Raw genomic sequence first — 110,940 nt, 5'->3', positions numbered from 1 at the left:
TCCCAGATTTATCTGGGGCTTCTGCCTGTTCTGCAGTCGCGTCAGCCATGGCGTCCTCATTTATCCGTTCTGCAATCGTCATAACCCGGCAGGGACTAACCGATTGTTAAGGGCAATCGTCCAAACAAGGGATGCGTCGGGCAGAATGTCGGCGAGTCGGAGGTGAGCGTGCAGCAGATCGGAACTGTCTGGGCAAGTTTGGACAGGCGTAAACAAATCATCGTCGCCGGTGCGGTCGTACTGGTATTCCTCGGGGTTCTGACGATGTCGCGACTGGTGACAGCGCCCTCAATGACCTTGCTCTATGCCGGGCTGGAAAGCGGTGCGGCGGGGGATATCGTCCGCTCGCTGGACCAGCGTGGGGTCCCGTACGAGGTTCGGGGCGGCTCGATATATGTGCCCGGTTCGCAGCGGGATGAGCTGCGTCTGACACTGGCCAGCGAGGGCCTGCCCGCCAATGGAAATCAAGGCTATGAACTGCTTGATTCACTCAGCGGGTTTGGCACCACGTCACAGATGTTCGACGCTGCCTATTGGCGTGCGAAAGAGGGTGAACTGGCCCGTACAATAGTCGGCAGCCCACATGTCAGTCAGGCGCGGGTGCATATCGCCAATGGCTCGAACAATCCATTTCAGCGTAGCGTTGCGCCGACGGCCTCTGTTTATCTGGTGCCGTCCGGGGCTCAGATCACGGCCGATCAGGCCAAGGCGATCCGTTTTCTTGTCGCCTCGGCAGTCAGCGGTATGGCGCCCGAGAATGTCACGGTGGTCGATTCAAACGGATCGGTGATCGGGGGGCAGGAAACTGCCGTTGCCGCTGATACCGCTGATGACAAGGCACGCCAGTTGCGCGAGCGGGTGATGCGGCTTGTCGAGGCGCGCGTTGGCACGGGTAATGCTGTGGTTGAGGTCAGCGTTGATACGGTGACCAAAACAGAATCCATTCGTGAACGCCGTTTTGACCCCAATGGCCGCGTCGCGATCAGCACCGATATCGAGGAGCGTTCGGACAGCGCTCGCAACCAGTCCGCTGATGTCACCGTGGCTTCGAACTTGCCAGATGGTGATGGCGCTGGCGGGGACGAATCGAATTCCAACGCGACCCAGACGAGGGAGCGGGTGAATTATGAGGTCTCGGAAACCGAGTTGGAGGTTCACAATGCCCCCGGTGCGATCAAACGGCTGACGGTGGCGGTTCTGGTCAATGGAACGCGATCTGTGGATGCTGCTGGAGCAGAAACTTTTGAACCGATGCCTGAGGCCGAGATGGATGCGCTGAAAGAGTTGGTGGCGTCAGCCGTGGGTTTTGATGCGGAACGCGGGGATGTCATTACCTTGAAATCCCTGAACCTTCCGGTAGTTGAGCCACAAGGTACGCTTGCTTCAACGTCGATCTGGCAAAAAGTGCACTTCGATGCGATGTCGCTGATCCAGATGGTGGTTCTGGCACTTGTCTCGCTGGTGCTTGGGTTATTCGTGATCCGCCCGATCCTGACCAATCCCGTGACGGCCCCTGCATTGCTGCCCGCTGGTGCACAATCTGAAGCCGAAGCTGTTCTGACCGGCGAAATTGCAACCGACGAGAGCGGTCAATTCACCCCCTTTCCAGAGCAAGCGCCTGCTGGGGGCGTTCCGGCGTTGGCTGTGCAGCAGGGCGCTGATCCGGTGGATCGTCTGCGGGCGATGATTGGCGACAAGCAGGAAGAGACTGTCGAAATCTTGCGCAGTTGGCTTGAAGAAGGTGAGGAGCGTGTCTGATGTCGATTGCTCATCTTCTTCAGGATTTCACGTTGCAGGCCGAGGGCGGCAAGCTTCAGCTACTGGATGAGGAGACCTTGGAGGAACACCGGCTGGCTGCTTTCGAACAGGGCTATAGCGCCGGATGGGAAGACGCGGTTCAGGCGCAAGAGCAAAGCCGGGGTCAGATTTCGACTATTCTGGACAGATCTTTGGAGGATATGTCCTTTACATATCACGAAGCGACCAGCCGCATGACCCTGTCGCTGGAGGCGATGTTCCAAAGCCTGGTGAATGTCGTCCTGCCCGAAATGCTGGACCGAGGCTTTGCCACCCGGCTGGTCGAACAACTTATCGATATGGCACGTGAGCAGATCGGCCAGCCCATGCAGATATATGTTCCTAAAGGATGTGCGGCTGACGTCGATGCGCTGCTGCCCCCAGACCTATCGCTGCCTACCCGCGTGATTGAAGACCTATCGCTTGAGCCAGGGCAAGCGCGGTTGCAGGTCGGTACATCCCAGCGCGAGGTGGATTGCAGTGGTCTGCTCGCCTCGGTCGCAGAGGCATTTGACGCGTATGTATTCGAGGCAAAAGAGGCAATGAACAATGAGTGATCCCCAGACCCCAAAACCCGAAAAAGCCAATCCGTTTGAAGCAGTTCCGATTGAGGTGACGGTCTCGGTTGGGCGCGCGCGTCCACTCATCCGTGATTTGCTGAACATGGGCGAAAACGCCGTTCTGACGCTGGACAAGCGGATCGAAGACCCAGTGGACCTGTATGTCGGGGATCAACTGGTCGCCCGTGGCCAGCTGGAAGAAGTCGAGGGCGATCCAGCTGGGCAGCTTGCTGTGCGCCTGACCGAGATCGCGGATTTGCAAAACGGAATCGGTTGATGCGGCGTCTGCTCTGGCTTGTGGCCGTACTGGCAACGCTGTTCCCTTCGCTCGCCGCGGCGCAGGAGCTGTCGCTGTCACTGGGCGAGGGCGGCTCGATCTCGGCACGGACAATTCAGCTGATTCTATTGATCACCATCCTAAGCCTTGCGCCGGGACTGGCGATCATGGTCACTTGTTTCCCGTTTCTGATCACCGTGCTGGCCATTCTGCGGCAGGGCATCGGCTTGCAACAATCGCCGCCCAACATGCTGATCGTCAGCCTCGCGATGTTCCTGACCTATTTCATCATGGAACCGGTGTTTACCGAGGCATGGACCACCGGTATCCGACCGATGATCGACGAAACCGTGGGGGTCGAACTGGCGCTGCAGATCGCCATTCAACCCTTCCGTTCGTTCATGGCCGCAAGGCTGGACCCCAACACGTTTCACGCCATGGCAGCATTGCGCCCCGGCGGAGACGCAATTGCGTTAGCGCCCGATGCTCCACTGTCGATCCTGATGCCGTCCTTCATGCTGTCCGAGATTGCACGGGCTTTTCAGATCGGATTCCTGATCTTCCTGCCATTTCTGATCATTGATCTGGTGGTGGCCGCGGTACTGATGTCGATGGGGATGATGATGGTGCCGCCTGCGACTGTATCGCTTCCGTTCAAGCTGGCCTTCTTTGTCATAGCCGATGGATGGTCGCTTATCGCCGGGGCGCTGGTGCGCAGTTACATGACCTGAACTATCATTGCCGGGTGATTTGCAGCCGTGCCCGCAAGCCTTGATCTCCGGCTTCGAAACTCAGCGCGCCGCCATGTTGCTCTGCAACGGTTGCGGCGATGGTCAGACCCAGACCGAACCCATCGGACGATCCGATATTGGAACCCCGCCGGAATGGTGCCATCAGGGCCTCTATGTCTGAGACGGAAAGGTCAGCACCCTTGTCTTCAACTGTAATAGTGGCCGTGCGGGCATCGGTTTCCAGTTGAACCTCGGCGTGGCGACCATATTTCAACGCGTTGTCGATCAGGTTGGTCAGCGCACGTCTCAGAGAAATCGGCCGCCCCATTACCAACATGCGCCGCGTTTCCGGCAATGATCCATGCCCGCGACGGGACATGAAGACCGAAGGCGCTCCTTCGACAGCGACCGGATCGATTTTCCTTAGCGTTACTGGCAGGTCCATGTCCTGGTAATCGGCGACCAAGGACTCGACCAAGGCGGTCAACGAAATCTGTTGCGGCTCCTCAACGCTGAGCTCTGACCTGGTATAGGTCAGAACACTTTCGATCATGCCGGTCATCTGGTCTACGTCGGCCTCAAGCTTTTCGCGTAGCTCGTCATCGGCGATCAGCGCGGCTCGTAAACGAACACGCGTCGCTGGGGTTCCGAGGTCGTGGCTGACGCCGGACAATACCGTTGCGCGCTTTTCCAGCTGCATCCTTTCATCATCCAAATGCGCGTTCACAGCCGAAACAATCTCGCGCAATTCCGCCGGACCATCGGCGTCATAACTGTTCGGCCCGCCCCGGCGCTTGCGGTCACGCAGCGCGGTTGCAAAGCGGGTGAAGCTGTCCGAAACATTGCCAACCGAGGTCAGTATGACCGCCAGCGCCACAATCGCGGCCAGAATGGCAGGCAGGCGCAGATCGGCAGGGGCAGCTTTGCAGCCCCAGACATCGGTGCCGTCCACCTTCTTCCACTCACTGCGCCCGAACTGTGCGATCAGGATCGGTTCGCTGCAATAGGTGGCCAGTAGACGGGTCAGATTGCCCAGTTTCTCAGGCCCAATCTGGTCGAGGCGCGACATGATATCCGAAACCGGATAGACCAGCCGGTCGGACATCACCGCCAGCGTCAGTTCGCGCCCGGCAAGCGGGGCGGCGTTGTCGGTCAGAATCGAAAGGTTGGTGACAAAGCTACGATCCGACAGGCCCGGTAATTGCTCGAATTTTCCGGCATCTGCCAGTTTCGCCGCCTCTGGTGGCAAGGGGGTGATGGTGATCCCCGGCGGAGGTATCTGGCCCACGCGCAACTCTTCGTAAACAGCAAACCCGGCGACATAGGCTCTGGTTAGAAACTGGTCCCATGCACGGGCTGAGGCGAACCAAAGACCGGCGGACAGCAGGCCCGAGGCAAAGGCCGCTCCGGTCCAGATCCAGCCCAGGCTGCGCAGGCGCGGGGCACGCGCTGTCATGCGTCCTCTTCCATCGATACTTCGGCAGCAAAGACATAGCCGACCCCGCGTTCGGTGCGCAGCATCTGCGGGTCTTTCGGGTTGGCCTCGATCTTGGATCGCAACCGTCCGACCAGCATGTCGATGGCGCGGCCCTGCGCCTCGGGCTTGTCAGCACTGCCGGTGACATCCAACGCGGCGGCGATCTCATCCCGGGTCAGGGGGATATGCGGATTGGCCAGCAAAACCTTGAGCAGCGCCGTTTCCCGTTGCGACAGTGAGACCAGATAGCCCTCGGGCGAATGCACTTCATCGCGTTTGCCGTCATAGCTCCAGCCGTTGAACTGGAAACTCTTGGTTCGGCGGCGATAGGCCAGCGAAGGCGTGCGTCGGGCGCGCTGCATCACCGCGCGAACCCGGGCCAGCAGAAGCTGTGGATTGAAAGGCTTGGCGATATAGTCATCGGCCCCGACCTCATACCCTGCCATGCGCTGATGATCGGCAGACAGGGCCGAGACCAGGATGATTGGCACATCCTGTTCTGCGCGCAGCCGGGCGCAGATTTCGACCCCGTTTTCGTCCCCCAGCATCACGTCCAGCAGGATCAGGTCGATCCGGCCAGAGGTCAGATGCGACCGGATTTCATTTTCCGAACTGGCGGGCAGGGCAATGAACCCGTTCTTATGCAGGAATTGGGTCATCATCGACCGCATCTCGGGGTCGTCATCCACCACCAAAAGTCGCGGAATGCTCACGCAGCTTGTCCTCCCAGTTTCTGCTCCTCCGTCATCATCCATTGTAACGAACGGAAACAGATTCAATGTCAAAGTAACACGCTGTAACAAAAGCGGTGAAAAATTGGGCGAGTGCAGGGTTTTGGCGCGGATTCTGCGTTGCCAGACAGTTTTCTGACCTCACTATGGCGGGCATTGCTGCATTAGCAGTCACTATGTTCTCTAGGGAGGAGACACGACATGAAGCGTTTTGCATTTGCCACCGTTTCGACACTGGCCGTTGTGGCAGGATCGTCGGCTGTGGCCGAACCTCAGGCTGAGGTTCTGCATTGGTGGACCTCGGGCGGTGAAGCCAAATCGGTGGCCGTTCTGCAGGAAGAGTTCGCCTCAAATGGCGGTACATGGACGGATATGCCAGTCGCTGGTGGCGGTGGTGACGCCGCGATGACCGCGCTGCGCGCCCGGGTTTTAGCAGGCAACGCGCCGACCGCCGTTCAGCTGAAAGGCCCCGCCATTCAGGAATGGTACGAAGAGGGCGTTCTGGCCGATATCTCATCTGTGGCCGAGGCCGAAGGTTGGGCGGATGTGCTGCCTGCATCCATTGCAGGCCACATGATGTGCGAAGGCGCATGGTGCGCTGCGCCCGTGAACGTGCACCGTGTTGACTGGATCTGGGCCAATGCCGATATCCTGGCCGCCAACGGCATCGAGATGCCGACCACATGGGACGAGTTCAACGCCGCCGCCGTCAAGCTTATGGATGCCGGTGTGATCCCGCTGGCCCATGGTGGGCAGTCCTGGCAGGACGCTACCGTGTTTGAAGCAGTTCTGTTGGGTATTGGCGGACCTGAGTTCTACCAAAAGGCACTGGTTGATCTGGACCCCGAGGCGCTGACCTCAGACACGATGGTTCAGGTCTTTGATCAGATGCGGACCATGCGTGGATATGTGGACGAGAACTTCTCGGGCCGTGACTGGAACCTTGCCACGGCCATGGTGATGAATGGCGAAGCGGCGTTCCAGATCATGGGCGACTGGGCCAAGGGTGAGTTTCTGGCGGCGGGCAAGACCCCCGGCGAGGACTTCCTGTGCGCCTCGACCCCCGGCGACGGATACCTCTACAACGTCGACAGCTTTGCCATGTTCGATGTCGACGGTGACGACAAGAAAGCCGGTCAGGACCTGCTGGCCAAGCTGATCGTCGCACCGAACTTCCAGAAAGTGTTCAACCTGAACAAAGGCTCGATCCCCGCGCGCACCGACGTGGCGCTGGATGATTTCGACATCTGCGCCAACCTGTCGGCCGAAGACATGGGTTCGACCTCGGCTGCGGGCTCGCTGCTGCCGTCCTATGCCCACGGTATGGCGCTGCGCGGGTCGCAGTCCGGTGCGATTACGGACGTTGTGACCGCGCATTTCAACTCGGATATGTCCTCGGCTGACGCGGTTCAGCAACTGGCGGACGCAGTGGCAAACAGCTACTGATCCAACACGCTCTGCCCCCTATAGTGAGGGGCAGAGCATCTTTCCCCGGAGGAAAAAATGTCCGAATGGCTGGAAAACCACCTGCCCAAGGTGGTGCTGGCACCGTCGTTCATCGCCGTATTGATCTTTGTCTACGGATTTATCGGATGGACCGCATGGGTGTCGCTGACCCGATCGAAATTGTTGCCGAAATACGAGATCAAGGGCTTCATCCAATATGAACGCCTGTTTGATTCCCCTCGCTGGGATACGGCAATCAACAACCTGTATATTTTTGGCGCGCTGTTCATCGTGATCGCGATGGTGCTGGGCCTGTTGTTGGCGATCCTGCTGGATCAGAAAATCCGCGTCGAAGGGGCGATCCGCACGATCTACCTGTACCCGATGGCGCTGTCGATGATCGTGACTGGTACCGCTTGGAAATGGATCCTGAACCCGGGTCTGGGCATCGAATCCATGGTGCAGGGCTGGGGCTTTCCGAACTTTGAATTCGACTGGCTGGTGAACCCCGATTACGCCATTTACACCATCGTGATGGCCGCGATCTGGCAAAGCTCGGGCTTCGTTATGGCGCTGTTCCTCGCGGGCTTGCGCTCGGTGGACGGTGAAATCATCAAGGCCGCGCAGGTCGATGGTATTCCGACGTGGCGTATCTACACGGCGATCATCATCCCTTCGATGGCCCCGATCTTCCTGTCTGCTTTCATCGTGCTGGCCCACCTCGCGATCAAGAGCTTTGACCTTGTCATCGCCCTGACGGGTGGCGGTCCGGGCTACGCGACTGATTTGCCGGCCACGTATATGTACGCCATGGCATTTTCGCGCGGCGATATCGGTCAGGCGGCCTCGTCCGCGATGATCATGATGCTGGTCGTCTTTGCCATCGTGGTTCCCTATCTTTACTCAGAGCTGAGGGCGAAAAATGACTGATCTGTCGATGCCCCAAACCCAAACCCGCACCCAAAGCGCCACTGGCAAGATTGCCTTGCGCTGGTTGCTGTATGTCCTGCTGGGCCTGTTCGCGCTGTATTACCTGATGCCGCTCTTCGTGATGTTGACTACATCGTTGAAAAGCCTTGAGGAAATCCGCACAGGCAGCCTGATTTCCCTGCCGCGAGAGGTCAGTTTCGAGGCCTGGAAAACCGCTTGGTCCGGTGCCTGTACCGGGATCCAGTGTGAAGGCCTGAGGCCCTACTTCTGGAACTCGGTCCTGATCGCGGTGCCTGCGGTCGCCCTTTCAACCTTGCTGGGCGCGCTGAATGGCTATGTCGTGGCGCAGTGGCGGTTCAAAGGGGCGAACATCATCTTCTCGCTGATGCTGTTCGGCTGCTTCATCCCGTTTCAGGTGGTTCTGCTTCCGATGGCGCGTCTGCTGGGCATGATGGGGATCGCCGGGACCATTCCGGGGCTGATCTTTGTCCACGTGATCTACGGGTTGGGCTTCACCACGCTGTTTTTCCGCAACTACTATGTCACCATTCCGGCCGAGCTGACCAAGGCCGCCCGGGTTGATGGCGCGGGCTTCCTGCGGATCTTCTGGTCGATCTTCCTGCCGCTGTCGCTGCCCATCATTGTGGTGACCGTGATCTGGCAATTCACGCAGATCTGGAACGACTTCCTGTTCGGCGTGTCGTTCAGCCAGGCTGGCACGCAGCCCGTGACCGTGGCGCTCAACAACATCGTAAACTCCACCACCGGCGTCAAAGAATACAACGTCGACATGGCCGCCGCGATCATCGCGGGCCTGCCGACGCTGCTCGTCTATGTCGTCGCCGGTAAGTATTTCATCCGCGGCCTGACCGCTGGCTCAGTGAAGGGATAAGACCCATGGCTCCCATCCTTGATATCAACAATCTGTACAAGAATTACGGTGCGACCGAGGTTCTGAAAGAAATCAATATCTCGATCGAACCGGGCGATTTCCTGGTGCTGGTCGGCCCTTCGGGCTGCGGCAAGTCCACCCTGCTGAACTGTATCGCGGGGCTGGAGGAAATCACCGGCGGCACGCTGTCTATCGGGGGCAAGGACATGACCCATGTCAGCCCCAAGGATCGTGACATCGCAATGGTGTTCCAGTCCTACGCCCTGTATCCGACCATGACCGTGGCCAAGAACATCACCTTTGGCATGAAGGTGCGCGGGGTCGATCAGGCCACACAGGACGCCAAGCTGAAAGAGGTCGCCCAACTGCTGCAGATCGAGCCGCTGTTGAACCGCCGCCCAAGTCAATTGTCGGGCGGTCAGCGTCAGCGGGTGGCGATGGGCCGGGCGCTGGTGCGCGATCCCAAGCTGTTCCTGTTTGACGAGCCACTGTCCAACCTCGACGCCAAGCTGCGGGTCGAGATGCGGACTGAAATCAAGAAACTGCACCAGACTTTGGACGCGTCCATCGTCTATGTGACCCATGACCAGATCGAAGCGATGACTTTGGCCACCAAGATCGTCGTTCTGAAAGGAGGTATCGTTCAGCAGATCGGTAGCCCGGCCGAGATTTACAACAATCCGGCCAACCTTTTTGTGGCCGATTTCATGGGCTCACCCGCGATGAACCTGATCCCCGCGCAGGCGACCAAGAACGGATCCGGCACAGAAATCGCCATCGCGCGCGAAACCGGTGAGACTCTGGTGCTGAAAGATGCCCGCGATCTGTCGCTTCCCAAGGATGTCATCCTTGGCTTGCGCCCCGAAGATATCGCCGAGGCTGGCTTCCGTGCCGGTGATGGCGTGCAAGAGGCTGAGTGCCTGGTTGATATGGTCGAGCCTGCCGGGGCCGACACCTATGTGGTTTCGGAATTGGGCGGCAAACAGGTCACCGCACGGTTGCACGCTGAAACAACTGCGCAGGCGGGCAAGATGCTGAACCTGGCCTTTGACATGAGCAAAGTGTCCTATTTCGCCAAGGAAACCGGTGAGCGGTTAAACTGAACGAAAAAGCGCCGCGCGAAGCCCGTCGCGCGGCGCTTTTTCAACCAATGCATCAGGTCAGTTAACCTGTTTTCAGCTCATATCCTTAATCAGACGGTTCAGGTCACCCCCACGGGCATCCAGCATGGCACCGATCTCGGTCCGTTCTGTCAGCAGCATGTTCACCCCTTCAATAAACATGTTGAAGAACTTGTCGCGGCCCGATTTGTCTGACACCAGAAATGTTACTTCAAATGGGGACGATCCCTGCAGCTTGACCGAAGTGCGCACTTCGTAACCGGCTTTGATTTTGCGGGCATTGCGCACGGTGACCTGACCACCGATGAATTCACGGAAGCGGCGACCGTATTTGTTGGAAATATAGCCCTGAAACGCCCTGGTGAATTGCTTGATCTGCGAGGGGCTGGCCGAGCGACCATCGGCCCCCAGCACATAGCGCGCCATGATCGGCACATCGGCGTACTGCACAAAGATCTTTTCGAAATCGCGGATCATGGCTTTTTCGGATTTACCCGAAGCGATCACGCGGTTGATGTCATCGACAACACTGACGACCAGAGCCTTGGCGCTGGCTTCAGTCTGGGCGAAGGCGGGCAGGGCGGTCAGTGCCAAACCAGCCAGGCCGGTGGCGATAAAATCACGTCGTTTTAAATGATTATTCGGCATAGGGGTCCTCGTAGGGGTCTATGTAGGGGTCCCTGACTGGGTCGGTCCCGGTTTCTGCATAAGGGTCGTCATACAGGCCCAGATAGGCGTCCTCATCATCGCGTGCCAGTTCAAAGCGACGATTCTGGATGTAAATTGTTTGTGCCTGCGCGTAACTGTCGGCGCTTTCATACAGGATCGAATCGACCGTGTCCGAGAACCGACCCCGGTCGCCCATGCGCCGCACCACCTCGGCATAAACACCGATATTGTCGATCGGGCGGGTAGGGCTGAAATTGATCGGGTTCGAGAACAAATTGACGACAACGCCGATCGCATCACGCTGGGTGGAAGGGCCATAAAACGGCAATTCGACATAGGCGCCTTCGCCAACGCCCCAAACGTGCAGGGTTTCGCCGAAATCGGTGTCCACGGGCGGCAGGTTCAGTTCGGCGGCCGGGTCAGACAGACCAAAACCACCCACCGTGGTGTTAACCACAAAGCGCAGCAACGCATTGCCGGATTGTTTGACATTGCCCTGCAACAGGTAGTCCAGCGCTTGTCCGGGCATCGTCAGGTTTTCGGCGAAATGGTTAAAGCTGGTCACTACGGGATCGGGAACGATTTTCACGTAGCCTTTCGAAGCCGGGCGGAACAGGAACCTGTCGACGCCCAGATTGAACTTGTGAATACCCCTATTGGTATTTTCGTAAGGATCGAACACTTCGTTGGGCGGAGTGCCTTCTGGCGGACGCGTGGCGCAGGCGCCAAGGGCTGCCAGCAACGGCAGAATGATCAGGTATTTCAGACGGGGTCTGCTCAACACGGTCTTTGCCACTCCAAACCGTTCGAACGTTGTTTGTCCGAACATTTAATCAATACTGCCTGTGGCCACTTGGCATGGCCCAATCCGATGTCCATAGCCGTTTCACGCTCAATATGAAACAGCTAGCGTTTAACCTGCATTTCGGTTGTAGGTAAAGTCGCACCGGTTCAACTCTTTGGAATAAGAAAAGTTACGCCCACCTTTCAGGCGCGTCCATCCCTGTTTTCGTACTTTTCGAACTGACGCTTCCCGGTTAGCTTCGCCCCGACTCAAAGATTGGGAGGAAACTTCATGAGCATTGCAGCGAAACTGGAAAGCCTGGGCGTCAGCCTATCGGACGCGCCGGCACCGGCGGCAAATTACGTGCCCTTCGTGCGGGTTGGCAACATCGTCTATGTCTCTGGTCAGATTTCCAAAGCAGATGGCCTGATCACAGGCAAGTTGGGTGACGACATGGAGGTTGAGGCTGGCGCCGAAGCAGCCAAGGTCTGTGCTATTAACCTGTTGGCTCAGGTAAAGGCAGCCTGCGGCGGGGACATTGACAAGCTGGTGCGGGTGATCAAGCTGACCGGCTTTGTGAACTCGACCGCTGATTTCACGGACCAGCCAAAGGTGATCAACGGCGCGTCTGATTTCCTGGTCGAGGCATTGGGCGATGCGGGTCGACATTCCCGGTCTGCCGTCAGCGCCGCGTCGCTGCCGCTGGGTGTGGCCGTCGAAATCGAAGGTATTTTCGAGGTCCAATGACACCGACCCTGTCGACCGCGTTCCTGCAGACCCCGATCGCGCATCGGGCGCTTCACGACAAGACCGACAACCGCCCGGAAAACAGCCGGGCGGCCATTGCCGCCGCCATCGAGGCCGGGTATGGAATCGAGATCGACCTGCAGCTGACCTCGGACAACCGGGCGATGGTGTTTCATGACTATGACATGGCCCGCTTGACCGGGCAGTCAGGCCCGATTCAGCAGATCTCGGCCGCGCAGGCACAGGCGACGCAGTTGCTTCATGCTGATGAAGGTATTCCAGCGCTGGACGAAGTGCTCGAAATGGTGGCTGGCAAAGTGCCTCTGTTGATCGAGTTCAAGGATCAGGATGGCGCGATGGGTCCTGATGTAGGACTGCTGGAGGCAGATGCCGTGCGCGCATTGCAGGGATATGACGGACCGGTGGCGCTGATGTCATTCAACCCCAACAGCGTGGCTGAGCTGGCACGGTTGGCGCCCCATCTGCCGCGTGGTTTGGTGACGTGTTCGTACCAGCCCGAGATAGAATTGTTACCGCAGGCTGTCTGCGACCACCTGCGTGACATCCCGGATTTTGACTGTGTCGGCGCCAGTTTCATCAGCCATGAGGTTGCGGACCTGAACCGTCCCCGCGTGGCCGAGCTGAAGGCGCGCGGCGTACCGATCTTGTGCTGGACCGTGCGGTCGCCGGAACAGGAGGCCGAGGCCCGCGCTGTTGCCGATAATGTGACCTTCGAAGGGTATTTGGCCCCGCACCCGGGTTGAACCCTTCCCCCACCGTCACAGATAAAGATCAGACGCGGAGGGTACATGGATCAGGCGCAAATCGAAGTACAGGTTCTGGGATCACTCTCGCAGATATCTGCCGAGGATTGGGACGCCTGCGCCTGCCCCGAAACATCCGACGGGGGGCGTCCGCTTGATCCATTTACCACCCATCGGTTTCTGTTGGCGCTGGAAAACAGTGGCTCGGTCGGGCCGGGAACCGGCTGGCAACCGCAATACCTGACCAATTATCTGGATGGGATGCTGATCGCGGCGGCGCCGATGTATGCCAAGTCGCACAGCCAGGGAGAATACATCTTCGACCATAACTGGGCGCACGCTTATGAGAACGCAGGCGGGCGCTACTATCCCAAACTGCAGATCGCGGTGCCCTTCACCCCTGCCACCGGGCGGCGCTTTCTGGTGCGGCCGGGATACGAGGCGCTGGGCATGTCGGCACTGGTACAGGGGGCTGTGCAGCTGGCGGCGGACAACCGGGTGTCATCGCTGCACGCCACCTTCTGCACCGAGGATGAGGCGCTGGCAGGAGAACAGATGGGCTTGATGGTGCGTCAGTCGCAGCAGTTTCACTGGCTGAATGACGAATATGCCGATTTTGAAGGGTTTCTGGCGGCGCTGTCCTCGCGCAAGCGAAAGAATATCCGCAAGGAACGCGCGCAGGCCGTTGGTTTTGGCGGCGAAATCCGCACTTTGACCGGTGATGATCTGCGCCCTGAGCATTGGGATGCGTTCTGGCGGTTCTATCAGGATACCGGCGCGCGCAAATGGGGTTCGCCTTATCTGACGCGACAATTCTTTGATATCGCACAGGAAACCATGGCCGATGACATGGCGTTGGTACTGGCCGAGCGTAACGGCTATCCAATCGCGGGTGCGCTGAATTTCATTGGGCGTGAAACGCTTTTCGGCCGGTATTGGGGGTGCGTTGAACACCATGCCTGCCTGCATTTTGAACTGTGCTATTATAGGGCGATCGACTTTGCCATTGCTCAAGGTCTGGAGCGGGTTGAAGCTGGCGCGCAAGGGGAACACAAACTGGCACGCGGATATCTTCCAACACGCACGCATAGTTTGCATTGGGTTGCTGATCCGGGCTTTGCCGATGCGATCAAGAAATATCTGGACGCCGAGGCCAACGCAGTGGGACAAGAGATTGAGATTCTGACGGAATACGGCCCGTTCAGGAAATCGAACCCGGAGGAACAGCAATGACCGAACTATTGTCGCCCGAGACTCGCGGACCGCTTTTGGACCCGCTGTTCAACAACGGCTGGACCATGGTCGAAGGCCGGGATGCGATTACCAAGACCTTCATCTTCGAGGATTTCGTCCACGCATTCGGCTGGATGACCCAAGTGGCGATCTTTGCCGAGAAATGGAACCACCACCCTGAATGGACCAACGTCTATCGCACGGTCGAGGTGACGCTGGCCACTCATGATGTTGGCGGCATTTCGGCGTTGGACGCCAAGTTGGCGCGCAAGATGGATAGCCTCTGCTAGCGGTTGCCCGAGCCGACGCCACCCGCAAGCGACGCAGCGATTCCCATCTGCTCGAATTCAGCAGCGGTTACACTGCCGCTGCTGACGTCGATATTGCGTGGAATGCGGGTTGTCCGGTTGCCGACCTGACGGACACTGCGTGCGGCCGGGTTAATATCGAGGCAGCGATTGTTGTAACAGGTTAGGCCGGATGTGCTGATCTGAATACGCGGCTGTCCATCCGGCCCTGTCACCATCGGCGCCTGCGGCGCGTCGCAGGCCGCAAGCAGTGCAAGTGTTCCCAAGCCAATCCATTTATTCACGGTACGCCCCAGTTCTTAATCTAGCTGACCATTGCCATCCTGATCCGCTGAATTGAAATCGTCGTTCATTTGCGCGTCGTATTCCGCCCTTGAAATAAAGTCATCATTGTTGCGGTCAACATTCTGGAATTGCTTTATGTCCAGAAACGGCTTGGCTTCGTCCAATCCCAGCGTACCGTTCTTGTCCTCATCCATTTCCTGAAAGGCGTAGTCGGAAAAGGCATTGAATTCATCGCGGGACAGGAACCCGTCATTGTTCGTGTCGATGGCGTTCAGCTCGTTTTCATGCAGTTCGGCTGTGGTTTCTGCCGAGGCCGCACCGGTCAGAACTACGGTTGAGACGATCAAAATTCCACGTGTCATCTGGACTCTCCTCAGCATGCGTATCTGTTGCCTTGAACAGCGCCGGTTGCCGCACCTGCGCCTGTCAGGATCGCTTTGCCGGACCCGCCGCCGAACTGGTTACCGATGGCGCCGCCGATCAGCGCACCGCCAAGAGTGCCGCTGAGGCAGGCAATCTCGTGCTGGCGCGCTGCTTGTTGCTGTGGTGTGGGGGCTGGACCGCAAGCAGCCAGTGCCCCCGCGGTTCCAAGCAGTAGAGTGAAAATTTTTAGTTTCATCAATGAACTCCCTGATCTTATGCCTCAACTATTGGCTGATCAGGGCGTTGCATCAAGTTAATTAGTACGCATGGGTAGGAGGTGCCCCGGCGCCACGCGCAATATCAGATCGCGGCCAGCAAGCCCTTGCCCTTCGAAATTTCACACGAACCGGGGTTTTCTTCCAGATTGAGCGTAGTCACCGTTCCGTCCTCAACCAGCATCGCATAACGCTTTGATCGCCCATACAGCCCAACGGGCGGGGCGTCGAAATCCATGCCAATGGCCTTGGTGAATTCGGAAGCGGCATCAGACATCATCGACAGGCCTGCTTTCGTCGCACCTGTAGCTTCTCCCCAAGCGTTCATTACAAACGGGTCATTTACAGAGACGCAAATGATCTCATCCACGCCCTTGGCGTCGAACTGGGGCTTAGATTGGATGAAACTTGGAACATGCGTGTTAGTACACGTGCCGGTAAACGCGCCAGGCACCGCAAAGATCACTACTTTGCGCCCTTTGGTCTTGTCTGAAATCCGCACCTCTTCAGGGCCTTCTGCGCCCATCTGAAACAATGTTGCATCGGGCAGTGCGTCACCTGTTGAAATCATTTTTAAGCTCCTGTCGTTTGGATTTGCAGAGTCAGTCCAAGCCGCAATATAGGTGGTCGTGTGGATCAGACCACGGTAATTCGACAGGGCGGGAGGAACATGGGCCATATTGTCGTGATTGGTGCAGGTCAGGCGGGGTCTTCGCTTGTGGCCAGACTGCGTAAAGACGGCTTTAAAGGGGATATCACCCTGATTGGGGCTGAGCCGCATCTACCCTATCAGCGCCCGCCGCTGTCCAAAGCCTATCTGCTGGGTGAGATGGAGCTGGAACGTCTGTTCCTGCGGCCCGAGAGCTTTTATGTCGAAAACAATATCGCCCTGCGTCTGGGTCAGCGCGTCACCGCGATTGATCCTCAGGCAAAGACTGTGACCGTCGGCGATGAAGTCATCGCGTATGACGAACTGGCGCTGACCACCGGGTCAGACCCGCGTTATCTGCCTGCCGCGATTGGTGGCGATCTGGAAGGCGTGCACGTGGTGCGCGATCTGGCCCATATCGACGAGATGGAACCCCGCTTGACAGACGGTGCGCTCGCGCTGATCGTGGGCGGCGGCTATATCGGGCTTGAGGCAGCGGCGGTTTGTGCCAAGCGCGGCGTCAAGGTGACCTTGGTCGAAATGGCCGACCGTATCCTGCAACGTGTCGCCGCGCCCGAGACCAGTGATTTCTTCCGTACGCTGCATACGAACCACGGGGCCGATATACGCGAAGGCGTCGGTCTGGATCATCTGGTGGGTGAAAAAGGCAAGGTGGTTGGCGCTGTCCTGAGCGACGGCACAGAGCTGGATGTTGATTTTGTCGTGGTTGGCGTCGGTATCGTTCCGTCGACACAACTGGCTGAAATGGCCGGGTTAGAGTTGGAGAACGGCATCAAGACCGATGCCCATGGCCGCACGTCCGATCCATCGATCTGGGCAGCGGGCGATTGCGCGTCTTTCCCATACAAGGGCAACCGAATCCGATTGGAAAGCGTCCCGAATGCGATTGATCAGGCCGAGGTTGTGGCCCAGAACATGCTGGGTGCAGCCAAGGATTATGTGGCGACGCCGTGGTTCTGGTCGGATCAGTATGATGTGAAGCTGCAAATCGCAGGGTTGAACACCGGTTATGATCGCGTTGTGACCCGGCAGGGTGAAGGCCAGACCGTATCCTTCTGGTACTACAAGGACGATCAGTTGATCGCCGTCGACGCGATGAATGATCCGCGCGCTTACATGGTGGGCAAACGTTTGATCGATGCGGGTAAAACTGCTGATCCAGCAGTGGTTTCCAATCCTGACGCGGATCTGAAGCCGCTCCTCAAAGCGTGAGGATCATCGCCGGAGAGTTCCGGGGGCGAGCCTTGGCCTCGGTCGGCAAAGGGGATGCGGGCGCGCATCTGCGCCCCACCACCGACCGCGTGCGCGAAAGCTTGTTCAATGTGTTGAGCCATCAGATCGACTTTGACGGGCTGCGCGTGCTGGACCTGTTTGCGGGCACCGGTGCGCTGGGGCTTGAGGCGCTGTCACGCGGCGCCGCACACACGACCTTTGTCGATGACGGGAGGGTGGCGCAGGGCCTGATCCGCAAAAATATCGACCTGACCCGCAGCGCTGACCGTACCGACCTGATCCGCCGCGATGCTACGCGATTGGGTGACAATCCGGGCGCGGCTTATGACCTGATCTTTCTGGATCCGCCTTATGGCAAGGCGCTGGGTCAAAAAGCCATTGCGGCCCTGTCCGGCGGCTGGGTGGCCGATGATGCCTTAGTCGTCTGGGAAGAAAACGCACCGATGCCCGCGCCCGAAGGGTATGTGATGCAGGACAGTCGGAAATATGGTGACACGCATATCTCGTTGATATGGCGAAATGTTTCAGTCTGAATCCCTGCTGGCAAGGTTACGCTGACGCCCGGTTTGCATCTGCGTGTGCGGTTGGCTAGGCGCTGGCAATAAAAACGAGGGCAGACATGCACGATCTGGTCATTTTCGATTGCGACGGGGTCCTGGTGGACAGCGAGCCTCTGTCCAACCAGGTGCTGGTCGACAACCTTGGGCGTTATGGGCTGAAACTGACGCTGGAAGACAGCGTGGGATTCTTCCTTGGCGGCACGATGGCCGGGGTGAGGGACAAGGCACGCGATCTGGGGGCGGATTTGCCGGAAAACTGGATAGATGAGGTTTATGCCGAAACTTATGACCGTCTTCGACAGGGTGTGGATCTAATGCCGGGTGTTTCCGAATTGCTGACCACGCTGGACGCCAAGGGGATCCCCTTTTGCGTCGCCTCAAACGGCAGCCCGGACAAGATGAAGATCACATTAGGCCAGAACGGGGTCTGGGAACGTTTCAGCCAGGTCGTATTTTCAGCTCATGTTCTAGGCACCGCGAAACCCGATCCAACCCTTTTTCTGACCGCGGCCGAGCGGTTCGGTGCATTGGCTCCGGTTGTGATCGAGGACAGCACCAGCGGCGTGACCGCTGCGATGCGTGCGGGGATGCGCTGTTTGGCCTTTGTGCCCAATGGAGGAGGCGAAGACCTTGCCGAATTGGGGGCCGAACTCTTTACTAACATGGCTCAGGTGCCCGAGCTTTTGGGTATTTGATCAGGGCGTGTTAGTATCCGGGGCATGGATCAAGCTGTTAGGTTGCCTTTCTGGACATCTTCACGGGATAGCGACGCCGCCACCGAGCCGGGGCGCAAGCCACTGCGCGCGCCGGTGTTTATCCATGACGCGGTTACGCCGTGGAGGCAGGAAACCCTACTGTTGAAGCTGATGCGCGATCAGGCTGTCGATCAGGACGAGTAGGTCGGATGAAACTTGCCACCCGGCGAGAGCGTGAAGATATCGACCCCATCTGCTGTTACACCGACCGAATGTTCAAACTGCGCTGACAGCGATTTGTCGCGGGTCACAGCGGTCCAGTCATCTGCCAATGTCTTGGTCTCGGGGCGGCCCAAGTTCACCATGGGCTCGATGGTGAAGAACATGCCCTCTTCCAGCACGGCGCCGGTTCCGGGGCGGCCGTAGTGCAGAACATTCGGCGGGGCGTGGAACACACGACCAAGGCCGTGGCCGCAGAAATCACGGACGACGCTCATCCGATGTGCTTCGACATAGGTCTGAATCGCGTGGCCGATATCGCCAAAGGTGTTGCCAGGTTTGACCATCTCGATGCCTTTGAACAGGGCGTCATGGGTCACTTGGATCAAGCGCTCGGCCTTGCGGGGCAGCTTACCGGCTACATACATACGCGACGTGTCGCCGAACCAGCCGTCAATGATGACCGTGACATCGATATTCAGGATATCACCATCTTTTAGCCGTTTGTCGCCGGGAATGCCGTGGCAGACCACGTGATTGACGCTGATGCAACTGGCGTGCTGATAGCCCTTATAACCAATGGTCGCCGAGGTCGCACCCGCGTCCTCGACCATCTGGGTAATCAGCCCGTCAATCACGCCCGTGGTCTGGCCGGGAAAGACGTGCTCGGCAATGTCATCCAGAATCCGCGCCGCCAAGGCCCCAGCCGCGTGCATGCCGGCAAAGTCACCCTGTTCGTAAATGCGGATGCCATCCTTGGTCAGACGGCCACGATGTTCTTTCATCGGTGCGAGGCTCCAAAAGTTTCGCGCAGCACTTCTTTTACGCTGCTTGTGCAGAAAGTACCAGAGGGTGCGCGCTTGTACTGTCAGGCGAGCGTCTGATCATATGTAGACCCTCAGTTAAATTTCAACTAGCACATGACGAGCCTGCGCGGGCGCGTGAAACAGGGAAGGGCATGCAAATGCAAAGAAAAGCTGACCAGTTGAGGGCAGAGATCGCAAGTATCAGCGAGCTTCTCAAGGCAGGTCGGCTGGATCGCGCCTTAAAACGTGCCACCAAGGCAGCCAAAAAATGGCCCAAGGCTGCGGCTTTACCCCGGCTTGCGGCTTTGTGTGCGGTGCAGCAGCAAAACTTCAAACAGGCCCAGATTCATTTTGAACGGGCTTGGCAGCTGGACCCGGGCAATGCCGAGCTGATCCAGAATTACGCGCTGAGTCTCGTACAGGGTGGCGACCCTGCAGCCGCATTGAAGTTCCTCGATAAAATCAACGCTCGTGGTCCTCTTAACCCGGCGCAGAAGTTCATCCGGGCCCTAGCCTTGCTGCAAGAGCAGGAGCCAGAGCAGGCGCTTGCCATCGTTGATCAGGTTTTGAAACTTGAACCCGCCAATCTGAATGCGCAGATTCTGAAAGCCGACTGTCTAAACGAGATGCATCAGTGGGACAGCGCCGTCGATGTTCTAAAGGCTACGGTCAGAAAGAACCCGAGGTTCCTTCCCGGCCTGCTTCATCTGGCCAGAGCACAAATTGGTCTGGGTCAACTGGGTGACGTTCTGAAAAACGTACGTGCAGCTTTGGCGATTGCGCCGGGTCATCCCGAAGCGCTAGAGATTATAACCGGTCTACCCAACCTGACCTTCGAGGATATCGCGGTACTCAAACCTCAGGTGTCCGGGTCACTTGAGCGTGGCACTGCAAATCCTCAGGATGCTGTGAAACTTCAGTATGCGGCGGCAAACCTTGCGCGCCGGGACAAAAATACACCGTTGGAAATGCAACATCTGGCCGAGGCCCATAAGCTACAGCGCGCCGGGTTTGAAGATTGGGAGGCGCAAAGCGAACAGGACTGCGCCAAGCGGCTGGCTGCTCCGCTGCCCGTAGCTGAGTCCGTTCTGCCAGACAGAGCCCGACCGATTTTCGTGGTCGGTCTGCCCCGTTCCGGTACTACGCTGGTTGAGCGTATTCTGGCCCGACATTCCCGTGTTCAGGGGTTGGGTGAGCTTGCAACCGTGCACCAATGGGCCAGAAAGGCCGAGGCACAATCGCCCGATTGGCGCGCGGACCACAAATTGGCGGACTTCTATCTGAAAAAACTGCCAACTGTGCCCGAGGATGCCGTGGCCTTTGTCGACAAGGCTCCGGGCAACTACGCTTTTCTGGGGGATATCGCGCAGGCCTTTCCCAACGCGGTGATCCTGAACGTTCTGCGTGACCCGCGCGATGTCGCTCTGTCCATGTGGCGTGCGAATTTCGGTGCTGGGGGGTTGTATTACACACATGACCTGAAATGGATGGCTGCCGAGGCCAACCGCTATCAGCGATACATGCGGCATTGGCACGCGGTCCTGCCGGGTCGGGTACATGACATTCACTATGAAACACTGGTCAGCAACCTGCAGGACATTGTGCAGGATATTGCGGGGATTTGCGATTTGCCGTTCGAAGACGCCATGCTGTCGCCTGACAAATCCGCGAATGCGATTCGAACGGCCAGTAATCTGCAGGCCCGCAAACCGGTTAACACGGCTTCGGTCGGAGGCTGGCAGGCAGCGGCGGATCAGCTGAAGCCATTTGTTCAAAGCCTCGATGCTGATTTGTGGCCGGACCTTCGGGATTAAGTTCAGAGCCCCTGCCCGGACTCGCTAAAAAGCGGTATTTCAGGTAGATTTCCTCTTATTTGCAAAGGGCAAATTTGGAGGGGGCAATGTCCAGTAATTCTGCAAGTTTTGTTGGTGATATTCCAAGCCACTACGATCAAGGTCTGGGGCCAAATATTTTTACAGATTACGCTGAGAAGTTGGCTGACTTGTGCAGCAGCATCCCGAGTGAGCGTGTTTTGGAGCTTGCGGCCGGTACAGGAATCGTCAGTCGGAGATTGCGAGATCGGTTGCACCCAGATTCAGCTTTGGTGGTTACAGACCTGAATGCCCCCATGCTTGAAATTGCAAAGGGCAAGTTTTCCGAGGATGAAAACGTGGAGTTTTCAACTGCGGACGCTATGGAACTGCCGTTTGAGGATGACTCGTTTGATTTAATGGTCTGTCAGTTCGGAGTGATGTTCTTTCCGGACAAAACCGAATCCTACCGGGAAGCAGCCCGTGTTTTGAAGCCCGGTGGGCGTTATGTGTTTAATGTCTGGAGTCCGATGACCGAGAACCCGTTTTCTGAAACGGCACATAGGACGGTGGCCCAATTCTTTCCGGATGATCCGCCGGGGTTTTACAAGGTCCCGTTTCACTATGGTGACCCAGAGGTCGTTCGTGCTGATCTTGTGGCTGCCGGATGGAAGGATATCAGGCACGAAACCATCAAGTTGACGAAGCCGATCGTCAACGTCGAGAAGTTCGCGACTGCGTTGGTCTATGGAAACCCACTGATTGATGAAATCAAGGAGCGCGGCGATGTGAATCCGGATGCTGTCGTCGCCGAAATCCTGTCGGCTCTTCAAAAGCGTTTTGAAATCAGCGACTACAAAATGCCTTTGTCCGCAACCGTGTTCGACTGTCGATTATGAGGATGGCTGTCACTTCCATGGCCTGTCTTTAGTCTGTGAAACGCGTTGTTTGAACCCAAACGCCCTCGGGCGAAATCCGCGTCCCATAGATTAACCGCTCCACCCCTTGTGTCTGCGCCGCTTGGAACGCTGCGGCGTAAGCTGGGTCAATATCGGCAGCCAGCGTAAACTGGTCGCAATCGGTGCGCTGCACCAGATACAGCATGATCGCCCGGTGGCCCTGCGCCGCCATCGCCGCCAGTTCGCCCAGATGTTTGGTACCACGCGCGGTGACGCTGTCGGGGAACTCGGCCAGACCCTGCTGGCGTGAGAGGGTGACACTTTTGACCTCGACATAGGCATCCGGCAAATCGGGTTGGGTCAGTAGAAAGTCAATGCGGCTGTTTTCGCCGTATTTTACCTCGGGGCGGATGGTTTCATAGGCCGCCAGTTCCGGAATTTCCCCGGCCTCCAGCGCTGCGCGCAGGGCCTTGTTCGGGACCGAGGTATCGACCCCGGTAAATTGCCCATTCTCGTGGTCAACCAGCCGCCAGCCGTATTTCAGCTTTTTCTTCGGATCGTCATTGGGCTCCAGCCAGATCCTCTCACCTGGTTCGGCCAATCCCATCATCGAGCCCGGATTGGCGCAATGCGCTGTCACCTCGCGCCCGTCCTCAAGCGTGCAATCGGCCAGAAAGCGTTTGTAGCGGCGGATCAGACGGGCGGGGACAAGGGGGGTTTCAAATCGCATGTCTCAGGGCCTATACCTGCCTTAAGGGTCGATCAAGAGGGGGCGTGCGCCATGGCCAATCCAACCGCTGCAATGCTTGTGATCGGGGATGAGATCCTCTCGGGCCGGACCCGCGATACGAATATGCATTTTCTGGCCGGTGAGTTGACCAAACACGGCATCGACCTGAAAGAGGTTCGGATTGTCAGCGATGATGCACCCGCGATCGAGGCCGCGGTCAAGGCTTTGTCGGACACCTATGACAACGTCTTCACAAGCGGTGGGATCGGACCGACCCATGACGACATCACCGCCGATTGCATCGCACGCGCCTTCACTACCCCCATCGACGTGCGCGAGGATGCGCGTGCCTTGTTGCAGGCTCGCTATGACAAGTCGGGGCAAGAGCTGAACGAGGCTCGCCTGCGTATGGCCCGCATCCCGGACGGTGCGACGCTGATCGATAATCCGGTTTCCACCGCGCCGGGCTTCACTATTCAAAACGTGCATGTGATGGCCGGGGTGCCCTCGGTCTTTCAGGCCATGGTGGCCAGTGTACTGCCCGGCTTGACCGGTGGCAGCCCGTTGCTGTCGCAGACATTGCGGGTTGATCGGGGCGAGGGTGATATCGCCGGCCCCCTGTCAGCGCTGGCCAAGGATTTTTCGGACTTGTCCATCGGCAGCTACCCGTTTCAGGTCAACGGTGCTTTTGGGTCGAATGTAGTGATCCGCGGAACTGATGGCGCCCGTATCGACGCCGCCGTCACCCGATTGGCAAAAGAGCTGGGTCTGTGAACATCAGCTGGCCGGAAATCGTGGACGGCACCTGGCCTGCCGCAGGGTACGATCGGCTGGGGCCGTTTCAGTTGCGGAAGGGGCGGGGCGGTGGCTCGCGGGTGTCCGCTGCCAGCGCGCTGGGTGCGGTGACAGACGAGGATATCGATGCCGCCGAGGCCGAGATGCTGGCCATGGGGCAAAAGCGTATCTTCTGCCTGCGTCCGGGGGACGAGGTGCTTGATGAGCAACTGGCCGCGCGAGGCTATGAGGTTCTGGACCCGGTCAACATCTATGCCTGCCCGGTCGATCACCTGACGGATTTGCCGATCCCGCGAGTCACCGTATTCACAACGTGGGAGCCGTTGGCCATCATGCGTGAGATTTGGGCCCGGGGCGGCGTCGGGCCTGAGAGGGTCGCGGTGATGCAGCGCGCCAAAGGCCCGAAAATTGGTTTGCTTCTGCGCGGAAATGATCAGCCCGCTGGCGCCGGTTTTGTCTCGATACAGGACAGGGTGGCTATGGTCCACGCACTTGAAATTTTGCCCGACCACCGCCGTCAGGGGATGGGAAACTGGGCTATGCGCGCCGCCGCGTTCTGGGCGCGGGAAAACGGTGCAGGAACGCTTAGCGTGATCTGTACCAAGGCAAATGAGGGGGCCAACGGGCTTTATCGCACCCTTGGGATGGAGATTGTCGGCGAATACCACTACCGTCAGCTTGTCTAAGGAGAGAACCTGACGTGACCGACCAAAATCAGCCCACTGCGCTGGACCTGCCGATGGTGGACCCCCTGCCGCCAGAGACGCAGAAATACTTTGATATTTGTGTGGAAAAACTGGGCTTTGTGCCGAATGTATTGCGCGCCTATGCCTTTGATATCAATAAGCTGAACGCGTTCACGGCGATGTATAACGACCTGATGCTGGGCGACAGCGGACTGAGCAAATTGGAGCGTGAGATGATCGCGGTGGTCGTGTCGGCGATCAACAAATGCTTCTATTGCCTCGTGGCCCATGGTGCGGCGGTGCGGCAATTGTCAGGCGATCCACAATTGGGCGAAATGCTGGTAATGAACTACCGCGTTGCCCCCTTGGACGCGCGCCAGCGGGCGATGCTGGACTTTGCCGCCAAGATGACCACTGCCAGTACCGAGATCGAGGAACCTGATCGTCAACGCTTGCGTGATGCGGGGTTCACCGACCGGGATATATGGGACATCGCCAACGTCACCGGATTTTTCAACATGTCGAACCGGGTGGCGAGCGCCACGGCGATGGCCCCGAACGACGAGTACCACGCGCAGGCCCGATGATCCGATTTGCTTCACTGATCCTTTTATTTCTGGCCGGGCCTATTGCCGCGCAAGAGATGACTATGCCGACCGGATCGCGCCAGATCAGCGACCGGACCAGCCCGCTGGACAGCTACGATCTGCCCATCGGTCCTTTTGCCAACGACACTCTGCCGGTGCGCCAAACTGAAGGGCGGGTGGAACGGATTACCTGGCGTGTGCAATCAGGCTCAAGCACTACTTTGCAATTGCTGGCACCGCTGCGCGACCAGATCATCGCACAGGGCTATGACGTGCTGTTTGAATGTGAGGCCGACGCCTGTGGTGGATTTGATTTCCGTTTCGCGACCGAGGTGGTTCCGACCCCTGACATGTATGTGGCGATTCAGGATTATCGATTTCTGTCTGCTGCGCGCGGAGATGATGTGCTGAGCCTACTGATCAGTCGCAATCCGCCCAGCGGATATATTCAGATGATCCGTGTTACACCGGTTGGCTCAGAAGACCCGCCGCCGCTGGTAGTTGAAGAAGTGGTTAGCACTCCGGTGGATCTTCTGGCTGCGCTGGATCAAAATGGCCACGTCATTCTGGATGATCTGCATTTTCGAACCGGCGAGATTACTCTGGGGGAGGGTCCTTTCACCTCATTGGCACAGATTGCGAGCTATCTGGCCGACAATCCGGATACACGATTGGCGCTTGTGGGGCATACGGACGACACCGGCGCGCTGGACGCCAATATATCGGTCAGCACAGGCCGGGCACAGGCCGTTCGCGCCCGCATGATTGAAGCGCATGGTGTTGCCGCCGACCGGCTGGAGGCGCGAGGCATCGGGTATCTTGCACCGTTGACATCGAATGAAACGCCGAAAGGTCGCGAGTTGAACCGCCGGGTCGAGGCGGTTTTGCTGGTCAACTGATCCGGGTGACTTGGGTCAGGTAGGCCTCCAGAATCAAAAAAGGTTCAATCGGTCGACTGGATAATGTTCCCAAGCGTTGATTGTCGGGGCGAGCACAGGCCAATGCTTAGGGGCGTAGCGCCGCAATAGCGCCGATTTCACGCTGCGTTGCGGGAATATGCGTTCAACACGTTTTCCGTGATGTATTAGGTTCTTACGAGCCCGACCAGTCCATCAGGCCCTTGTCCGCGAAGGCTTCTACCAGAAAGTCAATGAAAGCGCGCACCTTCGGCTGCGTGAAGCGGCCGGGCGGGTAAACCGCATAGACACCTTGTACCTCGTCTGGCAGCGATGGCATTGCATCCAGCACCGCGCCGGATTTTAACGCGTCGGCGTACAGGTAGCTGGGCAAATAGGCGATACCCAACCCCGAGATGGCCGCATTCAACAGAGATTGCCCGTCATTAACGCTTAGCCATCCGGCAGTGCGAACCTGGCGTTTTTCACCTGAAGGCGCGGTCAGCCGCCAGACGTTGCCGGAAGACTGGCTGGAGTAATGCAGCAGCTTGTGTTCGTTCAGATCGTCGATCTTTTGCGGGCGACCGAATTTCTCGACATAGCTGGGTGCGGCGACCATACGTTTCACGGTTTCGGTCAGCTTGCGTGCGCGCAGCGTGCTGTCTTCCAGTTCGCCGATGCGCACGGCCACGTCGAACCCTTCCGAAATCAGTTCCACATAGCGATTGTTCAGCACCATATTTACGGTGATATCCGGGTAAGCGGCCAGGAATTCCGACAATACCGGCGACAAATGGTTCACGCCGAAATCTGTCGCTACGCTGATGCGCAGCAGACCGGATGGGGCTGATTGCATCGAGGTCACCAGCGCATCCGCCTCGCCTGCGTCATTCAGAACGCGGCGGGCGCGATCATAGTAGGCCAGCCCGATTTCTGTTGGTGAAACACGTCGGGTCGTGCGGTTCAGCAGCCGTGCACCTAGTCGCGCCTCAAGGCTCGATACGTGCTTAGATACGGCCGATTTGGAGATGCCCATCTTTTTCGCCGCATCGGTGAAGCCACCTTGGTCCACCACATTGGCAAAGGCCTCCATTTCGGTCAGTCTGTCCATTCTCGTTCCCCAGGTCCTTTATTCATTGTCTCACTATTGGGGTCAATCTGGGCGGAAACTGGGCGGACATGGGATAATATCGGGGATTTTATTCGGATCGTTTGCGCTTGGGAAACGCGGAAACAGTGGTTTCCAACGGTGCCACAACCCAAAAGAGAAAGGGATTTATAGGCCTTGGCGCTGATATGCTATGATGAGAATGGCAAATTTGTGACCACGGAGGAGATCATGAAAGCCTTTTTCGCTATTGCAGCATTTTTCATATCGGCCACCCTTGCGCTGGCAGGAGGAGAGACGCCTTCCAACCCCGAAGCCAAAGTCTATTTTGTGAATCTGTCCGACGGTGACACAGTTCAGTCGCCCGTTACCGTGGTCTTTGGATTGAGCGGTATGGGCGTGGCACCTGCCGGGACCGAGAAAGAAAACACAGGTCACCATCATCTGCTGATCGACCGTCCGCCATTGGGTGAAGGTGAAGACGGGGCAGATGAATTGGCCTATGGGCTGCCGTCAGATGACAACCATGTTCATTTCGGTGGTGGCCAGACGGAAGTGACGCTGGACCTTGCCCCCGGAGAACATACCCTGCAGCTGGTGCTTGGTGATGCAGGTCACGTGCCGCATGCCACGCCGATTGTGTCCGAGGTGATTACGATTACGGTGGAGTAGGTCCTGACAGACGGCGGTGCGATCCCTAAAACACGGCTCTTGCCGCCAGTATCCACAGTGGCAGGGTCACAGCGCTTAGAAGTGTTGATTGAGCTATCAGCGTGGCCACCAGTTTTCTATCAGCGCCGAAGCCAGACGCCAGAACATGTGCAGCGGACGCGGTAGGCAGTGCTGCAAAAAGGATCAATACAGGGGCCAGCCCGTTCGCCCCATCGGCAAGAAGGCAGACAAGAAATGTAGCGCCCGGCACCAGAACCAGCTGTGTCAGGCAAACATATCCGCTGAACCGATCCATCTTTGCCAGAGCGGTCCAGTTCATTGTTGCGCCGATTGAAATCAGCGCAATCGGAATTGCCGCCGCAGCGACCATTTCAAGTGGGGCCAGAATGGGCGCAGGAATAGAGATGCCGGAAAGGCCGACCGCCACGCCTAGGACGCTTGCCAGCAAAAAGGGGTTCAGCGCTACTTTGGACAAGGTTTGCAAAACGCTCAGGCTGCCTCCTTTTGACAGCACCAAAACCGCAAGCATGTTGGCAACAGGCACCGCCATCCCGATGGCTACAGCCATCTGACCGATTGTGCCCGGCCCCAGGGTTTGTGATGCCACCAGTGCGATTGCCGAGTTAAAGCGCCACACCGTTTGCCAGCCGCCCGCAAAATCCAGAAACCGGTCCGGGCCGATTGGTCGGGCTGCCCAGCCTAAAAGCATCGCAAAAATCAGAATGGTCCAAACAGCTGGGCCAATCTGCAGCACATCCGCCACAGCGATGGGCCGTTTACAGGCCGCGACAAACAGCAATGCGGGAAACAGAATTTCAAAGTTCAGCTTGTCGAGGCCCTGCCATGCATTCTCAGACAAGCGCGCCCGGATCACCCCGCCGAGCGCGACCATCAGGAAACTCGGGGCAAGCCCGGATAATATGGTGGCAAAGACCATGGCAAGCCGCCCCTACATTCGGCATTGCCACTCTAGTCGGTCAATCGTCGTTTACTAGGTGATTGCCGACATATCTGCGTCGAAATTGACCGTACTTACAATCCAGCCGCCAGTCGCGTTCCCTGATTGATCGCCCGTTTGGCGTCCAACTCGGCAGCCACATCCGCGCCGCCGATGACATGCGGGGTGATCCCGCGTTCGATCAGCGCGTCCGCAAGGCTGCGCTCGGACACCTGTCCAGAGCACAGAACAATCGTATCCGCCGCGATCACGGTGGGATCTGCACGTTCTTCGCCAAAGCTGACATGCAGGCCGTTCTCGTCGATTTGTTCGTAATTCACGCCGCCCACGAAGTTCACGTCTTTCATCTTCAGTGTCGTGCGGTGAATCCAGCCAGTGGTCTTGCCCAGCCCCTTGCCATGCGCCTGTTTCTTGCGCTGCAGTAAAGTGACCTGACGCTTGGGGGCCTCGGGTTGTGGGCCTTCGGGGGCCAAACCCGCGCGGTGCTCCTCGGGGTCGGTGACGCCCCATTCCTTCATCCATGCGGGCAGGTCTGTGGTGGGGCTGTGGCCTTCTTCGACGAGATATTCGGATACGTCGAAACCAATGCCGCCAGCGCCGATCACGGCGACGGATTTGCCGACTTCGGCCTTCTTCCGCAATACGTCGATATAGCTGAGGACGTTTTCACGTTCCTGCCCCGGTATCTGCGGATCGCGTGGGGTAACACCTGTGGCGATGACAACCTCGTCAAAGCCCCTCAGGTCATCGGCGCTGACCTCGCGGTTCAGCTCTACCTTCACGCCTAGATCAGCCATCATAGTGCGATACCAATCGACCAGCCCCCAAAACTCTTCTTTGCCCGGCACCTGCTTGGCCATGTTTAACTGTCCGCCGATCTCAGCCGCGCGGTCAAACAGAGTCACGTCATGGCCGCGCTGGGCGGCGGTCATCGCAGTGGACAGACCAGCCGGGCCAGCACCGACAATGGCAACCGTTTTCCGTGTCTCGGCCTGTTCGATCACCAGTTCGGTTTCATGACAGGCACGCGGGTTCACAAGGCACGACGTTAGCTTGCCGCTGAAGGTGTGATCCAGACAGGCCTGATTGCACGCGATGCAGGGCGCAATCTTGGCTGCCTCACCCGACATCGCCTTGTTGACGAAATCGGCATCCGCCAGCATCGGTCTCGCCAGAGAAACCATGTCGGCGCAGCCCGTCGATAGAACCTCTTCGGCTACTTCGGGCGTGTTGATCCGGTTCGACGTGATCACCGGGATCGATACCTTTCCCATCAGCTTTTTTGTCACCCAGGCAAAGGCCGCACGCGGTACACTGGTGGCGATGGTCGGAATGCGAGCCTCGTGCCAGCCAATTCCTGTATTTATGATCGTTGCTCCGGCCTGCTCGATCCGCTGCGCTAATTCTACAACCTCATCATGGGTCGAGCCATTGGGCACCAGATCAATCATCGACAGGCGATAGATGATAATAAAGTCTGTGCCTACTGCCTCGCGCGTGCGTCGGACGACTTCGAGCGGTAGGCGCATCCGATTCTCATAGGAACCGCCCCAGCGGTCGGTGCGCTTGTTGGTATGGGTCACCAGGAATTGGTTCAGGAAGTATCCTTCCGAGCCCATGATTTCGACCCCGTCATAGCCTGTCTTTTGAGCCAAGACGGCGGCATTGACGAAATCGCGGATCTGTTTCTCGATCCCATCCTCGTCCAACTCATGCGGCGGGAAGGGTGATATCGGGGATTTCACCGGGCTGGGGGCCACGCATTTCGGACCATAAGCATAGCGTCCCGCATGCAAGATCTGCATCGCGATCTTGCCACCGGCCTGATGTACTCGGTCGGTCACTATTGAATGGTTTTCCACGTCTTTGTCGGTGGTCATCATAGACGCGCCGGGCAACACCGAGCCTTCCAGGTTTGGCCCGATCCCCCCAGTCACCATCAAAGCTACGCCACCCCGTGCGCGATCGGCATAGAATTCGGCCACCCGGTTCCAGTCACCGGTCTCTTCCAAACCGGTATGCATCGAGCCCATCAGCACGCGGTTCTTTAACGTGGTAAAGCCCAGGTCCAGCGGGGCCAGCATATGTGGGTACGCAGTCATGGCGAACTCTCTCTCCCGATATTTGCCGGTTAGATTGACCTTCGCGTCAACTTTGTCACGCGAAACCTAACGTCACCCCCTTTGCGGGCGCTGCCGTGCTTGTTACAGACAGTTCGTAGCAGAATTATGAGGCCGCGCATGACCCCGGAAGAAATCGCCAAGCTGCCCTATCGCCCTTGCGTCGGGCTGATGCTGATGAATGCCAAGGGCAAGATATTCGTCGGCCAGCGCAATGATCGCCACAAGGACGCCTGGCAGATGCCTCAGGGCGGTGTGGACAAAGGCGAAGACCCGCGCGATGCCGCCCTACGCGAATTGTGGGAAGAAACCGGCGTGACGTCTGATCTGGTCGAAATCGTGGCCGAGACCGACGGCTGGCTGCCCTACGACTTGCCCCATGACATTGTGCCCAAGATCTGGAAGGGCCGTTTCCGAGGTCAGGAGCAGAAATGGTTTTTGTTGCGGTTCACTGGCGGAGACGATCAGATCAACATCGCCACAGATCACCCGGAATTCACCCATTGGAAATGGCAAGACCCCGACAAGCTGATCCAAGAGATCGTACCGTTCAAGCGTGAGGTGTACGAGAAGGTGGTGGACGCTTTTGCTGACTTTCTTGGTCTTTCTTCGGACTAGAGTTCCTCAAGGTATTCAGAGGCCGGCCAGCATTTCCGGTCAGTTTGCCATTGATCCCCTGCAGGGTCACGCCGGGGCCCGCAAATTTATTGGTGCGTGGCGCGTCATCCCGACCTCGCCATCCCACAATTTGCCGTGAAGGGGCGTGGCCGGGGATGCCCCTCGCCTTTAACTTGAGGCGTATGAAAGATACCGCTTCAAGCCTGTGCAGCATCGTCCCCGCCGGGCGCAAATTTCTTGGCACCGACCGTCGCGCGCCTTTGCGCGGGGGTTTGCAAGGTTGCGGTGAATATGGTGCGGGTCAGACGGCGGGGCGCTTCTATCCTATCGCCTGCGTCGCGCTTGAGGTCACCCAGCGCTGCAATCTGGATTGCACGCTGTGTTATCTCTCGGACCGGGCCGAAATGACCTATGATCCGCCGCTTTCGGTTCTATACGCGCGGCTTGCCACGATCCGCAGCCACTATGGCACCGGGGTTTCGGTACAGTTGACCGGGGGTGATCCGACCCTGCGCAAGGTAGAAGATATTGAGGCGCTTTGTCGTGAAATTCGCCGCTTGGGGATGCGGTCTTGTCTGATGACAAACGGTATTCGCGCCAGCCGGGCATTTCTGACGCGGCTTGCGGCGGCCGGGCTGGATGATGTGGCCTTCCACGTAGACATGACGCAGGAGCGCAAAGGCTTCGGCAACGAGGCCGAGCTGAACACGGTGCGGCGCGCCTATATCCGCCGGGCACGCGGGCTGGGGCTGCGCATCCTGTTCAACACCACCGTGTTCGGCGGCAATTTCGACGAGCTTTCTGCGCTGGCACGGTTTTTGCGGGATTGTCCAGAGGTCGCATTTGTCTCGTTCCAGATGCAGGCCGATACCGGGCGTGGGGTCCTGCGTGAACGGCCCGACGCGATCACACAGGACAGCGTGGCGCGCGCAATTGAGGCGGGTTATGGCACCCCGTTACATTTTGGCGCTGCGGCCGTTGGGCATTCCAAATGCAACCGATATGCCAGTGTGCTCACGGCCGGCGGGCGGGCGGTCTCTCTTCTGTCGAACCGGCGGCTGGTGTATCAGGTGATTGCCGCGCTTGAGGCCGTGGACGACCAGAAAGACGCGCATATCCGTATCCGCGCCAAAGTACGTCGCGTGATCCTGCGTTATCCGCTGCTGGCTTTGCGGGTGCTGGGTCATTTGGCGCTGAGCGTGGCGCGGCTGGGGTCAGGGTTGCTGCGTGGTCCGATGCGGCGTCAGGCGGTGTTCATCCATAACTTTATGGCGGCGGATGCGTTGGAGGAAGATCGCTGCGCATCTTGCGTGTTCATGGTGGCTACGGCGAATGGTCCCTTGTCCATGTGCGCACACAATGCACAACGCGATCTGCATCTTGCGACGCCTGACCGAATTGAAGGCCCCTCTGGGCCAAGTTGGTGGAACGCGGCTGCTCCACGTCTGTCCGCCACGCCAGACTTACCGGATTTAAATGATCCAGCAATGGCCCCGTTGAAGCACCTCAAAGGAAAGATGCGGGCCCTTCGCCGGGCCCGGAAGGACGCATCATGAAAAAGCTGTTGATCCTGTTGCTGCCTTTGCTTGCGGCTTGTGCCAGTGTCGAACGCCTTGCGCTGCCTGCACCCGAGGCTTTGCCACAGAAATCACTGACCAGTTTTGCCCCACCGCCTGGGCAGCAGGTCGATCACCGGGATTGGACGGATTTTCTGTCTCGCTACGTTGCACTGGACGCAGAAGGCGTGAACCGGGTGGCCTATGGAAGGGTGACAATACCTGACCGAGATCGGCTGGATAGGTACCTTATCGAACTGCAGGCCGTCGATCCGGCAGACCTGACACGCGATCAGCAATTGGCCTTTTGGATCAACCTCTATAACGCGGCGACGGTGGATGTCGTGCTGGAGGATTACCCGGTCGCCTCGATCCGCGATATAAAGGACGGGCCGTTTTCGATTGGTCCCTGGAGCCGGCCTTTGGTGCAGGTGGCGGGCGAGGATTTGAGCCTGAACGATATCGAACATCGCATTATCCGACCCACATTCGATGAGCCGCGCATTCATTATGCCCTGAACTGCGCCGCTGTAGGTTGCCCGAACCTGATGGATCGCGCCTGGCGGGCCGAAACGCTAGAGCGTGACTTTGCCGCCGCCGAACGCGCCTATGTCAACGATCCGCGCGGGGTGCGGTTTGACGCGCGCGGCGGGTTAATCCTGTCCAAGATCTACATCTGGTTCCGTGAGGATTTCGGGCCGGACGAGCAGGCTGTTCTGGCTTATATCGGCACAGTGGCCGAACCCGAATTGCGTGCGCGGATACAGGAGGCTCAGCGCGTCAGAGCCTACCAATACGACTGGGCCTTGAACGATACTGCCGCAGAGTTCTGAAGACAGAACCTACAGCAAACCTTCAGCGCGCAACAGTTCCTGCATATTGGCCTCGGGGCGTGGGCCGATATGGCTGATCACTTCCCGGGCGCAGACATTGCCGATTTTGGCGCAGGTCTCGTAATCACGACCCGTGGCCATCCCGTACAGGAACCCGGCTGCGAACTGGTCGCCAGCGCCGGTTGCGTCCACGGGCACCACTTTTTCAACCGGCACGTCGATGCGCTGACAGTCATGCAGAACGGTCACCCCGTCGCCCGAACGAGTGCAGACGACCAGAGGGCAAATCCCGGCAGTTTTCGCCAGTGCTTCTTCCAGATCGTCGGTTTCGAACAGTGATTTGATCTCGGCCTCGTTTCCGATAACGAAATCCAGCTCGTTTTCGATCAGCAGCAGGAAATCGACCCGGTGACGTTCGACACAGAACGGGTCGGAAATGGCGATCCCGGCCTTGCCTCCGCCTTTGTGACAGTTACGCGCGGCCTCAAGGAACGCGGCCTTGCCTTTTTCCTTGTCGAACAGATAGCCCTCAAGGAACATGAGCTGACAGTTGCCCGCCACGTCTGAGGAGACATCCGCAGACGAAAGTTCGGAAGAAATGCCCAGATAAGTATTCATCGAACGCTCGCCGTCGGGCGAAACGAAGATCATAGAGCGCGAGGTTGGCAGCTCGCCCCCCGGTACCGGCGGGTTGACGAAATCGACGCCGTCCTCGTTCATCGCATCCGCATAGAAGCGACCCAAGGCGTCGTCATGCACCCGTCCGATAAATGCCGAATCCAGCCCCAGCGCGCCCGCGCCCGCGATCGTGTTGGCGACCGAACCGCCGGGTGTCTGCACCCGCCCTTCCATTGCCGCATAAAGGACCTCGCCCCGGTCCCGCTCGATCAGCTGCATGATGCCTTTTTCGATGCCCATCAGTTCCAGGAAACTGTCATCGGCTTGGGAAATCACGTCCACAACGGCATTTCCGATGCCGACAAGCTGGTAGGTTTTCATAGGTTCTTGTCCTCAAATTCGCAGAGATCACGGATGATACAGGTGCCGCACATGGGTTTGCGTGCCTTACAGTGATAGCGGCCATGCAAAATCAGCCAGTGATGCGCATGCAGCTGGAAATCCGCGGGTATATTGTCCTCGATGGCGCGCTCTACCGCATCCACGTCCTTACCCGGGCAGATGCCGCTGCGGTTTCCAACGCGAAAGATATGGGTGTCCACCGCCTGCGCCGGTTGTCGCCACCACATGTTCAAAACCACATTGGCGGTTTTGCGCCCCACGCCCGGCAGCGATTGTAGAGCGGCACGGGAATTCGGGACCTCGCCACCGTAGTCGTCAACCAGAATGCGGCTCATCTTGATGACGTTCTTGGCCTTCTGTCGGAACAGGCCGATGGTCTTGATATGTTCGATCAGACCTTCTTCGCCAAGGTCCAGCATCTTTTGTGGCGTGTCAGCGATCTTGAACAGCTCTCGCGTGGCCTTGTTGACGCCTGCATCGGTCGCCTGCGCCGACAGCGCGACAGCCACGACCAGAGTATAGACGTTCACATGCTCCAGCTCGCCCTTGGGTTCCGGGTCGGCGTCCTGAAAACGCGTAAAGATCTCGCGGATCGTATGATAATCGAGTTGCTTTGCCATCCGCGCCTTAATGCCGTGTGCAGGCCAGCGGGTAAAGGGCGTCAGGGCCGCATGGTGACAAAGAAATGCGCTTCCTGCGGCACGATAAACACGCCGTTTTGCGCGTAAGGGGCTAGGCGGGTGGAAATGTCGTCCAAAACGAGGTCGATCACGGCCTCGCCTTTTTCGCGCATGTCCTGTTCGACCGGCAAGGCAAGGACCTGCGCTCTCAGATCCTCGAACCGACGTTGCAGAATGATCCCGTCGTGTAGGGCAATCGAATATCCCGCTTGTCGCAGCAGGTTGGTGATGACGTCCCCGTCGCGGAACGAAAACGGCGCACGAGCTTTTTGTGCTGCGTCATCGCCGACATGAATTGCCAATGCCTCGGCCAATGCGTTGTTAAAGGGCGAGATGGCGCGCCAGCAGGTCAGACACAATCGCCCACCCGGTTTCAGCACGCGGTAAATCTCGGCCAATGCTGCCGGTTTGTCGGGAAAGAACTGCAATCCCTGCTGAATACAGGCCAGATCAAAGCTGTGTGCATCCAATGGCAATGCCGTGACATCGGATGCCACCCAGTCCACCCTGTGATTTGTCTGCGTTGTCAGAGACTGAGCGATATCAATCATCGATTGGTTCAAATCCGCCCCGACAACACGGCCCTTTCCGGGTAAATGCTGTAATATGACGCGGGTTAACGCACCGGTGCCGCAGGCCACATCCAGAATATGCCCGTCAGCGGGCAATTCCAGCCGCTCAACCGTGGCCTCGGCCAGCGGGGCGAACATCGCAGGGACGGAATGATCCTGATATTTGCGGGCGGCTGCGTCGGAAAGGCGAAAGGCATCAATTGGCGACATGGGCTGGCTCCTGAAATGATTCAGGGTACCAAGGTCCAGGCATTTCGACAAACCTGTGGCAGGTTGCGCAAGTTCCGGGTCGCTCTGACCGCATCCGAGGGGTTATGATCAATGCAACGCAAGAGGTGAGTTATGAATATCCAGAACCCGGAAGGCGGCTATCACTACAACGTCATGCGTCGCGCCATCGAGCTCATAGATCAGGGCGGCGAGCCCCTCAGCCTTGATGAACTGGCGCGTCAGATGGACATGAGCCCCGCGCACTTCCAGCGCCTTTTCTCGCGCTGGACCGGGGTGTCGCCGAAACGCTATCAGCAATATCTGACGCTGGGCCACGCCAAAGCGCTGCTGCGCGAGCGATTCACCACGTTGGAGACGGCCCATAACGTTGGCCTGTCGGGCAGTGGCCGTCTGCACGACCTGTTCCTAAAGTGGGAATCCATGAGCCCCGGCGAATACGCGCGCAAGGGCGCAGGGTTGATGATCTATTGGGGCTGGTTCGAAAGCCCCTTTGGCCCGGCGCTTGTGATGGGCACCGATAAAGGCATCTGCGGCATGGCTTTCGGCGCGGAAACCGGTGAGGAAGAGGCGATGGAGGATATGCTGTCGCGTTGGCCACAGGCAGATTTCGTCGAAGATCCGATGCGCCTGCGTCCCTGGGTGCTCAGCGCCTTCGGTGCGGTTAGCGATCGTTTGGAACCGACACCGCTGTACCTGATCGGCTCACCCCTGCAGATCAAAGTATGGGAGGCGCTGATGCATATTCCTTCGGGTCAAGTGACAACCTATTCCGAGATTGCGCAGCGGGTGGGTTCACCGCAGGCGGTGCGCGCGGTGGGTACTGCAGTGGGGCGCAACCCGGTAAGTTGGCTGATCCCCTGCCATCGCGCCTTGCGGAAATCCGGTGGTCTGGGTGGCTATCACTGGGGTCTGCCAGTGAAACGCGCGATGTTGGCTTATGAAGCGGCACAGGCGGAGGCTTAGCTATTTTCTACCTGTTTTGCTTTCGCTTTTGCACGGCACGCCTTTTTTCTTTGCTGCCCCGTTTCAAGTGCTCTCTTTGGGCAAGTTCGTTCTTCACGTCAGTCCAAGCGTGCTTCCAATTTTCTTGGTCTTTGAAAGCGATTAGGCCGGCGGCTTCTACTGCTTGTTTGTCTTCGACCGTCCAATCGCTTTGAGGGAAGGTTTCTTGCAGGCTTCGCAGGTCATTTAATCGTCTCAGCAGAGAGCCCGTGTGCATTTGAGCCAATTGCTCACCACACACAGGCTCCAAAGTATTTAGAAGCTCAAAGTTAACTGCCAAATTCTGTCTCGCCTATTCTAAGGCCCAACCGCCAACGGATTTGACCTCAAGGAAATCCTCAAGCCCCCACACGCCGCCTTCGCGCCCGTTGCCGGATTGCTTCATTCCCCCGAAAGGTGAGCCCGCGCTGCGCGACTGACCGTTCATTTCAACCATGCCCGACCGCAATACTCGGGCCAAGCGGTTGGCACGTGCACCATCCTGCGTCTGAACATAGTTGGTCAACCCGTAAGGCGTGTCATTGGCGATCTCTATGGCCTCTTCTTCGGTATCGAAGGGGATCATGGTCAGAACCGGGCCAAAGATTTCCTCGCGCGCGACAGTCATCTGGTTGTTGGCATCGGCAAACACTGTTGGGCGTACATAGTATCCCTTGTTCAACCCCTCAGGCCGTCCGGTTCCCCCTGCGACCAGACGGGCACCTTCGTCGATACCTTTCTGGATCAGGTCCTGTATCTTGGTCCATTGCACTTCATTAACGACGGGGCCGATATGGCGGCCTTCTTCCAGCGCCGGTCCAACGGCAACCTTGTTGGCAACTTCGGTCGCTGTCTCGACTGCCTGATCGTAGATCGGGCGCTGTACCAGCATCCGACTGGGCGCATTACAGCTTTGGCCGGTGTTCTGCATCATGTGCAGAACACCCCGTTTGACGGCCTTTTCATCGGCATCAGCAAAGACCACATTCGCGCCTTTGCCGCCCAACTCCAGATGCACTTTCTTCAATGTTTCGGCCGCAGCCTTGGAAATCGCGGTGCCAGCACGGGTCGATCCGGTAAAGCTGACCATATCCACGTCTGGATGCGCCGAGAGTTGCGAGCCAACCCCGACACCATCGCCATTGACCAGATTAAAAACACCGGGCGGAAAACCCGCCTCGTCCATCATCTCGGCAAAGATTATCGCGTTCAGCGGGCTTTGTTCTGAAGGTTTTAATACCATCGTACAGCCCGCAATCGCTGCTGCGCCTACCTTGAGCGTGATCTGGTTCATCGGCCAGTTCCACGGTGTGATCAGGGCGGCAACGCCCACGGCCTCATAGATAATCCGGTCATTGGGGGCGTGATCGCCAAGTGGGCGTTCGAATTGAAAATCTTTTGCGGCGCGGATGAAATTCTTGAGGTGGTACATCCCGGCGCCCGACTGTGCGCTGCGCGACAGGTCCAGGGGGGCGCCCATCTCAAGTGACATGGCCTGTGCGAGGTCTTCAGACCTAGATTGATAGATCTCGGTCAGCTTCTCCATTAATGCGATACGTTCTGCAACCGGCATGGCCATCCAACCGGGCAGGGCGGCCTTGGCGGCAGCCACGGCGGCATCCGTATCGACCTGCCCGCCCAACGAGATCACTGCGCAGGGCTCCTCGGTCGAAGGGTTGATCACGGAAAAGTCATTGGCCGCCGAGGGGGCGACCCATTGGCCGTTGATGTAGAACTCGCGTTTTTCGATCATGGCGCATCCTCCTGTGCTAGTTGCACGAAACCGGTATTTTGCGGCCACTCTGGCACCGGGATCAGAGCACGGCAAGCAATAATTTGATCAAATTATTTCGTAGGCAAGAACGGTTTAACAATTGTGCAAAATGATTAGGCTTATCGCGACCGACTCGGGTTTTACAAAAAGGGAGATGCATCATGGGTTTGCGCATCAACGATACGGTTCCGAATTTCACTGCAGAAACGGATCAGGGCACCATTCAGTTCCACGATTGGATCGGCGACAACTGGGCGATCCTGTTCTCGCACCCCAAGGATTTCACCCCTGTCTGCACGACCGAGTTTTCAGCTGTGGCGCAATTGAATGACGAATGGGCCGCGCGTGGCACTAAGGTCATCGGTGTGTCTGTGGACAATGTTGAAGACCACAAGAAATGGAAAAAAGACATTGAAGCTTATGGCAATGCCAGCCCAGGTTTCCCGATCATCGCCGATGATGGCCTGGCCGTTTCCAAGGCGTTCGACATGCTGCCCGCCGAAGCTTATCTGCCCGATGGGCGTACGCCCGCCGACAGTGCCACGGTACGTTCAGTGTTTATCATCGGACCGGACAAGCAATTGAAACTGTCGATGACTTACCCGATGACCGTAGGCCGCAACTTTGCCGAAATTCTACGCGCGCTGGACGGATTGCAGATGTCGGCCAAGGGTGTAGCGACGCCCGCGAACTGGGTTCCGGGGGAAGATGTCATCATCCCGCCTGCCGTTTCGAACGACGAAGCGAAAGAGAAGTTTGGCGAGTTCGAGATGATCTTTCCTTATTTGCGTAAGACCAAGGCGCCATCGTAAGGTGGGGCCGGGTCAAGGGGGGCTGTCTGCCCCCCATCACGCCTGGCGGCGCGATTCCCCCCGAAGATATTTTTAGCCAGATGAAGCAGGCGGAACTCCGACTGTGCTGTTCCGAGAGTTGGAATGGCCCTAACGCGAGTACCTGGCTTGGACTTGGCGTTTTCAAGACATCAGAGAAATCGGTTCAACCACTGTGTCACAGGTTTTCCTGACCGGGCGGATTCGATCATACACGATATGAAAGAAATAGGTGTAGACTGAGTAGGTAATCGTCAGGCCGAGATTGACGAGCAGCGCGGTTTTCAAGGTATGGCCGCCGATCAGCATCAACAGCGGGCAGGTGATCAAAACGGCCGTAACCTCGTGCATAACTGCATGGACGAGGCGCAATTGATGCGGTCTTTCACAGGCCAGCCGACATGTGCAGTTTCGCTCAATCAGGTCGAACAAGGTGTTGAATATGGGAGACCAGATCAGCACCACGATAGAAAGCAGCGTAATCAGGGCAAAGCCATGAACCATCGACGCGCCAACCAGATAGGCGTAGGTCGGCGATACGATGGCGATGCCGATCACTTCGAAACTGCCAGTTTGGATGATACGCTCTTTGAAAGTCCTTAAAGTCATCTGGCGCCTTTTTAAAAAAGTGATCCGGATTGAATTCGGCTGTCGCTGGAAGGGATGGTGACTTCTGCTCTTATTGGCTTCCTTTGGGTAACCTGCCATGGCGTGTCTGACTTGACTGTGAACTGGCACACACCCGCGCCGGAGCAGCGGAATTCAACCTGTCTGGCCGAATGTATAGCGACTCAGGAGGTGGCAGCATCAGGTCGTCGGTTCGTGAAGCGACGGAAATGTGATAGGGTAGCGCAGGCAGACTCATCCGCAGGCATGCAACCAGGAACATCGGGCATTCAGACTGTGCATTACAGGAGATGACGATGGCATTTACAGATTGGTATGTTGAGGGCGATGCGTTTGGGAACTGCAATTGCGGTTATGCGTGTCCATGCCAGTTCGAGGAATTACCGACCCATGGCAATTGCCGGGGGTTTGAGGTGCTGGAGATTTCCAAGGGTCATTTCGGGGACATAGACCTTGCGGGGGCAAAGGCTGCGTTGATCTATGCCTGGCCCGGCCCGATTTTCGAAGGCGGCGGTGAAATGCAAGTGATCATTGATCCAAGCGCGTCGGATGCGCAGCGATCAGCACTCGAAAAGGTTTTTCAAGGCGAAGAAACCGAGGAAATGGCGACCCATTGGTTCGTCTTCCGCGCGATGTGCAAAACCCTTCACGAGACCTTGTACCTGCCAATTGATTTCGAGATGGATATGGAAGGACGCACGGCCAAGGTGGTGATTGGCGATGTGCTCAAGTCGACCGGTCGTCCGATTGAAGCACCGCATGGCGGTGGCCCGCATCGGGTTCGGATTGATATCCCCGGCGGGATCGAATTCACCCTGGCCGAGATCGGCAGCGCCTCGACCAAGGCGGATGCGGCGATTAAACTGGATTTGAACGACAGCTACGGCCAATGGCACGTCATGAAGCACGGGCCGTCTGGTATAGCGCACTGAGCGTTAGGCCTCGCCGAAATCCACCAGAACCGGAGCGGTATCATAGATGATCCGAACTGATTTGAATCGGCTTTTGTCCTTAGTCAGTTCGAACAGGTCGACGCATTCTATAGTTTCTGGATACCCGTCCCGGATGGTGCGCGTGTAGTTGAAATGTACAGCCATCTGCGGTGCGCCTGAGGTGTCGGCGAAGGTGTTCTTGTGAACCGTCGTCCTATCATGCGTAATCTTCATCACGTTGGCGTAAAAGTCCCGCGCAGGTTGCTTGCCCGAGATCGGGGATGTTGCCGTTGCATCTTCGGCAAACAGGTTCAGCATTTCGGACACATCGCCGCTTTCGATAGCCTGTAGATACTGTCGCGCCAATGCGTCCATATGATCTTTGTCCGACATCGCCATCCCTCCTGCTGCGGCTGTCGGCACTTTACCACAAAAAAGGCCCCGGTGGTTCCACCGAGGCCTTCGTCACTTGAGAGAGGAACAGATTACTCTGCGCTTTCCTCTTTCTTTTCTTTCTTCTCAGGAACGATCTCTTCGCCGGATTCCTGATCGACAACTTTCATCGACAGGCGGACCTTGCCGCGATCGTCAAAGCCCAGCAGCTTGACCTTCACTTCCTGACCTTCCTTCAGAACATCCGACGGATGGTTCAGGCGGCGGTTTTCGATCTGGGACACGTGCACCAGACCGTCGCGCTTGCCAAAGAAGTTCACGAAGGCACCGAAATCGACGATCTTGACCACTTTACCGGTGTAGATCTGACCTTCTTCCGGCTCGGCGACGATCGAGTGGATCATCTCATATGCCTTCTTGATCGATTCACCATCAGGCGAGGCGATCTTGATCACGCCGTCGTCGTTGATGTCGACCTTGGCACCCGAAACCTCAACGATCTCACGGATGACCTTACCGCCCGAGCCGATCACTTCGCGGATCTTGTCGGTGGGGATGTTCATGGTCTCGATGCGCGGCGCGTGGACCGAGAATTCGTTGGTCTCGGACAGCGCCTTGCCCATCTCGCCCAGAATGTGCATCCGGCCGTCCTTGGCTTGTGCCAGGGCTTTCTCCATGATCTCTGGCGTGATGCCCGCAACCTTGATGTCCATCTGCAGCGAGGTGATGCCGTTTTCGGTACCCGCAACTTTGAAGTCCATGTCGCCCAGGTGGTCTTCGTCACCCAGAATGTCCGACAGGATGGCATAATTGCCGTCATCTTCCAGGATCAGACCCATGGCCACACCGGCAACCGGTGCTTTCAGCGGAACGCCCGCATCCATCATCGACAGCGAGCCGCCGCAGACCGACGCCATCGAGCTGGAGCCGTTGGATTCGGTGATCTCGGACACGATACGGATCGTGTAGGGGAAGTCGGTTGCCGCAGGCAGAACCGCCTGCAGGGCGCGCCAAGCCAGCTTGCCGTGACCGATCTCACGACGACCGGGGCCACCTACGCGGCCAACTTCACCAACCGAATACGGAGGGAAGTTGTAGTGCAGCAGGAAGTTCGATTTGAAGTTGCCATGCAGTGCGTCGATGAACTGCTCATCGTCACCGGTGCCCAGCGTGGTCACGGCCAACGCCTGCGTTTCACCACGGGTGAACAGGGCAGAACCGTGCGTACGCGGCAGCAGCGAGGTTTCGGCTTCGATGCCACGGATGTCGGTGGTCGAGCGGCCATCGATGCGCTTGCCGCCCTTGACGACGTCACCGCGCAGGATGCCGGCCTCCAGCTTTTTCATCGCCGAACCCAGGTTCGCGTCTTCCAGCTGTTCTTCGGTCAGCGCTTCCTTGATCGCTTCACGCGCGGCGGCAACAGCGGCGGTGCGCTCTTGCTTGTCGGTGATCGCAAAGGCGGCGCGCATCTGCTCTTCACCAGCTGCGGCAACAGCGGCGTACAGTTCCGAGTAATCGGGGGCGACGAACTCAAACGGCTCTTTTGCGGTTTCTTCGGCCAGATCAATGATCAGGTCCAGAACCGGCTGGATTTGCTCGTGCGCGAAGTTCACGGCGCCCAGCATTTCAGCCTCGGACAGTTCGTAAGCTTCCGATTCCACCATCATCACGGCGTTCTTGGTGCCGGCAACAACGAGGTCCAGACGCTGTTCGGGGTTCAGGCGCAGGTCCTGCATGTCGTCCACAGTCGGGTTCAGGACGTATTCGCCATCCACGAAACCAACACGAGCACCGGCGATCGGGCCCATGAACGGCGCGCCGGAAATGGTCAGGGCAGCGGATGCCGCGATCATTGCAACGATGTCGGGGTCGTTGACCAGATCGTGGGACAGCACGGTGCACATCACCAGAACTTCGTTTTTGAAACCGTCAACGAACAGCGGGCGGATCGGACGGTCGATCAGACGCGCGGTCAGCGTCTCTTTCTCGGTCGGGCGCGCCTCGCGCTTGAAGAAGCCACCCGGAACTTTACCGGCGGCATAGTATTTCTCTTGGTAGTGCACGGTCAGCGGGAAAAAGTCCTGACCGGGCTTTTGTTGCTTGGCAAAGGTCACGTTGGCCATGACGCTGGTCTCGCCCAGCGTGGCAATCACGGTGCCGTCGGCCTGACGGGCAACCTTGCCAGTTTCCAGTGTCAGCGTCTCTTCGCCCCACTGCATCGATTTCTTCGTTACATCAAACATATGCGTATCCTAGAACGGAGCACTCCCGCCCCTGCGGGTCTCCGGTTTTGCATGGCGGCCCCATTGCCGCCGACCCCATTTATCTTCCGTTCGAGTGCCGGGGTCAGGGCACAACGTCTCAGATACTCGCGCGCATACATGAGATTGCACCTAAAGGAAAGCGAAACCGAACCGGGTGGGCGGGCTTGTGCTTTGTTGAGATTGTGATCCTCTCGGCATGGACGTTGGGCGCTGCGGGCCGTTAAGATGCGGGCGTATCGTGGGTTTCTGGCGGGAAAAGCGGATGAAGTCCTGGCTGAAGATTACATTGCTGACGTTGCTGGGCCTGACGGGTCCGGCTGCTGCTGCGCCCGGTTCGCCGCTGGATTGGGGCGCATTGCCAGACCCGGCAGTGCAGAATTACGACGATCCGTTTCGCGCGCTCTCCCCCGAGCAATTCGATGATCTGCTGTTTGCGATCCGTCTCCGCGGCCGATTGCATCAGGATGTTGGCAGTGCGGATGAGCGCCAGAAATGGCAGGAGCTTCTGATCGAAACTGAAGATGCTCTTGCAGCCGACCAGATTGATGTCGACTGGTTGTTATCCCAACGCGAGATCGTGATTGAGCGACGGGAAAGGGCCAATACCAGCGGAAATCCCAGCCTGAATGGTCAAACGGTGACCCTGACAGGTTTTGCCCTTCCCGCACCACCGGATGAGGATGGGCACTCGGTCGCCTACCTAGTGCCTCAGGCCGGTATGTGCAGTCACCTGCCACCCCCTGCTCCGAACCAGATGATCCGAGTAAAACTCCGCAACGGATGGACGCCCGCATATGCGCACGAGCCGGTGCGCCTTACCGGACAGCTTGTCATTGCACCCACGGATTATGAGATGAACGTGGTCGACGGTCTGATGTCGATGCGCGCTACGTTCCGAATGGATGCCGAGATTGTAGAGACGTTGGAAACAAGGGATGGGCAGACCTCATGGTCACCAACGCTCAAGGATCGGTTGCGCGCGGCAGACAGCCGTAAAACCGGCGGGGCGCACGTGTCGGATTGAGCAGTCTGCCTGCGCATTTTTGGGGCAGGCAAACTGAAATCCGACCGCGCTTTGCGAAATTTTTGATTACGGTGTAAGCTCTTATCACAAGACCCGCGGTCGAAATGACGGGAAACGCGCCAAGGGGAAACCGAATTTATCGCCGTCCACCGACCGAAGACCTTGGCGTTTGCAGCAGCAAACTGAGGGAAAGTCGAATGGCACAATCCAAGAAAATATTGGATCCGGATCCCCGGATCTATGATTTTGAGACCGAATACGAGCTGGGGCAAGACAATGTCCGGCCGTTCGGTCTGGACATACACAACCCGGTCTTTTTGATCTCGAGTATCCTGATCTTTGCGTTCGTTCTGATCGCATTGGCCAATCAAGAGGCCGCGGCCACGTTCTTTGGTTGGCTCAGGCCGTGGCTCACCAGTACATTCGATTGGTTCCTTGTTCTATCCGTCGATTTGATCACCCTGTTCTGTCTGGTGCTGATCGTTCTTCCGGTGGGAAAGGTGCGGATCGGCGGCAAGGATGCCAAGCCCGATTATTCCTATGCTGGCTGGATCGCGATGATGTTCGCGGCCGGTATCGGCATCGGGCTGCTGTTCTTTGGCGTAATGGAGCCGGTCTATTACAACTTTGCCGAGGACGGTAACGCCGTACCGCTAGGCATCGATATCGCGGTACCCGGCAATGAATATGCTGGTGTCGTTGGTACCATCCATCACTGGGGGCTTGAAGGCTGGGCGGTCTACGCCGCAGTTGGTTTGAGCCTTGCGATCTTCAGCTATAACCTTGGCTTGCCGCTAACCCTGCGATCGGCGTTCTACCCGATTCTGGGCGAGCGCGTCTGGGGTTGGTGGGGCCACATAATTGACACTCTGGCTGTGTTTGCAACCCTGTTTGGCCTGACGACCTCGCTAGGTCTGGGTGCACAGCAGGTTGCGGCCGGGCTGAATGAGGTGTTTGGCATCGCTCCCAGCCCGACAGTGGTTGTGTTGCTGATCATCGGCATCACCATGATCGCGCTGGGTTCGGTCCTGATGGGCATGGATGCGGGCGTCAAACGGCTGAGCGAGATCAACATGATCATGGCTGTGGGTCTGTTCATCTTCGTCATTGTCGTCACTGGCATCGGCACCGCCATCGCGCGGTATTTCAACGTGATGACGGACTACGTGCTGCACCTTCCGGCGCTGTCCAACCCGTTCGGGCGAGAAGATACCAGCTATTTCCACGGCTGGACGACGTTCTATTGGGCCTGGTGGATCGCTTGGTCGCCGTTCGTTGGTATGTTCATCGCTCGCATCTCCAAAGGCCGCACGGTGCGGGAATTCGTGATCTGCGCCCTGCTGGCACCGACGGCGGTCTGCGCCCTTTGGATGTCGACTTTCGGTGGTGCCGCCATCGACATGCTGAACGCTGGCGGAGCTGAAGGTGTACGTGCAACAGTGATAGACAGTTACGCCCCCGAAGGCGCTCTGTTCGGCTTCCTGAAAGAGCTGCCGCTCTACAGTATCGTGGCACCCATCGCGCTGGTCCTGATCGTGGTGTTCTTTGTCACCTCGTCGGATTCCGGCTCGCTAGTGATTGATACGATCACGGCTGGCGGCAAGATGGACGCCCCTGTGGTGCAGCGGGTGTTCTGGTGCACACTGGAAGGTCTGGTAGCCATCGCATTGCTGTTGGGCGGAGGCCTCTCGGCCCTGCAGGGTGCAGCGGTGTCGACCGGCATCCCCTTTACGCTGGTGGTTCTGATCATGTGCTATTGTCTGTGGCTGGCGCTGAAATCGGAAAAGGCGAAGATGTAGGCGTCACCAAGGAAAGCAAACGCCCGCCACTTGGCGGGCGTTTTTTCAGCCTGAGCTTGTGCATCGCGGTCTTTGGGTCGGCCTGTAGGTTCTAAAATTTGCCGTTGCCATGCGCCATTTCAGTGGGAATGGGCGAGACGACATCCCAATGCTCAACGATTTTCCCGTCTTCAACCCGCCACAGATCGAAGAACGCCCAGGGCTCGCCGCCCATGGTGGCATCGGTTGCCACAAACACGAAGTTACCCTCAGCAATTGCGAATTGCGGCTCGAACTTGGTGATAACCATACCCTGCGCGGCAAAGGCCTCGATCGCGGCCATCAGGCCCGTCAACCCGTCGTCGATCGAGGGGTTGTGCTGCATGTAAACCTCGGGGTCCATGTAAGTTGTGACGTTCTCGGGCGCAGCGCCTCCCAATACGTCGCGTACGAAGCCCAGGACCAATTCCTTGTTCTCCTGCGTCTTATCGAGGTCAGTGATCTCGGTCGGCCCATCTGTCATGCCGCGTCCCGACGCTGTTGTTTCGGGGATGGGCTGCAGATTGTCCCAATGTTCAACAACCTTTCCGCCTTCCACGCGGAAAATGTCAAAAGCCGCAAGCGAGGACGCGCCGAACGCGTCGGCATTGTCATAAGTGTTGTGCAGCACGACCATGTCACCTTCGACGATCACGCGATGGGTTGTCGCGGTCATGCCGGATTGCGCGACCAGAGGGATCAATCCCAACAACCCGTCTGCCCCGGTCGGGACCTGAGGGTTGTGTTGGACATAGTCAGGCGTCACCAGCTGGCGTGCGGCGTCAGGGTCGTGTTCGATGAAGGCGGCCGAGAACAGCGCAAGGACAAGCTCTTTCGGGGTCATGGGTAAGTTCCTAATGATTCGAGTTGTGGCAATAGTAAGTATTAAATACGCACCACATATCAATTACGCACTTTAAAGTCACATGGTTACTTCAAGAATACTACTATAAAAAACATAGGGTTGAATTGTAATCCAATGGTATTATGATCGCTGCAGGTATCAAAATCGCACCAGAGGCTCACATGCTCCCCATCGGCGTCAACAGCAAAGCCGAAGCGTCAAACTGTTCGATACGTTCGGTTCTCTCCAACGTGACCGGAAAATGGCGCATGATCATTATTCTTGCGCTGGAAGACGAACCGAAGCGTTTTGGAGAACTGAAGCGCTGTATCGGTGACGTAACACAGCGGGTGCTGACGGAAAACCTGCGCGGGCTGCAGCGCGATGGTTACCTGACGCGGACGGTCGACCCCGGCCCGCCTGTTGCGGTGTCCTATGCGCTAACGCCTTTGGGTCGCAGCCTGTTGGAGCTGCTCAAGCCGCTTGTCTACTGGTCTCATGAGCAAATGGATGAAGTGAAATCAGCGCGCATGGAATACGAGCGTGCGCATACGGACTGAGGTCATCTGCGTCCGCATATCGGCCTGTCAAACACATCAGTTCCGCCACCGAGCAACAAAAACGCCCGCCAATTTGGCGGGCGTAAAACCGAAAAACCGGTTTCAGATCTCGTCCAAAAAGCGCTTAACGGCGGATGCCCAGCTTTTTGATCAGGTCCTGATAGCGTGCTTCTTCCTTGCCCTTCAGGTAGTCCAGCAGCTTACGGCGCTGGGCGACCATCTTCAGCAGACCGCGACGACCGTGGTTGTCTTTCTTGTGGGTCTTGAAGTGCTCGGTCAGGGTGTTGATGCGCGAGGTCAGGATGGCAACCTGTACTTCAGGCGAGCCGGTGTCGCCCTCTTTGGTGCCGAATTCTTTCATGACTCGTGCTTTTTCAGCGGCAGTAATCGACATCGGGGTCTCCTTCAAAGGTTAGAGTTGATGGCGCAGGCCGGGATGTCGTCCAGCACAGGCCCATGGAGAAAACCGCACCGATTCCGATGCGGATGGGCGCGTATAAGCGCATTTTGAGTAAATGGCAAAGGGATTCTACCGGATCAGCCCAAAGCGCTTAGTCGGGCCAGTTCTACTTCGGTAATCAGCTGTATATCGTCTGCGGTCAACCCCTCGGCGCCCAGCAATCGCGCCACGTCAAGCCCGTTGATCTGAACATGGGTCAGATTTTCATTGGTGGCGTCTTGGTCAATCTGGATGTCGGGGTCTTCGGGGCCGTCCCAAGTGATGAAAAGTTTGTCCTGACCGGGCTGAAAATCCATAACGGTGATGGGTTCATCTTCAGGTTCGGGAGCGATGATAATGTCATCCGCATCGTTACCGCCGGTGACGATATCGCCACTGTCGGCCAGAATCGTATCATCTCCGGCGCCGCCATTCAGGAAGTCGGGGGCTTGCTCGCCGTCGCCATCCTGGCCATTCAGAATATCGTCGCCCTCACCTCCGAACAGAACATCCTCACCTGTGCCACCATTCAGCGCGTCATCGCCAAACCCACCATGCAGGGCGTCGTCACCCGCACCCCCTGCCAGAATATCATCATCCTGCCCGCCATAGAGCGTATCCTCGCCCTCACCCCCATCCATCTGATCCGCGCCGAAATGGCCGTATAGCGCGTCGTCGCCCTTACCCCCCAGCAGCAGATCATCACCATGTTCCCCGTGCAGGGTATCGTTGCCTTCACCACCCGCGATTGTATCCGCGCCCTTGCCCCCATGCAGGACATCATGACCCGCGCCGCCGTCTATGGCGTCATCCGCGCCGTAACCGTTGATCTGATCGTTTCTGTCCTGACCAGTCAGGACATCGTTTTGATCCGTTCCAGTAATGACAAGATCGCCTTCGAATTCGGACAGAATGGTGCCGGTCGAAGGTTCCTTAGGTTCAGTGGTATCTTCCGGCGCGCTCTGGTCTTCGTCGATCTCCAGAAACTCGCCCTCAGAGATTTCATCCGGCTGATCTTCGATGTTGTCTTCATCCTTGGAATCGTCCTCGGGGATGAATGCGTCGCTGATCGCGTAGGCGGCACCGCCGACAGCGGCCAGACTCAGGACACCGATCAGAAACATGGGAACCCTCCGTCAACGCGCTGCTCCGAGGGTAAATGTCTTATACATTTAACCGTTTGGTCAAAGCCAAGCTGATCACGTGGTTAACCCTTTGTTACCACGGTTCGGGTTGTTGGGTATAAGCGATATACAGCGGATGCTTTGGATGCCCGGCCTTGGTCAGGCCCAGATGGAACAGAGGTTGTCCGGTGCCGCGCAGCAGTGTTTCAACCGCCGGACCGCGCTCCAAGTGTGCGCCATGGGTTCCCCATGCGGCGATGACCTGATCGGCCCATTGAACCCCGCCCAGAATGGCCGTGTCATTCTCCGGCCCCACCGGATCAGTGGCGGCGCGCATTTTGCGCGGGTCGGTGTCGCGCCAGGCAAAGATATTGGTCACCTGAAATGCCCCGAAACCCAAGGCCCGCGCGCGGCGTTCGCAGCGTTCGACGGTGGGATCGTTCTGCACCTCGGTCGCGGTTGAGGGGTTCAGCATCACAAACAACGCTTTGCGCCCGGACGAATCCCAGACGCGGGTTAGGCTATAGCGATAGTTTTCGCAGTCGGAATAGATAGCGGTCGAGGGCGCGTCGCCCTTGGTGTGCGTTCGGGTGATCATGCCCTTCGCCTAACACGGCTATCAGGTGACGAACACCCGGCTTGGGTGCAATTCGCCAGATTTGTAGATACCCACGGCCACCGCCTTGCCATCCAGCGAAGCCCAAGCTTCGTCGCCGTATTCTACGTCTGAAGCCAGCACCATGCCCGGATTACCGTTGCGCAGGCGGGTGGCACCTTCGGGCGTGCATTTCAGTTCAGGCAGGTCGGCGAGGCCGGTTTCCAGCGGGTGCAGGTAGTCGTCCAGCGCGGTGGACTTGGCCATCTCGTCGATTTGTTCAATGCTGAGGCCGTCTTCGACCTCAAACGGGCCGGACCAGATACGGCGGAGTTCCTTCACATGGCCGTGGCATCCCAGCGCAGCACCCAGATCGCGCGCGATGGAACGGACATAACCGCCTTTGCCGCAGGTCATTTCCAGCACGACGTGGTCGTCATCGGGGCGGTCAATTAGGATCAGTTCCTCGACCCACAAGGGACGGGCGGACAGCTCCACATCCTCGCCATCGCGGGCCAGTTTATAGGCGCGCTGCCCGTCGATCTTGACGGCCGAAAACTTGGGCGGCACCTGCATAATATCACCCAGAAACGGCGCCAGCGCCTGTTTGATATCGTCATCCGAGGGGCGTGCATCGCTTTCCGCGGTTACTTCGCCCTCGGCATCGTCGGTGTTGGTGGCCTGCCCCAGACGTACGGTGAAGGTATAAGCTTTCAACGCATCGGTGATATAGGGAACGGTCTTGGTTGCCTCACCCAAAGCCACGGCCAGAACACCGGTTGCCTCGGGGTCCAGCGTGCCCGCGTGGCCCGCTTTCTTGGCATCCATCGCCCAACGCACCTTGTTGACCACGGCGGTCGAGGTCATGCCTGCAGGCTTGTCCACCACCAGCCAACCGGAAATGTCGCGGCCCTTGCGTTTGCGTCCCATATCTCACCTGAATTCTTGCTAAGGCGCGCGAGTTAGCGGATCGTCTCAGCGCTGTCAATTTCTGGGCGCGTCTTCGACCACACCCACGATCGGTCCTAGCGAGAACCCGATATCCGACCGGTTGCTGGCACGCTCATACATTCGCGAGATATTGCCATCAAAGAACAGCGCATTCGGGGTCTTCAGCACGTCGCGAAACAGGCTGCCGAATTCGTGGAAGGTGACGTAATCGTCCGAGATTGCAAACACCGCACGTGTTCCGTCGTCGCTGGTGCCCACCCCATTGCGCACGTAGAGCGAGGTCGAATCGGGTAAAAAGCGCGGGTGCAGCTCTCCGTCGATGACCAGCATCGGACCGGATTGCGTGGCAAAGCGGCATTCGGGGGTCTGATCGACATATTCCAGAGTTTCGAACACATCTGCGCGCCCTTCACGGATGCAGAACACTCCGTTGGGCAACAGGCCGAAATTGCCGGGGCCAGCGTTGGGGATCACGCGCATATGCTCCTGACCTTCTTCGACATAATGGCCGACCGGTGAGCGATCGTCGTGGTACATGCCCGCATTCATCGCAAAGGCGAGGCGCTTTCCATCGGGTTCAAGCACCTCATTCACTGACGAAAAGTGACCCAGCAGGTTGCCTTCCTCATCATTGAGAAACAGCCGCAACTGCTCATTGGCGGCATCCACTTCGCAGATAGTATACCGTTTGCTCTCATGAGTTATCTTTTCGCAGGTCACCGCCCCGGCCTGCGCGGCCCACAGGACCGCGCCCAGCGTGGCAAGTGCTCGGATCACTCGTCCAGATCGCGGCGCACCGCGTCCTGGCTGAACATGCGGCGGGTGTCGTCGAGACGGTCAAACGTGTCATCCAGTCGGAACCGCAGATCGGGCGAGAATTTTAGCCCAACTTTCTTGCCGACCATGCGCCGCAGCTCTCCCTTGTTGCGGGCGAGCAGTTCGATCACGTCCTCCTGCCCCTTACCGCCCAAAGGCAGCACATAGGCAGTTGCGATCTTCAAATCGGGCGAGGTGCGCACCTCGCCCACGGTGATCGACATGCGGTTCAGGTCGGGGTCGTGGACATCTCCGCGTGCCAGAACCTCAGACAGGGTGCGGCGGATCAGTTCGCCGACGCGCAGCTGTCGTTGGGACGGGCCGGGGCCATCGTGGAATTTGTTCTTTGCCATATCCCCGATCTAAGCCCAAATCCGGCCTTTGCCAAGCGGGCGCGAACGGGGTAGGAGGCTTTGAGCCGACCAAATCGAAAAGGACCAGCGCAATGACCCATATTCCGGGGATCGTCATCACAGGGGCTTCGGGCCGTATGGGGCAGATGCTGATCAAAACCGTGACGGACAGTGACCAAGCCCGTTTGGTCGGCGTGGTTGAACGTGCGGGCCATGACTGGATCGGTCAGGACGTGGGCGAGGCAATGGGCGGTCAGGCGCTGGGCGTTACCGTGACCGATGACCCGCTGGAAGCCTTTGCGCAGGCGCAGGCTGTGATCGACTTCACCGCGCCCGAGGCGACGTTGGAGTTCGCCGCGCTGGCCGCGCAGGCCCGCTGTGTCCACGTGATCGGCACCACCGGCATGACCGACGAACAGATCGCGGCGCTGGAGCCTGCCTCGCGCCATGCGGTGATCGTGCGGGCCGGGAATATGAGCCTCGGCGTCAACCTGCTGGTGCAACTGACCAAAAAGGTCGCCGCTGCGCTGGATGAGGATTTCGACATCGAGGTGATCGAAGGCCACCATCACCACAAGGTCGATGCGCCCTCGGGGACCGCGCTGATGCTGGGTGAGGCCGCCGCCGAGGGGCGGGGGGTCAATCTAGCGGATGTGTCCGACCGCGGCCGCGACGGCATCACCGGTGCACGCCAACGCGGCAATATCGGTTTCCACGCCATTCGCGGTGGCGACATCGTCGGCGAACATGACGTTCTGTTCGCAGCACCAGGGGAACGTATTGTCTTGCGCCATCTGGCCACTGACCGCGCCATCTTTGCCCGCGGCGCCCTGAAGGCGGCGCTATGGGGACAGGGCAAAGCGCCTGGCCAGTATGACATGGTGGATGTGCTGGGCCTATAAGCCATAGACGGATCAACTCGGGGCGCTAAGGTTTGCTTATGCAGACCCTGAGATCTCGTGTGGCGTTCAGCCTGTTGCTGGTAGTGTTCTATCTGACGCTGATGCCTTTTGTGGTGCATGGCTTCGGCATGATCGGCATAGGATTGTCTGATGATGCCGCCCGGAACAGCTATTTATTCGCCGACGGCCAAAGTGTCGGCAACGCGGCTATGATGCTGCATATCCTGACCGGGACAATTCTGGTGGCTCTGGCGCCGCTGCAACTGATCAGAGGGATTCGGCAGAGATACAATCGACTTCATCGTGCGCTGGGCGGCGTGTTGATTGCGCTGGCGCTGATCACTGGGCTGGCCGGAATGACCTACATCCCACTGCGCGGAACCATTGGCGGGCCAGTGATGTCTGTGGCGTTTTTCCTCTATGGGCTGTGTCTTTTCACCTCGGCGCTGATGCTGGCGCGTATGGCGCGGACCAGGAACCGTGAAGGGCATTGGGCCTGGGGCTTGCGGCTGTTCTGGCTGGCATTGGGGTCGTGGCTCTACCGCCTGCACTACACGCTTTGGTATCTGCTGACCGGAGGGGTTGGATCAAAGTCCGATTTCTCGGGCCCTTTCGATCTTGTGCAGAATTTTGCTTTTTTCTTACCCTACTTGCTGGCGGTGCAGATCTGGATCATGCGCAACCGTTCCGTGCATCAGGGTGCGTTGGTTACAGGTCTTTGACCTTGTCCGCACGCAAAGGGCAGGCGAGGTAGACGCCAAACTCTTGGCCGATATCGGCGCTGACACGGGCATGAACCCGCCCCTGACGATCAAGGAAACGTTGATTGTCCTCAACCGGGAAAATCCCCTCGTGCCAGATGCCGGGGTGGATATAGAGCCCGCGTGAGCCGTCACACCAAAACGCCACCACTTTATCGGGCGTCAGATTATCACCGGGCAGGGCTGCAGGGACGATGAAGGGCTTATTGTCCAGTGGCCAGAACATCTGCCCGCCATCTGGATGATAGTTCATGTGCCACAGCAGGACCTGGTCGCGCCGTGCTGTCTGCTGCTCGGTTCGGGCCTGCTGCGGGTCGGCGGACCAGCCGAGGACGTAGTGCCCCTTGACCGCTTCGTTCTCGCCATAGAGAACATCGCCCTGCCAGTCGCATTTGAACGTACCCTCGACCCAGCCCGCTTCATCGCCGGTGCCCTCATCGATGGGGCGCCAGCCTTGCTGCGGCCAGCGCACGATCTCGATTTCGAAACTTTCGGGGTCATCCACCAGACAGCCATAACCTTTGACCGACTCGTCCGTGGCCCGGATCAAAGGTACCTCGTGCCAAGGCAGAGAAGGTTTTGAGCTGGCCTCAAAGATATATTCGGGCGCGTTCATGCCGCCCCCAGATGCCTGTCGACCATGCGCTGCACCATCGGTGCAAAATGGGCGAAATCAGGTGTTTCCATATCCGCGCGTTTACCGGCCTCGTCCAGATACCGCACCTGGATGATCTCTTTCAGGTTCGGGTTGGCCTCAAACTCGGCAACCTCCTCCGCGCTCATCGGGCCGCCCTGTAGTTCCAAAGTATGAACCGAGGCGGGGGACAAGCGGTTGAAATACTCCGGCTTGGTGGCGCAGAGATAGCGCTTGGCCGCGACGTGATAGCGACAGCAATCGGTGATCACCGAAGGGAAGAACTGCTCCAGCACCTCGGCGCCGGCATCCTCATGGTGGCGGTCTTCGGTATCGTCGGGGTGATAGGTGCCAAATTCCGAGGTGAAATGGCCAATGTCATGCAGCAACGCGCCGACGATGATCTCTTCTGGCTGGCCGTTCTGCTCGGCGATGGTCGCGCCTTGTAGCATGTGTTCGGCCATGGTGACCGGCTCGCCCAGATATTCCTCACCGCCGCGGCGCTCGAAGATATCGCCGATGAAAGCCACGATATTGTCCCGGTTCAGGGTCGAAAAATCGGGTTTCATTCCGCCGCCTCCGGTTGGGCCATTTCCATCGCGGCCAAAGTGGACAGCAAACCGTCCTTGTCGGCATAGCAACCCTGCAGCCAGCGTGAACCGGCACCGGAATAACCCAGCCGCGCGTGTAGAGCGCGGGTATTGTCGACGATAAAGCTTTCGCCCGGTTCCAGCTTGAATGATACACCCATTGCAGGGTCGTCGATGATTTCGCCCAGTTGCCGATAGGCGGCATAATAAGCCTCCATCTTGTCGAAGGGCACATCCACAAATGGGGCCGAGGACCGGTTGTTGAAGCGGATGCCAATCATCTCGCCATCCGGCGACAGTTCGATCATCGGTCGGCGGGAGCGCAGGCAGACGCCGTCTGAACCCTTGTATTCGAACCGCGCCGGATAGCCCGCTAGCAAGGCAAAACCTTCAGGGTTCTGTGCGCACAGTTTTTCCGCCGCGCGGAAGCCGTCGACGACAATGGAATCGCCGCCTTCTGCTGAGTTCTCCAGACAATAGAGGATCTGCAGCGTCGGCACCGGGTCGCGATAGGGGTTGTCGGTGTGCGCCTGCAGGCCAAGGCCGGTATAGGCGAGGTTGGTCGGGTTCACCTCGGTTCGCACCTCGAAATAGGGGCCATAGTTTGTCTCACGGACATAGCCGAACAGATCAGCCACTTTCAGCAGCGATTCCGGCTCGGTCGGGCCACGGGTCAGTTTGGCAAAGCCGAACTCGGCGACAGCGGCCAGCCAGTCACGCTTGGCGGCGGGTGAGGCGTGAACCTCATTCCAGTCACCGCTGGGCGCGTCAATGCCGCGTTCCCACGTGGTGATGCCGGGGGCGGTGCGGCCAAGATCGGCCGACGTGTCGCGATCATAGACATGATCGGCCAGCCAAGTGGCGGGGAAGGTTACGCACTTGTCTTCGGGCTGAAAGGTGACCTGCAGGTCGCCATTCACCAACTCGGCCGCGCTGACTGCGATATTAGTGGGAATGTCGCCGATAGTGATCAGGCGTTGGCCGTTACCGGGCGCGCGGGTGTCGGGATCCAACGCGTTGTCACGCAGCCAGATGGCGTGAAAGCGGGCCTGGGTGCCGGTATCGAATTCTACGGTCACAACCGAAGATTCATGAGTGACGTTGCGCAGCATGGGGGGTCTCCTGTTCGGCGCGGCTTTGGTTGAGCAGATACGCCCCTTATGGCATTACTACAATTAATCCTTATTTCGGCTGAGGCTCGGAAAATCTTATGGCTAAGAAGAAGATCGGATTGCCACCTTTGGACTGGCTGCGCGTGTTTGAGGCCGCCGGGCGGCTTGGCGGGTTCTCGGCCGCGGCGCGGGAATTCGGGCTGTCGCAGGCGGCGGTCAGCCAGCGGATCGGTAACCTTGAGGCATGGCTGGGCCGGACGCTGTTCGTGCGTGAGGCGCGGGGGGTGTCACTGACGGTTGAGGGCGAAAGTTATCTGCCGCTGGTTCAGGACAGCCTGCAGGCGCTTGAGCGCAACACCGAGGATCTGTTCGGCAAATCACCCCGGGAACTGCGTGTCGCGGGGTTGTCGTCGAACATTCATGCACTGGTACTGCCCGGCCTCGCTCGGTTTCAGGAAATGCGGCCCAAGGTACAGGTGATGACGGATTCCGTCGCGCGGCGATCGTCACTGGACGAAGAGCGGACATGGCTGCAAATCCGCTATGGTCGCGGGGCCTGGCCTGGCCGCGACGCTGCCCTTATCGCGCGCGAGGTTCTGGTGCCCATGGCCGCGCCGAGAGTGGAATGGGGTGCGCCACTGATTGACCTGCGTGGGGAACGGCCCGCATGGCGGGACTGGGCGCGCAAGACGGATCAGGGCGAATTGCCCGCGTCGTCGAAACTCAGCTTCGATTCGATGGAACACGCGATTTCGGCAGCGCGGAAGGGGATGGGGGTGGTGTTGGGATCGGTGCCTCTGGCCAATGCGGACTTACAATCCGGGCAGTTGCGTCGGTTGGATCTGCCCGCGTTGCAGACCAAGGATGGTTATTGGCTGACATGGCCCGAGGACAGGGCCAAATCGAAAAAGCAGCGTGCCCTGATTGCTGACTTTCTGCAGGCATTGCAGGGCTAAGCGATCAGAAATCGATCGCGATACCCTTCTTCTCCCAATCGCCATAGCGGGCTGGATCAGGTCCGTCGCGGCCACCCAATTCCTTTGGTAGATCCTTGGCTTCTGCCTTGGCTTTCTTGCGGCGTTCTTCAGCCTCGGCCAAGGCGCGCAGGGCGGCAGGGGGCAGGTCTTTGCTGTCGTCACTCATGACTTCGGGTTCCTTTCCGTGCAGGGGCTTGATATACGCCCGCGTCCGCTGTTGGCAATGCGGGCGAGGATTTATTCAAAGGCGATTCCATGTCCGACAACGCAACGGCGGCCCGACGCAGCGCGATTTATCTGCTGGATCAGATACTGGGTGAAGGACGGCTTTTGTCCGAATGTCTGGCCGCAGGCGCATTGGATCGTCTTGGACCAGAGGACCGGGCGCGGGCGCAACGTCTGACGTTGGAAACCCTGCGCGGGCTAGAGCGCGCCGACCGTCTGCTGGACAATCATCTGAACAGAACACCTGCGCTGACCGTGCACAACACCCTGCGCCTTGGCGCAGTTGAACTTTGTAATGGCGAAGCGGCGCATGGCGTCGTCAACTCGATGGTCGAAATCGTGGGCCGCTCGCGCAAGCATGGCCGCCTCAAGGGATTAGTGAACGCGGTGCTGCGCAAGGTGGCGGCAGAAGGGCCTGAGGCATGGCCGAAGATGCGCATTCCGCGCCTGCCCGAATGGCTGCGTGATCCGCTAGTCATGGCTTGGGGCAAAGAGGCTGTTGCAGGTATGGAGCAGGCCCATTTTGCCGCGGCTCCGTTGGATATTACGGTCAAGCCGGGCGCGGAAGGTCCTGGGCAGGTCCTGCCGACCGGATCAATGCGGTTGCGGGATGCGGGGCAGGTGTCGGCCCTGCCCGGCTATGACAAGGGCGATTGGTGGGTGCAGGATGCGGCAGCGGCCATACCGGTGCGTGTTCTGGCGCCGCAGGCCGGTGAAACCGTGCTGGACCTCTGCGCCGCGCCGGGAGGGAAGACTCTGCAACTGGCCGCCGCCGGGGCCCAGGTCACCGCACTGGATATCTCAGACTCTCGGCTGGAGCGGGTGCGCGAGAACCTCAATCGCACCGGTCTGAAGGCAAATGTCATAGCGGGCGACGCGCTCGAGCATCAGGGTATGTATGACGCGGTCCTGTTGGACGCGCCTTGTTCCGCCACCGGCACTATCCGCCGCCACCCCGATCTGCCGTTTGCCAAGGACGGTTCGGAATTCGGCGGGCTGATCGAATTGCAGGCCCAGATGCTGGCCCATGCATGGAACCTGCTGAAACCCGGTGGACGGCTGGTATATTGCACGTGTTCGCTGCTGCCCGATGAGGGTGAGGTGCAGATCGAAGAGGCGCTGGACCAGTTTCCGGATATGAGTATCAACCGCGATGCGTTGCTTGTGACCGGGGTCGAAGAAAGCTGGATCACCGAAGAAGGCGGCTTGCGCTTGCGGCCCGATTATTGGGCGGATCTTGGTGGTATGGACGGGTTCTATGTTGCCTGTCTGAACAAATCCGCGTGACGGCACGCTTTTCGGTGACTTGACGATCAACGCGGTCTATCGTTGGGTCTCAGGCGCCAGCAGAGCGCGAGAGGCAGAGTAACGAGCGTCATGTCGAACCCAGATACCATGACCAACCGGTGGACGCGGTTTCAGAACCGTCTTTATGCGCGTCTCAGCCAGCGGCGCAAGGCGGTTACCGGATTTGTTTCCGAGCCTGAGCCACGCACGGTTGGATCGTTCGCGCGCGGGCGGCAGTTGGTGGCGGGTAACCTGTTGTTCGCCGGATATCTGGTCGAGGCGCAAGACACCGAACTGTGGGATGTAGCTGCGCCCAGCGTTGGGTTTGACAATGAACGCCACGGCTTTGCCTGGTTGGACGACCTTGCCGCGGTCGGAGACGTGCGGGCACGGGAAAAGGCCCAACGTTGGGTCTGGGGTTGGATCGACGCGCATGGTCGCGGGCAGGGGGCAGGCTGGGCTCCGGATCTGACCGGTCGGCGCGTCATGCGCTGGATCAATCATGCCGTCTTTCTGCTGCGTGGCGCGGATGAAAATCAACGACAGGCATTCTTTCGTGCATTGGCGCAACAGACATGGTTCCTGTCCAAGCGCTGGCATGCGGCCACGCCGGGACTGCCTCGGTTCGAAGCTCTGGCCGGTCTGGTTCAGGCCGGATTAGCGCTGGAGGGGCTAGAGCAGATGGCTGATCCGGCGCTGCGTGCGCTGGCCAAGGAATGCGAAAGGCAGATCGACGCGCAAGGTGGGATTCCGACCCGCAACCCGGAAGAATTGCTTGAGGTTTTTACTTTGCTGTCATGGACCTCATCTGCGTTGGGCGACTTGGGGCGAGGGACGCCCGGAGCGCAGGCAGATGCCATTAAGCGTATGGCGCCGACCTTGCGCAGCCTGCGCCATTCTGACGGTGCGCTTGCGCGGTTCCATGGTGGCGGGCGCGGCGTTGAAGGCCGTCTGGACCAGGCGCTTGTTCAAAGCGGAGTTCGGCCACATCACGCCAAGGGCCTGGCGATGGGTTATGCCCGGCTTTATGCCGCGCGCACCAGCGTGATCGTGGATACCAGCGCACCACCAAAGGGCGCGGCGTCTTATAATGCCCATGCCTCGACCCTTGCGTTCGAGTTGACCTCGGGGCGGCGGCCACTGATCGTGAATTGCGGTTCGGGTGAAAGTTTCGGCATGGAATGGCGGCGGGCCGGACGGGCGACTCCGTCCCATTCGACGCTATGCCTGGACGGCTATTCCAGCGGTCGTTTGGCGACCGTGGCTGCCGGTACCGATTTTGAAGCACTGGTAGATGCACCTCAGGACGTTCCGACCGATGAAGAGGATGTGCACGAAGGTACTCGCTTTATGGCGGGGCATGACGGTTATGCCAAAACATTTGGCCTGACCCATGCTCGCACCTTTGAATTGCGGTTTGATGGGCGCGAGCTTGCGGGCGAAGATATCTTGCTGACCGCAACCGACAAGGCCAAGCGGCAGTTCGACAAGGCGATGGATGCCTCGGGGCTGAATGGCATTGGTTTCGATATACGATTTCACCTGCATCCCGACGTCGATGCAGCCATTGATTTGGGGGGCGCGGCGGTGTCGATGGCGCTCAAGAGCGGTGAGATCTGGGTTTTCCGTCATGATGGCGTGGGAAAATTAACAGTTGAACCAAGCGTTTATCTTGAAAAAGGCCGTTTAAAGCCACGCGCGACAAAACAGATCGTTCTATCCGGGCGCGCAATGGAGTATGCGACGCGCATCCGGTGGACGCTACGCAAGGCACAGGACACTGCCTATGCCGTACGTGATCTGCACCGGGACGAGCCCGAGTTTGACTGACGCCAAAAGGACCTTTGGACCCATGACCGATCTTCACCCCGTGCGCCGCGCGTTGCTTTCCGTTTCCGACAAGACCGGGCTGATTGAGCTGGGCAAGGCGCTGTCCGAGCGCGGCGTTGAACTGCTGTCGACCGGCGGTACGGCCAAGGCACTGCGTGATGCAGGGCTTGAGGTGAAGGATGTCAGTGAGGTCACCGGCTTCCCCGAAATGATGGATGGTCGCGTGAAAACTCTGCACCCGATGGTGCATGGCGGCCTTCTGGCCCTGCGCGACAACGACACCCATGTCGCCGCGATGGAAGAACACGGCATTGGCGCAATCGATCTGCTGGTGGTAAACCTCTATCCGTTCGAGGCGACCGTGTCCAAAGGCGCAGGCTATGACGAGTGCATCGAGAACATCGATATCGGTGGTCCGGCGATGATCCGCGCGGCTTCGAAAAACCATTCCTTTGTAAACGTGGTGGTGGATGTCGAGGATTACTCGTCGCTGCTGGATCAACTGGAAGAGAATTACGGTAAAACGTCCTATGGTTTCCGTCAGTGGTTGGCGCAGAAAGCTTATGCCCGCACCGCCGCCTATGACACCGCCGTTTCGAATTGGATGGCTGATGCGCTGCAGCTTGAGGCCCCCAAGCGTCGCGCCTTTGCGGGTGAGCTGAAGCAGACCCTGCGTTACGGTGAAAACAGCCACCAGCAGGCTGCGTTTTACACTGATGGCACCAACCGTCCCGGTGTTGCGACCGCTGTTCAGCATCAGGGCAAGGAACTGAGCTATAACAACATCAACGACACCGACGCGGCGTTCGAGCTGGTGGCCGAATTCGATCCGGCCAACACCGCAGCTTGCGCCATCATCAAGCACGCCAACCCTTGTGGCGTTGCCACGGGTGCAACGCTGATCGAGGCGTACAAAGCTGCGTTTGATTGCGACCGCACCTCGGCCTTTGGCGGTATCGTGGCGCTGAACCAGCCGCTGGACGCCGAAACCGCGCAAGAAATCACCGGCATCTTTACCGAGGTTGTGATTGCCCCCGGCGCCTCGGATGAGGCCAAGGCGATCTTCGCGGCCAAAAAGAACCTCCGACTGCTGACAACCGAAGCCCTGCCGGATGTGACCGCCGGTGGTAAAACCGTGCGTCAGGTGGCCGGTGGCTTGCTGGTACAGGATAAGGACAACGGCTTTGTCGGCATGGATGACCTGAAGGTCGTCACCAAGAAAGCCCCGACCGAGGAGCAAATGCGCGACCTGCTGTTTGCCTGGAAAGTTGCAAAGCACGTCAAATCCAACGCAATCGTTTATGTCAAAGACGGCGCAACCGTTGGCGTCGGTGCGGGCCAGATGAGCCGCGTGGATTCGGCTCTGATCGCCGCCAAGAAAGCTGAACGCATGGCCGATGTGCTTGGCTTGCCGCAGCCGCTGACCATCGGCTCGGCCGTGGCCTCGGACGCGTTCTTCCCTTTCCCTGACGGTCTGATGGAAGCAGCCGAGGCGGGCGCGACCTGTGTTATCCAGCCCGGCGGCTCGATGCGCGATGATGAGGTGATCGCGGCGGCGGATGAAGCGGGTCTTGCCATGGTCTTTACCGGCATGCGCCACTTCCGCCACTGATGCGCAAGCGCCTTCTGCTCTGGGCCGCGCTGGCTGCATTTCTGATCGACCAGATCAGCAAATATCTGGTCGTTCATGTGATGCGCGTGGCCGAGGGCAATATCGACGTGCTGCCGCCCCTGCTGGTGTTCAAGTATGGCGAGAATCGCGGCATTAATTTCGGCCTGTTTCAGGGCAATTCAGAAGCAGCGCGCTGGGTGTTGATCGGCATTTCGCTGGCGATCTCGATCGGAGTTCTGGTCTGGCTGATCCGCTCCATGCCATCGAAACTGATGCTGTTCTGCGGCGGGTTGCTGATTGGTGGTGCGCTGGCCAATGTGGTGGACCGGGTTCTGTACGGCTATGTTCTGGACTTCCTCAACATGTCCTGCTGCGGCATCAAAAACCCGTTTGTGTTCAATCTGGCGGATGTGTTCATCTTTGCGGGCGCTTTCGGACTTGTGTTCTTTGATGGCAAAAAGCCCTCGTGACCTGCTCGGGGAAATGGGATAAAAGCGCCTGAAACTGGCTGGAGACTCTGATGCGGTTGCCGCGTTCCATACTTGCTGTGACATTGGCCTTTGCGGTTGCCGGATGCTCGGATATCGGTCTGCGCCATCTGGAAGCCCCCGGTGATGGTCCGGATGAGTTCTCGGTCATGCCGGTGAAACCGTTGACCCAGCCCAAGGATTACAAATTCCTGCCCGCACCGACACCGGGCGGTGCAAACCTGACCGATCCGAACCCCAAGGCTGACGCAGTTGTTGCGCTGGGCGGAAATGAGGCAGCGTTGAACCCCAATACCGCTGTTCCATCTGGTGATGCAGCATTAGTAACGGCTTCCAGCCGCTATGGTGTGCCCAGCAACACACGTCAGGTCGTTGATACCGAGGATGCCGAATTCCGCAGAAAGCAGGGCCGTTGGACAAGGTTGCGCCTGTTCAAAGTCGACCGGTATGAGCAGGTCTATCAGCGCCAGGCGCTGAATGCCGACGCTCAGAACCAGGCGGCGCGGCGCGTGGGGCTTGAAACGCCATCTGCGCCTCCGGGAAATGAATAAATCTTAACTTTCCGTCATTGGCCTTGAACCTGCGCCGCACCACCGTAGTTTGAACAGCATCAAATGAAACGGAGGATGCCCCATGGTTCGGGCCCTGGCATTATCTGCCGCCCTGTTCGCCGCCACCCCTTTGATGGCCAAAGAAGGGCATGAGGCAGTTACAGCTTTCACGCTGGACAATGGCATGGATGTCGTGGTGATCGAGGATCACCGCGCACCGGTCGTGCAGCACATGGTCTGGTATCGCGCCGGATCGGCAGATGAGCCTGTGGGGTCGTCCGGTGTTGCGCATTTCCTGGAGCATCTGTTGTTCAAGGGTACCGATACGCTGGCACCGGGGGAGTTCTCGGCCACCGTGGCGGCCAATGGCGGTAATGACAACGCATTTACCTCTTACGACTACACCGCTTACTTTCAACGCGTCGCCGCCGATCGGTTGGAGTTGATGATGCGGATGGAAGCGGATCGTATGCGCAATATCCGCCTGACCGAAGAGGATATCGCTACCGAACGCGACGTGATCCTAGAAGAACGCAACCAGCGCACGGAAAACAGCCCACGCGCCCTGTTCGGCGAACAGATGAGCGCCGCGCAATACCTCAACCATCGTTATGGCGTGCCCATTATCGGCTGGCGGCACGAGATGGAGACGCTGGATATGGAGGACGCGCTGTCCTTCTACCAGACCCACTATGCGCCCAATAACGCCATTCTAGTGGTGACCGGAGATGTGGAGCCCGATGAGGTCAAAACACTGGCGGAACAGTATTATGGCGTCATCCCGGCCAACGCGGACCTGCCCGAACGGATTCGCTCGCAAGAGCCGCCACAGTCGGCTGAACGCCGTCTGACCTTCAAAGACCCGCGCGTTTCGCAGCCTTACGTGCAGCGCAGCTATCTGGCGCCCGAACGGGACGCAGGTGCGCAGGAAAAGGCCGCCGCACTGTACCTGCTGGCCGAATTGCTGGGGGGCAGTACGACGTCTTATTTGAACGAAAAGCTGCAGTTCGAGCAGCAAAAGGTCGTCTATGCCGGGGCTTTCTATCGCGGAGTGTCGCTGGACGACACAACCTTTGATCTGCTGGTCGTTCCGGCGCAGGGCGTGTCCCTGCAACAGGCCGAGGATGCAATGGATCAGGCGGTCGCAGATTTCATCGCCGAGGGTGTGAACGAAGAAGACCTCGACCGCATCAAGATGCAACTGCGCGCTGCCCAGACCTATGCCCGCGACAACGTGGATGGGATCGGCAATCGCTATGGCCGCGCTCTGACCAGCGGATTGACGGTCGAGGATGTACAGGCTTGGCCCGATATCGTGCAAGACGTCACGGGGGATGAGATCATTGCTGCCGCTCGTGAAGTTCTGCAACCCGAGGCATCCGTCACTGGCTGGTTGATGAAAGACGATGAGGTGACGCAATGAAACGCATCTTCGCAACCCTGATCGCCTTTGTCATCGCGCTGCCCGCCTGGGCCGAGATCGAAATCGAAGAGGTCACCTCACCCGGAGGCATCACTGTGTGGCTGGTCGAAGATCACTCGATCCCCTTCACGGCTTTGGAGCTGCGGTTTCGCGGCGGCACTTCTCTGGATGAACCCGGCAAACGCGGGGCTGTCTATCTGATGAGCGGGCTGATCGAAGAAGGCGCGGGAGAGATGGATGCCCGCACCTATGCGCGAGAGCTAGAATCTTTGGCGGCGTCGTTCCGGTACAATGCGTCCGATGACTCGGTTTCGATTTCAGCGCAATTCCTGACCGAAAACCGCGATGAAGTGATCGACCTGCTTCGCACCACGATTCATGAGCCCAGATTTGATGAGGACGCTGTAGACCGCGTGAAGGCGCAGGTTCTGTCCGGCTTGCGCTCGGACCAGACCAACCCCAATGACATTGCCGGGCGCAACTTTGCACGGATGGCCTATGGCGATCACCCTTACGGGACCGAAGGCAAGGGCTCGATCGAAAGTGTCTCTGCTCTGACCCGGGATGATGTGGTCACCGCCTATGACAATGTGTTTGCGAAGGATCGTCTCTATGTCGGCGCCGTGGGTGATATCACCGCCGACGAGCTGGGTGTGCTGTTGGACAGGCTGTTGGCCGATCTGCCTGAAACAGGAAAACCGATTCCGGACCGTGCTGATGTGACCATATCTGGTGGTGTCAGCGTGGTTGAATTCGACACGCCGCAATCGGTGGCCTTGTTCGGGCATGCCGGTATCGACCGCGACGACCCGGACTTTTTCGCCGCCTACATTCTGAACCACATTCTTGGCGGCGGAGGTTTCGAAAGCCGCCTGATGCAGGAAGTGCGCGAGAAACGTGGCCTGACATACGGTGTTGCCACCTATCTGGTGCCCAAGGATTTGGCCTCGGTCTATCTTGGGTCGGTCTCATCGGCAAATGACCGCATTGCGGAAGCGGTCGAGGTGATCCGTGACGAATGGGCCCGCGCTGCGACAGAAGGCGTGACGCAGAAAGAGTTGGACGACGCCAAGACCTACCTGACCGGAGCCTATCCATTGCGCTTTGATGGCAACGGTCAGATCGCCGGGATCATGGTCGGAATGCAGATGGAGAACTTGCCGATCGACTACATCGCCACCCGCAATGACAAGGTGAACGCGGTGACTCTGGACGAGGTGAACCGTGTGGCCAGCGAATTGCTGGACCCCGAGGGGTTGCATTTCACCGTTGTCGGCAAACCCGAAGGTTTGGAAACCACAAACTGATCAAAGGGGGCTGAGCGCGTCTCAGCCCTTTTTTCCCGCTGCGCTGCGTAACATCTGCCCCATCATCTGGCCAAATTTGCCCGAGCCGCGCTGATACAGCGCGCCATCCACAGACAGAACCGTACCGCTGATATAGCTTGCCATATCCGAACTGAGAAACAAGCAGGCATTCGCCACGTCCTGTGTGTTCCCCCAACGCCCCAGCGGCACGTCGCGGCGCAGCTCCTCATGAGCGTTTTCCGTCGGGGCCAGACGCCGCGCACCTTCGGTGCCTTCGATAAATCCCGGTACGACCGAGTTCACACGGATACCCTCGACCCCCCATTCCATCGACAAGGTGCGGGTGATCTGATCGACACCTGCCTTGGCCGCGCAGACATGGGCCTGCCCTTCGTAAGGTAGAAACGCCTGCGGGGCCGAGATGTTAATGATGCTGGCTCCGGGGCGTTTGAGATAGGGGTAGGCCCCTTTCATCACATGGACCGTGCCCATCAGGTCGATATCGATCACGGTCTTGAACGCGTTGACCGACATCTCGGCCGCAAGTGCGGGGAAGTTGCCCGCCGCGCCTGAAACCAACACATCGAAATCGCCGAACGCGTCGTGGAATTGTTTCAGACCTTCAGCGACGGCCTGAGCATCGCGGACGTCAAAGGCCGCGCCGATCACTTCGGCTGCGCCTGCATCTTTCAGCGCGGCAAGCGTGTCGTCCACCTTGTCTTGCGACCGGCTGGCAACGGCCAGTTTAGCCCCCGAGGCCGCAAAGGCCTCGGCAATGCCGCGGTTAATGCCACTGGTACCGCCAATAACGATGACGGTTTGTCCCGAAAAATCCATAGGAGCCTCCCTATTCTCGCCCTTCCGGATTGCCGATGTTTTCTGGACCAACCGCACTACGTGTTTCTTCAAGCATCGGAAGTACAAGAGTTTCGAAATTGGCCATCAAAAAGCCCATTCCTGCGGTGGAGAGAACCAGAGACAGAACAACAAGAAAACCGAGTGATCTCTTAGCGTTCTTACCAACTGGCAATACCAAGACACTTTCCTCCTGAAGTCGGTGCCCTATTCGCCGTAGGGCACCCAGATGTTTTTCACTTCTGTCGCAGCCTGGAGGAAGCGGCGGGAATGGTCCATGCTCCAATCAAATGCCGTCGCGTTATTGACCCAAGTTCGTTTCAGGTTTCCGGCGGAAACGACCTCGATCTCTTTTGACAGGTCAGTGGATGAGAACGACCAGACTGCATCAACGTTCAGATGCGAGGCCAGCGGTTTCGCCAGTTCCGCATGGCTGCCGGTCAGGATGTTGACCACACCTGCGGGCACGTCCGAGGTTTCGAGGATTTGGTAGAAATCCGTCGCTGCCAGCGGATAGGGCTCGCTTGCCGCCAGCACCACCCGGTTGCCCATCGCAATCGCAGGTGCCATGGCTGAAACCAGCCCCAGCAGCGGTGCCTCATCCGCGCAGAGCGCGCCGATGACACCCACGGACTCCTTCATAGCAATGGCAACGCCACGGATCGGAACACCGTGTACCTGACCGTCATATTTGTCGGCCCAGGCGGCGGCGGTGAAAAGGCGCTGGATCGAGGCGTCGACCTCTTTCGCGCCGTCCTTCTTGCCGGTCATAGCATCGATGCGCGCCGCGAACTCGTCCGCACGGGCCGATAGGTTTTCACCAATGTAATACAGGATTTGCGCCCGCAGATGACCGGTGGTCTTGGCCCAGCTCTTGGCCCCCGCCGCAGCCTCAACCGCGTTGCGCACGTCCTTGCGGTTGGCAAGGCCGACATGACCCAGAAGGCCGGATTTGCCCCAGACCGGTTTCGAATACCCCCCATCGGGCCGTGCCTGCTTGCCGCCGACATACATCTTGGAAGTGCGGTCGATCGGATCGACCGGAGCACCTTCGCCCATGATCGCCTCGACCTTGGCCAGAGGCTTTGCCTTGCCTTTGGGTTTGGTATAGGCCGTCAGCCCTTCCCATCCGCCTTCACGGCCAAATCCGCTTTCGCGCACCCCGCCGAACCCGGCAGCCGCATCGAACAGATTGGTGGCGTTCACCCAGACCACGCCCGCAACCAGCTTGGGCGCGATATCCAACGCGAGGTTCACATTCTCGGTCCAGACCGTCGCGGCCAGACCGTAACGGGTGTTGTTGGCCAGCTCGACTGCCTCGTCCGGCGTGCGGAAGGTCGAAGACACAAGAACCGGGCCGAAGATCTCTTCCTGCATCAGCGGATCGGATGTTTCGAGGCCCGAGATCAGCGTAGGCGGGTAGTAGCAGCCGTTTTCGGGCAACTCACAGGCGGCCTGATGGACGTGACCAACCGTATTGCTTTCGACCATAGCCTTGATGGTTTGCAGCTGAAGCGGATCTACAACCGCGCCCACGTCGATGCATTTGTCCAGCGGATCGCCGACGCGCAGATTGTCCATTCGTGCACGCAGTTTTTCGTGGAAACGGTCGGCGATGCCCTCCTGCACCAGAAGGCGTGAGCCCGCGCAGCAGACCTGACCCTGATTGAACCAGATCGCATCGACCAGACCTTCAATGGCGCTGTCGATATCGGCGTCGTCGAACACGATGTATGCGGACTTTCCACCCAGCTCCAACGTCAGTTCTTTGCCCGAACCTGCGGTCGCCTCACGAATGCGCCGCCCCACAACGGTCGAGCCGGTAAAGGCGATCTTGTCCACGTCAGCGGCCACGATCATCTCACCCACCGAACCGTCGCCCGTGACGATATTGACCACGCCCTTCGGCAGCCCGGCTTGCGAGCAGATGTCAGCAAACAGCAGCGCTGTCAGAGAAGTGTACTCGGCCGGTTTCAGAACCACCGTGTTGCCCATCGCGATCGCAGGCGCGATTTTCCATGCCAGCATCAGCAGCGGGAAATTCCACGGGATGATTTGTCCGCATACCCCCAACGCCTCTACGTCAGGCAATTCGCTTTCCATCAACTGCGCCATGCCTGCGTGGTAATAGAAATGCCGCTGCGCCAGAGGTATGTCGATGTCGCGCGATTCACGGATCGGCTTGCCGTTATCAAGACTTTCCAGCACCGCAGCCAAGCGCGCATGCTTCTGCAGCAGGCGCGCAATCGCATAGAGATACCGTGCGCGGCCAGCGCCGCCCAGCTTTTCCCAATTTGGCTGCGCCTTGCGTGCTGCAGCGACGGCTGCGTCCACGTCGGCTTGTTTGGCCTGGGTCAGATTGGCCAGAACTTCTCCGGTTGCAGGGTTGCGACTGTCAAACCCTTTGCCCGGCTTAGTGAAGGTACCATCAATATAGTGGCCGAATTTGTCGCCCTGATCGACCAGCCAGGCCAACGCCTCGGCAGCGCTTTCGGGGGCAGGGCCGTAATCCATGGTCTCGAAGATCTCTTTGACTGTCATAACTTCATCTTTTCCCAAATACTCACTGTCCAGACATATCCACGGGCTCAGCCCATCGAATGCCTGTACCCAGCCGAGTAAGCCCCAGTCACATAATGTTCCAATTGCCGCTCAATATCGCCCAGCAGCGATGACGCACCAAAGCGGAACAGGTCCGGCTCCAGCCAGCGGTCGCCCAACTCGTCCTTGATCAGCGACAGGTAGACCAGCGCGTCTTTGGCCTTTGAGATGCCGCCGGCAGGCTTATAGCCGACGCGATACCCGGTGCGGTCATAATAATCGCGGATCGCGCGGATCATCACAAGGCTAACGGGCAGGGTGGCATTGACGCTCTCCTTGCCGGTCGAGGTTTTGATGAAATCTGCCCCCGCCATCATGCAAACCAGCGAGGCACGCGCGACATTGCGCAGGCTGCCCAGCTCTCCGGTGGCGAGGATGGCTTTAACATGGGCATCGCCACAGGCCACACGGAAGGCCTTCATTTCGTCATACAAAGCCTGCCAGTCACCCGACAGTACGTGACGTCGCGAGATGACGATGTCGATCTCTTCGGCCCCGGCCTTCACGCTTTCCTCGATTTCCGCCACGCGCAGGTGGAAGGGGGACAAACCAGCAGGGAAGCCGGTCGACACGGCAGCCACCGGGATACCGGTGCCTTCAAGCGCGTTTACAGCGGTCTCAATCATGTCGTGATAAACACAAACGGCTCCGGTGGTAATCGGAGGCATTTCCAACGCCTGCAAGGTTGAAGACGCAACCGGCTGGCGTGCCTTGGCGCACAAGCGGCGCACGCGGCCCACGGTATCGTCGCCTGACAGGGTAGTCAGGTCGATCATGGTGATCGCCTTGAGCAGCCAAGCCGCCTGATACTCTTTCTTCACCGACCGTCGACCGGGCAGGGTCGCCGCACGGCGTTCAATGGCCGAGGTGTTGGCCTGCACGGCGCTCACCCAGTCGAGGTCCAGCTCCATGCCCGGGTTTCGGGGTTCGGTCACTTGCGGCAGATGCGCGGTGCGCACGGGGCTTTCTGAGCTCTGCGTATCCATAGTCACGTCCTTTGGGAGGTTTGCGCCAAAATCGCACGGGTTACGCGTAAATGGAAGGCATAGCGCGGGTGAGCAAGTCATTTTTTGACCAAATGGACAAAATAAGCGCTTTCTTGCGAATAATTCGCAATTGCGTTGACTTAGTTGCGAATGGTTCGCATATTCATTCTGAACTGGACATGGATTCGGAGTCTCACATGATTCGCCGCAGCTTTTTTGCAGCACTGACTTTTGTTGTTGCTTTGCCTTTGACGGTCTGGGCCGAGGCGCCTTTGAAAGTGGTCGCCTCCACGGGTATGATCGCTGACGCGGCGCGTCAGGTCGGTGGCGATCAGGTTGAGGTGCAGGGTCTAATGGGCCCCGGCGTCGACCCGCACGCCTATCGTCAGACCCGTAGCGATATCGTTGCCATGACCCGTGCAGACCTGATCCTCTGGCATGGCCTTTATCTGGAAGCGCAGATGGAGGACTTCTTCCACGATCTGGGCCGCAAGCGCACCGTCGTGGCCGTGGCCGAGAGCGTCGACAAATCCAAGTTGCGTGCTCATGACGACTATGCCGACAAATTCGATCCACATGTGTGGATGAGCCCGGCCCTGTGGCGCGATGTGGTGGTCGAAGTGCAAAAAGCGCTGACCGAAGCGCGGCCAGAGGCTGCTGACATCTTCAATACCAACGCACAGGCGCATTTGGCCGAGATCGACCAGTTGGAAGCTTACGCCAAACAAGCGCTGGTTGCTGTGCCGGAAAACAACCGCATTCTAGTCACCGCGCATGATGCCTTTGGCTATTTTGGTGCGGATTACGGCTATGAGGTGATGGGTATCCAGGGCATCTCGACCCAGTCCGAAGCCGGTCTTAATCGGATCGGAGAGCTGGTGGACACGCTGGTTGACAAGCAATTGAAAGCCGTGTTCGTGGAGAGCTCGGTTTCCGACCGCTCGATGCGCGCGCTGATCGAAGGGGCCGCAGCCAAGGGTCATGAAGTAGGCGTCGGTGGTGAGCTGTATTCGGATGCCATGGGAGAACCCGGCACCTATGAAGGCACCTATATCGGCATGCTGGATCACAACATCACCGTCATCGCCGGTGCATTGGGTGCAGAAGTGCCAGATCGCGGTATGAATGGCAGATTGTCGGCGGGGTTTTGAGTGATGCTGGAGCTGGCCGCTGATCAGGGTGTTTCAATTTCCGAGCACAGCTTGGACGACAGCCCCTTGGCCATTCGTGGTCTGACCGTATCTTACGGCCAGAAACCGGCAGTATTTTCGGTGGACATGACGGTACAGACTGGCGCGATGACGGCGATCATCGGCCCCAACGGGGCGGGGAAATCGACCTTGCTCAAGGCCGCTTTAGGGATTGTGTCGCCGTTATCGGGGAAAGTCACCGTCTATGGCAAACCGCTGGATCAGCAACGTGCCCGGATTGCCTATGTGCCACAGCGTGCCAGTGTGGATTGGGATTTCCCGACACGCGTGATCGACGTGGTGCTGATGGGACTGTCACGGCAACTTGGTCTGCTGGGCCGTATCCGCGCCCGGCACATGGCGCAGGCGATGGATTGTTTGAACCGCGTCGGCATGCATGATTTCGCAGATCGTCAGATAGGCCAACTTTCCGGTGGTCAGCAGCAACGCGTTTTCCTGGCCCGCGCTTTGGCGCAAGAGGCTGATCTGTATCTGCTGGATGAACCTTTTGCCGGCGTTGACGCGGCCACGGAAAAAGCCATCATCGCCGTGCTGAAATCGTTGAAAGAGGCGGGCAAGACCGTCGTTGTCGTGCATCATGATCTGGCCACCGTTACCGATTATTTCGACCACGTGTTCCTGATCAACACACGCAAAGTGGCCGAAGGCCCAGTGGCCGAGGCATTTACTGCCGAAACCCTGCAGTCTGCGTACGGAGGCCGTTTGGCAACCGCGCAGATCGACCAGATTTCGCGCGCGTTGGGGTGATCCATGCTTTGGGACGCTCTGACCCTGCAGCTGGGCTATAACGCCACGCTGGTTGCGATTGGTGCGACCTTGCTGGGTGTGTCCGCCGGGGTCACTGGGACTTTTCTGTTTCTACGTAAACGCGCGCTGGTCAGCGACGCAATCAGCCATGCGACCCTGCCGGGTGTGTGTCTGGCTTTTATGGTGCTCGTCGCCTTCGGTGGAGATGGGCGAAACCTGATTGGCCTGCTGTCCGGGTCGGCAATATCCGCCTGGATTGGATTGCTGTGTATGAACTGGCTGACGGGCCGCACGCGGCTGGCCGAGGACGCGGCTATCGGAGCGGTCCTTTCGGTCTTCTTTGGGTTTGGCATTGTCCTGCTGACAATCATTCAGACCATGGGCGTTGGCAGGCAAGCGGGGCTGGAAGGGTTCCTTCTGGGTTCAACGGCCGGAATGCTTTGGGCTGATGCCTTAATCATCGCGATTGGAGGGGCGGCGACGCTGGCCTTGGTGATGATCATTCGTCGCCCGATGACAATGGTCGCCTTTGACCCGGAATATGCCGCCGCGCGGGGACTGCCGGTACATCGGATCGACCTTGCGATGATGGGCCTTGTGATGGCCGTCACCGTGGTTGGCCTGAAAATTGTCGGGCTGATCCTGATCGTTGCCCTGTTGATCATTCCTGCGGTCACGGCTCGGTTCTGGACCGACCGCTCGGACCGGGTTGTTCTGCTGGCCGGTCTGGCGGGCGGTCTGGCCGGGTATTTGGGGGCGGCCCTGTCGGCCTCGGCCCCGAACCTGCCAACCGGTCCGATCATCGTTTTGGTCAGCTTTGGTTTCTTCGCACTGTCCCTGCTGTTTGCGCCCGTCCGGGGTGTTCTGGCAGCGGTATTGCAACATCTGAAGTTTCAACGCCGGGTGCATATTCGGCAAGGTCTTTTGGCGCTGGCGCAAGACCAGACAATCTATGAGCCTCTGACCCTGCGTCTGCTGAAACGCGCCAGGTTGGCCCGTGCCGATGGTGTCGCTACTGAGGCCGGGAAGGCCCGTGCCGCAAAGGCGCTGCGAGATGAAAAACGGTGGGAGGTTGTCCGTGCCGATCAAACGCATGAGGCGACGGCGGCGCTTTATGACGGGCTGCGCGATATCGAAACCGTCCTGACCCGCGATCAGATCGCCGAAATTGACCGCCAGATCGGCGGCCCGCAGGGGGTACGCTCATGAGTGGTGAAGAATTCGTTCCCTTGTCGCTGACGCCGTTGCTGATCGGAACATTTGCGGCCATCGCCTGCGCGTTGCCAGGGAATTTTCTGGTGCTGCGCAAGCAGGCCCTGATCGGGGACGCGATTAGCCACGTGGTGCTGCCGGGCATCGTGGTGGCCTTTATTCTGACCGGAGCGATCTCGACCTGGCCGATGATGCTGGGCGCAGCGGGTGCGGCGATTGTTGCCGTGGTGATGATCGAAGCGATCCGTCGACTGGGCCAGATCGAGCCCGGGGCGGCGATGGGTGTGGTCTTCACCACCATGTTCGCAGGCGGTGTTCTGTTGTTGGAACAAACCGATACTTCAACCGTGCATCTGGATGTAGAACACGCCCTGTACGGCAATCTGGAAAGCCTGATCTGGCTGGATGCTGTAGGGTGGTCGTCATTGGTGGACCTGACGGCCTTGGCCGGGCTGCCTCCGGAACTGCCTCGTATTGCGATGACGTTGGTGGGTGTGATCCTGTTCATCTGGCTGTTCTGGCGACCGTTGAAGATTTCCACCTTTGACGAAGGTTTTGCGCGCACCATCGGAATCCGCACAGGTGCGTTAGGCATGGCTTTGGTCATCACAGCCGCCATCGCAGCAGTCGCTGCTTTTGACGCTGTGGGATCGATCATCGTGATTGCTATGTTCATCTGCCCGCCTGCAGCTGCACGAATGATGGCCAACCGGTTAGAAGCGCAAATCGCCTGGAGCGTTGTCTTTGCCATCATGTCCTCGGTTTCTGGCTATGTGCTGGCGGGCTATGGGCCACTTTGGTTGGGGGGCTCGGACGCTGTTAGCGCGGCGGGGATGATCGCGACCATGTCAGGTCTGATTCTGGCCTGTGCCGCGTTTCGGGGGCCGTGTCGACATCGGACCGGAGCACCCAGCGCGGCTTGATAGGGCGTGATCCCGCTTGTGCCACACATGACTCGTCGGCTGAAAATTGCTCAGAAATTAGGCACCGTCAGAGTTAATCACCGCGATCATGGTTTTCATGCTACGACCCCCGCTATTAAATTCTGAATGACCACCACTCACTTCGGATCGTTCGGACAATCGCGATCCGGATCGCCGCAAAGAAACTCCGGCGCGTTGCGATTGTTCGAACGCCCCCTCCTCGAAAAATAGGCCCGCCAAACCAGTGGCAGAATCGCGTATGTGTGTGCTAGGTCTGGTGGTATGGTGCAGGTGAACCCCAATATCAGCGAAAATCGCCCCGTAATCCGGCAGCTCGACGACGCTGCGATCAACCGCATCGCTGCGGGTGAGGTGGTCGAACGCCCGGCCTCGGCAGTCAAGGAGTTGGTGGAAAACGCGATCGACGCCGGGGCAAGTCGGATTGCCATCGACATCGCCGACGGGGGCAAGACGTTGATTCGCGTCACCGACGATGGGTGCGGGATATCGGCGGATGATCTGCCGCTGGCCCTGTCGCGGCACGCGACATCCAAGATCGACGGCTCGGACCTGCTGAACATCCATACGTTCGGTTTCCGGGGTGAGGCGTTGCCCTCACTTGGGGCGGTGGGGCGGCTGACCATCACCAGCCGAGTACCTGGGGCAGATGCAGCACAAATCCATGTGGCAGGCGGCACGATGGAGGCCGTGAAACCAGCGGCCCTGCGCGTAGGGACAGTCGTAGAGCTGCGCGATCTGTTCTTTGCCACGCCCGCGCGACTGAAATTCATGCGCACGGATCGGGCCGAGGCTCAGGCGATCACCGACACCGTCAAACGCCTCGCGATGGCAGAACCGGCGATCACTTTCACGCTGCGCGATGTGTCGGGCGGGGGCGAAGGCCGCGTGACCTTCCGAGCCGACCGTGAGAATGGCGATCTCTTCGACGCGCTGCATGCCCGTTTGGCCCGCGTGATCGGGCGAGAGTTTGCGGAAAATGCCCTTCAGATCGACGCCACACGTGAGGGTATCCGACTGTATGGATATGCCGCCCTGCCGACCTATTCGCGCGGTGCGGCTGTTGCGCAGTATCTGTTCGTCAACGGCCGCCCCGTTCGCGACAAGATGCTGACCGGGGCGCTGAGGGCGGCCTATTTCGATTTCCTCAGCCGCGACCGTCACCCTGCGGCGGCTCTGTTCATCGACTGCGACCCGACGCTGGTGGACGTGAATGTCCACCCAGCGAAATCCGAGGTCCGATTCCGCGATCCCGGTGTGGCGCGGGGGCTGATCATCTCGGCCCTACGGCACGCGCTGGCCGAGGCCGGGCATCGCGCATCCTCGACCGTAGCGAACGCGACCCTTGGGGCGATGCGACCAGAGCCCGCGCAACCCGCTCCGGCGCGGGCCTATCAGATTGACCGACCTTCTCAGTCGGCGCGGCAAGCAGCGTTTCGGGCGCAGTCACCGGGCTTTGCCGAGTTGGCAAATGATTATAGCGGCAGCATCGTTGAACCGCCCCCGGTGGTGGCTCCGGCGCCTGTTGAAGATCCCGCACCGCAAGACCTGCCTCTGGGTGCAGCACGCGGGCAGGTGCATGAAAACTACATCATCGCCCAAACCTCCGATGGAATGGTGATCGTCGACCAACACGCCGCGCATGAACGGCTGGTCTATGAAAAACTCAAAACCCAGATGGCCGAGAAGGGCGTCGCCGCGCAGGCGCTGCTGATCCCGGAAATTGTCGAACTTTCGGAAGGTGACTGCGCACGGCTGATGACGGTCGCCGACGACCTGTCGCGCCTCGGCCTGACGCTGGAGCCCTTCGGTGGTGGCGCCATCGCCGTGCGTGAGACCCCGGCCATTCTGGGTGAGGTCGACGCCCGCGCGATGATTCTGGATATCCTCGACGAATTGGCCGATCAGGGTGAAAGCCAGGCGGTGCAGGTACGGATCGAGGCGATCCTCAGCCGGGTGGCCTGTCATGGATCGGTCCGGTCGGGCCGCCGAATGCGGGCCGAGGAAATGAACGCCCTGCTGCGCGAGATGGAGGCAACGCCTCATTCCGGTCAGTGCAACCACGGACGGCCAACATATGTGGAACTAAAGCTGAGCGACATCGAACGTTTGTTCGGGCGCAGTTGATCCCGGTGCTTCGTCGGGCTATGAAGAATAAAACAAGAACATCTGAGGCGATATGATCGAGATTGCTGGCACAGAAATGGCTTTGAACGAACCTGTGGTGCTGATCGCGGGTGGGGTGGTAGCGTTGATACTGCTTTTGCTGTTCCTGTCCTTGCGGGCAGCCAACCGTTCCGCCCGAATGGCGGAGCCGCTGGCCCGGCAGTTGGCGCATCTGGGCCAGAACGTGCAGCAGTTGGGGCAGGGGCAGGAACAGCTGCGCGGCGGATTGCAGCACGTGTCGGATACGCAGGCCAATGCGCAGGTTCAGGTGATCCAGACGGTCGAATCCCGCTTGTCCTCGGTACAGCAGCAGATGAATGACCGATTGGCGGATAACGCGATGAAGTCGGCGCGGGCTTTGGCCGAGATGCAGGAACGAATGAAGGAATCGCTGCACGGCTCGTCGAAGCAGACCGCGACCTCACTGACGCAGTTGCAGGAACGTCTGGCCGCCATCGACAAGGCGCAGGACAATATCACCAAGCTGTCGGGCGATGTGTTGTCGCTGCAGGATATTCTGTCGAACAAGCAGACCCGCGGCGCGTTTGGGGAAATTCAGTTGAACGATATCGTGTCAAAGGCGCTGCCCTCGGACAGTTTCCAACTGCAGGCGACGCTGTCGAATGGGCGGCGGGCAGATTGTCTGATCAACCTGCCGAACCCGCCGGGGCCGATCGTGATCGACAGCAAGTTTCCACTGGAAGCATATGAGGCACTGATTGGCTCGACCAATGATGCCGAACTGAAAGCCGCCGTGCAGATGTTTCGCAGCACAGTGCGCAAACATATCAATGACATCGCCGAGAAATACATACTGGATGGCGAAACCGCCGATGGCGCGCTGATGTTCCTGCCGTCCGAGGCGGTTTATGCCGAACTGCACGCCAAATTCCCGGAACTGGTGCAGGAGAGTTTCAGCAAACGCGTCTGGATCGTCTCGCCCACCACCTGCATGGCGACGCTGAACACGATGCGCGCGATCCTCAAGGACGCGCGGATGCGGGAACAGGCGGGCGCCATCCGCAAGGAACTGGGGATGCTGCACAAGGATGTGGAGCGTCTTGGCGACCGCGTATCCAACCTGGATCGCCATTTCGGTCAGGCGGCCAAAGATATATCAGAGATCAAGATCAGCGCTGAAAAAGCCGGTCGTCGGGCGCAGCGGCTAGACAATTTCGATTTCGAAGAGCTTGCCCCGGACGACCACACCAATGTTGTGCCGCTGGGCAAATCCGAAGGCTGACCTTTACTGGATAGACAAATCTAGATTGTAGCCGACTGTCTTATCGGTGTCCCGATCATTGCCCATCAGATAGACGCGGATCGTGTAATCTCCGTCTTCGGGCAGGTCGATGCGGGCAGTGTTGCCATTGATAGAGCCGTTGTAGATCGCTTCGCCATCACTGCCGGGCGGCAGGATATTGAAGTAGACTACGCCGTTACCATTGGTGTCGCTGACCTTGAGATCGGCGAACATTTCCTGACCCGCTTGCGCGTCCAGCTTGTAGTCAAAATACTCATTGCCCGTGATTGTCCCGCTCACCATCGTGCCGAAATTGCCGGCGTCGAATTTCACATCTGCTGCGCGCTGCGCCCAAGCTGCGCTGGCAAGTGCCAAGACCAAAGCACTTAGAATAAGATGATTTCGCATGAAATTCCTCCCCAACCAAATTAATGGTTCAGTGTGGCACGAACCGCCCCAACGCTTCAGATGCGCAAGAACGGCTGGAATAGGCGCGGCATCAATTTTCTGAACTTCAGAGGTGCGTCCGTGACCGCCAAACAGATGCAATCCTCCGAGATATCGGCTGTTGGCGTGTGGTGCAAATCCTCATCCGCGATTTCGACATCGCCACGGGCAAAGTGATCGACCTCGTCCGAGAACGCACCTTGCAGAACCATTGTCAGCTCCATGCCGTTGTGGCTGTGGTCCGGGACCGCTGCGCCAGCGGGAATGAACAGAAGGCGGGCCGTTGCCTCGCGGGTGGTCGGCAGGATGGCCTGCTTTACGCCCATGCCGACAGGCCGCCATTTGATGTCGTTTACATCTCCACCAACGTAATCCTGCAAGGGGGCGGGCAGAACCGAACAGCTGGGACGCGCTGGTTTGGTGATCGGGGCCCCCTTGGCGATCAGCGCCATCGTTGCGGCCAAAGAATCCTTACTCATGCTGGCAGAAGTATCCTGATCTTGCAGCACACAGCCGCCAACAGCGTCAAAGCTTTCCGCCCGCGCGCGGCAGTGGTCGCACAGGGAAAGATGCGTTGCGACCATTAGGTCGAACGCCTCGGGCAGGCTGCCGGCGGCATAGGCCATCAGCAGGTCGTCTGTCAGGTGATGTTTGATATCGTTGCTCATCTTCATCATCTCAATTCATCGCGTGGCGCAAGCGGTCCAGCGCCAGCCTTATCCGTGATTTGATCGTTCCCAGGGGTAAACCGGTCTGAGATGCAATCTCTCGGTGGCTCAAGTCCCCAAAATAGGCCTTTTCGATCAACTCTCTTTGCGCTCCGGGCAGCGCCGCCATGGCGTCGCGCAATTGCGCAGTTTCCTGTTGCAGCGCTACAACGTCCTCTTGTTCCGGCTCTGCCTCGGGCCCCCAGCCAAGATCCTCGGGCTCGGGGCGGCGTTGTTTGCGCAGCACGTCGATGCGTTTGTTGCGCGCGATCGTGAACACCCAAGTGGCCACGGTTGCGCGGGTCGGATCGAACAGGTGTGCCTTGTGCCACAAGGTCGCCATCACCTCTTGCGCGCATTCCTCGGCCAAAGCAGCATTAGACCCCGATTTTATCAGGAATGCCTTGATCCGAGGCGCGAAATGCTGGAACAGCTCGGCAAACGCGGCCTGATCCTGCGCATCCCGAATGCGCCTGACGTGGCTCACCCACTCAGTTCTGGTTTTGCTACTGCCATCTGCTTTGTTCACCGGCTTGTCCCTGGTGCGTTTATTAGCGCGCCAAGGTTTAACTGCGGGCCCGACAGCCGGCGGATCATCCAAGGTCACGGTTTCAATCTCGGTAAACATAACCACATTACGCAAGTTGACCCAAGATGGATCACTTTCTGCGCAGTTTTTGATCCGCGCTGCGCTAAACTCCGTATCGCATGGTACAAACAAATGAGGAAAAGAATGCCAGTCGAACGGTTTGCATGCAGATAAGGGGAATGTACGTGAACAGGGTCGATCACATTGCAGGCCATACTTTTCATGGGCGCAAAGGGACTGTTCAAAACGCTTTTCGATACTCTGTCGACTACATCCTGCTTGACCCTGAAAGCGTGCCACAGACACCCGTCCTGTTTTCCATGAATCGCGCCAATGTCACCAACTGGCGAGTTAGCGACCACGGCGGTGAACCGGGGAAGGGACGGGGCGCAACATGGCTACGCGAGCAGTTCGACCAGATGAATGTGCCTCAACCCGATCACATCACGCTGCTGACCCAGCCGCGTGTTCTAGGGCATGTGTTCAACCCAGTCAGTTTCTGGTTTTGCTTCGACGCTGAACACAGGCTTTATGCAGTGGTGGCTGAGGTCACGAACACTTACGGCACGCGCCACAGCTATCTGTGCCACAATCCCGGTTTTGAACCGATCCGGGCTTCGGACCGGATCGTCGCAGACAAGCTGATGCATGTTTCACCGTTTCAAAAGATCGAAGGCACGTACACGTTTCGGTTCGACTATCGCCCGGATCGGGTGGGGGCATGGATCGACTACGGGCGCGAAGGCGGCGGGCTGATCGCCACGCTGACCGGACAGCGGACACCGCTGACGAATGGCACAATTCTTTGGTCGCTGCTGCGCCGACCCTTTGGCGCACGCCGTGCGTTTATCCTGATCCTTTGGCAGGCGCTTAAACTGTGGTTGAAGAAGGCCACGTTCCGCCCCTTTCGCACAGCCCCCGTCCCCGAACACCCGGTTTCCCGCAATCGCGAGCCATAAGGTCACTTTGTTTGCGTAAGATCAAAGACTCAGGCGTCGTGGGATGGTTGTGCTAGGATAGAAACCGCGAACACGAGGAGTTGGGTCATGTTGGAAATCTCGGCAAGAAAAATCGCTCAGGTCGCCATGATGGGGCGTGAATTGAACCGGGCCGAGGGCGAACTGCGCGCTTTTATTGACCGTATGGGCGAAGACGAGCAAGCCGAGTTGGTTGCGGTCATGTGGATTGGGCGCGAGAGTTTCTTTGCCGAGGATCTTGCCGAAGCCATCGCAACTGCCAAATCCGAGGCCTCGACTCCTTGCGCCGATTACCTGATCGGTACGCCACACCTGTCGGACCATCTGGAAAACGGGCTGGATGCACTGGGGATTTCGGCCGAGGATGTTGAAAACGACCTGATGTAGAATTGATTGCAGGCGGCTAGATCGCGCTGGCCGTACCCGTCACAGAACCGGTCGCCGGATTTGTATCTTTTAGGTACTCTGAGCAGATTAAAGGAATGCGGCCCTGCCTTAGTGTGGTCGCCAGAGAGGTATATGCGAAGCGTTTGGCACTTTCTCGGAGGCTTTTTGATTGTCGCTGCCACCGTTGCGGTTCCTCGCATTTCGGCCGCCTGCTCTGTCTGTGTCACGTTGCCCGAATACTCACTTGCCGACCGCATCCTGTCGGCGCATGTTGTCGTGCTGGCCGCGCCGTCGCCTGACAATCCTTTCAAATACACCCCGGTCTCTTTGTTAAAAGGAACGCCCGAGCAACTGGCGTCCTTGCCTAAGATTCCTTTCCTCATCGACAGTGTTACTCGAACCGCTTTCCGAACCGATCCGAGCAAAACCGTATTGATGATCTACGGTGGTGGGTTCCAGGACAAAGCGGGGCGCAGTGTTTTTAACGCCTGGTCCAAAGGTTTTCTGATGACGCCAAAGCGGGCCGATTTTCTCGACACGGTGCGTGCTCAGGAAAAAAACTGGAGTATTGGGGAAACCGGTGACCCCGATCGAGTTGCGTTTTTTAGCCAATACCTGACCAACGAAGACCGGCTGCTGCGGAATGCCGCTCTTGTCGAAATTCACCGAGCGCCTTACGCGATTGCGCGGCAAGTGCAGTATGCCGTGCCAACCACGTACTTATTGCAAGAGCTGCGCACTGTGCAGCGTCTAGCCTATGCACCGGCTGTCATACGCTTGATGGGGTTGCAATCAGACCCCGAGGCAAAGGCGCTGGTGCGAAGCCGGTATCGCTCAGCGTTGAAATCCGGCAGCGCCAATCTGACGGATTGGGCGCTGGCAGGTATAGAAGTGGACGGGCTTGATGCTATTGAAGTGATCGGTGAAGTGCTGGCATCGCGCAGTCGACCACTCGAGGACAGGCAGAAACTGGTCCAGGTTTTGGCCGAAGGTGGCACTACGTGGCCTGAATTACAGGAGCAGATCCTGAAAATCTACAGGCGGTCATTGGGGCATGACGCAGCTATGGCAGGTTGGATTGCCCTAGCCGCCAAGGCTTGGGGAACGGATGCTCTGAACGCTTCGCTTCAAGATGTGTTACTGCGGTCAGAGGCAGACCCGGCGACGCTGTTCCTGATCCAATACGTGCTGAACGCAGATCTGGCAAAGTAAACAGCGCATCTTGGCTTTGGGTGTTTTGCACAATGGCCGTTTAGCGTTCGACGAAAGTAAAATTAACCGAAGTTAATCCGACCCACCGGAATCATTAATCCTGACATCTTTAGTCTGTTTTGCAACGACAATCGCAACTCAGAGCTAAAGGAGAAAGTCATGGGATACGCACAAACAGTTACCCCTCAGAAGGGGCTCTTCTTCGGTATGTTCTCGAATTACGCCGAAGCACGGGTGGAACATTTCCGCCGTGGAATCTTAGCAAATACCGTTCGGGAGCTGGAAAACCTGAGCGACAAGCAGTTGGCAGACATCGGAATGCCGCGCGACGAGATCAAAGAGCGCGCCTATCAGAGCGTCTATCACAAGCAGCCTTACAAGCGCCCGGTTCACTGATCTGTATGCCGCCAAACGTGTGGCAGAAAAAACGGAGGAGAAAATGTTGGATTCAAACCCGCCTCGTAAGACGCCGGTCAATTCCAGCACCGTCATGTTGTTTGATCGGGCAATGCGGTTGCACGCAATCAGATCAAGCATTGTTCGTGCGGCGCAGGATCTGAATCGCCTATCTGATCAAGAGTTGGCCGACCTTGGCATCAACCGCAGCGATATCGACCAAACGATTGAACGCTATATCTGAAAGACAAAGATGCTAGACCAAAGCGAACACGGGCACCGTTAAAGCCATTCCGATCCCCCGGAATGGCTTTTTCATTTTCAGGCCGTGTGGTCCACCACTTGAAGATGCTGGGCCAATTTGTCGATCTCGGCCATCCAGCCTTGCACCAGCTTCGGATCGCTGGGGGCGGCGTGAACGCCTGCCGGGATGGCGCGGTTTAGAACCGCCTCGATGGCCAGCGACACCGGGACCGATACCAGGCGCGCCATTGCTGTGCCGCGCGCGTCGCCCCACGCGTCCATGACATAGGTTTTGTGCCAGACGGGAACGCCGTCTTTTTCTGCCTTTAGCCCCACGCATAGAACTACGCGATCAGGCTCACCTTCGTCATAGGCGTTTTCGTCCCAGAACTGGTCCGACATCTCTTTCAGACGCGCATCGCCTTCGGGGCCGGATAGGGTTTCGATCTCGGTGAACACATCAGACCAGGCGTCAGCCCAACCGTTCAGGCGCAGGGTGCCACGGACGAATTCCTTAACCGGCCAGTGATCCTCGAAATGGTATTGCGCCATGAACGGAATCGAATCGCGATTGGGGTAGACTTCGAAACTTTCTGGCGTCGGAAGCGGTGCGATATAGCTGCTGATCGCATCCCACGGGCGAGCGACGTCCAGAGGAGCGTAGTCGCGGATTGATTTGGAGGGAGAGCGCAGTGCCTTGAGCACACCCAGAGGCGACCAGCTGAACTTATAGCGAAACGGGTTCGGGTTCTTGGGAATTCCGCCGCAATACGAGATAAAGCTCAGGTGGTTTTGCGGATCGAACGCGTCAGAGGCGCGGTAGTCATCGACCAGTGCGTGTGCCATCAGGTGGTCAATGCCCGGGTCCAACCCGACCTCGTTGACCAGTGCTACACCAGCATCGCGAGCCTTGTCGTCCAGCCCGCGCATTTCGGGCGCGATGTAGGAGGATGACACGAAATTGGCCTGTCTCGAGATCGCAAGCTCTGCTAACGGCACGTGCCAATCGCCGGGTAGCATCGAAACGATCACGTCGCCTTTTTCCAGCACCGCGCCAAGTGCGTCGATGTCGAAGGCGCGAATGTCGTCGGTCAGGTCTCCGACCTCGGCTTTGGCCTTGTCGACGGTCCGATTCCAGACGGTAACTTTATAACCGCCTTCGATCAGGCGGCGCAGGCCGGGAATGGCCGACAGGCCCGTGCCACACCAGTGAATAGTCATCTCTCAGATCCCTTCGATATGTGTTTTATATGTTGCTTCTGCCCGGCCCCAGACACCGCTGTCCAGATCGGTCAGTGTCAGCAAAGAAGGCAGCAGTTGCGCTGCGTAGTCTTCCGAGCTTTCGACCGGCAGCATCGACGGCAGGTTGTCGATTGCCATCACGTCCATCACCGTATCGGTGGCCACGCGCAGAGCGGGGGCCTCCCAAGTGGTGGCGCGGTCATAGACGGGAACCGGGTTGTAATCGCTGTCCGGGTCGCAGGCCACATCGCCAATTGCGGTCAAGTTGCGGGGGGCGGTCAGCGCCTCTTGTGAAACAAAGACCGGGGTGCCGGGACGGGCGAAGATGCAGTTCAGGAACAGGTCGTGATCCAGGATTTCCGGGAATGGCCCGCCACTGGCAGTTTCGGCCATGTCCCATTTGGTGACTGTAACGCCCATAGCCTCACACAGGTCCGCTGCTCCGGTGCCCACGCGGCCAAGCGCTCCAATGACGATGGCGCTGGGGCGGTCGGCTCCGGTGGCCTCCAGTTCGACCAGCAGTTCCGCGTTCAGCGCATCCTTGCTTGGATAGACGCCTACAGGCGGGCATTTCTGTCCGCGCTGCTGTGCCGCCCATGTTTTCAGTGTCACCGCAGCGCCGGCATAACCGGCCCAATAGCCGAAGGCCGCGACCCGGCGACCATCCTCATCGACCAGATATTCCAGATCGTATAGTGTGCCGCCGCCAGCCTTGAACCGATCCAGCAGTGCACGACCCGAATGCTGGCCCTTATAGGCGTGGCCGAACATGATGTGGCGGTGGGGCAGGGGCGTGCCATCCTCTGGCAGCTCTTTCAGGCCAAAAATGATCGCATCCTGCGGCGCATTGGGCCAGGAATTTTCAGGCGCGATTTCGCATCCTGCGTCTTTGTAGCCTTTTATCGGGATGGCGCGGACATGGCTTTCCTCGACCGTTACGTGGATACCCGCCGCGATCAGCGCTGCGGCACCTTCGGGGGTCAGCCCGACCCGTTCCTCATTCGGGCGCTGTTCTGCCCGGACCCAGAGATGTGTCATCATAATTCCTTTTGTCAGAGCATTCCGGCGGCACGCACCGCCTGGACCGAGGGACGGGCTTCCATCGCCTCACGGAAGGCGAGGATTTTGGGGAAGGCCGAGGCATCAACGCCATCACCTTCCAGCCAACTGCAAACCACATAGAGATAAGCGTCAGCCAGCGAGAATGCCTCGCCCAGAACATACGGTCCGCGCAGCCCGTTTGAAGAGATATAGTCGCAGGATGCGGTCATCGTCTGTGCGACCTTGTCTTTCATGTCTTTCCAGCTGGATTTCTTGTCGGCCCAACGGTGTCCGCGCAACTTATGGGCGTGATTCACATGCATGGTTGAAGCGAGGTAGAACATCACCTCGCGCATCCGTGCAGCCATGACCGGATCGGTGGGCACCAGACCCGCTTCGGGGGTCTTGGCTGCGATATATTCCAGCAATGCTCCGGTCTCGGTCAGGATACCGCCTTCGACAACCAGCGCCGGAACACGTCCCTTTGGGTTGATCTGTTTGTAGGCAGGTTTCGTCTGTTCGCCCTCGGCGAAATCCAGCTTGATCGCTTCGTATTCCAACCCGGCCTCTTCCAAAGCAATCGCAACAGCGACCGAGATCGTGCGGGGCGCATAGTAAAGCTGCATCAGGGGTCTCCGATCTGATTACAGGTGGGTCTGTGCGAATTGCCTGTCGGGCGCTTCCAGATGAGGAACTGCGTTGAACAGAACCGGGCTCAGCTGGGTGCCGATTGGGTGCAGACGATGTAGCGATGTATTCATGATGGCAAGCGCCACCCGTGCCATCGCTGGGATATCCAGTCCCATCGCTTGCCGCACTACCATCGAGATTAACGCGCCCGAGGTCACCACGATGGCTGGGCCACCCTCGGTTCCGATCTCTCGCAGGGCGTCTGAGACACGGGTTTCGAAGGCGTCGAATGTTTCGGGCGTACCTTCGATCTCACCTTTTGCCCAGGCGGCGAAAGTGCGGGGCAGGTGTTCGACGAACCCTTCGCGATCCCTTGGCACCACCACACCATGTTGCTGTTCGTATAAGCGGGCGATGTTAAAATACTCAATCTCGTTCAGGCGCGGATCTTGAATGGGATCAGGCAGTTTCATGCTGGCTGCGGTTTCAACGTGCCGCTGCAGTGTGCCGCAATAGACGCGCGGATAATGCGCATGTGTATCCTGCAGATGTGCCCCCAGCCAGCGGGCTTGCTGGTGGCCCAGCTCACTGAGCTTGTCATAGCTTTCTTCGTCACGTGCGGCGGTATTGGCCTGGCCGTGACGCACCAGTGTAATATGCGACATTGCGGTCCCTCTTGGGCGAAGTCTTAGGGCAGGTTTTCGGCAGGGGCCAGTGGTGTTTTGTCTGGCTGCGTGCAGAAATCAGCCATTGGCAATGATTTAACCTGTCCAATTCTGAATATGGATGCATGCATCTCTTTTGTTGCCTAACGGGGATAAGTTTCTTATACGATACAAAATTGCTGCAATTGGTCTCGCCCACTGAAAGCTGGCGTCCAAGCATATCTTGTTGACTCGCAATAGCGTCCCGGGAACTTTGGTGTCTAATAGAAGTCGGGCAGAGCTGCGAATGCAGACAATGCGGTGATCTATGAAACGGCATTTGAAAGGCCTTTATAATGACCACACCGAAACGCACGCCTCTTTATTCACTCCACGTTGAGTTGGGTGGTAAGATGGTTGATTTTGCTGGTTGGGAGATGCCTGTTCAGTATCCTTTGGGGATCATGGGTGAGCATAAGCAGTGCCGTGATAAGGCGGCGGTGTTTGATGTGTCTCATATGGGTCAGGTGATCCTGCGGGGCGAGAATGTGGGCGAGAAGCTGGAAGCGCTTTGCCCGCAGGCCTATGCGACGCTGAAAGAAGGCAAGGCGCGGTACGGGTTTTTCACCAACCCCGAAGGCGGGATCATGGACGATTTGATCGTGTCGAACGCGGGCGATCATTTCTTTGTGGTGGTGAACGCGGCGCTGCGCCATCAGGACATTCCGCATATGCAGGCCAATCTGGATGGCGTCGAAGTGACCGAGATCTTCGATCGTGCTCTGGTGGCGGTTCAGGGTCCTGCGGCGGAAAACGTGGTGGGTGAACTCTGCCCTGCCGCGCGCGACCTGAAGTTCATGGAAACCACGATTGCGGACATCAACGGCGTCGAATGCCGCATCTCGCGCCTGGGTTATACCGGCGAGGACGGGTATGAGATCTCGATCCCCGAAGACAAGGCGATCGAGATCACCCGGGCGTTTCTGGCACATGAGGATTGCGAACCGGCCGGTCTGGGCGCACGCGACAGCCTGCGGCTGGAGGCCGGCCTGTGCCTTTATGGCAATGACATCGACCAGAGTACCTCGCCGGTCGAGGCGTCCTTGGGCTGGGCGATGCAGAAACGCCGCAAGGAAGAGGGCGGTTTCCCGGGCGCGGATCGCGTACAAAAAGAACTGGCCGAAGGCGCCGCGCGCAAGCTGGTGGGCATCAAGCCCGAAGGCCGTGCACCGGCCCGTCAGGGCGTTGAGATCCAGTGCGCCGAGGGCAACAGCATCGGCCAGATCACCTCGGGCAGCTTTGGCCCCACGGTCGGCGGCCCGGTTGCGATGGGCTACGTGTCCGCCGGTCATGGCGAGCCGGGCGAAAAGGTGAACCTCATCATACGTGGCAAGGCACAGCCGGCCGAGATCGTGGCGCTGCCCTTCGTCAAGCAGAATTACAAGCGTTGAAGTCAGGAGAGAGAGACATGGCAACCTATTATTCCGAAGAGCATGAATGGCTGATCGTTGAGGGCGACACCGCCACGCTGGGCATCACCGCGCACGCGGCCGAGCAGCTGGGCGAAGTGGTCTTCGTCGAGCAGCAGGAAGCGGGCGACGAGTTCGAAAAAGGCGGCGAGATCGGCGTGATCGAATCCGTTAAAGCCGCGTCCGAGCTTTATGCTCCGGTGGATGGCGAGATTACGGAAGTGAACGAGGCGCTGGCCGACAACCCTGGTGCGCTGAACGAAGACCCCGAAGGCGAAGCCTGGATCTACAAGATCAAGATCGCAGACGCCTCGCAGCTGGACGACCTGATGGACGAAGCCGGCTACAAAGCCTTCATCGGCTAAACCAATCTCGGAGCCCCGCCATTGGGGCTCCCTCGCTTCATCTTTTCCCAAATACTCCCGCCGGAGGCATCTGCCAAAGCGGCTGGGTGAGACTTTCCTCTAGGAGCGCAACACATGGCCTTCAAACTGACCGACTACGAAGCCTATGACTTCGCCAATCGCCGCCACATTGGCCCAAGCCCGACCGAGATGCGCGACATGCTCAAGGTGATCGGCTTCAAGACGCTGGACCAGCTGATCGACGCCACCGTCCCGCCTGCAATCCGGCAGTCTGAGCCGCTGGATTGGGGCCCGGCGATGACGGAACGCGACGCGCTTTTCCACATGAAACAGGTGGCAAGCAAGAACAAGGTTCTGACCTCGCTGATCGGTCAGGGTTATTACGGCACCACCACCCCGGCACCGATCCTGCGCAACATTCTGGAAAACCCGGCCTGGTACACCGCCTATACACCTTATCAGCCTGAGATCAGCCAGGGCCGGCTTGAGGCGCTGTTGAACTTCCAGACCATGGTCAGCGACCTGACCGGGCTCGATGTGGCCAACGCCTCCTTGCTGGACGAAGCCACAGCCGCTGCCGAAGCGATGGCGATGGCCAAGCGCGGCGGCCGGTCCAAGGCCAACAACGCGGCCTTCTTTGTCGACAAGAACTGCCACCCGCAGACCATCGCGGTGATTAAAACCCGCGCCGAGCCTCTGGGCATCGACGTACAGGTCGCCGATCCGGACACACTGGACGCCGGTTCCGTCTTTGGCGCGATCTTCCAGTACCCCGGCACCCATGGTCATGTGCGCGACTTCACTAAGGAAATCGCGGCCCTGCACGAACACAAAGCCATTGCCATCGTCGCCGCCGATATCCTGTCTCTGGCGCTGCTGAAGTCACCGGGCGAGATGGGCGCGGATATCGCCATCGGCTCGACCCAGCGTTTTGGCGTCCCGATGGGCTATGGCGGCCCGCACGCCGCTTACATGGCGACCACCGACAAGTTGAAACGCTCGATGCCGGGCCGGATCATCGGTGTGTCCATCGACAGCCGCGGCAACAAGGCCTACCGCCTGTCACTGCAAACCCGCGAGCAACACATCCGTCGCGAGAAAGCCAACTCGAATGTCTGTACCGCGCAGGCGCTGCTGGCCGTCATTGCTTCGATGTATGCCGTGTATCACGGCCCCGACGGCATCAAGGCCATCGCGCAATCGGTGCACCGCAAGACCTCGCGCCTGGCGGCTGGTCTGGAAGAGGCGGGCTTTGCGGTTGAGCCGGAAGTGTTCTTCGACACCATCACCGTCGAGGTCGGCCATCTGCAGAACGTCGTGATGGAGGCGGCCGTGGCCCGTGGCGTCAACCTGCGCAAAGTCGGCGAGACAAAAGTGGGCATCAGCCTGGACGAACAGACCCGCCCCGAGACCATCGAGGCCGTCTGGGGCGCCTTTGGCATCGACAAGAAAGATGACAGTTCGAACAAGGTCTACCGCCTGCCCGACTACGCGCTGCGTGAAAGCACCTATCTGACCCACCCGATCTTCCATCAGAACCGGGCCGAGGCCGAGATCACGCGCTACATGCGCCGTCTGGCCGACCGTGACCTGGCGCTGGACCGCGCGATGATCCCGCTGGGCTCGTGCACCATGAAGCTGAACGCCACGATCGAGATGATCCCAGTCACCTGGCCCGAGTTCTCCAACCTGCACCCGTTCGTGCCCGAAGATCAGGCGCAGGGTTATCACGAGATGATCGCCGATCTGAACGACAAGCTGTGCCAGATCACCGGTTATGACGCGATCTCCCAGCAGCCCAACTCGGGCGCGCAGGGGGAATATGCAGGCCTGCTGACCATCCGCAACTACCACTTCGCCCGCGGCGAAGGGCAGCGGAATGTCTGCCTGATCCCAACCTCGGCGCATGGCACCAACCCGGCCTCGGCCCAGATGGTGGGCTGGCAGGTTGTGCCGGTGCAGGCGGATGAGAACGGCAATATCGACATCGCCGATTTCCGCGCCAAGGCGGAAAAACACTCCGACCATCTGGCCGCCTGCATGATCACCTACCCCTCGACCCACGGCGTGTTCGAGGAAACCGTGCAGGAGGTCTGCCAGATCACCCATGATCACGGCGGTCAGGTCTATATCGACGGGGCGAACATGAACGCCATGGTCGGTCTGGCCCAGCCGGGCAAGATCGGCGGCGATGTCAGCCACCTGAACCTGCACAAGACCTTCTGCATCCCGCATGGCGGCGGCGGCCCCGGCATGGGTCCGATCGGCGTCAAGGCGCATCTGGAGGAACACCTGCCCGGCCACCCGGAATACGGCACCGCCGTGGGTCCGGTCTCGGCCGCGCCCTTCGGTTCGCCCTCGATCCTGCCAGTCAGTTGGGCCTATGTGCTGCTGATGGGCGGCGCGGGTCTGACCCAGGCCACCAAGGTGGCGATCCTGAACGCCAACTACATCGCCGCGCGCCTCAAGGATGCCTATCCGATCCTGTATACGTCCGAGACAGGCCGTGTGGCGCATGAATGCATCCTCGACACCCGCCCGCTGGACGCCGAGGGCAATATCAGCGTTGACGACATCGCCAAGCGTCTGGTCGATTCAGGCTTCCACGCCCCGACCATGTCCTGGCCGGTGGCGGGCACCCTGATGGTGGAACCCACGGAATCGGAGCCCATGGCGGAACTGGACCGCTTCTGCGACGCCATGCTCTCGATCCGGGCCGAGGCGCAGGAGATCATCGACGGCAAGATCGACGCGGAGAACAACCCGCTGAAAAACGCCCCCCACACGGTGCGCGATCTGGTCGGCGAATGGGACCGTCCCTACACCCGCGAGCAAGCCTGCTTCCCGCCGGGCTCGATGGGCGTCGACAAGTACTGGTCCCCCGTCAACCGCGTCGACAACGCTTACGGCGACAGAAACCTCGTCTGCACATGCCCCCCAATGGACGCATACCAAGACGCCGCAGAATAAAAAAATAAAACCCCGCCAAAAAAGCGGGGGGGATAACAACCTAAATCTGGCCAAGCCGTAACGGGATCAATCCGTTCAAAGCAACTGGAGGAACAATGAAACACTATGTCCTCGGAAACGACCATGCTCAATTGGCCAGAACAACAATTGAACGGCAACGCAACATAGACGTTTTTCTGAACGAATCTGAATCCAAGGCGTCGGCGGAAATGGTTGTCGAGTTCTTTCAAGCTCTCAATGACCTTGTTGAAGATCACACCTATTCTGTGAACATTCGCTGTGCGGCGAAGGCACCAGCGGGTGATCCGCTGTATTGGTCAGGCCGCACCGCGATTTTCTGGGGCGATTTCCACAAGACCTGGCTCAACGATTACAACGATACGTCGCGGCTTTCGCAGGTGCTTAACCTTGCACCCCGATCGATACTGGTTGGCGGGGCAGTGTTGCTGCTGGCACAAACCGGAAGAGGCGACCAAACCGTCGCCGCCATTCACCCCAATTTTCTGGCAGCTGCGCAGGAAATTGGCCTCGCTGACTGCCATCAGTGCTCGCACCGATCTCCAGACGGTCGGGTACACAGCGCCGCGACCAAGCTCAGCGCCCTACGCCTTTTGTCGGAATTTGTAGCACTGGATCACGGCGAGCATCTGGCAGAAACCTTGCGCAGCTATATCGGCCTGACCGAGCCAAAACGCAGCTGTTCAAGCCAGCTTGCGACCCGGCTTATTCAGCGGTCGGGGGCAGATCCGATGGTGCGCCAAGTGGTTGAAAAAATGCTTAAAAATGTCGAAGATCCACTGAAGATTTCCGATCTTGCTGAGGCGTTAGGCGCGTCCACACGCCAGTTACAGCGGCGCTTTCTAAACAAGACGGGCGTCAAACTGTTGACGACCTATCGCGAGTTGCGGCTTGAACGCGCTTACAGCCTCTTACGATACACCGACATGCCACAGCTTGAGATTTCGGCGGCAACGGGGTTTTCATCCGCAGGCGCCTTGGGGCGCGCATTCAGGGCACAATATAAGACAACGCCCGAGGCGGTACGCAGCCATCGCTTTGCTGGTAACTTATCAGAGCTCTAAGCACCGCACTGGGCTGCCGGAAGATTGCTGCGGGCGGTCAGCTTAGACTGCCCACGTCTCTTTTGCTGCACAACGGCTTCTGGCGGGCTGACGTTGACGCTCGACGGCAAATCCTACCGTGTGTCACCGGGCTTGCCTGTCGCCGAATCTTGGGATTTTCTGATCTCACTCACCAATCACAAGGCCCGGCCGGAATGAAACTTGAATTTCACCACATCAATTTTGTCTCTGAAGATGTCGAGCGGTTACACCGCTTTTATACCCAGATCCTTGGGTTGGATAACATTCCGATCGAAAACTTCCCCCGGCCCAAAGCTACCGACGACAAGGGCTATGCCGGCAAGATTCGGTTTGCCACCGATGGTGGCATGCAGATGCATCTTGCCGAGAAAAACCTGGATGTCGCCTTCAAACATGGCGAAACCATCAACCCTGTCGAGCGCGGCCATATCGCGTTTCGAACGGACGACATTGAGGCCTTCAAAAAACTGCTCGACGACAATGAGGTTCCCTATTCAGACTATGGCACTGCTTTCGCGGAAGAATGGCACCAATTGTTTTTCCACGACCCTGAAGGCAACATCATCGAGGTCCATCAGGCGCTGTAACCCATTTAGGAGGCATTGATTGAAACAGGCCGTACTTGTCGTCGACGTTCAGCCCTGCTTTGATCCGCCATCGTGGCTGGTCGAGCGCAGCCGCCTATTGGCAGCCAAGTATCCGTCGGTCGCCACGGTCGTACGCCATGACGAGGCCAAGGTCCCCTTTTTCCGACAGCTTGGGTGGAAACCCCGATCCATTGATGACAGCCTGATTGAGGCGGATAAAATTATTCTGAAATACGGCTATGGCCTGCCCTCTGACGTGATCGAACAGTTTCAAATCTGGAATGTTGACCGGGTTCTGGTTTGCGGCATTCAGGCCGATACTTGTGTGCTGGCCGCAGGTTTCGCCCTGTTTGACGCGGGACTTCAGCCGACCATTGTGGCCGACACGGTTGTCGGGTCCTCACTGGATCGCAGCGGTAAGCTGGGCGTTGATCTGTGGCGACATCATTTCGGCCAGGTCATTAATAATCATTTAGAATTGCTCTGACGCGTACAAGTAAATGTTTGGAATAGAAAACAATACCAGCCAAACAGGTGGTCATTTTCGGTGTTTTTCAGGACTTACTGCGCGGTTGCGGGTTCAGCATCGCCCCACCCGGCCGTACGCATGGCCATAATCAGGTTCTGAACTGGCGCGGGGTCTACAAACACCCGAATTTTCAACGCCTCCAGAGGGAAATTCGGCCAGGTCTTAGTATAAACCTCGGCCAATCTCCGGGCCTCGACGTGGTCGCCATTGTGCCAATGTGCCGCCATCAAGTACGCGGTGGAAATCGGCCCGAACGGCCCACCGCGCGCAATTGTATCTTCGTAGGTACGGATCGACCCCGAATAGTCGCCCGTGTGAAACTGCGCCGCACCCAGCGCATTTCCGGCCACCGATCCTCCGCTATCTCTAGCGAGCGCCTGATACCGGTCGGCATGGGAAAGAACCCGGTCGAAATCCATGGTATAAAGCGAGATCAGGGCATCAAACTCGGCAATATGCGGGTCATTGGGGGCAATGTCGGTTGCCCGCCGCGACAGGTCGGTGGCCTTGCCGAAGTTGCCCACGGCAAACTCAAACCATGCGCGCGCGGACAGCGCCCATGGCGCATCCGGTGCCAGTTCCATTGCGTGGGTGCTATTGTCATTGGCGGCGGCCAGCAATTCGTCGGCAACCGGGTCCCAGAATTGCAGAATGGCCAACATGGTTTCGACTTGCGCCGCGCCTGCATAGCCGCAGTAATACAGCGGATCTCGTTGTGTCGCTGTTTCAAAAACCAACAAGGCAGGTCGAAGACGCGACAAATCCACCACCGGGAAGATCAGGTCCCGTCCTGCGCTGCACAAGTTCATCGCCTCAACGCGGGTTGGAGAGACATCGTAGATCGTAGACTGATCGCCCAAAGGCCAAGCCGTGTGGCTTTCCCTAAAAAACGACGATGTCAGAAAAATGCCTAAGCCCAACGCAGCCACGCCCAAAGCTGCGCCGACAAGATATAGAGGCCGTACACCCTGGCGCCCGCCTTCTGCGCCCACGAGGAACTCCGGCGCATAGCTACCAACCGGTAGTGAAATGACCACCGGGTCCGACGCGCCCTCGCCGCCATAGTAAGCCTTGAGCTTGCGCCGCACGCGTCCTGCGTCGACGCGCACAACCCCTTCCCGCCGGGACAGGTCATTGGGGTCATAGCCATAGACATCCATCGCAATCGTCTTGGCGCGAATTTCATCAGTGCGCCCAGCCAGCGCTTCGGCCACGACATAGGTCAGGAACGACTGCATCCGGGCCGATCCCTTGAAATCCTTCGAGGCCAATACCCGTTCAAGCGCGGCCTTGATCTGTTCCGTAGGGAACGATCCTGCGCTCTGTCGCGCGTTTTCGTCAGCTTTGGCAGTCAAGAACTATCCTTTCAAGGTAAGGACTTGGCGGCGTGTTGCTACGGTAGCATGCGGCCTTTTACGTTCAAGGTATATTCTTGGCCAGGTATGCTTGAGGGGTAAATCCAGCGAGCGCCCCCAACAGATGACAGATGACGAATTCTTTGACGCACAATTTCCCGGTACAGCACATCGGCTGCGTGCCCTGCGTACCCAAGACACGGAATTCGACCAGATTTGCGTCGATTATCACGAAGTCTTTTCGGATCTCGCCTTGGCCCCACAAGCAACAGGACAAACGCAAACCCGTTACCTCGCAGATCTGGCCGAAAGCGTCTCGGATTTGCGGAACGTTATCGAAAAGCGATTGCAAGCCTCCGATTGCACGAATGAGTGAAAGGTTGACTATGAAACTCCGTACCCTTCTGCCCTTGCTGATCCTGACCGCCAGTCCGGCGATGTCTCAGGACACTCCGATCATTCACGACGGTGAATTCGAATACCTGCGCGCGCAGTTCGGAGAGGCTTGGGATGCGCAGGATGCCGAGATTGACGCCAGACTTGCCGAGATCCGGGCGGCGAATGGCGGTCTGCCCCCCAATTTCCTCTACATCCTTATTGATGACGTGAGTTTCGGCCAGATGGGCGACCGCAAAATGAACTACGTCATGGGCATTGAGACGCCGAACATCAACCAACTGGCCACCGAAGGCCTGTCATTGATGCGGATGTACACCGAACCTTCCTGCACCCCCACGCGTACAGCGCTGCTGACAGGCCGTCACCCGGTGCGGGCCGGTGTTGAAGAGGTCAAGGTTGCGCTGGTGGGCGAAGGTCTGCCCGCCAGCGAAGTCACCCTGCCCGAAATCCTGAAACAGGCGGGGTATTCGACCACCCATGTCGGCAAGTGGCATCAGGGCGATATCGAAGAATCCTATCCCCACAATCAGGGTTTTGAGTGGGCCGCCTTCCCCCTGCACCAGCAAGTCCAGCTGAGCCTTATGACCCCCGAGGCGATGCGGTCCAATGCCATGCTCGGCTATGTTCCCGAAGGTCAGAACAACCAGTTCCTTCTGGACGAGCGTTTCAAACCCTACGGTCTGGTCACCGGTGTCGAGGCTGAGGCTGGCGGTTTGGCGCGCGAAGTAGACATGGCGGCGGGTGAGGTCTGGACGCAGGCGAAGTACGAGGACATGAACCTGCGCTATCAGCAGCAGGCGCTGGAACAGCTGCAGCGTGTCGCGGCCGATGATGCGCCCTTTTTCCTGCAATACTGGCCGCTCTACCCGCTGAACTTTGTTTATGCCGATCAGGCGATCTCGCGCAACGGCGGGTTCCACGCCGACAAACTGCAACTGCTGGACGGTTGGATTGGTGACCTGCTGCAGGCGCTGGATGAAACCGGAAAGGCGGACAACACCATCGTGATCCTGATGGCCGATAATGGCCTGATGTATCACTACGAAGGCAGCTCGGGCCTGAACCAGCTGATCTATCGCGGCGGCAAGACCCAACACCTTGAAGGTGGTGTGCGCACAGATGCCTTCATCCGCTGGCCCAATGTGATCGAACCGAACAGCGCGGCGGGCGACATCTTTCACGTCTCGGACATCTACACCACGATGGCCCGAATAGCCGGCGCGACGGACTTTATCCCGCGCGACAGGGTAATCGACGGCATCGACCAAACAGCCCTACTGCTGAACGGCGAAGGTCATGGCCGGCGCGATTATGTCTACGTCTACGAAGGTCCGGTGCTGCGATCCGTCGTCAAGCAAGAGTTCAAGATGCACCTGCCCGCCCCCGGCCAGCCCGGCGCAGCGGCACCCACCTACAACATCTATCGCGACCCACGTGAGAAACATCCGTTGGTCGGGTACTCTCTTTGGGCCGGAGCTTCGTTTCAGGACATGATCAAACGCCACCAGAAGATGATCGCAAAATACCCCCATTCCGAGATCGGCAAGGGCCGTCCCTACGAGGGGATCGAGAATCTGCGCCCAGAGTCGGAGACGACCCGAGATGTATTCATGAGCTGGCAGTAATGCAGTTCGGTAGAAAATTCAAAACAAATATCGTAATGTTTTAATGTGAGATTACTCTGCGAAAACAATTGTGGGGCATTCTGACAGCGGAGGGGGAGTATAGAATGGATTTGAGATGGTGGATTGCGGTGACAGTAGGCCTTGTGGCCGCACCAGCTGTGGCACAGGAAAACCCAATTCAACACGATGCGGAGTTTTACATTCTTCAGGCGCAACACGCCGAGCAATGGGCTCAGGATGACGCTGCCGTAAATGAGGCACTGGCGACGTTTCGTGAGGGGAACGAGGGCAATCCTCCGAATATCGTTAGCGTATTGATCGACGACATGGGCTTTGGCGACATGGGGATTCCCGAACTTAACGCCGTGCGGGGATACGAGACGCCGAACATCAACGATTTCTCGGATCAGGCCATGCGAATGGTGCGGATGTATACCGAACCTTCTTGCACACCGACCCGTGTAGCGCAGATGACCGGACGGCTGCCGGTGCGCATGGGTATGGGCGACACGACCGTGGACATAGCCGGTTTTGGTCTGCCGGGGGGTGAGATCACTCTGGCGGAGGTGTTGAAGCAGGCGGGCTATGCCACCAGTCACGTCGGCAAATGGCACATGGGCGATATCGCTGAAAGCTGGGCGATGAATCAGGGCTTTGATTATGCCCAACACGCCATTCACCAGCAGGGTCAGCTGACCATCTTCAACGACGACGCAATCAAGGAACAGGTGACGGTCGCAATCCGGGACTATGACGACAAATACACGCTGGATGGCTGGTTCCGTCCTGACTCCGCCGCGATGATGACGGTCATCGAAGGCGAAACTGGCGGCCCGATCCGAGAAATTCGCATGGAAACCGGCGAGCGTTGGAACGCCGCAAAATATGACGAGATGAATCAGGCGTTTCAAGACAAGACGCTAGAGGAACTCGACCGCCTCGCAGGCGGTGAAGACCCCTTTTTCCTGCAATACTGGCCGATGATCCCGCTGGACAACACCCGCGCTGGACGCGACGGGCCCGAAAGCGCCAATGGCGGTCTGTATGTCGACAAGATGCAGTTACTAGACCAGTGGCTGGGCGATCTTTTCACACGAATGGATGAGCTCGGGTTAACGGAAAACACAGTGGTTGTGGTCATGGGGGACAACGGTCACTTCACCAAATACTCCCCGCAATCCGGCTTCACTCCGTTAATCTACGCCGGAGGCAAAGGCGACACGACCGAGGGTGGCGTCCGCGTTGATGCTTTCATCCGCTGGCCCGGCATGATCGAAGCCGACGGGCTGCTGAACAGCATTGTCCATGTCACTGACCTCTATACGACGCTGTCGCGTTTTGCCGGGGCCGATCAGTTCATCCCCCGGGATCGTCTGGTGGACGGAGTTGACCAATCTGCCGCGTTGTTATTCGCTGATGAATCCAAGGCCCGTCGCGATCACGTTATCATCTACTCAATCGCCAAACCCGAAGCGATCGTGAAGGACCAACTCAAGCTAAAACTGCCCGCAGCAGGACAGAACGCCATCGCGGCCAAATTCTTCGACCTCTACCGGGACACGCGCGAGGAATACTCGGTCTCGACCGAAGTCGGTGCCTGGGGAGGGCAGGAATTCGTGCGCATTCTGGGCCGTCACATGGCCCGCAAAGAGAAATTCCCCGATACTACGCCCGCCTTTGGCGTGCCCTATGAGGGGATCGAGAACATCCGCCCCGAAACGCAACAGGCCGTCGAAGCGTTTATGATCAAACGCGCCTCGCCGCAGCAGTAACACCAGACAGGAGGTGCATATGGTCGGAACTATACTCTTCGCTCTTGGCTTGGTTGTCTCGCTTGGGATCGGCTTCGTCTACTTCCGGGATCTGGGTGACATTTCGCAGATGCTGCTGAAGGTGAAACGCGAAAATATGGTGCGCTTTATCCGACACGAATACCGTTTGATCGGCGTGGGGCTTGGCGGGTTTGTCATCGCTACGCTTGCGCATTTCATACTAGGCGGCGGGCCATTTTGGCTGTGGTTCATCTCAGCGCTGCTGGTTCTGTTTCTATATGGGTTCCCCTATGTCTGGGTTCATCTGGGCCTGCGCAATCAGTTGAATGACGCAGCCTTCTTTCCTATCAGCGAGGCGCAGAAAAATGTCGGCCCAACGGCGCCGGTTATCGTGTTCGACAACAATGGCCATGCGCGCGCGCACCCGGACGCGCAGATCATGCGACCTCACCTGGCTGGGGACGTGGATGGGTTGGGCGGTAAGGACGTCGTCATGACCTATTGCGCGATGGCCAACCTCGGGCAGGGCTATGTCCCTCGGATCGAAGGCAAGCGTTTAGACCTCGAGGTTCTGGCCCAGCATGGCAACAACCTGATCCTGCGCGACAACGAATCTGGTGAGCCGATCCAGCACATTTATGGTTTCCGCGAGGCTGACCGCGATCCCAATGCAGACGGTCCTGCCTGCCCCTTACGCCCCGAGGCGCAAATGAAACCCTGGCCGACCTATCGGATGACATTTCGCGGGTTTAAAAAGGCGTTTCCCGATGGCGAGGTGTACCTGAACATGCCCTCTCCTAACCCACTGTTGCGGCTGCTGGACATGGTGACCGAGATCACATTTGGCTGGGGGATCGGCCGCCAACATCAGGAAGATGCGCCGGTAATGGACAATATGGACCGATCAGACGACCGGCTGCCGAACAAAACCTATGTGTGGGGGATAACCGTCGGCAACGACGCCGCCTGTTGGACGGATGATTTCGTCGTGGACAACAACTGGATCGTCAATGCCTCTGTAGGCGGGCGCGACGTCGTGGTCAGTCTCGATCCGAAATATGAAAGCCTTGGCGTCTGGTACAATGACAGCGGCAAACCCGTCACGCGCTGCGATTTCTGGGGCATGTCCGATCAAGGCAGGCTGCAAAGGGTCGAAACCTTGCGCGCAGGCGTTTTCTGGCACGTCTGGTCCGAGTTTTTCCCTGACACCGACATCAATCGCGTCGGTGCTGACATGGGACGCTCAGATGGCGTAGCTGCATAACCTCAGTTTCAGCACCAAAAGTATAGTAAGGAAGGGATAGAATGGGACGCATACGAGGTACTAAACCAAGCGCGCTTGCCGCAGCTATTTCTGCATTTGCAGCAACGACGACCGCAGCGCAGGAATCCGGGTGGTCATACGAGGCCACGATCTATCTTTTCATGCCCGAGACCGAGACTCGCCTGGAAACGCCCTCGGGTACGCTGGACGGCACGCTGAGCTTTTCGGACGCGTTGGAAAATCTGGACTTCGCTTTCATGGGCGCGTTGGCTGCCACCAATGGTCAATGGAGTGTGCTGGCCGATTACAACTATACCAACCTGTCATTTGGCAATACCGCACCGGGGCCTTTGGGCGGGGATTTGGAAACCTCGGTGAAAACGCAGTTCCTAACAGCACTATTGGGGTATCGGGTGCACAACGATCCGTCGGTAAAAGTAGATTTGGCAGGCGGTTTCAGGTGGTATAGTACAGACACAGAATTTACCCTCACACCCGACGGGTTACCCTCTCGCAAGAGTGACGCCGATGCGAGTTGGGTCGATCCGGTTTTGGGTGTCCGCGCCCGGTTCACCCTGTCGGACACGTGGACCAGCACTGCTTATGTGGACTATGGAGGCTTCCGTAGCGGCAGTCAGACATGGTCAGTTCTGCTAACTGCCGATTACGCCATCAACGACAGATGGGTGCTGCGAGGCGGTTATCGGTACATCTCGTTCGAGCACGAGATTGACGGCAATGATTATGATTTCGATCAATCCGGTCCGCTGATTGGCGCCACCTACCGGTTCTGACCATTCGAAGCCAAGCTCAAGCCTTAGCCGTGGACGCGAGTACGCTCGGTTGTAATCGCTGCAAGTGTTTGCGCGTGATACCCGGCTGCATTATCGAGCCAGTTTAGAAAATCCCGCGCGTTTTGCGTAAAGTCTAGACGCTCTTCCGGGATGGAAAACGCCCGTGCAAAGGCCGGAAGTCTGGGGCTGATCTCTAGCAGGAGTATCGCACTGCCGACGACGACTGTTGCGCTGACAAGCGGTGACGACGCCAATTCATAGCTATGCGTCGACGCGACCCACAACGCAAACCCTAGCCGTGTAACTGCCACGGCGTCTGTAATCCGACGCAAGCGTGGCAGAAAATAGGTGGTCAGCGCGGCTGCCCCAACGACGGCTACCATGTAGATAAGGCCAATTATGATCGGAACTGGCACTCCCCCCCGAGTAGTGCCCATGTGCGAGTACAAAATCACCCCTGCCACAAACGATAAAGCACCGATCAACGCCAGTCTGCGCCGTTCAAGATAGACATGTCGAAATATGGACTGCATCAATCAAATCCTCTCAGGTGGGCCGAGAATGAACGTGAAAGATGAATTTGTGGTTGATCTGACGAAATATAGGCAGAAGTAAGACTTTGTTGAAAAGTCGTGATCAGTGCAGCGCCACTTTTTTGAAAATTACTCTTGCATAGGCGAAAATCAATGATGCGCCTTTACAGGGGCATTAGAACGCCGGGGTAATCATTGCCGCATAGTTGTTGGCCAGAATCTCAGCATCCGTGCGGTTGAATTTAACAGAAGGCAGTGTCTGCATATCAATCCGTGCGCTGCCATCGAACAATTTTGCCGGATCGACTGTCAGATGTATCTGGCCATTTGCTTCCGTAAGAACATCTGCCGGAAGCGAGAACGCCACCTCTCGCGCATTTTCTGAGAACCCAACATGATAGACCAGTGGTGATACTTCCTGACCCACTTGCAACGCGCCTTCGAAGACCACGAATTTATAGCCAACCTCCCAGTTCCAGGCCATCTGGCTGTTGGGGTCCAGATCGCCCCTTACCTCGATAGATGTATTTGCTGCCGGATCGACACCGATCAGGAAGCGGACTGTATCAATCGAAGCCAGAGGCACTTCGGGCAGTGTGATCGAGTGCGTTTTGTCCGCATTATCAAAACGCAGCAGGTGATAGCTGTTCGGTTCGGCGAAGGTTTGATCGCCCTGACCGAACGACAGATTACTTAGATAAAACCTGAAATCGCGGACCCTGAACTGCCCCGCCCCACCCGGGTTGTCATAGACGAACTGATCATAAACCAATGGCTCGCCGCCCATTTCGGCGTGAAATGTCAACGTGACCGGTGTGGATTTCTTCTGCCCCGGGCTCAGGGCAAACCAACCGATGATTACAACCGCAATAGCTAGAATTCCAAGGACACGTCGCATCAGGAACCTCCATCAAATGGGTTGGAAAACAGCGGGTTGGCCAGAAAGGTATCGTCTGTCAGCGTGTGGAGAAAGGCGATGATGGCTTTCATCTCTTCGGATGTCATGCGCAGACCAACCGTGCCCTGCCCGGCCTCGGGTGCGTTGTCGGCCTCAAGGATCAAGGGGCTAAGCGTGTCACTGACCACAATACCGTCATTGTAATGCGCCATCACATCCTCAAGCGTTTCAAACCGGCCGTCGTGCATGTAAGGCGCGGTGACGGCGATATTGCGCAGGGTTGGCACTTTGAAGAAGCCCTTGTGCGCGGGGTTTCCAGTCACGGCCATCAGGCCATCTGGCAAAGACTCGTCCGGGTCCAGTCCATTGTTGGAAAAACCGTCCAGCGCGTCGCGAAACCCCGAGGTCAGGAACTGACTGTGGCAGTCAATGCAGTTGCCGCCCCGTAAAGAAATCTTGGTGTCCGGATGCGCCATGAACAGCTTGCGCCCATGTTCTTCTTGCGCAGTCAGTCGGACCTCGCCCCGCAGGTACTTGTCATATTTCGAATCTGCCGAGATCAGCATACGCATGAAGGTTGCCAAGGCATTGGCCGTGTTTTCGGGCGAGACCTCTCCGTATGCCCGGCGGAACATCTTGCGATATGTACCAGAAGCCCGAAGTTCGGCCATCAGGTCGTCGATGTCCTGCCCCATCTCGTCCGGGTGCTGGATTGGCATCAGCGCCTGCATCTCAAGCGAGGTCGCGCGGCCATCCCAAAAGAACCTCTCCTGCCCCCACAGCAGGTTGGCAAGGCTCATCGAACTGAAGTCCAGTTCGCCCCCCGACAGGGACGGAGATTTGGCACGCCCATCGGTAAAGCCCAGCGCCTGCACGTGGCAGGTGGCGCAAGAGACTTGATTATTACCCGACAACATAGGGTCGTAGAACAGATGCCGACCCAGTGCGAAGGCTTCCTGTGTTAGCGGGTTGTCAGGCGGAACCGAAAACCGTCCGAACACAAAAGGCGCGGAAAAATCGGCAATTGGGGTTGCGATTGGAGCACGCAAACGATCCCATACCAACCACCCCGCCGCCGCAATTCCTGCGACGGCGGCGAGGATCAGAAACACCCGAAGCATAACGCTCTCAAGCCGTTAGTGGTGGTGCACAAAACCCGAGCCAAACAGGCCTTCGAGGTTGTCCACCCCCTTATTGTAGCGTTCCTTAAAGTCGATCGTTGCCAAGCGCTCACCGGTTTCCAGATCGTGGACCGAAATCGTATGGCTAGCCAGATCGGCGATGAAATCCACATCCGTCGGATCATCATCCGCGCCGTTGCCCAGATTCAGTAGGTTGTTCTGAATGGCGATTAAGTCGCGGCCCGAGGCCGAGGTGTAAAAGATCATGTGATGCGCGCCCGGATCGGCGACGATATCCGGTCCGCTGGAAACCAGTTCAGGCAACGCGGCCAATTCATAGCGTTTCACCACACCCGGCAAGGCATGAGAGATAAACAGCTCGTCCTCGGTACCGTAGAACTCCAGCGGTACGGCCGTTTTGTTGGCCACGCCGCTATAGATTACCTCGGCCAAACCAAAGGTTTTCGAGCTGGCGTCATACGGCACTTTCCATGTCTCGAAGCCGAACATCGTATTGGCCAGAATGGCCGGTTCGATTTCCGGGTGCATATCTGGTCGGGCAAACAGCACTTCGACCGGAGACGACGGGAAGTTCAGCGGCTTTTCCTTCTCGACCAAGATGTTCTCAATGGGTTCCAAGGCGTTCAGATCAATGATCGTCAGCACATTGCCGACCCCTGTGGCCAAGTCCGGGTGTACAGTCGAGGTCACAACCATCCGGTCTTCAAAGGCGGAAATGCCATGCGGGTACATGATATAGGGTTCGCCCTCACCCACCTGACTTTTACGCGCTTCTATGATCTTGACGACCTCATTCGTTTGTGTGTCGAACACTCCGACCGAACCACCATCATCCCCACCGGTTCCGCCCATGAAGGTCACGAACATGTATTCCTGCCCGTTCGAATTGGCCCACATGATGTCTTCACCGACCATCTGGCCCTGTGTATCCAGACAGGTAAAACCCGAAATCACGGGTGCACCATCCGCATCACGGGAAAGGCCCACTTCTGCCAAGCTGCACGACGGGTCCAATCCGGTCGAATAGAGCCTGCCGTTGGGGCTGTAGTACAGATGGTGCAGAGGATGCTCCATTTCAGGTTGCTCGACCTCGCTCAGGATTTCCCCAAACCGATCAGACTCAGGGTCCAGTTCGACAATCGCGATGCTGTGGCTGGTATCCAGCGTGGGCAACCCACGCAGCAGAACCATGCCCTGGCTTTCTTCGCGATCCTGAGACATCGCCGGTGACAAGCTTGTCAGTATCAGGCCAGCCCCGACCAGAACGCTTTGTTTGAATTGACTGAAGTACATGACTTACCCCCTTTTTAATGCAGTTCCAGAACACTTCAGAGTGGGATGCGCCTTACCTAACGTCATACCATATCTCTGGATTTGCACCAAATTTTAAGGGGGCACGCGAATGCGTGTTTGTCAGGGTTTCAGATCTCGATGGAGGTCACTCCGATCTGGGCCATTGCGATACTGAACTCATCACTCAGAACATCCCAGAGCTGCTGCAGACCCGCTTCACCGGCGGCAGCCATGGCGAATTGCACGACGCGGCCAAAAAACACAAAGTCCGCGCCCGCGATCAGCGCTTTGACGGCGTCTTCGCCCGACCGCAACCCGCTATCGTAAAACACCGGGTAGTCATCGCCCACCACAGCCCGGACTTGCTGCAAGGCCTCAAAGGCTGCCGGTGCGCTGTCCAACTGACGCGCCCCGTGGCTTGAGACCTGAACAGCATCCGCCCCAGCTGCTTTCACAGCCACGGCGTCCTCGGGATCGAGAACGCCTTTGACGACCAGTTTCCCATCCCACTGATCCCGCAGCCGGGCGAGCGTTTCCCACGTCGCCTTGGCCCGGCTTTCGGTGCGGTCGAATTCGTACCCCTCCGTCAGGAAATTGGCCATCTGCGGTTTTCCAGCCGTCAACGTCGCGATCGACCAACGTGGATGCAGGGCAAAGTCGACAAACTGGCGCGGGCCGATGCGGAAAGGCATCTTGAACCCGTGACGCAGTTCGCGCGGGCGGCGGCCAACCTCGGGGACATCGACGGTCAGGACCAGAGTTTCATATCCTGCAGCGCGCGCGCGCTCGACCAGCTTAAACGTTCCTGCCCCATCCCCGCTGAAATAGAGCTGAAACCAGGCATTACCCTCGGCAACCTCAATCACTTTCTCCATCGGGGTGGAAGCAACAGTCGACACCCCCAACGGCACCTCGTACCGCGCCGCCAAACGTGCCAGCATCAGATCAGCGCCCGGTGTGGACAGGTTGCACATGCCCATCGGCGCGATACCAAAGGGACGTTGCGCGGGTTTACCGAACAATGTGGTCGCGAGGGACCGCTCACTCACATCTCGCAACACGCGTGGGCGCAGGGTCATCGCGTCCAACGCGGCGCGGTTACGGGCGGCACCCATCTCGGCCCCCGCTGCGCCATCAATATAGTCGAACACCATCCACGGCAGACGCCGCCGGGCCAGACGGCGGGCGTCCTCGGCGCTGTGGATGGCGCTGGCTGACATCAGGCCTGAACGGCCTTCATAAAGCGGTCACGGATCACCACCGGGTCCATTGTGATCGGCGGCATCTTGGCGTTACCGCTTTCGCATTTGCTGACGATGATGGTCATCTGCTTGGCATCCAGCGCTTCTTGCAGCACTCGGCCTGTGTCCTGCGCCTGACATTCTATGACCCGCTCGCACCCAGCCGCCTCGGCCATTCTCGCCAACGATGTTTTCTGACCCGCATAGGTCGGCTGATCCCCGGTAGAGCCATAAGACCCATTGTCCACGATCAGCAGAATATAGTTGTCCGCCACATTGTTGGCGATGGTCGGCAGCGTACCCAGATTGGTCAGAACCGAGCCGTCCCCGTCAATCACGATCACCGGTTTCGGTTGCGACAGCGCCAGCCCGAGGCCAATGGACGAGGCCAGACCCATCGTGCCCAGCATGTAGAAATTGGTTGGCTGGTCGTCGATGGCGTGCAGTTCCTGGCTGGGAATGCCGATATTACAGACAACCAGTTGATCACGCAGGATCGGAGCGATTTCTTTCAGAATTTCAGAACGGATCATTGGTCGCCGTAGCCTCCCCAGAAATTGGCGTCGGTCAGAATGGCGACCGGTTTATTGCACATGAAGGTATATTTGAGGATCGCATCCAGTTCCTCGACATCCGCCTGATGATGGAAGTGGTAGGTCGGAATATTCAGCTGCGCCAGCAGCGCCTTGGTGTGTACCGCCATCTCGACCTGACAGGCGATGGGTTCACGCAGCTCTCCGCGATAGGAAATCAGCATGGGCAACGGCATGCGGTAGAACTGGATCAGCGTTGCCAGCGTGTTGATGGTTACGCCAATTGCCGTGTTCTGCATGATGATGGCGGGGCGCTTGCCACCCATCCACGCGCCCGCGCACAGGCCCATGCCCTCGTCTTCTTTGTTCGAAGGAATGTGATAGATGCTGGCGCTCTTGTCGATTTCATCTATGACTCCGGCCAGTTGCTTGCACGGCACGGTGGTTACAAACGAGATATCGTTTGCGACCAGATCGTCAGTGATCTTCTTGTCTATGTTCATATCCGGTCTGTCAGTCCTGTTTGGGGCGCATGGGCGCGATTGAAAGGTCAGATCCTGCGATGCACATGCACCGCGCATTTGGCGTGGCGGACAACGCGCGACGCTGTCGAGCCAAGGAAATAGTCGCTGAGGCCCGGCTTGTGCGAGCCGATGACGATGCAATCCACATCGTTGTCGTTGGCGTAGTCGATGATGGTCCGGGCGGTATGCCCCTTTATGATCTCGGGCGTGACGCCCTCAAGCCCCTCGGTCTTTTCGCGCAGCAACCTGTTGGCCGCGCGGAAACCTTCGGCGACCATATCCTTATCGAGGTAGGCGCTGACCGAACCCTGAGGCATTTCATAGACATGCAGCGCGACGATCTCAGCGTCGTTTGCGGACAGCGCGCGAGCGACCTCAAGTGTGTGCTGTGAGATACCGTGATCCAGCGCCAGTGGAACAAGAATTTTCTTATACATGAATCCCTCCGTTTCTTCCGGGCCTACGCCCACGGCGCGAGGATGATTTTCGGAGCTGCAACGACCCCTTTTCGCAATTCACGGAACGCCTCTGCCCCTTCAGACAGTTTCCGTTCCTCGATCCAGTCCAGCGCGCCAAGGCGGCCATCAAAAATAGCCTGCGCGGTCTGCCGGAAATCCTCGGCCGTATATGTATAGGTGCCGATAAAAGTGATTTCCTGCAAGGTCATGCGGCGTATATCCAGCCCTCCGGCGTCTTCACCAAGCCCAACATGCGCGATCACCCCACCCGGTTGCGCCTGCGCCGAAGCCCAGGCGCGCGTGGCCGCATAACCGACCGCGTCTATCACCAGCGGGAAGGAATCCACCGTCTCTTTGACCACATTGAAAGTTCCGATGCCTTGCAAGTAGGCCCGACGACCGTCATTCGGCTCAACGATCACAACATCTTCGACCCCCATCGCTAACAAGGCCAAAGCCGCGGCCACACCGATGGCACCACCGCCGATCACCAGTGCTTTGAGCGCCATTGCCGGGTGCAATGCTTCTAGGCCCAGCCGCACCGCATGCCAACTGACCGCCAGAGGCTCGGCCAATGCGGCCTTTGCAAAGCTCACGTGGTTCGGCACTTCGACCAAATTGGTGTCGGGCATAGCAACGTATTGGGCAAAGGCACCCTCACGTGGCGGCATCGAGATGATTTGACGATCCGCGCATAGGTTCTCGCGCCCCGAGGTACACGCAGGGCAGATGCCGCAGGCTACCAGCGGATTGATGGTCACGCGGGTCCCATCACGTGGTCCCCCAGTGATCGTTCCTGCCGCTTCATGCCCAAGGATCAACGGGGCCGGACGGCGCGCGTCATGGCCCAGATAGGCGTGCATGTCCGAGCCGCAAATGCCAACTGCTTCGATACGGATGAGGTGTTCGCCGAACTGCGGAGTGGCATCGGGAACATCCCGAAACGCCACCTGTTCAATACTTTCATAGACCAGCGCTTTCATTTCGCCGTAAATCCTCCGTCAACCATCAGGACCTGCCCGGTGACATAGTCTGATGCTTTCGAACTCAAAAACAGGATCGGCCCGTCGATATCGTCCATTCTTCCGTTTCGCTGGACGCAAGTTTGGGCCGCGTTTCGCGCTGCACGATCAGGGTCATCGAATACCGTTTGCGTCAGTTCCGTCGGAAAGAAACCCGGACCGATTGCGTTTGCGGTGATGCCGAAACGCGACCACGCCTCGGCCATTGCGCGGGTCAACTGCCCTATCCCGGCCTTGGTTGCCCCATAAGCGATACCGCCCGGAAAGGCCCGCGTGGTTTGCAAGGATGCGAAATTGACGATCCGCCCCCAGCCCCGGTCCTTCATGGCAGGAACCATCGCCTGACTCAGGAAAAACGGAGCGCTCAGGTTCAGCGCCAGCGTCGCGTCCCATCCTTCTGGTGTGACTTCATCCGCTGTCTCGCGGGTGTTTACTCCGGCGGCATGGACGACAATGTCCGGCGCGCCGAACTTGGCACCGATGCGATCAACTAGAGCAACGATGTTTGACCTATCAGCGATGTCAGCCACTACGGCATCGGCATTTTCACCGATCTCGTTCTTCATTTCGGCTAACGCCTCGGCGCGCCGCGCAACACCGACGACACGCGCCCCCGCGGCAGCCAGCGCCGCAGCTGACCGGCGGCCAAGACCCGAGCTGGCGCCGGTGACACAGGCGACGCGCCCCGTCAGATCAAACAGTGTTCTGGGGTCATCCATCTGCGGTCAGGTCGAACTGTTCATCGGGGAAATACTTGGCCAGGCGCACATCTGCGGCGCGGGCATGCCCTTCCATCCCTTCCAGACGCGAAATGCGGGCGGTTGCCACCGCTATGGATTTGGAACCTTCCCGCGTTGCCCGCTGCCATGTCACGATTTTCATATATTTGTGGACACTCAACCCGCCTGTATAGCTGGCCGCACCCGAGGTGGGCAGCACGTGGTTGGTGCCTGTGGCCTTGTCGCCATACGATACCGTGGTTTCCTCACCCAGAAAGAGAGATCCATAGCAGGTCAACCGGTTCAGCCACCAATCAAGATCCTCGGCCTGAACGGTCAGGTGTTCCGGCGCGTATTCATCCGAACAGGCCGCCATTTCGTCACGGTCCGAACAGACGATGACCTCAGCATAGTCACGCCAAGCAGCAGCGGCGTTATCGCGATTCAACTCGGGCAGGTCTTCAATAAGCGAAGGCACCAGTTCCATGACCTTCTGCGCCAACCCGCGATCATCCGTCACCAGCCAGACCGGCGAGTTGTATCCGTGCTCGGCTTGACTGACCAAATCGGTCGCAACGACTTTGGCGTCAGCGCTGCTGTCGGCCAAGATCAGACTATCGGTTGGGCCTGCAATCATGTCGATGCCGACCTTGCCGTAGAGTATGCGCTTGGCCTCGGCCACGAACTGATTGCCCGGACCCACAAGGATATTGGCGCGCGGCAAACCGAATAAGCCGTATGTCATCGCCGCCACACCCTGCACGCCGCCCATGGCCAGAATGCTGTCGGCCCCACAGATATGCGCGGCATAGACGATCGCGGGTGCGACGCCTTCACCCGGCTTTGGCGGGGAGCACGCTGTGATATGGCGGCAACCCGCCACTTTGGCCGTTGTAACCGTCATGATGGCACTGGCGATATGGCTATACCGCCCGCCGGGCACATAGCAGCCTGCCGCATCCACCGGGATCGCCTTTTGACCTGCGACAAAGCCAGGCACGATCTCCATCTGCACATCCGACACGGTGGCCTTTTGCGTCTCGGCAAAGCGGCGCACATTGTCATGGGCAAAGCGAATATCTTCCTTAAGCTTCTCGGGCACCAACGCGATGGCAGCGTCGATTTCATCCTGGGTCATCAGGACATTCCCATCGAACTTGTCGAACTTGGCTGCATATTCCAACGCCTTGGCGTCGCCTCCTGCCTCGATATCGGCAAGGATCGTCTTGACCGTATCGTGCACCTCGGTGGCATGGGATTGCGCCGTCAGGGTCGCCTTTTTCAGATAGTCACGCGGCATAGTCAGCAAGTCCTATTGGTAGATTTCAGGAAGCAAGGTGGTCGACACCGCCGGAACATAGGCGATCAGGATCACCACGATCAGCATCGTTAGTACGAAAGGCACGGCGCGGGCAGCAATCTTCAGAATGGACTCACCTGTAATGCCAGATACGACGAACAGGTTAAGACCAAGTGGCGGAGTGATAAAACCCACACCCA

At 58.3% G+C, this 110,940-nt stretch carries 121 protein-coding genes (2 of these 121 only partly in view); 64 read left to right on the top strand and 57 right to left on the bottom strand.

From position 1 onward, the window contains the following. A protein-coding gene (locus tag GOW93_RS05430; protein WP_170382107.1) for a flagellar basal body-associated FliL family protein crosses the window boundary here: on the bottom strand, positions 1-49 show its beginning. Its footprint begins 449 nt before the window's first position; the window shows 49 of its 498 coding nt (coding positions 1-49); the start codon lies at positions 47-49; its stop codon lies beyond the left edge, outside the window. A gap of 119 nt (positions 50-168) precedes the next feature. Here GOW93_RS05430 and fliF point away from each other — a divergent pair, with 119 nt between their 5' ends. From fliF to fliP, 4 genes are read left to right on the top strand one after another with little or no spacing between them, the layout of a single operon-like run. After that, positions 169-1,758, top strand: a complete 1,590-nt coding sequence (fliF, locus tag GOW93_RS05425; protein ID WP_170382106.1) for a flagellar basal-body MS-ring/collar protein FliF — start codon at positions 169-171, stop codon at positions 1,756-1,758. Further along, positions 1,758-2,354, top strand: coding sequence for an ABC transporter ATP-binding protein (locus GOW93_RS05420; RefSeq protein WP_170382105.1), 597 nt, complete (start codon positions 1,758-1,760; stop codon positions 2,352-2,354). Before fliF ends, GOW93_RS05420 begins: the two co-directional genes overlap by 1 nt. After that, the gene (locus tag GOW93_RS05415; protein WP_170382104.1) at positions 2,347-2,634 is read left to right on the top strand and encodes a FliM/FliN family flagellar motor switch protein; all 288 of its coding nucleotides are present in this window, start codon (positions 2,347-2,349) and stop codon (positions 2,632-2,634) included. Before GOW93_RS05420 ends, GOW93_RS05415 begins: the two co-directional genes overlap by 8 nt. Further along, on the top strand, positions 2,634-3,365 hold the full coding sequence (gene fliP, locus GOW93_RS05410) for a flagellar type III secretion system pore protein FliP (protein ID WP_170382103.1): 732 nt from the start codon (positions 2,634-2,636) through the stop codon (positions 3,363-3,365). Before GOW93_RS05415 ends, fliP begins: the two co-directional genes overlap by 1 nt. Before the next feature lie 4 nt (positions 3,366-3,369). On the opposite strand, the gene GOW93_RS05405 is transcribed toward fliP, so the two are convergent. Then, entirely contained in the window at positions 3,370-4,821 is a 1,452-nt protein-coding gene (locus GOW93_RS05405; RefSeq protein ID WP_170382102.1) for a sensor histidine kinase, read from the bottom strand. Next, positions 4,818-5,555: a response regulator transcription factor gene (locus GOW93_RS05400; RefSeq protein WP_170382101.1), complete on the bottom strand. Its 738-nt coding sequence runs from the start codon at positions 5,553-5,555 to the stop codon at positions 4,818-4,820. Before GOW93_RS05400 ends, GOW93_RS05405 begins: the two co-directional genes overlap by 4 nt. Before the next feature lie 219 nt (positions 5,556-5,774). On the opposite strand from GOW93_RS05400, the gene GOW93_RS05395 reads away from it, so the two are divergent. Genes GOW93_RS05395 through GOW93_RS05380 form a run of 4 tightly spaced genes read left to right on the top strand, consistent with a single transcriptional unit; the run spans position 5,775 to position 9,944 of the window. Continuing rightward, on the top strand, positions 5,775-7,019 hold the full coding sequence (locus GOW93_RS05395) for an ABC transporter substrate-binding protein (RefSeq protein ID WP_170382100.1): 1,245 nt from the start codon (positions 5,775-5,777) through the stop codon (positions 7,017-7,019). 57 nt (positions 7,020-7,076) lie between these two features. Next, a complete protein-coding gene (locus tag GOW93_RS05390) occupies positions 7,077-7,949 on the top strand; it encodes a carbohydrate ABC transporter permease (RefSeq protein WP_170382099.1) in 873 nt (290 codons plus the stop codon). Continuing rightward, complete coding sequence (locus GOW93_RS05385) at positions 7,942-8,841, top strand: carbohydrate ABC transporter permease (RefSeq protein WP_170382098.1); 900 nt, start codon at positions 7,942-7,944, stop codon at positions 8,839-8,841. Before GOW93_RS05390 ends, GOW93_RS05385 begins: the two co-directional genes overlap by 8 nt. A 5-nt stretch (positions 8,842-8,846) precedes the next feature. Beyond that, complete coding sequence (locus GOW93_RS05380) at positions 8,847-9,944, top strand: ABC transporter ATP-binding protein (protein WP_170382097.1); 1,098 nt, start codon at positions 8,847-8,849, stop codon at positions 9,942-9,944. A 72-nt stretch (positions 9,945-10,016) separates the two neighbouring features. On the opposite strand, the gene GOW93_RS05375 is transcribed toward GOW93_RS05380, so the two are convergent. After that, positions 10,017-10,610, bottom strand: a complete 594-nt coding sequence (locus GOW93_RS05375; protein WP_170382096.1) for an MlaC/ttg2D family ABC transporter substrate-binding protein — start codon at positions 10,608-10,610, stop codon at positions 10,017-10,019. After that, positions 10,600-11,460 (bottom strand): MlaA family lipoprotein, encoded by an 861-nt coding sequence (locus GOW93_RS05370; protein WP_170382095.1) that lies wholly within the window; start codon positions 11,458-11,460, stop codon positions 10,600-10,602. The genes GOW93_RS05375 and GOW93_RS05370 overlap by 11 nt, the downstream gene beginning before the upstream one ends. A gap of 246 nt (positions 11,461-11,706) precedes the next feature. Between GOW93_RS05370 and GOW93_RS05365 the strand changes: the two genes are divergently transcribed. From GOW93_RS05365 to GOW93_RS05350, 4 genes are read left to right on the top strand one after another with little or no spacing between them, the layout of a single operon-like run. Further along, positions 11,707-12,162, top strand: coding sequence for a RidA family protein (locus tag GOW93_RS05365; protein WP_170382094.1), 456 nt, complete (start codon positions 11,707-11,709; stop codon positions 12,160-12,162). Continuing rightward, positions 12,159-12,926 carry a glycerophosphodiester phosphodiesterase family protein gene (locus GOW93_RS05360; RefSeq protein WP_170382093.1) on the top strand — a complete coding sequence of 256 codons (768 nt, stop codon included), beginning with the start codon at positions 12,159-12,161 and terminating at the stop codon, positions 12,924-12,926. The genes GOW93_RS05365 and GOW93_RS05360 overlap by 4 nt, the downstream gene beginning before the upstream one ends. A 45-nt stretch (positions 12,927-12,971) precedes the next feature. Then, complete coding sequence (locus GOW93_RS05355; protein ID WP_170382092.1) at positions 12,972-14,159, top strand: GNAT family N-acetyltransferase; 1,188 nt, start codon at positions 12,972-12,974, stop codon at positions 14,157-14,159. Next, entirely contained in the window at positions 14,156-14,449 is a 294-nt protein-coding gene (locus GOW93_RS05350; RefSeq protein ID WP_170382091.1) for a 4a-hydroxytetrahydrobiopterin dehydratase, read from the top strand. Before GOW93_RS05355 ends, GOW93_RS05350 begins: the two co-directional genes overlap by 4 nt. Here the strand turns inward: GOW93_RS05350 and GOW93_RS05345 are convergent. The 4 genes from GOW93_RS05345 to GOW93_RS05330 form a co-directional block, all read right to left on the bottom strand. Continuing rightward, positions 14,446-14,751: a hypothetical protein gene (locus tag GOW93_RS05345; RefSeq protein WP_170382090.1), complete on the bottom strand. Its 306-nt coding sequence runs from the start codon at positions 14,749-14,751 to the stop codon at positions 14,446-14,448. The genes GOW93_RS05350 and GOW93_RS05345 overlap by 4 nt on opposite strands. Before the next feature lie 15 nt (positions 14,752-14,766). Continuing rightward, positions 14,767-15,114 (bottom strand): hypothetical protein, encoded by a 348-nt coding sequence (locus GOW93_RS05340; protein ID WP_254443471.1) that lies wholly within the window; start codon positions 15,112-15,114, stop codon positions 14,767-14,769. 11 nt (positions 15,115-15,125) lie between these two features. After that, complete coding sequence (locus GOW93_RS05335) at positions 15,126-15,371, bottom strand: hypothetical protein (RefSeq protein ID WP_170382088.1); 246 nt, start codon at positions 15,369-15,371, stop codon at positions 15,126-15,128. Positions 15,372-15,475: 104 nt separating this feature from the next. Next, on the bottom strand, positions 15,476-15,961 hold the full coding sequence (locus GOW93_RS05330) for a peroxiredoxin (protein ID WP_170382087.1): 486 nt from the start codon (positions 15,959-15,961) through the stop codon (positions 15,476-15,478). A gap of 99 nt (positions 15,962-16,060) precedes the next feature. On the opposite strand from GOW93_RS05330, the gene GOW93_RS05325 reads away from it, so the two are divergent. The 4 genes from GOW93_RS05325 to GOW93_RS05310 all read left to right on the top strand — a co-directional run bounded on the left by GOW93_RS05325 (position 16,061) and on the right by GOW93_RS05310 (position 18,752). Beyond that, positions 16,061-17,272 carry an NAD(P)/FAD-dependent oxidoreductase gene (locus GOW93_RS05325; RefSeq protein WP_170382086.1) on the top strand — a complete coding sequence of 404 codons (1,212 nt, stop codon included), beginning with the start codon at positions 16,061-16,063 and terminating at the stop codon, positions 17,270-17,272. After that, a complete protein-coding gene (rsmD, locus tag GOW93_RS05320; protein WP_170382085.1) occupies positions 17,269-17,826 on the top strand; it encodes a 16S rRNA (guanine(966)-N(2))-methyltransferase RsmD in 558 nt (185 codons plus the stop codon). Before GOW93_RS05325 ends, rsmD begins: the two co-directional genes overlap by 4 nt. 86 nt (positions 17,827-17,912) lie before the next feature. Further along, a complete protein-coding gene (locus tag GOW93_RS05315; protein ID WP_170382084.1) occupies positions 17,913-18,548 on the top strand; it encodes an HAD family hydrolase in 636 nt (211 codons plus the stop codon). A gap of 24 nt (positions 18,549-18,572) precedes the next feature. After that, complete coding sequence (locus GOW93_RS05310) at positions 18,573-18,752, top strand: hypothetical protein (protein WP_170382083.1); 180 nt, start codon at positions 18,573-18,575, stop codon at positions 18,750-18,752. Here the strand turns inward: GOW93_RS05310 and map are convergent. Further along, positions 18,740-19,552: a type I methionyl aminopeptidase gene (map, locus tag GOW93_RS05305; RefSeq protein ID WP_170382082.1), complete on the bottom strand. Its 813-nt coding sequence runs from the start codon at positions 19,550-19,552 to the stop codon at positions 18,740-18,742. The two genes, GOW93_RS05310 and map, sit on opposite strands and share 13 nt — an antisense overlap. Positions 19,553-19,731: 179 nt before the next feature. On the opposite strand from map, the gene GOW93_RS05300 reads away from it, so the two are divergent. Together GOW93_RS05300 and GOW93_RS05295 are read left to right on the top strand one after the other, a co-directional pair. Beyond that, complete coding sequence (locus GOW93_RS05300; protein WP_170382081.1) at positions 19,732-21,387, top strand: tetratricopeptide repeat-containing sulfotransferase family protein; 1,656 nt, start codon at positions 19,732-19,734, stop codon at positions 21,385-21,387. A gap of 86 nt (positions 21,388-21,473) precedes the next feature. Next, positions 21,474-22,283 (top strand): class I SAM-dependent methyltransferase, encoded by an 810-nt coding sequence (locus GOW93_RS05295; protein WP_170382080.1) that lies wholly within the window; start codon positions 21,474-21,476, stop codon positions 22,281-22,283. A gap of 28 nt (positions 22,284-22,311) precedes the next feature. On the opposite strand, the gene sfsA is transcribed toward GOW93_RS05295, so the two are convergent. Beyond that, positions 22,312-23,013: a DNA/RNA nuclease SfsA gene (gene sfsA / locus GOW93_RS05290; RefSeq protein ID WP_170382079.1), complete on the bottom strand. Its 702-nt coding sequence runs from the start codon at positions 23,011-23,013 to the stop codon at positions 22,312-22,314. A gap of 51 nt (positions 23,014-23,064) precedes the next feature. Between sfsA and GOW93_RS05285 the strand changes: the two genes are divergently transcribed. From GOW93_RS05285 to GOW93_RS05270, 4 genes are read left to right on the top strand one after another with little or no spacing between them, the layout of a single operon-like run. After that, positions 23,065-23,787 carry a competence/damage-inducible protein A gene (locus tag GOW93_RS05285; RefSeq protein WP_170382078.1) on the top strand — a complete coding sequence of 241 codons (723 nt, stop codon included), beginning with the start codon at positions 23,065-23,067 and terminating at the stop codon, positions 23,785-23,787. Then, complete coding sequence (locus GOW93_RS05280; RefSeq protein WP_170382077.1) at positions 23,784-24,494, top strand: GNAT family N-acetyltransferase; 711 nt, start codon at positions 23,784-23,786, stop codon at positions 24,492-24,494. Before GOW93_RS05285 ends, GOW93_RS05280 begins: the two co-directional genes overlap by 4 nt. A gap of 14 nt (positions 24,495-24,508) precedes the next feature. Beyond that, entirely contained in the window at positions 24,509-25,081 is a 573-nt protein-coding gene (locus GOW93_RS05275; RefSeq protein ID WP_170382076.1) for a peroxidase-related enzyme, read from the top strand. Next, complete coding sequence (locus GOW93_RS05270) at positions 25,078-25,980, top strand: OmpA family protein (protein WP_170382075.1); 903 nt, start codon at positions 25,078-25,080, stop codon at positions 25,978-25,980. The genes GOW93_RS05275 and GOW93_RS05270 overlap by 4 nt, the downstream gene beginning before the upstream one ends. Before the next feature lie 193 nt (positions 25,981-26,173). Here the strand turns inward: GOW93_RS05270 and GOW93_RS05265 are convergent, their stop codons facing one another. Beyond that, positions 26,174-27,088 (bottom strand): LysR family transcriptional regulator, encoded by a 915-nt coding sequence (locus GOW93_RS05265; RefSeq protein ID WP_170382074.1) that lies wholly within the window; start codon positions 27,086-27,088, stop codon positions 26,174-26,176. A gap of 228 nt (positions 27,089-27,316) precedes the next feature. Here GOW93_RS05265 and GOW93_RS05260 point away from each other — a divergent pair, with 228 nt between their 5' ends. Then, positions 27,317-27,757 (top strand): DUF4399 domain-containing protein, encoded by a 441-nt coding sequence (locus GOW93_RS05260; protein ID WP_170382073.1) that lies wholly within the window; start codon positions 27,317-27,319, stop codon positions 27,755-27,757. Between the two features lie 25 nt (positions 27,758-27,782). Here GOW93_RS05260 and GOW93_RS05255 read toward each other — a convergent pair whose 3' ends face one another. Further along, entirely contained in the window at positions 27,783-28,694 is a 912-nt protein-coding gene (locus GOW93_RS05255; RefSeq protein WP_170382072.1) for an AEC family transporter, read from the bottom strand. Positions 28,695-28,789: 95 nt separating this feature from the next. Then, on the bottom strand, positions 28,790-30,817 hold the full coding sequence (locus GOW93_RS05250; protein WP_170382071.1) for an NADPH-dependent 2,4-dienoyl-CoA reductase: 2,028 nt from the start codon (positions 30,815-30,817) through the stop codon (positions 28,790-28,792). A 138-nt stretch (positions 30,818-30,955) separates the two neighbouring features. On the opposite strand from GOW93_RS05250, the gene GOW93_RS05245 reads away from it, so the two are divergent. From GOW93_RS05245 to GOW93_RS05235, 3 genes are all read left to right on the top strand, one after another. Next, entirely contained in the window at positions 30,956-31,453 is a 498-nt protein-coding gene (locus GOW93_RS05245; protein ID WP_170382070.1) for an RNA pyrophosphohydrolase, read from the top strand. A 182-nt stretch (positions 31,454-31,635) separates the two neighbouring features. After that, positions 31,636-33,009, top strand: coding sequence for a radical SAM protein (locus GOW93_RS05240; protein WP_170382069.1), 1,374 nt, complete (start codon positions 31,636-31,638; stop codon positions 33,007-33,009). Next, positions 33,006-33,842 (top strand): DUF547 domain-containing protein, encoded by an 837-nt coding sequence (locus GOW93_RS05235; protein WP_170382068.1) that lies wholly within the window; start codon positions 33,006-33,008, stop codon positions 33,840-33,842. The genes GOW93_RS05240 and GOW93_RS05235 overlap by 4 nt, the downstream gene beginning before the upstream one ends. A 9-nt stretch (positions 33,843-33,851) precedes the next feature. On the opposite strand, the gene GOW93_RS05230 is transcribed toward GOW93_RS05235, so the two are convergent. The 3 genes from GOW93_RS05230 to GOW93_RS05220 are packed head-to-tail and all read right to left on the bottom strand — an operon-like array spanning position 33,852 to position 36,324. Continuing rightward, positions 33,852-34,841 (bottom strand): adenosine kinase, encoded by a 990-nt coding sequence (locus tag GOW93_RS05230; RefSeq protein WP_170382067.1) that lies wholly within the window; start codon positions 34,839-34,841, stop codon positions 33,852-33,854. Then, positions 34,838-35,482 (bottom strand): endonuclease III, encoded by a 645-nt coding sequence (nth, locus tag GOW93_RS05225; RefSeq protein ID WP_170382066.1) that lies wholly within the window; start codon positions 35,480-35,482, stop codon positions 34,838-34,840. Before nth ends, GOW93_RS05230 begins: the two co-directional genes overlap by 4 nt. Before the next feature lie 41 nt (positions 35,483-35,523). Continuing rightward, positions 35,524-36,324, bottom strand: a complete 801-nt coding sequence (locus tag GOW93_RS05220; protein WP_170382065.1) for a class I SAM-dependent methyltransferase — start codon at positions 36,322-36,324, stop codon at positions 35,524-35,526. 132 nt (positions 36,325-36,456) lie between these two features. Between GOW93_RS05220 and GOW93_RS05215 the strand changes: the two genes are divergently transcribed. After that, positions 36,457-37,308: a methylated-DNA--[protein]-cysteine S-methyltransferase gene (locus GOW93_RS05215; RefSeq protein ID WP_170382064.1), complete on the top strand. Its 852-nt coding sequence runs from the start codon at positions 36,457-36,459 to the stop codon at positions 37,306-37,308. Positions 37,309-37,315: 7 nt separating this feature from the next. On the opposite strand, the gene GOW93_RS05210 is transcribed toward GOW93_RS05215, so the two are convergent. Further along, a complete protein-coding gene (locus GOW93_RS05210) occupies positions 37,316-37,627 on the bottom strand; it encodes a hypothetical protein (RefSeq protein ID WP_170382063.1) in 312 nt (103 codons plus the stop codon). A gap of 12 nt (positions 37,628-37,639) precedes the next feature. Beyond that, a complete protein-coding gene (locus GOW93_RS05205) occupies positions 37,640-39,079 on the bottom strand; it encodes an aldehyde dehydrogenase family protein (protein WP_170382062.1) in 1,440 nt (479 codons plus the stop codon). Between the two features lie 182 nt (positions 39,080-39,261). On the opposite strand from GOW93_RS05205, the gene GOW93_RS05200 reads away from it, so the two are divergent. Then, positions 39,262-39,912, top strand: a complete 651-nt coding sequence (locus GOW93_RS05200; protein ID WP_170382061.1) for a peroxiredoxin — start codon at positions 39,262-39,264, stop codon at positions 39,910-39,912. A gap of 162 nt (positions 39,913-40,074) precedes the next feature. On the opposite strand, the gene GOW93_RS05195 is transcribed toward GOW93_RS05200, so the two are convergent. Further along, entirely contained in the window at positions 40,075-40,539 is a 465-nt protein-coding gene (locus tag GOW93_RS05195) for a PACE efflux transporter (protein WP_170382060.1), read from the bottom strand. Between the two features lie 314 nt (positions 40,540-40,853). On the opposite strand from GOW93_RS05195, the gene GOW93_RS05190 reads away from it, so the two are divergent. Further along, the gene (locus GOW93_RS05190; RefSeq protein WP_170382059.1) at positions 40,854-41,489 is read left to right on the top strand and encodes a DUF1326 domain-containing protein; all 636 of its coding nucleotides are present in this window, start codon (positions 40,854-40,856) and stop codon (positions 41,487-41,489) included. Between the two features lie 3 nt (positions 41,490-41,492). On the opposite strand, the gene GOW93_RS05185 is transcribed toward GOW93_RS05190, so the two are convergent. Together GOW93_RS05185 and pnp are read right to left on the bottom strand one after the other, a co-directional pair. After that, complete coding sequence (locus GOW93_RS05185) at positions 41,493-41,882, bottom strand: nuclear transport factor 2 family protein (protein WP_170382058.1); 390 nt, start codon at positions 41,880-41,882, stop codon at positions 41,493-41,495. Positions 41,883-41,974: 92 nt separating this feature from the next. After that, positions 41,975-44,125 carry a polyribonucleotide nucleotidyltransferase gene (gene pnp, locus GOW93_RS05180; RefSeq protein WP_170382057.1) on the bottom strand — a complete coding sequence of 717 codons (2,151 nt, stop codon included), beginning with the start codon at positions 44,123-44,125 and terminating at the stop codon, positions 41,975-41,977. Between the two features lie 283 nt (positions 44,126-44,408). Here pnp and GOW93_RS05175 point away from each other — a divergent pair, with 283 nt between their 5' ends. Both GOW93_RS05175 and GOW93_RS05170 read left to right on the top strand, forming a co-directional pair. Then, positions 44,409-45,170 (top strand): DUF3299 domain-containing protein, encoded by a 762-nt coding sequence (locus GOW93_RS05175; RefSeq protein ID WP_170382056.1) that lies wholly within the window; start codon positions 44,409-44,411, stop codon positions 45,168-45,170. Between the two features lie 197 nt (positions 45,171-45,367). Continuing rightward, on the top strand, positions 45,368-46,969 hold the full coding sequence (locus GOW93_RS05170) for a BCCT family transporter (protein ID WP_170382055.1): 1,602 nt from the start codon (positions 45,368-45,370) through the stop codon (positions 46,967-46,969). A 91-nt stretch (positions 46,970-47,060) separates the two neighbouring features. Here GOW93_RS05170 and GOW93_RS05165 read toward each other — a convergent pair whose 3' ends face one another. Further along, entirely contained in the window at positions 47,061-47,831 is a 771-nt protein-coding gene (locus GOW93_RS05165) for a nuclear transport factor 2 family protein (protein ID WP_170382054.1), read from the bottom strand. A gap of 269 nt (positions 47,832-48,100) precedes the next feature. Between GOW93_RS05165 and GOW93_RS05160 the strand changes: the two genes are divergently transcribed. Next, positions 48,101-48,391: a winged helix-turn-helix transcriptional regulator gene (locus GOW93_RS05160; protein WP_254443470.1), complete on the top strand. Its 291-nt coding sequence runs from the start codon at positions 48,101-48,103 to the stop codon at positions 48,389-48,391. 124 nt (positions 48,392-48,515) lie between these two features. On the opposite strand, the gene rpsO is transcribed toward GOW93_RS05160, so the two are convergent. From rpsO to rbfA, 6 genes are all read right to left on the bottom strand, one after another. Then, entirely contained in the window at positions 48,516-48,785 is a 270-nt protein-coding gene (gene rpsO / locus GOW93_RS05155; protein ID WP_170382052.1) for a 30S ribosomal protein S15, read from the bottom strand. 143 nt (positions 48,786-48,928) lie between these two features. Next, positions 48,929-49,954: a calcium-binding protein gene (locus GOW93_RS05150; protein WP_170382051.1), complete on the bottom strand. Its 1,026-nt coding sequence runs from the start codon at positions 49,952-49,954 to the stop codon at positions 48,929-48,931. A 94-nt stretch (positions 49,955-50,048) separates the two neighbouring features. Further along, a complete protein-coding gene (locus GOW93_RS05145; protein ID WP_170382050.1) occupies positions 50,049-50,552 on the bottom strand; it encodes a DUF1643 domain-containing protein in 504 nt (167 codons plus the stop codon). A 21-nt stretch (positions 50,553-50,573) separates the two neighbouring features. Continuing rightward, entirely contained in the window at positions 50,574-51,479 is a 906-nt protein-coding gene (gene truB, locus GOW93_RS05140) for a tRNA pseudouridine(55) synthase TruB (RefSeq protein ID WP_170382049.1), read from the bottom strand. A 54-nt stretch (positions 51,480-51,533) separates the two neighbouring features. Further along, positions 51,534-52,277, bottom strand: a complete 744-nt coding sequence (locus tag GOW93_RS05135; RefSeq protein WP_170382048.1) for a phosphodiester glycosidase family protein — start codon at positions 52,275-52,277, stop codon at positions 51,534-51,536. Continuing rightward, positions 52,274-52,669, bottom strand: coding sequence for a 30S ribosome-binding factor RbfA (rbfA, locus tag GOW93_RS05130; protein WP_170382047.1), 396 nt, complete (start codon positions 52,667-52,669; stop codon positions 52,274-52,276). Before rbfA ends, GOW93_RS05135 begins: the two co-directional genes overlap by 4 nt. Before the next feature lie 92 nt (positions 52,670-52,761). Here rbfA and dapB point away from each other — a divergent pair, with 92 nt between their 5' ends. Next, on the top strand, positions 52,762-53,571 hold the full coding sequence (gene dapB, locus GOW93_RS05125; RefSeq protein WP_170382046.1) for a 4-hydroxy-tetrahydrodipicolinate reductase: 810 nt from the start codon (positions 52,762-52,764) through the stop codon (positions 53,569-53,571). A 38-nt stretch (positions 53,572-53,609) separates the two neighbouring features. Then, a complete protein-coding gene (locus tag GOW93_RS05120; RefSeq protein WP_170382045.1) occupies positions 53,610-54,293 on the top strand; it encodes a DUF2306 domain-containing protein in 684 nt (227 codons plus the stop codon). Here GOW93_RS05120 and GOW93_RS05115 read toward each other — a convergent pair. Genes GOW93_RS05115 through tmpA form a run of 3 tightly spaced genes read right to left on the bottom strand, consistent with a single transcriptional unit; the run spans position 54,280 to position 56,668 of the window. Then, complete coding sequence (locus GOW93_RS05115) at positions 54,280-54,948, bottom strand: ureidoglycolate lyase (protein ID WP_170382044.1); 669 nt, start codon at positions 54,946-54,948, stop codon at positions 54,280-54,282. The two genes, GOW93_RS05120 and GOW93_RS05115, sit on opposite strands and share 14 nt — an antisense overlap. Continuing rightward, positions 54,945-55,535: a (R)-1-hydroxy-2-trimethylaminoethylphosphonate oxygenase gene (gene tmpB / locus GOW93_RS05110; protein ID WP_170382043.1), complete on the bottom strand. Its 591-nt coding sequence runs from the start codon at positions 55,533-55,535 to the stop codon at positions 54,945-54,947. Before tmpB ends, GOW93_RS05115 begins: the two co-directional genes overlap by 4 nt. Continuing rightward, on the bottom strand, positions 55,532-56,668 hold the full coding sequence (gene tmpA, locus GOW93_RS05105) for a 2-trimethylaminoethylphosphonate dioxygenase (RefSeq protein WP_170382042.1): 1,137 nt from the start codon (positions 56,666-56,668) through the stop codon (positions 55,532-55,534). The genes tmpB and tmpA overlap by 4 nt, the downstream gene beginning before the upstream one ends. A gap of 98 nt (positions 56,669-56,766) precedes the next feature. On the opposite strand from tmpA, the gene GOW93_RS05100 reads away from it, so the two are divergent. Further along, positions 56,767-57,624, top strand: coding sequence for a LysR family transcriptional regulator (locus GOW93_RS05100; RefSeq protein ID WP_170382041.1), 858 nt, complete (start codon positions 56,767-56,769; stop codon positions 57,622-57,624). Between the two features lie 4 nt (positions 57,625-57,628). On the opposite strand, the gene GOW93_RS05095 is transcribed toward GOW93_RS05100, so the two are convergent. Continuing rightward, positions 57,629-57,811, bottom strand: a complete 183-nt coding sequence (locus GOW93_RS05095) for a DUF1674 domain-containing protein (RefSeq protein WP_170382040.1) — start codon at positions 57,809-57,811, stop codon at positions 57,629-57,631. Between the two features lie 89 nt (positions 57,812-57,900). Between GOW93_RS05095 and GOW93_RS05090 the strand changes: the two genes are divergently transcribed. The 7 genes from GOW93_RS05090 to GOW93_RS05060 all read left to right on the top strand — a co-directional run bounded on the left by GOW93_RS05090 (position 57,901) and on the right by GOW93_RS05060 (position 66,368). Beyond that, positions 57,901-59,157, top strand: a complete 1,257-nt coding sequence (locus tag GOW93_RS05090; protein ID WP_170382039.1) for an RsmB/NOP family class I SAM-dependent RNA methyltransferase — start codon at positions 57,901-57,903, stop codon at positions 59,155-59,157. Positions 59,158-59,247: 90 nt separating this feature from the next. Next, positions 59,248-60,987 (top strand): heparinase II/III family protein, encoded by a 1,740-nt coding sequence (locus tag GOW93_RS05085; RefSeq protein WP_170382038.1) that lies wholly within the window; start codon positions 59,248-59,250, stop codon positions 60,985-60,987. Between the two features lie 22 nt (positions 60,988-61,009). Further along, positions 61,010-62,599 carry a bifunctional phosphoribosylaminoimidazolecarboxamide formyltransferase/IMP cyclohydrolase gene (gene purH, locus GOW93_RS05080; protein ID WP_170382037.1) on the top strand — a complete coding sequence of 530 codons (1,590 nt, stop codon included), beginning with the start codon at positions 61,010-61,012 and terminating at the stop codon, positions 62,597-62,599. Further along, the gene (gene lspA / locus GOW93_RS05075; RefSeq protein ID WP_170382036.1) at positions 62,599-63,069 is read left to right on the top strand and encodes a signal peptidase II; all 471 of its coding nucleotides are present in this window, start codon (positions 62,599-62,601) and stop codon (positions 63,067-63,069) included. The genes purH and lspA overlap by 1 nt, the downstream gene beginning before the upstream one ends. Before the next feature lie 50 nt (positions 63,070-63,119). Next, a complete protein-coding gene (locus GOW93_RS05070) occupies positions 63,120-63,638 on the top strand; it encodes a DUF3035 domain-containing protein (RefSeq protein WP_170382035.1) in 519 nt (172 codons plus the stop codon). 82 nt (positions 63,639-63,720) lie between these two features. Next, positions 63,721-65,061: a M16 family metallopeptidase gene (locus GOW93_RS05065; protein ID WP_170382034.1), complete on the top strand. Its 1,341-nt coding sequence runs from the start codon at positions 63,721-63,723 to the stop codon at positions 65,059-65,061. Beyond that, positions 65,058-66,368: a M16 family metallopeptidase gene (locus tag GOW93_RS05060; RefSeq protein ID WP_170382033.1), complete on the top strand. Its 1,311-nt coding sequence runs from the start codon at positions 65,058-65,060 to the stop codon at positions 66,366-66,368. Before GOW93_RS05065 ends, GOW93_RS05060 begins: the two co-directional genes overlap by 4 nt. A gap of 21 nt (positions 66,369-66,389) precedes the next feature. Here GOW93_RS05060 and GOW93_RS05055 read toward each other — a convergent pair whose 3' ends face one another. Genes GOW93_RS05055 through deoC form a run of 4 tightly spaced genes read right to left on the bottom strand, consistent with a single transcriptional unit; the run spans position 66,390 to position 70,810 of the window. Continuing rightward, on the bottom strand, positions 66,390-67,205 hold the full coding sequence (locus GOW93_RS05055; RefSeq protein WP_170382032.1) for an SDR family oxidoreductase: 816 nt from the start codon (positions 67,203-67,205) through the stop codon (positions 66,390-66,392). Between the two features lie 10 nt (positions 67,206-67,215). Further along, on the bottom strand, positions 67,216-67,404 hold the full coding sequence (locus tag GOW93_RS05050) for a hypothetical protein (protein WP_170382031.1): 189 nt from the start codon (positions 67,402-67,404) through the stop codon (positions 67,216-67,218). A gap of 26 nt (positions 67,405-67,430) precedes the next feature. Further along, positions 67,431-69,764 (bottom strand): aldehyde dehydrogenase family protein, encoded by a 2,334-nt coding sequence (locus GOW93_RS05045; RefSeq protein ID WP_170382030.1) that lies wholly within the window; start codon positions 69,762-69,764, stop codon positions 67,431-67,433. A 47-nt stretch (positions 69,765-69,811) separates the two neighbouring features. After that, on the bottom strand, positions 69,812-70,810 hold the full coding sequence (deoC, locus tag GOW93_RS05040) for a deoxyribose-phosphate aldolase (protein WP_170382029.1): 999 nt from the start codon (positions 70,808-70,810) through the stop codon (positions 69,812-69,814). Between the two features lie 197 nt (positions 70,811-71,007). Between deoC and GOW93_RS05035 the strand changes: the two genes are divergently transcribed. From GOW93_RS05035 to GOW93_RS05010, 6 genes are all read left to right on the top strand, one after another. Further along, on the top strand, positions 71,008-71,961 hold the full coding sequence (locus GOW93_RS05035) for a metal ABC transporter solute-binding protein, Zn/Mn family (protein ID WP_170382028.1): 954 nt from the start codon (positions 71,008-71,010) through the stop codon (positions 71,959-71,961). 3 nt (positions 71,962-71,964) lie between these two features. Then, positions 71,965-72,768, top strand: coding sequence for a metal ABC transporter ATP-binding protein (locus tag GOW93_RS05030; RefSeq protein ID WP_170382027.1), 804 nt, complete (start codon positions 71,965-71,967; stop codon positions 72,766-72,768). 3 nt (positions 72,769-72,771) lie between these two features. Next, on the top strand, positions 72,772-73,977 hold the full coding sequence (locus GOW93_RS05025; protein WP_170382026.1) for a metal ABC transporter permease: 1,206 nt from the start codon (positions 72,772-72,774) through the stop codon (positions 73,975-73,977). After that, complete coding sequence (locus GOW93_RS05020; RefSeq protein WP_170382025.1) at positions 73,974-74,903, top strand: metal ABC transporter permease; 930 nt, start codon at positions 73,974-73,976, stop codon at positions 74,901-74,903. Before GOW93_RS05025 ends, GOW93_RS05020 begins: the two co-directional genes overlap by 4 nt. 282 nt (positions 74,904-75,185) lie before the next feature. Further along, on the top strand, positions 75,186-77,048 hold the full coding sequence (gene mutL, locus GOW93_RS05015; RefSeq protein ID WP_170382024.1) for a DNA mismatch repair endonuclease MutL: 1,863 nt from the start codon (positions 75,186-75,188) through the stop codon (positions 77,046-77,048). A 52-nt stretch (positions 77,049-77,100) separates the two neighbouring features. Then, positions 77,101-78,330, top strand: a complete 1,230-nt coding sequence (locus GOW93_RS05010) for a DNA recombination protein RmuC (RefSeq protein ID WP_170382023.1) — start codon at positions 77,101-77,103, stop codon at positions 78,328-78,330. 3 nt (positions 78,331-78,333) lie between these two features. On the opposite strand, the gene GOW93_RS05005 is transcribed toward GOW93_RS05010, so the two are convergent. From GOW93_RS05005 to GOW93_RS04995, 3 genes are read right to left on the bottom strand one after another with little or no spacing between them, the layout of a single operon-like run. After that, a complete protein-coding gene (locus GOW93_RS05005) occupies positions 78,334-78,738 on the bottom strand; it encodes a hypothetical protein (RefSeq protein ID WP_170382022.1) in 405 nt (134 codons plus the stop codon). Positions 78,739-78,794: 56 nt separating this feature from the next. Continuing rightward, a complete protein-coding gene (locus tag GOW93_RS05000; protein ID WP_170382021.1) occupies positions 78,795-79,445 on the bottom strand; it encodes a ChrR family anti-sigma-E factor in 651 nt (216 codons plus the stop codon). Positions 79,446-79,455: 10 nt separating this feature from the next. Continuing rightward, positions 79,456-80,112 (bottom strand): sigma-70 family RNA polymerase sigma factor, encoded by a 657-nt coding sequence (locus GOW93_RS04995; protein ID WP_170382020.1) that lies wholly within the window; start codon positions 80,110-80,112, stop codon positions 79,456-79,458. A gap of 146 nt (positions 80,113-80,258) precedes the next feature. On the opposite strand from GOW93_RS04995, the gene GOW93_RS04990 reads away from it, so the two are divergent. The 5 genes from GOW93_RS04990 (at position 80,259) to GOW93_RS04970 (ending at position 83,289) form a co-directional block, all read left to right on the top strand. Beyond that, complete coding sequence (locus tag GOW93_RS04990) at positions 80,259-81,032, top strand: DUF1365 domain-containing protein (RefSeq protein ID WP_170382019.1); 774 nt, start codon at positions 80,259-80,261, stop codon at positions 81,030-81,032. Between the two features lie 87 nt (positions 81,033-81,119). Beyond that, positions 81,120-81,437 carry a DUF3775 domain-containing protein gene (locus GOW93_RS04985; protein ID WP_170326413.1) on the top strand — a complete coding sequence of 106 codons (318 nt, stop codon included), beginning with the start codon at positions 81,120-81,122 and terminating at the stop codon, positions 81,435-81,437. Positions 81,438-81,602: 165 nt separating this feature from the next. Next, the gene (locus tag GOW93_RS04980) at positions 81,603-82,649 is read left to right on the top strand and encodes a hypothetical protein (RefSeq protein ID WP_170382018.1); all 1,047 of its coding nucleotides are present in this window, start codon (positions 81,603-81,605) and stop codon (positions 82,647-82,649) included. 159 nt (positions 82,650-82,808) lie between these two features. Beyond that, positions 82,809-83,045 carry a DUF1127 domain-containing protein gene (locus GOW93_RS04975; protein WP_170382017.1) on the top strand — a complete coding sequence of 79 codons (237 nt, stop codon included), beginning with the start codon at positions 82,809-82,811 and terminating at the stop codon, positions 83,043-83,045. A 43-nt stretch (positions 83,046-83,088) separates the two neighbouring features. Next, positions 83,089-83,289, top strand: a complete 201-nt coding sequence (locus GOW93_RS04970) for a DUF1127 domain-containing protein (RefSeq protein WP_170382016.1) — start codon at positions 83,089-83,091, stop codon at positions 83,287-83,289. Positions 83,290-83,366: 77 nt separating this feature from the next. Here the strand turns inward: GOW93_RS04970 and GOW93_RS04965 are convergent, their stop codons facing one another. The 4 genes from GOW93_RS04965 to GOW93_RS04950 are packed head-to-tail and all read right to left on the bottom strand — an operon-like array spanning position 83,367 to position 86,866. Beyond that, a complete protein-coding gene (locus GOW93_RS04965; protein ID WP_170382015.1) occupies positions 83,367-84,509 on the bottom strand; it encodes a saccharopine dehydrogenase family protein in 1,143 nt (380 codons plus the stop codon). Between the two features lie 3 nt (positions 84,510-84,512). Further along, positions 84,513-85,568 carry a saccharopine dehydrogenase gene (locus tag GOW93_RS04960; protein WP_170382014.1) on the bottom strand — a complete coding sequence of 352 codons (1,056 nt, stop codon included), beginning with the start codon at positions 85,566-85,568 and terminating at the stop codon, positions 84,513-84,515. A gap of 14 nt (positions 85,569-85,582) precedes the next feature. Next, on the bottom strand, positions 85,583-86,197 hold the full coding sequence (locus GOW93_RS04955; protein WP_170382013.1) for a glutathione S-transferase family protein: 615 nt from the start codon (positions 86,195-86,197) through the stop codon (positions 85,583-85,585). Positions 86,198-86,215: 18 nt separating this feature from the next. Then, positions 86,216-86,866: a histidine phosphatase family protein gene (locus tag GOW93_RS04950; RefSeq protein ID WP_170382012.1), complete on the bottom strand. Its 651-nt coding sequence runs from the start codon at positions 86,864-86,866 to the stop codon at positions 86,216-86,218. 332 nt (positions 86,867-87,198) lie between these two features. On the opposite strand from GOW93_RS04950, the gene gcvT reads away from it, so the two are divergent. From gcvT to GOW93_RS04920, 6 genes are all read left to right on the top strand, one after another. Beyond that, positions 87,199-88,296 (top strand): glycine cleavage system aminomethyltransferase GcvT, encoded by a 1,098-nt coding sequence (gene gcvT / locus GOW93_RS04945; protein WP_170382517.1) that lies wholly within the window; start codon positions 87,199-87,201, stop codon positions 88,294-88,296. Between the two features lie 17 nt (positions 88,297-88,313). After that, on the top strand, positions 88,314-88,679 hold the full coding sequence (gene gcvH, locus GOW93_RS04940) for a glycine cleavage system protein GcvH (RefSeq protein WP_170382011.1): 366 nt from the start codon (positions 88,314-88,316) through the stop codon (positions 88,677-88,679). A gap of 114 nt (positions 88,680-88,793) precedes the next feature. Beyond that, on the top strand, positions 88,794-91,649 hold the full coding sequence (gene gcvP, locus GOW93_RS04935; RefSeq protein WP_170382010.1) for an aminomethyl-transferring glycine dehydrogenase: 2,856 nt from the start codon (positions 88,794-88,796) through the stop codon (positions 91,647-91,649). 95 nt (positions 91,650-91,744) lie between these two features. After that, on the top strand, positions 91,745-92,731 hold the full coding sequence (locus GOW93_RS04930; RefSeq protein WP_170382009.1) for a helix-turn-helix domain-containing protein: 987 nt from the start codon (positions 91,745-91,747) through the stop codon (positions 92,729-92,731). 194 nt (positions 92,732-92,925) lie between these two features. Next, positions 92,926-93,339 (top strand): VOC family protein, encoded by a 414-nt coding sequence (locus GOW93_RS04925; RefSeq protein ID WP_170382008.1) that lies wholly within the window; start codon positions 92,926-92,928, stop codon positions 93,337-93,339. Positions 93,340-93,358: 19 nt separating this feature from the next. After that, entirely contained in the window at positions 93,359-93,826 is a 468-nt protein-coding gene (locus tag GOW93_RS04920) for a cysteine hydrolase family protein (protein WP_170382007.1), read from the top strand. A gap of 74 nt (positions 93,827-93,900) precedes the next feature. Here GOW93_RS04920 and GOW93_RS04915 read toward each other — a convergent pair whose 3' ends face one another. Further along, positions 93,901-95,223, bottom strand: a complete 1,323-nt coding sequence (locus GOW93_RS04915; RefSeq protein ID WP_170382006.1) for an adenylate cyclase — start codon at positions 95,221-95,223, stop codon at positions 93,901-93,903. Positions 95,224-95,347: 124 nt separating this feature from the next. On the opposite strand from GOW93_RS04915, the gene GOW93_RS04910 reads away from it, so the two are divergent. From GOW93_RS04910 to GOW93_RS04890, 5 genes are all read left to right on the top strand, one after another. Beyond that, positions 95,348-95,599: a hypothetical protein gene (locus GOW93_RS04910; protein WP_170382005.1), complete on the top strand. Its 252-nt coding sequence runs from the start codon at positions 95,348-95,350 to the stop codon at positions 95,597-95,599. Positions 95,600-95,609: 10 nt separating this feature from the next. Next, positions 95,610-97,247, top strand: a complete 1,638-nt coding sequence (locus tag GOW93_RS04905; RefSeq protein WP_170382004.1) for a sulfatase-like hydrolase/transferase — start codon at positions 95,610-95,612, stop codon at positions 97,245-97,247. 104 nt (positions 97,248-97,351) lie between these two features. Then, entirely contained in the window at positions 97,352-99,019 is a 1,668-nt protein-coding gene (locus GOW93_RS04900) for a sulfatase-like hydrolase/transferase (RefSeq protein WP_170382003.1), read from the top strand. 19 nt (positions 99,020-99,038) lie between these two features. Continuing rightward, positions 99,039-100,283, top strand: coding sequence for a DUF3179 domain-containing (seleno)protein (locus GOW93_RS04895; protein WP_170382002.1), 1,245 nt, complete (start codon positions 99,039-99,041; stop codon positions 100,281-100,283). A gap of 41 nt (positions 100,284-100,324) precedes the next feature. Further along, entirely contained in the window at positions 100,325-101,077 is a 753-nt protein-coding gene (locus tag GOW93_RS04890; protein ID WP_170382001.1) for an outer membrane protein, read from the top strand. 23 nt (positions 101,078-101,100) lie between these two features. On the opposite strand, the gene GOW93_RS04885 is transcribed toward GOW93_RS04890, so the two are convergent. The 12 genes from GOW93_RS04885 to GOW93_RS04830 all read right to left on the bottom strand — a co-directional run. Then, positions 101,101-101,610 carry a hypothetical protein gene (locus GOW93_RS04885; RefSeq protein WP_170382000.1) on the bottom strand — a complete coding sequence of 170 codons (510 nt, stop codon included), beginning with the start codon at positions 101,608-101,610 and terminating at the stop codon, positions 101,101-101,103. A 175-nt stretch (positions 101,611-101,785) separates the two neighbouring features. Beyond that, complete coding sequence (locus GOW93_RS04880) at positions 101,786-102,508, bottom strand: MbnP family protein (protein WP_170381999.1); 723 nt, start codon at positions 102,506-102,508, stop codon at positions 101,786-101,788. Beyond that, a complete protein-coding gene (locus tag GOW93_RS04875; RefSeq protein WP_170381998.1) occupies positions 102,508-103,629 on the bottom strand; it encodes a cytochrome-c peroxidase in 1,122 nt (373 codons plus the stop codon). The genes GOW93_RS04880 and GOW93_RS04875 overlap by 1 nt, the downstream gene beginning before the upstream one ends. A 15-nt stretch (positions 103,630-103,644) precedes the next feature. Then, the gene (locus tag GOW93_RS04870) at positions 103,645-104,943 is read right to left on the bottom strand and encodes a hypothetical protein (protein ID WP_170381997.1); all 1,299 of its coding nucleotides are present in this window, start codon (positions 104,941-104,943) and stop codon (positions 103,645-103,647) included. 128 nt (positions 104,944-105,071) lie between these two features. Beyond that, on the bottom strand, positions 105,072-106,163 hold the full coding sequence (locus tag GOW93_RS04865) for an alpha-hydroxy acid oxidase (RefSeq protein ID WP_170381996.1): 1,092 nt from the start codon (positions 106,161-106,163) through the stop codon (positions 105,072-105,074). After that, positions 106,163-106,717 carry a sulfopyruvate decarboxylase subunit beta gene (gene comE, locus GOW93_RS04860; protein WP_170381995.1) on the bottom strand — a complete coding sequence of 185 codons (555 nt, stop codon included), beginning with the start codon at positions 106,715-106,717 and terminating at the stop codon, positions 106,163-106,165. Before comE ends, GOW93_RS04865 begins: the two co-directional genes overlap by 1 nt. Next, positions 106,714-107,220, bottom strand: coding sequence for a sulfopyruvate decarboxylase subunit alpha (comD, locus tag GOW93_RS04855; RefSeq protein WP_170381994.1), 507 nt, complete (start codon positions 107,218-107,220; stop codon positions 106,714-106,716). Before comD ends, comE begins: the two co-directional genes overlap by 4 nt. 47 nt (positions 107,221-107,267) lie before the next feature. Then, positions 107,268-107,678 (bottom strand): universal stress protein, encoded by a 411-nt coding sequence (locus GOW93_RS04850; protein ID WP_170381993.1) that lies wholly within the window; start codon positions 107,676-107,678, stop codon positions 107,268-107,270. A gap of 23 nt (positions 107,679-107,701) precedes the next feature. Beyond that, positions 107,702-108,682 (bottom strand): zinc-dependent alcohol dehydrogenase, encoded by a 981-nt coding sequence (locus GOW93_RS04845; protein WP_170381992.1) that lies wholly within the window; start codon positions 108,680-108,682, stop codon positions 107,702-107,704. After that, the gene (locus GOW93_RS04840) at positions 108,679-109,440 is read right to left on the bottom strand and encodes an SDR family NAD(P)-dependent oxidoreductase (protein WP_170381991.1); all 762 of its coding nucleotides are present in this window, start codon (positions 109,438-109,440) and stop codon (positions 108,679-108,681) included. Before GOW93_RS04840 ends, GOW93_RS04845 begins: the two co-directional genes overlap by 4 nt. Further along, positions 109,433-110,740, bottom strand: coding sequence for a histidinol dehydrogenase (gene hisD, locus GOW93_RS04835; RefSeq protein ID WP_170381990.1), 1,308 nt, complete (start codon positions 110,738-110,740; stop codon positions 109,433-109,435). The genes GOW93_RS04840 and hisD overlap by 8 nt, the downstream gene beginning before the upstream one ends. Before the next feature lie 12 nt (positions 110,741-110,752). Next, positions 110,753-110,940, bottom strand: partial view of a TRAP transporter large permease gene (locus tag GOW93_RS04830; RefSeq protein ID WP_170381989.1) — the 3' portion only. 1,141 nt of this gene lie beyond the right edge of the window; 188 of the gene's 1,329 nt are visible here — the last part of the coding sequence; its start codon lies beyond the right edge, outside the window — the gene reads right to left on this strand; it ends in the stop codon at positions 110,753-110,755.

This window comes from Ruegeria atlantica, assembly GCF_013032455.1.
GTDB lineage: Bacteria > Pseudomonadota > Alphaproteobacteria > Rhodobacterales > Rhodobacteraceae > Ruegeria > Ruegeria atlantica_B.
Note: the sequence above shows the minus strand (reverse complement) of the source record. Positions and strands in the feature narration are given on the sequence as shown.

Bases quoted from the DNA above. Each gene is read 5' to 3' on its own strand.
- GOW93_RS05295 (WP_170382080.1), top strand. From the start codon at position 21,474: ATGTCCAGTAATTCTGCAAGTTTTGTTGGTGATATTCCAAGCCACTAC.
- gcvP (WP_170382010.1), top strand. From the start codon at position 88,794: ATGGCCTTCAAACTGACCGACTACGAAGCCTATGACTTCGCCAATCGC.
- GOW93_RS04965 (WP_170382015.1), bottom strand. From the start codon at position 84,509: ATGACTATTCACTGGTGTGGCACGGGCCTGTCGGCCATTCCCGGCCTG.
- GOW93_RS05240 (WP_170382069.1), top strand. From the start codon at position 31,636: ATGAAAGATACCGCTTCAAGCCTGTGCAGCATCGTCCCCGCCGGGCGC.
- hisD (WP_170381990.1), bottom strand. From the start codon at position 110,740: ATGCCGCGTGACTATCTGAAAAAGGCGACCCTGACGGCGCAATCCCAT.
- GOW93_RS05395 (WP_170382100.1), top strand. From the start codon at position 5,775: ATGAAGCGTTTTGCATTTGCCACCGTTTCGACACTGGCCGTTGTGGCA.
- GOW93_RS05235 (WP_170382068.1), top strand. From the start codon at position 33,006: ATGAAAAAGCTGTTGATCCTGTTGCTGCCTTTGCTTGCGGCTTGTGCC.
- GOW93_RS05175 (WP_170382056.1), top strand. From the start codon at position 44,409: ATGAAGTCCTGGCTGAAGATTACATTGCTGACGTTGCTGGGCCTGACG.
- GOW93_RS05330 (WP_170382087.1), bottom strand. From the start codon at position 15,961: ATGATTTCAACAGGTGACGCACTGCCCGATGCAACATTGTTTCAGATG.
- map (WP_170382082.1), bottom strand. From the start codon at position 19,552: ATGAAAGAACATCGTGGCCGTCTGACCAAGGATGGCATCCGCATTTAC.
- nth (WP_170382066.1), bottom strand. From the start codon at position 35,482: ATGGCAAAGCAACTCGATTATCATACGATCCGCGAGATCTTTACGCGT.
- GOW93_RS04970 (WP_170382016.1), top strand. From the start codon at position 83,089: ATGTTGGATTCAAACCCGCCTCGTAAGACGCCGGTCAATTCCAGCACC.
- GOW93_RS05375 (WP_170382096.1), bottom strand. From the start codon at position 10,610: ATGCCGAATAATCATTTAAAACGACGTGATTTTATCGCCACCGGCCTG.
- GOW93_RS04885 (WP_170382000.1), bottom strand. From the start codon at position 101,610: ATGCAGTCCATATTTCGACATGTCTATCTTGAACGGCGCAGACTGGCG.
- GOW93_RS05380 (WP_170382097.1), top strand. From the start codon at position 8,847: ATGGCTCCCATCCTTGATATCAACAATCTGTACAAGAATTACGGTGCG.
- GOW93_RS05350 (WP_170382091.1), top strand. From the start codon at position 14,156: ATGACCGAACTATTGTCGCCCGAGACTCGCGGACCGCTTTTGGACCCG.
- GOW93_RS05010 (WP_170382023.1), top strand. From the start codon at position 77,101: ATGATCGAGATTGCTGGCACAGAAATGGCTTTGAACGAACCTGTGGTG.
- GOW93_RS05340 (WP_254443471.1), bottom strand. From the start codon at position 15,114: ATGACACGTGGAATTTTGATCGTCTCAACCGTAGTTCTGACCGGTGCG.
- GOW93_RS05035 (WP_170382028.1), top strand. From the start codon at position 71,008: ATGATTCGCCGCAGCTTTTTTGCAGCACTGACTTTTGTTGTTGCTTTG.
- GOW93_RS04925 (WP_170382008.1), top strand. From the start codon at position 92,926: ATGAAACTTGAATTTCACCACATCAATTTTGTCTCTGAAGATGTCGAG.
- GOW93_RS04955 (WP_170382013.1), bottom strand. From the start codon at position 86,197: ATGCAGCTTTACTATGCGCCCCGCACGATCTCGGTCGCTGTTGCGATT.
- GOW93_RS05245 (WP_170382070.1), top strand. From the start codon at position 30,956: ATGACCCCGGAAGAAATCGCCAAGCTGCCCTATCGCCCTTGCGTCGGG.
- GOW93_RS05160 (WP_254443470.1), top strand. From the start codon at position 48,101: ATGATCATTATTCTTGCGCTGGAAGACGAACCGAAGCGTTTTGGAGAA.
- GOW93_RS05055 (WP_170382032.1), bottom strand. From the start codon at position 67,205: ATGGATTTTTCGGGACAAACCGTCATCGTTATTGGCGGTACCAGTGGC.
- GOW93_RS05370 (WP_170382095.1), bottom strand. From the start codon at position 11,460: ATGTTCGGACAAACAACGTTCGAACGGTTTGGAGTGGCAAAGACCGTG.
- GOW93_RS05005 (WP_170382022.1), bottom strand. From the start codon at position 78,738: ATGCGAAATCATCTTATTCTAAGTGCTTTGGTCTTGGCACTTGCCAGC.
- GOW93_RS05255 (WP_170382072.1), bottom strand. From the start codon at position 28,694: ATGGTCTTTGCCACCATATTATCCGGGCTTGCCCCGAGTTTCCTGATG.
- GOW93_RS05100 (WP_170382041.1), top strand. From the start codon at position 56,767: ATGGCTAAGAAGAAGATCGGATTGCCACCTTTGGACTGGCTGCGCGTG.
- GOW93_RS05145 (WP_170382050.1), bottom strand. From the start codon at position 50,552: ATGATCACCCGAACGCACACCAAGGGCGACGCGCCCTCGACCGCTATC.
- comE (WP_170381995.1), bottom strand. From the start codon at position 106,717: ATGATCCGTTCTGAAATTCTGAAAGAAATCGCTCCGATCCTGCGTGAT.
- GOW93_RS04890 (WP_170382001.1), top strand. From the start codon at position 100,325: ATGGGACGCATACGAGGTACTAAACCAAGCGCGCTTGCCGCAGCTATT.
- GOW93_RS05020 (WP_170382025.1), top strand. From the start codon at position 73,974: ATGAGTGGTGAAGAATTCGTTCCCTTGTCGCTGACGCCGTTGCTGATC.
- GOW93_RS04845 (WP_170381992.1), bottom strand. From the start codon at position 108,682: ATGAAAGCGCTGGTCTATGAAAGTATTGAACAGGTGGCGTTTCGGGAT.
- pnp (WP_170382057.1), bottom strand. From the start codon at position 44,125: ATGTTTGATGTAACGAAGAAATCGATGCAGTGGGGCGAAGAGACGCTG.
- rpsO (WP_170382052.1), bottom strand. From the start codon at position 48,785: ATGTCGATTACTGCCGCTGAAAAAGCACGAGTCATGAAAGAATTCGGC.
- GOW93_RS05220 (WP_170382065.1), bottom strand. From the start codon at position 36,324: ATGTCGCCAATTGATGCCTTTCGCCTTTCCGACGCAGCCGCCCGCAAA.
- lspA (WP_170382036.1), top strand. From the start codon at position 62,599: ATGCGCAAGCGCCTTCTGCTCTGGGCCGCGCTGGCTGCATTTCTGATC.
- GOW93_RS05285 (WP_170382078.1), top strand. From the start codon at position 23,065: ATGGCCAATCCAACCGCTGCAATGCTTGTGATCGGGGATGAGATCCTC.
- dapB (WP_170382046.1), top strand. From the start codon at position 52,762: ATGACCCATATTCCGGGGATCGTCATCACAGGGGCTTCGGGCCGTATG.
- GOW93_RS05315 (WP_170382084.1), top strand. From the start codon at position 17,913: ATGCACGATCTGGTCATTTTCGATTGCGACGGGGTCCTGGTGGACAGC.
- GOW93_RS04930 (WP_170382009.1), top strand. From the start codon at position 91,745: ATGAAACACTATGTCCTCGGAAACGACCATGCTCAATTGGCCAGAACA.
- GOW93_RS04975 (WP_170382017.1), top strand. From the start codon at position 82,809: ATGGGATACGCACAAACAGTTACCCCTCAGAAGGGGCTCTTCTTCGGT.
- sfsA (WP_170382079.1), bottom strand. From the start codon at position 23,013: ATGCGATTTGAAACCCCCCTTGTCCCCGCCCGTCTGATCCGCCGCTAC.
- GOW93_RS05090 (WP_170382039.1), top strand. From the start codon at position 57,901: ATGTCCGACAACGCAACGGCGGCCCGACGCAGCGCGATTTATCTGCTG.
- GOW93_RS05205 (WP_170382062.1), bottom strand. From the start codon at position 39,079: ATGATCGAAAAACGCGAGTTCTACATCAACGGCCAATGGGTCGCCCCC.
- GOW93_RS05025 (WP_170382026.1), top strand. From the start codon at position 72,772: ATGCTTTGGGACGCTCTGACCCTGCAGCTGGGCTATAACGCCACGCTG.
- GOW93_RS05150 (WP_170382051.1), bottom strand. From the start codon at position 49,954: ATGTTTCTGATCGGTGTCCTGAGTCTGGCCGCTGTCGGCGGTGCCGCC.
- GOW93_RS05085 (WP_170382038.1), top strand. From the start codon at position 59,248: ATGTCGAACCCAGATACCATGACCAACCGGTGGACGCGGTTTCAGAAC.
- GOW93_RS05365 (WP_170382094.1), top strand. From the start codon at position 11,707: ATGAGCATTGCAGCGAAACTGGAAAGCCTGGGCGTCAGCCTATCGGAC.
- GOW93_RS05215 (WP_170382064.1), top strand. From the start codon at position 36,457: ATGAATATCCAGAACCCGGAAGGCGGCTATCACTACAACGTCATGCGT.
- mutL (WP_170382024.1), top strand. From the start codon at position 75,186: ATGGTGCAGGTGAACCCCAATATCAGCGAAAATCGCCCCGTAATCCGG.
- GOW93_RS05300 (WP_170382081.1), top strand. From the start codon at position 19,732: ATGCAAAGAAAAGCTGACCAGTTGAGGGCAGAGATCGCAAGTATCAGC.
- GOW93_RS05265 (WP_170382074.1), bottom strand. From the start codon at position 27,088: ATGGACAGACTGACCGAAATGGAGGCCTTTGCCAATGTGGTGGACCAA.
- GOW93_RS05325 (WP_170382086.1), top strand. From the start codon at position 16,061: ATGGGCCATATTGTCGTGATTGGTGCAGGTCAGGCGGGGTCTTCGCTT.
- GOW93_RS05165 (WP_170382054.1), bottom strand. From the start codon at position 47,831: ATGACCCCGAAAGAGCTTGTCCTTGCGCTGTTCTCGGCCGCCTTCATC.
- GOW93_RS05030 (WP_170382027.1), top strand. From the start codon at position 71,965: ATGCTGGAGCTGGCCGCTGATCAGGGTGTTTCAATTTCCGAGCACAGC.
- GOW93_RS04865 (WP_170381996.1), bottom strand. From the start codon at position 106,163: ATGTCAGCCAGCGCCATCCACAGCGCCGAGGACGCCCGCCGTCTGGCC.
- GOW93_RS05190 (WP_170382059.1), top strand. From the start codon at position 40,854: ATGGCATTTACAGATTGGTATGTTGAGGGCGATGCGTTTGGGAACTGC.
- gcvH (WP_170382011.1), top strand. From the start codon at position 88,314: ATGGCAACCTATTATTCCGAAGAGCATGAATGGCTGATCGTTGAGGGC.
- GOW93_RS05195 (WP_170382060.1), bottom strand. From the start codon at position 40,539: ATGACTTTAAGGACTTTCAAAGAGCGTATCATCCAAACTGGCAGTTTC.
- purH (WP_170382037.1), top strand. From the start codon at position 61,010: ATGACCGATCTTCACCCCGTGCGCCGCGCGTTGCTTTCCGTTTCCGAC.
- GOW93_RS05335 (WP_170382088.1), bottom strand. From the start codon at position 15,371: ATGAAACTAAAAATTTTCACTCTACTGCTTGGAACCGCGGGGGCACTG.
- GOW93_RS05070 (WP_170382035.1), top strand. From the start codon at position 63,120: ATGCGGTTGCCGCGTTCCATACTTGCTGTGACATTGGCCTTTGCGGTT.
- GOW93_RS05260 (WP_170382073.1), top strand. From the start codon at position 27,317: ATGAAAGCCTTTTTCGCTATTGCAGCATTTTTCATATCGGCCACCCTT.
- GOW93_RS05270 (WP_170382075.1), top strand. From the start codon at position 25,078: ATGATCCGATTTGCTTCACTGATCCTTTTATTTCTGGCCGGGCCTATT.
- GOW93_RS05095 (WP_170382040.1), bottom strand. From the start codon at position 57,811: ATGAGTGACGACAGCAAAGACCTGCCCCCTGCCGCCCTGCGCGCCTTG.
- GOW93_RS05120 (WP_170382045.1), top strand. From the start codon at position 53,610: ATGCAGACCCTGAGATCTCGTGTGGCGTTCAGCCTGTTGCTGGTAGTG.
- GOW93_RS04985 (WP_170326413.1), top strand. From the start codon at position 81,120: ATGTTGGAAATCTCGGCAAGAAAAATCGCTCAGGTCGCCATGATGGGG.
- GOW93_RS04880 (WP_170381999.1), bottom strand. From the start codon at position 102,508: ATGCGACGTGTCCTTGGAATTCTAGCTATTGCGGTTGTAATCATCGGT.
- GOW93_RS05420 (WP_170382105.1), top strand. From the start codon at position 1,758: ATGTCGATTGCTCATCTTCTTCAGGATTTCACGTTGCAGGCCGAGGGC.
- GOW93_RS05250 (WP_170382071.1), bottom strand. From the start codon at position 30,817: ATGACTGCGTACCCACATATGCTGGCCCCGCTGGACCTGGGCTTTACC.
- GOW93_RS04895 (WP_170382002.1), top strand. From the start codon at position 99,039: ATGGTCGGAACTATACTCTTCGCTCTTGGCTTGGTTGTCTCGCTTGGG.
- tmpA (WP_170382042.1), bottom strand. From the start codon at position 56,668: ATGCTGCGCAACGTCACTCATGAATCTTCGGTTGTGACCGTAGAATTC.
- GOW93_RS04875 (WP_170381998.1), bottom strand. From the start codon at position 103,629: ATGCTTCGGGTGTTTCTGATCCTCGCCGCCGTCGCAGGAATTGCGGCG.
- truB (WP_170382049.1), bottom strand. From the start codon at position 51,479: ATGGGACGCAAACGCAAGGGCCGCGACATTTCCGGTTGGCTGGTGGTG.
- GOW93_RS05310 (WP_170382083.1), top strand. From the start codon at position 18,573: ATGGATCAAGCTGTTAGGTTGCCTTTCTGGACATCTTCACGGGATAGC.
- fliP (WP_170382103.1), top strand. From the start codon at position 2,634: ATGCGGCGTCTGCTCTGGCTTGTGGCCGTACTGGCAACGCTGTTCCCT.
- deoC (WP_170382029.1), bottom strand. From the start codon at position 70,810: ATGGATACGCAGAGCTCAGAAAGCCCCGTGCGCACCGCGCATCTGCCG.
- GOW93_RS04960 (WP_170382014.1), bottom strand. From the start codon at position 85,568: ATGACACATCTCTGGGTCCGGGCAGAACAGCGCCCGAATGAGGAACGG.
- GOW93_RS05060 (WP_170382033.1), top strand. From the start codon at position 65,058: ATGAAACGCATCTTCGCAACCCTGATCGCCTTTGTCATCGCGCTGCCC.
- GOW93_RS04870 (WP_170381997.1), bottom strand. From the start codon at position 104,943: ATGTACTTCAGTCAATTCAAACAAAGCGTTCTGGTCGGGGCTGGCCTG.
- rbfA (WP_170382047.1), bottom strand. From the start codon at position 52,669: ATGGCAAAGAACAAATTCCACGATGGCCCCGGCCCGTCCCAACGACAG.
- GOW93_RS04910 (WP_170382005.1), top strand. From the start codon at position 95,348: ATGACAGATGACGAATTCTTTGACGCACAATTTCCCGGTACAGCACAT.
- GOW93_RS05065 (WP_170382034.1), top strand. From the start codon at position 63,721: ATGGTTCGGGCCCTGGCATTATCTGCCGCCCTGTTCGCCGCCACCCCT.
- GOW93_RS05360 (WP_170382093.1), top strand. From the start codon at position 12,159: ATGACACCGACCCTGTCGACCGCGTTCCTGCAGACCCCGATCGCGCAT.
- GOW93_RS05230 (WP_170382067.1), bottom strand. From the start codon at position 34,841: ATGAAAACCTACCAGCTTGTCGGCATCGGAAATGCCGTTGTGGACGTG.
- GOW93_RS04850 (WP_170381993.1), bottom strand. From the start codon at position 107,678: ATGTATAAGAAAATTCTTGTTCCACTGGCGCTGGATCACGGTATCTCA.
- comD (WP_170381994.1), bottom strand. From the start codon at position 107,220: ATGAACATAGACAAGAAGATCACTGACGATCTGGTCGCAAACGATATC.
- GOW93_RS05405 (WP_170382102.1), bottom strand. From the start codon at position 4,821: ATGACAGCGCGTGCCCCGCGCCTGCGCAGCCTGGGCTGGATCTGGACC.
- GOW93_RS04905 (WP_170382004.1), top strand. From the start codon at position 95,610: ATGAAACTCCGTACCCTTCTGCCCTTGCTGATCCTGACCGCCAGTCCG.
- GOW93_RS05355 (WP_170382092.1), top strand. From the start codon at position 12,972: ATGGATCAGGCGCAAATCGAAGTACAGGTTCTGGGATCACTCTCGCAG.
- GOW93_RS05415 (WP_170382104.1), top strand. From the start codon at position 2,347: ATGAGTGATCCCCAGACCCCAAAACCCGAAAAAGCCAATCCGTTTGAA.
- GOW93_RS05200 (WP_170382061.1), top strand. From the start codon at position 39,262: ATGGGTTTGCGCATCAACGATACGGTTCCGAATTTCACTGCAGAAACG.
- GOW93_RS05185 (WP_170382058.1), bottom strand. From the start codon at position 41,882: ATGTCGGACAAAGATCATATGGACGCATTGGCGCGACAGTATCTACAG.
- GOW93_RS05385 (WP_170382098.1), top strand. From the start codon at position 7,942: ATGACTGATCTGTCGATGCCCCAAACCCAAACCCGCACCCAAAGCGCC.
- GOW93_RS05115 (WP_170382044.1), bottom strand. From the start codon at position 54,948: ATGAACGCGCCCGAATATATCTTTGAGGCCAGCTCAAAACCTTCTCTG.
- GOW93_RS05170 (WP_170382055.1), top strand. From the start codon at position 45,368: ATGGCACAATCCAAGAAAATATTGGATCCGGATCCCCGGATCTATGAT.
- GOW93_RS05390 (WP_170382099.1), top strand. From the start codon at position 7,077: ATGTCCGAATGGCTGGAAAACCACCTGCCCAAGGTGGTGCTGGCACCG.
- tmpB (WP_170382043.1), bottom strand. From the start codon at position 55,535: ATGAAACCCGATTTTTCGACCCTGAACCGGGACAATATCGTGGCTTTC.
- GOW93_RS04840 (WP_170381991.1), bottom strand. From the start codon at position 109,440: ATGGATGACCCCAGAACACTGTTTGATCTGACGGGGCGCGTCGCCTGT.
- GOW93_RS04995 (WP_170382020.1), bottom strand. From the start codon at position 80,112: ATGTTTACCGAGATTGAAACCGTGACCTTGGATGATCCGCCGGCTGTC.
- GOW93_RS05045 (WP_170382030.1), bottom strand. From the start codon at position 69,764: ATGACAGTCAAAGAGATCTTCGAGACCATGGATTACGGCCCTGCCCCC.
- GOW93_RS04950 (WP_170382012.1), bottom strand. From the start codon at position 86,866: ATGTCGCATATTACACTGGTGCGTCACGGCCAGGCCAATACCGCCGCA.
- GOW93_RS05000 (WP_170382021.1), bottom strand. From the start codon at position 79,445: ATGAGCAACGATATCAAACATCACCTGACAGACGACCTGCTGATGGCC.
- GOW93_RS04900 (WP_170382003.1), top strand. From the start codon at position 97,352: ATGGATTTGAGATGGTGGATTGCGGTGACAGTAGGCCTTGTGGCCGCA.